The sequence below is a fragment of the Serratia sp. JKS000199 genome, from assembly GCF_900215455.1.
Classification (GTDB): Bacteria; Pseudomonadota; Gammaproteobacteria; order Enterobacterales; family Enterobacteriaceae; genus Serratia; species Serratia ureilytica.
In genome coordinates, this window is the sequence record NZ_LT907843.1 from 1,300,555 (window position 1) to 1,410,539 (window position 109,985).

The 109,985-nt window shown below is 59.5% G+C and carries 114 protein-coding genes and 1 pseudogene (2 of these 115 only partly in view); 60 read left to right on the top strand and 55 right to left on the bottom strand.

Features of this window, described 5'->3' with window-relative positions; all coding sequences use genetic code 11:
- Both CPH57_RS06330 and CPH57_RS06335 read right to left on the bottom strand, forming a co-directional pair.
- Positions 1–539 carry the beginning of a sensor histidine kinase gene (locus CPH57_RS06330; protein ID WP_033652021.1) on the bottom strand. It extends 1,075 nt beyond the left edge of the window, so 539 of the gene's 1,614 nt are visible here — the first part of the coding sequence; the start codon lies at positions 537–539; its stop codon lies beyond the left edge, outside the window.
- A 125-nt stretch (positions 540–664) separates the two neighbouring features.
- On the bottom strand, positions 665–1,507 hold the full coding sequence (locus CPH57_RS06335; protein ID WP_033642729.1) for a class I fructose-bisphosphate aldolase: 843 nt from the start codon (positions 1,505–1,507) through the stop codon (positions 665–667).
- Between the two features lie 496 nt (positions 1,508–2,003).
- On the opposite strand from CPH57_RS06335, the gene CPH57_RS06340 reads away from it, so the two are divergent.
- The 5 genes from CPH57_RS06340 to CPH57_RS06360 all read left to right on the top strand — a co-directional run bounded on the left by CPH57_RS06340 (position 2,004) and on the right by CPH57_RS06360 (position 7,437).
- Positions 2,004–2,933: a sugar ABC transporter substrate-binding protein gene (locus CPH57_RS06340; RefSeq protein WP_033652022.1), complete on the top strand. Its 930-nt coding sequence runs from the start codon at positions 2,004–2,006 to the stop codon at positions 2,931–2,933.
- 75 nt (positions 2,934–3,008) lie between these two features.
- A complete protein-coding gene (locus CPH57_RS06345) occupies positions 3,009–4,493 on the top strand; it encodes a sugar ABC transporter ATP-binding protein (protein ID WP_096242145.1) in 1,485 nt (494 codons plus the stop codon).
- 15 nt (positions 4,494–4,508) lie between these two features.
- On the top strand, positions 4,509–5,549 hold the full coding sequence (locus CPH57_RS06350) for an ABC transporter permease (RefSeq protein ID WP_033652114.1): 1,041 nt from the start codon (positions 4,509–4,511) through the stop codon (positions 5,547–5,549).
- Between the two features lie 65 nt (positions 5,550–5,614).
- Positions 5,615–6,535 carry a sugar ABC transporter substrate-binding protein gene (locus tag CPH57_RS06355; RefSeq protein ID WP_033642732.1) on the top strand — a complete coding sequence of 307 codons (921 nt, stop codon included), beginning with the start codon at positions 5,615–5,617 and terminating at the stop codon, positions 6,533–6,535.
- A 137-nt stretch (positions 6,536–6,672) separates the two neighbouring features.
- Positions 6,673–7,437 (top strand): SDR family oxidoreductase, encoded by a 765-nt coding sequence (locus CPH57_RS06360; protein ID WP_033642733.1) that lies wholly within the window; start codon positions 6,673–6,675, stop codon positions 7,435–7,437.
- A gap of 46 nt (positions 7,438–7,483) precedes the next feature.
- On the opposite strand, the gene metQ is transcribed toward CPH57_RS06360, so the two are convergent.
- A complete protein-coding gene (metQ, locus tag CPH57_RS06365; protein ID WP_015377546.1) occupies positions 7,484–8,299 on the bottom strand; it encodes a methionine ABC transporter substrate-binding lipoprotein MetQ in 816 nt (271 codons plus the stop codon).
- Between the two features lie 236 nt (positions 8,300–8,535).
- Here metQ and CPH57_RS06370 point away from each other — a divergent pair, with 236 nt between their 5' ends.
- The 5 genes from CPH57_RS06370 (at position 8,536) to CPH57_RS06390 (ending at position 11,017) form a co-directional block, all read left to right on the top strand.
- Positions 8,536–9,054 (top strand): hypothetical protein, encoded by a 519-nt coding sequence (locus tag CPH57_RS06370; protein WP_033642734.1) that lies wholly within the window; start codon positions 8,536–8,538, stop codon positions 9,052–9,054.
- Positions 9,055–9,201: 147 nt separating this feature from the next.
- Positions 9,202–9,627, top strand: a complete 426-nt coding sequence (locus CPH57_RS06375; RefSeq protein ID WP_033642735.1) for a universal stress protein — start codon at positions 9,202–9,204, stop codon at positions 9,625–9,627.
- A gap of 110 nt (positions 9,628–9,737) precedes the next feature.
- Positions 9,738–10,052, top strand: coding sequence for a helix-turn-helix transcriptional regulator (locus CPH57_RS06380; protein WP_033642736.1), 315 nt, complete (start codon positions 9,738–9,740; stop codon positions 10,050–10,052).
- Positions 10,049–10,378 (top strand): SRPBCC domain-containing protein, encoded by a 330-nt coding sequence (locus tag CPH57_RS06385; RefSeq protein WP_096242146.1) that lies wholly within the window; start codon positions 10,049–10,051, stop codon positions 10,376–10,378. The genes CPH57_RS06380 and CPH57_RS06385 overlap by 4 nt, the downstream gene beginning before the upstream one ends.
- A 45-nt stretch (positions 10,379–10,423) precedes the next feature.
- On the top strand, positions 10,424–11,017 hold the full coding sequence (locus tag CPH57_RS06390) for an ATP-dependent Clp protease proteolytic subunit (protein WP_096242147.1): 594 nt from the start codon (positions 10,424–10,426) through the stop codon (positions 11,015–11,017).
- Between the two features lie 43 nt (positions 11,018–11,060).
- Here the strand turns inward: CPH57_RS06390 and CPH57_RS06395 are convergent, their stop codons facing one another.
- Positions 11,061–11,477 (bottom strand): hypothetical protein, encoded by a 417-nt coding sequence (locus tag CPH57_RS06395; protein WP_046686881.1) that lies wholly within the window; start codon positions 11,475–11,477, stop codon positions 11,061–11,063.
- A gap of 621 nt (positions 11,478–12,098) precedes the next feature.
- Here CPH57_RS06395 and CPH57_RS06400 point away from each other — a divergent pair.
- From CPH57_RS06400 to hutU, 7 genes are all read left to right on the top strand, one after another.
- Positions 12,099–13,175 carry an LLM class flavin-dependent oxidoreductase gene (locus CPH57_RS06400; RefSeq protein WP_046686882.1) on the top strand — a complete coding sequence of 359 codons (1,077 nt, stop codon included), beginning with the start codon at positions 12,099–12,101 and terminating at the stop codon, positions 13,173–13,175.
- 45 nt (positions 13,176–13,220) lie between these two features.
- Positions 13,221–13,835, top strand: coding sequence for a cysteine hydrolase family protein (locus CPH57_RS06405; protein WP_046686883.1), 615 nt, complete (start codon positions 13,221–13,223; stop codon positions 13,833–13,835).
- Positions 13,832–14,920, top strand: coding sequence for an anthranilate phosphoribosyltransferase (gene trpD / locus CPH57_RS06410; protein WP_052752684.1), 1,089 nt, complete (start codon positions 13,832–13,834; stop codon positions 14,918–14,920). Before CPH57_RS06405 ends, trpD begins: the two co-directional genes overlap by 4 nt.
- Positions 14,880–16,100 carry a hypothetical protein gene (locus CPH57_RS06415; protein ID WP_096242148.1) on the top strand — a complete coding sequence of 407 codons (1,221 nt, stop codon included), beginning with the start codon at positions 14,880–14,882 and terminating at the stop codon, positions 16,098–16,100. Before trpD ends, CPH57_RS06415 begins: the two co-directional genes overlap by 41 nt.
- 17 nt (positions 16,101–16,117) lie before the next feature.
- Entirely contained in the window at positions 16,118–17,350 is a 1,233-nt protein-coding gene (locus tag CPH57_RS06420) for an MFS transporter (RefSeq protein WP_046686884.1), read from the top strand.
- 12 nt (positions 17,351–17,362) lie between these two features.
- Positions 17,363–18,775, top strand: coding sequence for a UbiD family decarboxylase (locus CPH57_RS06425; protein WP_089196943.1), 1,413 nt, complete (start codon positions 17,363–17,365; stop codon positions 18,773–18,775).
- Between the two features lie 79 nt (positions 18,776–18,854).
- Complete coding sequence (hutU, locus tag CPH57_RS06430) at positions 18,855–20,549, top strand: urocanate hydratase (RefSeq protein WP_096242149.1); 1,695 nt, start codon at positions 18,855–18,857, stop codon at positions 20,547–20,549.
- Positions 20,550–20,689: 140 nt separating this feature from the next.
- On the opposite strand, the gene CPH57_RS06435 is transcribed toward hutU, so the two are convergent.
- The 6 genes from CPH57_RS06435 to CPH57_RS06460 all read right to left on the bottom strand — a co-directional run bounded on the left by CPH57_RS06435 (position 20,690) and on the right by CPH57_RS06460 (position 27,621).
- Complete coding sequence (locus tag CPH57_RS06435; protein ID WP_047026272.1) at positions 20,690–21,562, bottom strand: hypothetical protein; 873 nt, start codon at positions 21,560–21,562, stop codon at positions 20,690–20,692.
- A 44-nt stretch (positions 21,563–21,606) separates the two neighbouring features.
- Positions 21,607–22,356: a molecular chaperone gene (locus CPH57_RS06440; RefSeq protein ID WP_046686887.1), complete on the bottom strand. Its 750-nt coding sequence runs from the start codon at positions 22,354–22,356 to the stop codon at positions 21,607–21,609.
- Positions 22,356–23,696 carry a fimbrial protein gene (locus CPH57_RS06445; protein ID WP_089196946.1) on the bottom strand — a complete coding sequence of 447 codons (1,341 nt, stop codon included), beginning with the start codon at positions 23,694–23,696 and terminating at the stop codon, positions 22,356–22,358. Before CPH57_RS06445 ends, CPH57_RS06440 begins: the two co-directional genes overlap by 1 nt.
- A 27-nt stretch (positions 23,697–23,723) precedes the next feature.
- The gene (locus tag CPH57_RS06450; RefSeq protein ID WP_096242150.1) at positions 23,724–26,255 is read right to left on the bottom strand and encodes a fimbria/pilus outer membrane usher protein; all 2,532 of its coding nucleotides are present in this window, start codon (positions 26,253–26,255) and stop codon (positions 23,724–23,726) included.
- Between the two features lie 20 nt (positions 26,256–26,275).
- A complete protein-coding gene (locus CPH57_RS06455) occupies positions 26,276–26,998 on the bottom strand; it encodes a molecular chaperone (RefSeq protein ID WP_033642746.1) in 723 nt (240 codons plus the stop codon).
- Positions 26,999–27,087: 89 nt separating this feature from the next.
- Positions 27,088–27,621 carry a fimbrial protein gene (locus CPH57_RS06460; protein WP_033642747.1) on the bottom strand — a complete coding sequence of 178 codons (534 nt, stop codon included), beginning with the start codon at positions 27,619–27,621 and terminating at the stop codon, positions 27,088–27,090.
- 375 nt (positions 27,622–27,996) lie between these two features.
- Here CPH57_RS06460 and CPH57_RS06465 point away from each other — a divergent pair, with 375 nt between their 5' ends.
- Positions 27,997–28,680, top strand: a complete 684-nt coding sequence (locus CPH57_RS06465; protein ID WP_228287487.1) for a helix-turn-helix transcriptional regulator — start codon at positions 27,997–27,999, stop codon at positions 28,678–28,680.
- Between the two features lies 1 nt (position 28,681).
- Here the strand turns inward: CPH57_RS06465 and CPH57_RS06470 are convergent, their stop codons facing one another.
- Complete coding sequence (locus CPH57_RS06470; protein WP_033652037.1) at positions 28,682–29,182, bottom strand: helix-turn-helix domain-containing protein; 501 nt, start codon at positions 29,180–29,182, stop codon at positions 28,682–28,684.
- 166 nt (positions 29,183–29,348) lie between these two features.
- Between CPH57_RS06470 and CPH57_RS06475 the strand changes: the two genes are divergently transcribed.
- Positions 29,349–29,783, top strand: coding sequence for a tautomerase family protein (locus tag CPH57_RS06475; protein WP_096242151.1), 435 nt, complete (start codon positions 29,349–29,351; stop codon positions 29,781–29,783).
- 88 nt (positions 29,784–29,871) lie between these two features.
- Here CPH57_RS06475 and ychF read toward each other — a convergent pair whose 3' ends face one another.
- Positions 29,872–30,963: a redox-regulated ATPase YchF gene (gene ychF, locus CPH57_RS06480; RefSeq protein ID WP_025302489.1), complete on the bottom strand. Its 1,092-nt coding sequence runs from the start codon at positions 30,961–30,963 to the stop codon at positions 29,872–29,874.
- A gap of 334 nt (positions 30,964–31,297) precedes the next feature.
- Here ychF and CPH57_RS06485 point away from each other — a divergent pair, with 334 nt between their 5' ends.
- The gene (locus CPH57_RS06485; protein WP_096242152.1) at positions 31,298–32,827 is read left to right on the top strand and encodes a SulP family inorganic anion transporter; all 1,530 of its coding nucleotides are present in this window, start codon (positions 31,298–31,300) and stop codon (positions 32,825–32,827) included.
- A 37-nt stretch (positions 32,828–32,864) separates the two neighbouring features.
- Here the strand turns inward: CPH57_RS06485 and pth are convergent, their stop codons facing one another.
- The gene (pth, locus tag CPH57_RS06490) at positions 32,865–33,455 is read right to left on the bottom strand and encodes an aminoacyl-tRNA hydrolase (protein WP_004941053.1); all 591 of its coding nucleotides are present in this window, start codon (positions 33,453–33,455) and stop codon (positions 32,865–32,867) included.
- Between the two features lie 301 nt (positions 33,456–33,756).
- On the opposite strand from pth, the gene ychH reads away from it, so the two are divergent.
- Positions 33,757–34,035, top strand: coding sequence for a stress-induced protein YchH (ychH, locus tag CPH57_RS06495; protein WP_033642754.1), 279 nt, complete (start codon positions 33,757–33,759; stop codon positions 34,033–34,035).
- Positions 34,036–34,220: 185 nt separating this feature from the next.
- Here the strand turns inward: ychH and prs are convergent, their stop codons facing one another.
- From prs to lolB, 3 genes are all read right to left on the bottom strand, one after another.
- Positions 34,221–35,168: a ribose-phosphate diphosphokinase gene (gene prs / locus CPH57_RS06500; RefSeq protein WP_004941061.1), complete on the bottom strand. Its 948-nt coding sequence runs from the start codon at positions 35,166–35,168 to the stop codon at positions 34,221–34,223.
- Positions 35,169–35,342: 174 nt separating this feature from the next.
- Positions 35,343–36,209 (bottom strand): 4-(cytidine 5'-diphospho)-2-C-methyl-D-erythritol kinase, encoded by an 867-nt coding sequence (ispE, locus tag CPH57_RS06505; protein WP_096242153.1) that lies wholly within the window; start codon positions 36,207–36,209, stop codon positions 35,343–35,345.
- Positions 36,206–36,829: a lipoprotein insertase outer membrane protein LolB gene (gene lolB, locus CPH57_RS06510; RefSeq protein WP_096242154.1), complete on the bottom strand. Its 624-nt coding sequence runs from the start codon at positions 36,827–36,829 to the stop codon at positions 36,206–36,208. Before lolB ends, ispE begins: the two co-directional genes overlap by 4 nt.
- Before the next feature lie 468 nt (positions 36,830–37,297).
- Between lolB and hemA the strand changes: the two genes are divergently transcribed.
- The 6 genes from hemA to kdsA are packed head-to-tail and all read left to right on the top strand — an operon-like array spanning position 37,298 to position 42,672.
- Positions 37,298–38,560: a glutamyl-tRNA reductase gene (gene hemA / locus CPH57_RS06515; RefSeq protein WP_019454778.1), complete on the top strand. Its 1,263-nt coding sequence runs from the start codon at positions 37,298–37,300 to the stop codon at positions 38,558–38,560.
- Between the two features lie 31 nt (positions 38,561–38,591).
- The gene (prfA, locus tag CPH57_RS06520) at positions 38,592–39,677 is read left to right on the top strand and encodes a peptide chain release factor 1 (protein ID WP_033642756.1); all 1,086 of its coding nucleotides are present in this window, start codon (positions 38,592–38,594) and stop codon (positions 39,675–39,677) included.
- Positions 39,677–40,510 carry a peptide chain release factor N(5)-glutamine methyltransferase gene (gene prmC / locus CPH57_RS06525; protein ID WP_096242155.1) on the top strand — a complete coding sequence of 278 codons (834 nt, stop codon included), beginning with the start codon at positions 39,677–39,679 and terminating at the stop codon, positions 40,508–40,510. The genes prfA and prmC overlap by 1 nt, the downstream gene beginning before the upstream one ends.
- A 44-nt stretch (positions 40,511–40,554) precedes the next feature.
- A complete protein-coding gene (locus tag CPH57_RS06530) occupies positions 40,555–40,953 on the top strand; it encodes a SirB2 family protein (protein ID WP_033642758.1) in 399 nt (132 codons plus the stop codon).
- Positions 40,950–41,759, top strand: a complete 810-nt coding sequence (gene sirB1 / locus CPH57_RS06535; RefSeq protein WP_033646388.1) for an invasion regulator SirB1 — start codon at positions 40,950–40,952, stop codon at positions 41,757–41,759. Before CPH57_RS06530 ends, sirB1 begins: the two co-directional genes overlap by 4 nt.
- A gap of 58 nt (positions 41,760–41,817) precedes the next feature.
- The gene (gene kdsA, locus CPH57_RS06540) at positions 41,818–42,672 is read left to right on the top strand and encodes a 3-deoxy-8-phosphooctulonate synthase (RefSeq protein WP_004941087.1); all 855 of its coding nucleotides are present in this window, start codon (positions 41,818–41,820) and stop codon (positions 42,670–42,672) included.
- A gap of 46 nt (positions 42,673–42,718) precedes the next feature.
- Here kdsA and dauA read toward each other — a convergent pair whose 3' ends face one another.
- Together dauA and CPH57_RS06550 are read right to left on the bottom strand one after the other, a co-directional pair.
- On the bottom strand, positions 42,719–44,407 hold the full coding sequence (gene dauA, locus CPH57_RS06545; RefSeq protein WP_043141525.1) for a C4-dicarboxylic acid transporter DauA: 1,689 nt from the start codon (positions 44,405–44,407) through the stop codon (positions 42,719–42,721).
- Between the two features lie 232 nt (positions 44,408–44,639).
- Complete coding sequence (locus tag CPH57_RS06550; protein WP_025302499.1) at positions 44,640–45,125, bottom strand: heme-degrading domain-containing protein; 486 nt, start codon at positions 45,123–45,125, stop codon at positions 44,640–44,642.
- Positions 45,126–45,323: 198 nt separating this feature from the next.
- On the opposite strand from CPH57_RS06550, the gene CPH57_RS06555 reads away from it, so the two are divergent.
- A complete protein-coding gene (locus tag CPH57_RS06555; RefSeq protein WP_096242156.1) occupies positions 45,324–46,424 on the top strand; it encodes a GGDEF domain-containing protein in 1,101 nt (366 codons plus the stop codon).
- A gap of 34 nt (positions 46,425–46,458) precedes the next feature.
- Here CPH57_RS06555 and mfd read toward each other — a convergent pair whose 3' ends face one another.
- Complete coding sequence (gene mfd, locus CPH57_RS06560) at positions 46,459–49,932, bottom strand: transcription-repair coupling factor (RefSeq protein ID WP_089196953.1); 3,474 nt, start codon at positions 49,930–49,932, stop codon at positions 46,459–46,461.
- A 10-nt stretch (positions 49,933–49,942) separates the two neighbouring features.
- Positions 49,943–50,203, bottom strand: coding sequence for a hypothetical protein (locus tag CPH57_RS06565; RefSeq protein WP_069100065.1), 261 nt, complete (start codon positions 50,201–50,203; stop codon positions 49,943–49,945).
- Positions 50,204–50,241: 38 nt separating this feature from the next.
- Between CPH57_RS06565 and lolC the strand changes: the two genes are divergently transcribed.
- The 5 genes from lolC to cobB all read left to right on the top strand — a co-directional run bounded on the left by lolC (position 50,242) and on the right by cobB (position 55,287).
- Positions 50,242–51,444: a lipoprotein-releasing ABC transporter permease subunit LolC gene (lolC, locus tag CPH57_RS06570; protein ID WP_096242157.1), complete on the top strand. Its 1,203-nt coding sequence runs from the start codon at positions 50,242–50,244 to the stop codon at positions 51,442–51,444.
- Positions 51,437–52,141, top strand: coding sequence for a lipoprotein-releasing ABC transporter ATP-binding protein LolD (gene lolD / locus CPH57_RS06575; protein ID WP_004941120.1), 705 nt, complete (start codon positions 51,437–51,439; stop codon positions 52,139–52,141). The genes lolC and lolD overlap by 8 nt, the downstream gene beginning before the upstream one ends.
- Positions 52,141–53,388 carry a lipoprotein-releasing ABC transporter permease subunit LolE gene (gene lolE, locus CPH57_RS06580; protein WP_096242158.1) on the top strand — a complete coding sequence of 416 codons (1,248 nt, stop codon included), beginning with the start codon at positions 52,141–52,143 and terminating at the stop codon, positions 53,386–53,388. Before lolD ends, lolE begins: the two co-directional genes overlap by 1 nt.
- A gap of 53 nt (positions 53,389–53,441) precedes the next feature.
- Positions 53,442–54,359 carry an N-acetylglucosamine kinase gene (gene nagK, locus CPH57_RS06585; RefSeq protein ID WP_060659641.1) on the top strand — a complete coding sequence of 306 codons (918 nt, stop codon included), beginning with the start codon at positions 53,442–53,444 and terminating at the stop codon, positions 54,357–54,359.
- A 91-nt stretch (positions 54,360–54,450) separates the two neighbouring features.
- The gene (cobB, locus tag CPH57_RS06590; RefSeq protein ID WP_046899329.1) at positions 54,451–55,287 is read left to right on the top strand and encodes a Sir2 family NAD+-dependent deacetylase; all 837 of its coding nucleotides are present in this window, start codon (positions 54,451–54,453) and stop codon (positions 55,285–55,287) included.
- A 44-nt stretch (positions 55,288–55,331) separates the two neighbouring features.
- On the opposite strand, the gene potD is transcribed toward cobB, so the two are convergent.
- The 5 genes from potD to CPH57_RS24290 form a co-directional block, all read right to left on the bottom strand.
- A complete protein-coding gene (gene potD, locus CPH57_RS06595; RefSeq protein WP_096242159.1) occupies positions 55,332–56,375 on the bottom strand; it encodes a spermidine/putrescine ABC transporter substrate-binding protein PotD in 1,044 nt (347 codons plus the stop codon).
- Positions 56,376–56,601: 226 nt separating this feature from the next.
- Positions 56,602–57,384: a spermidine/putrescine ABC transporter permease PotC gene (gene potC / locus CPH57_RS06600; protein WP_033642769.1), complete on the bottom strand. Its 783-nt coding sequence runs from the start codon at positions 57,382–57,384 to the stop codon at positions 56,602–56,604.
- Entirely contained in the window at positions 57,381–58,241 is an 861-nt protein-coding gene (potB, locus tag CPH57_RS06605; protein ID WP_096242160.1) for a spermidine/putrescine ABC transporter permease PotB, read from the bottom strand. Before potB ends, potC begins: the two co-directional genes overlap by 4 nt.
- Positions 58,225–59,340, bottom strand: coding sequence for a spermidine/putrescine ABC transporter ATP-binding protein PotA (gene potA / locus CPH57_RS06610; RefSeq protein WP_033642772.1), 1,116 nt, complete (start codon positions 59,338–59,340; stop codon positions 58,225–58,227). Before potA ends, potB begins: the two co-directional genes overlap by 17 nt.
- Before the next feature lie 8 nt (positions 59,341–59,348).
- Entirely contained in the window at positions 59,349–59,639 is a 291-nt protein-coding gene (locus tag CPH57_RS24290) for a hypothetical protein (protein ID WP_127897190.1), read from the bottom strand.
- A gap of 57 nt (positions 59,640–59,696) precedes the next feature.
- Between CPH57_RS24290 and pepT the strand changes: the two genes are divergently transcribed.
- Together pepT and CPH57_RS06620 are read left to right on the top strand one after the other, a co-directional pair.
- Positions 59,697–60,926 carry a peptidase T gene (pepT, locus tag CPH57_RS06615; RefSeq protein ID WP_033642773.1) on the top strand — a complete coding sequence of 410 codons (1,230 nt, stop codon included), beginning with the start codon at positions 59,697–59,699 and terminating at the stop codon, positions 60,924–60,926.
- Between the two features lie 91 nt (positions 60,927–61,017).
- Positions 61,018–62,106: a malate/lactate/ureidoglycolate dehydrogenase gene (locus CPH57_RS06620; RefSeq protein WP_096242826.1), complete on the top strand. Its 1,089-nt coding sequence runs from the start codon at positions 61,018–61,020 to the stop codon at positions 62,104–62,106.
- Between the two features lie 41 nt (positions 62,107–62,147).
- Here CPH57_RS06620 and CPH57_RS06625 read toward each other — a convergent pair whose 3' ends face one another.
- From CPH57_RS06625 to phoP, 3 genes are all read right to left on the bottom strand, one after another.
- Positions 62,148–63,269: a cupin domain-containing protein gene (locus tag CPH57_RS06625; RefSeq protein ID WP_004941161.1), complete on the bottom strand. Its 1,122-nt coding sequence runs from the start codon at positions 63,267–63,269 to the stop codon at positions 62,148–62,150.
- 84 nt (positions 63,270–63,353) lie between these two features.
- Complete coding sequence (gene phoQ / locus CPH57_RS06630; protein ID WP_033644257.1) at positions 63,354–64,811, bottom strand: two-component system sensor histidine kinase PhoQ; 1,458 nt, start codon at positions 64,809–64,811, stop codon at positions 63,354–63,356.
- A gap of 5 nt (positions 64,812–64,816) precedes the next feature.
- A complete protein-coding gene (gene phoP / locus CPH57_RS06635; protein WP_004941169.1) occupies positions 64,817–65,488 on the bottom strand; it encodes a two-component system response regulator PhoP in 672 nt (223 codons plus the stop codon).
- Between the two features lie 378 nt (positions 65,489–65,866).
- Between phoP and CPH57_RS06640 the strand changes: the two genes are divergently transcribed.
- Positions 65,867–66,886, top strand: coding sequence for an ADP-ribosylglycohydrolase family protein (locus CPH57_RS06640; RefSeq protein WP_060659640.1), 1,020 nt, complete (start codon positions 65,867–65,869; stop codon positions 66,884–66,886).
- A 4-nt stretch (positions 66,887–66,890) separates the two neighbouring features.
- On the opposite strand, the gene CPH57_RS06645 is transcribed toward CPH57_RS06640, so the two are convergent.
- A complete protein-coding gene (locus CPH57_RS06645) occupies positions 66,891–67,655 on the bottom strand; it encodes a GntR family transcriptional regulator (RefSeq protein ID WP_096242161.1) in 765 nt (254 codons plus the stop codon).
- A 139-nt stretch (positions 67,656–67,794) separates the two neighbouring features.
- Between CPH57_RS06645 and CPH57_RS06650 the strand changes: the two genes are divergently transcribed.
- From CPH57_RS06650 to CPH57_RS06660, 3 genes are all read left to right on the top strand, one after another.
- On the top strand, positions 67,795–69,309 hold the full coding sequence (locus CPH57_RS06650; RefSeq protein ID WP_069100058.1) for a PLP-dependent aminotransferase family protein: 1,515 nt from the start codon (positions 67,795–67,797) through the stop codon (positions 69,307–69,309).
- Between the two features lie 116 nt (positions 69,310–69,425).
- Positions 69,426–69,878 carry a GNAT family N-acetyltransferase gene (locus CPH57_RS06655; RefSeq protein ID WP_033642777.1) on the top strand — a complete coding sequence of 151 codons (453 nt, stop codon included), beginning with the start codon at positions 69,426–69,428 and terminating at the stop codon, positions 69,876–69,878.
- 15 nt (positions 69,879–69,893) lie between these two features.
- Positions 69,894–70,598 carry a GNAT family N-acetyltransferase gene (locus tag CPH57_RS06660; protein ID WP_033642778.1) on the top strand — a complete coding sequence of 235 codons (705 nt, stop codon included), beginning with the start codon at positions 69,894–69,896 and terminating at the stop codon, positions 70,596–70,598.
- Positions 70,599–70,649: 51 nt separating this feature from the next.
- Here the strand turns inward: CPH57_RS06660 and purB are convergent, their stop codons facing one another.
- Positions 70,650–72,020: an adenylosuccinate lyase gene (gene purB / locus CPH57_RS06665; protein WP_033652066.1), complete on the bottom strand. Its 1,371-nt coding sequence runs from the start codon at positions 72,018–72,020 to the stop codon at positions 70,650–70,652.
- Between the two features lie 22 nt (positions 72,021–72,042).
- A complete protein-coding gene (gene hflD / locus CPH57_RS06670; protein ID WP_033642780.1) occupies positions 72,043–72,669 on the bottom strand; it encodes a high frequency lysogenization protein HflD in 627 nt (208 codons plus the stop codon).
- Between the two features lie 331 nt (positions 72,670–73,000).
- Between hflD and kup the strand changes: the two genes are divergently transcribed.
- Positions 73,001–74,869, top strand: coding sequence for a low affinity potassium transporter Kup (gene kup, locus CPH57_RS06675; RefSeq protein ID WP_033642781.1), 1,869 nt, complete (start codon positions 73,001–73,003; stop codon positions 74,867–74,869).
- 51 nt (positions 74,870–74,920) lie between these two features.
- Here kup and mnmA read toward each other — a convergent pair whose 3' ends face one another.
- The 4 genes from mnmA to rluE all read right to left on the bottom strand — a co-directional run bounded on the left by mnmA (position 74,921) and on the right by rluE (position 77,571).
- Positions 74,921–76,021, bottom strand: a complete 1,101-nt coding sequence (mnmA, locus tag CPH57_RS06680) for a tRNA 2-thiouridine(34) synthase MnmA (RefSeq protein WP_096242162.1) — start codon at positions 76,019–76,021, stop codon at positions 74,921–74,923.
- Between the two features lie 106 nt (positions 76,022–76,127).
- The gene (locus CPH57_RS06685) at positions 76,128–76,574 is read right to left on the bottom strand and encodes an NUDIX hydrolase (RefSeq protein WP_015377609.1); all 447 of its coding nucleotides are present in this window, start codon (positions 76,572–76,574) and stop codon (positions 76,128–76,130) included.
- Positions 76,575–76,583: 9 nt separating this feature from the next.
- Positions 76,584–76,922, bottom strand: a complete 339-nt coding sequence (locus CPH57_RS06690; RefSeq protein WP_096242163.1) for a lysozyme inhibitor LprI family protein — start codon at positions 76,920–76,922, stop codon at positions 76,584–76,586.
- A gap of 22 nt (positions 76,923–76,944) precedes the next feature.
- The gene (gene rluE / locus CPH57_RS06695; protein WP_033652069.1) at positions 76,945–77,571 is read right to left on the bottom strand and encodes a 23S rRNA pseudouridine(2457) synthase RluE; all 627 of its coding nucleotides are present in this window, start codon (positions 77,569–77,571) and stop codon (positions 76,945–76,947) included.
- Between the two features lie 131 nt (positions 77,572–77,702).
- Here rluE and icd point away from each other — a divergent pair, with 131 nt between their 5' ends.
- Positions 77,703–78,956 (top strand): NADP-dependent isocitrate dehydrogenase, encoded by a 1,254-nt coding sequence (gene icd / locus CPH57_RS06700; RefSeq protein ID WP_015377612.1) that lies wholly within the window; start codon positions 77,703–77,705, stop codon positions 78,954–78,956.
- A gap of 129 nt (positions 78,957–79,085) precedes the next feature.
- Here the strand turns inward: icd and CPH57_RS06705 are convergent, their stop codons facing one another.
- The 5 genes from CPH57_RS06705 to CPH57_RS06725 all read right to left on the bottom strand — a co-directional run bounded on the left by CPH57_RS06705 (position 79,086) and on the right by CPH57_RS06725 (position 82,120).
- Positions 79,086–79,955, bottom strand: coding sequence for a Kiwa anti-phage protein KwaB-like domain-containing protein (locus CPH57_RS06705; RefSeq protein WP_096242164.1), 870 nt, complete (start codon positions 79,953–79,955; stop codon positions 79,086–79,088).
- A gap of 1 nt (position 79,956) precedes the next feature.
- Positions 79,957–80,478, bottom strand: coding sequence for a hypothetical protein (locus CPH57_RS06710; protein ID WP_231922821.1), 522 nt, complete (start codon positions 80,476–80,478; stop codon positions 79,957–79,959).
- Positions 80,479–81,042: 564 nt separating this feature from the next.
- The gene (uspF, locus tag CPH57_RS06715; RefSeq protein WP_096242165.1) at positions 81,043–81,477 is read right to left on the bottom strand and encodes a universal stress protein UspF; all 435 of its coding nucleotides are present in this window, start codon (positions 81,475–81,477) and stop codon (positions 81,043–81,045) included.
- Between the two features lie 217 nt (positions 81,478–81,694).
- On the bottom strand, positions 81,695–81,922 hold the full coding sequence (locus CPH57_RS06720) for a YgdI/YgdR family lipoprotein (RefSeq protein WP_019454813.1): 228 nt from the start codon (positions 81,920–81,922) through the stop codon (positions 81,695–81,697).
- 12 nt (positions 81,923–81,934) lie between these two features.
- Positions 81,935–82,120, bottom strand: a complete 186-nt coding sequence (locus CPH57_RS06725) for a YgdI/YgdR family lipoprotein (RefSeq protein WP_369825818.1) — start codon at positions 82,118–82,120, stop codon at positions 81,935–81,937.
- Between the two features lie 409 nt (positions 82,121–82,529).
- Between CPH57_RS06725 and tolA the strand changes: the two genes are divergently transcribed.
- Positions 82,530–82,967, top strand: a complete 438-nt coding sequence (gene tolA / locus CPH57_RS06730; RefSeq protein WP_096242166.1) for a cell envelope integrity protein TolA — start codon at positions 82,530–82,532, stop codon at positions 82,965–82,967.
- Between the two features lie 157 nt (positions 82,968–83,124).
- On the opposite strand, the gene CPH57_RS06735 is transcribed toward tolA, so the two are convergent.
- Positions 83,125–83,415, bottom strand: a complete 291-nt coding sequence (locus CPH57_RS06735) for a hypothetical protein (protein WP_096242167.1) — start codon at positions 83,413–83,415, stop codon at positions 83,125–83,127.
- 146 nt (positions 83,416–83,561) lie between these two features.
- Between CPH57_RS06735 and CPH57_RS06740 the strand changes: the two genes are divergently transcribed.
- A complete protein-coding gene (locus tag CPH57_RS06740; protein ID WP_096242168.1) occupies positions 83,562–83,981 on the top strand; it encodes a GNAT family N-acetyltransferase in 420 nt (139 codons plus the stop codon).
- On the opposite strand, the gene CPH57_RS06745 is transcribed toward CPH57_RS06740, so the two are convergent.
- Both CPH57_RS06745 and CPH57_RS06750 read right to left on the bottom strand, forming a co-directional pair.
- Complete coding sequence (locus CPH57_RS06745; protein WP_033652077.1) at positions 83,978–84,190, bottom strand: hypothetical protein; 213 nt, start codon at positions 84,188–84,190, stop codon at positions 83,978–83,980. The two genes, CPH57_RS06740 and CPH57_RS06745, sit on opposite strands and share 4 nt — an antisense overlap.
- 92 nt (positions 84,191–84,282) lie before the next feature.
- Entirely contained in the window at positions 84,283–85,398 is a 1,116-nt protein-coding gene (locus tag CPH57_RS06750) for an AI-2E family transporter (RefSeq protein ID WP_096242169.1), read from the bottom strand.
- A gap of 294 nt (positions 85,399–85,692) precedes the next feature.
- On the opposite strand from CPH57_RS06750, the gene CPH57_RS24550 reads away from it, so the two are divergent.
- Positions 85,693–85,830 (top strand): hypothetical protein, encoded by a 138-nt coding sequence (locus CPH57_RS24550; RefSeq protein WP_162997244.1) that lies wholly within the window; start codon positions 85,693–85,695, stop codon positions 85,828–85,830.
- Between the two features lie 61 nt (positions 85,831–85,891).
- On the opposite strand, the gene CPH57_RS06755 is transcribed toward CPH57_RS24550, so the two are convergent.
- Positions 85,892–87,106 carry a CynX/NimT family MFS transporter gene (locus tag CPH57_RS06755; protein WP_096242170.1) on the bottom strand — a complete coding sequence of 405 codons (1,215 nt, stop codon included), beginning with the start codon at positions 87,104–87,106 and terminating at the stop codon, positions 85,892–85,894.
- A gap of 231 nt (positions 87,107–87,337) precedes the next feature.
- On the opposite strand from CPH57_RS06755, the gene CPH57_RS06760 reads away from it, so the two are divergent.
- The gene (locus CPH57_RS06760; RefSeq protein ID WP_060660813.1) at positions 87,338–87,796 is read left to right on the top strand and encodes a hypothetical protein; all 459 of its coding nucleotides are present in this window, start codon (positions 87,338–87,340) and stop codon (positions 87,794–87,796) included.
- Positions 87,797–87,895: 99 nt separating this feature from the next.
- Positions 87,896–88,312 (top strand): DUF2000 domain-containing protein, encoded by a 417-nt coding sequence (locus tag CPH57_RS06765; RefSeq protein WP_033642793.1) that lies wholly within the window; start codon positions 87,896–87,898, stop codon positions 88,310–88,312.
- Between the two features lie 12 nt (positions 88,313–88,324).
- Here the strand turns inward: CPH57_RS06765 and CPH57_RS06770 are convergent, their stop codons facing one another.
- A complete protein-coding gene (locus CPH57_RS06770; RefSeq protein ID WP_096242171.1) occupies positions 88,325–88,675 on the bottom strand; it encodes a GFA family protein in 351 nt (116 codons plus the stop codon).
- A 141-nt stretch (positions 88,676–88,816) separates the two neighbouring features.
- On the opposite strand from CPH57_RS06770, the gene CPH57_RS06775 reads away from it, so the two are divergent.
- From CPH57_RS06775 to CPH57_RS06785, 3 genes are all read left to right on the top strand, one after another.
- Positions 88,817–89,026: a hypothetical protein gene (locus tag CPH57_RS06775; RefSeq protein ID WP_004941260.1), complete on the top strand. Its 210-nt coding sequence runs from the start codon at positions 88,817–88,819 to the stop codon at positions 89,024–89,026.
- A gap of 153 nt (positions 89,027–89,179) precedes the next feature.
- Positions 89,180–90,253: an SMP-30/gluconolactonase/LRE family protein gene (locus CPH57_RS06780; protein ID WP_096242829.1), complete on the top strand. Its 1,074-nt coding sequence runs from the start codon at positions 89,180–89,182 to the stop codon at positions 90,251–90,253.
- Between the two features lie 75 nt (positions 90,254–90,328).
- On the top strand, positions 90,329–90,973 hold the full coding sequence (locus CPH57_RS06785) for a Qnr family pentapeptide repeat protein (RefSeq protein WP_096242172.1): 645 nt from the start codon (positions 90,329–90,331) through the stop codon (positions 90,971–90,973).
- Here CPH57_RS06785 and CPH57_RS06790 read toward each other — a convergent pair.
- Positions 90,963–91,586, bottom strand: coding sequence for a LysE family translocator (locus CPH57_RS06790; RefSeq protein ID WP_033642797.1), 624 nt, complete (start codon positions 91,584–91,586; stop codon positions 90,963–90,965). The two genes, CPH57_RS06785 and CPH57_RS06790, sit on opposite strands and share 11 nt — an antisense overlap.
- Positions 91,587–91,960: 374 nt before the next feature.
- Between CPH57_RS06790 and cspA the strand changes: the two genes are divergently transcribed.
- Together cspA and CPH57_RS06800 are read left to right on the top strand one after the other, a co-directional pair.
- Positions 91,961–92,173 carry an RNA chaperone/antiterminator CspA gene (cspA, locus tag CPH57_RS06795; RefSeq protein ID WP_004941268.1) on the top strand — a complete coding sequence of 71 codons (213 nt, stop codon included), beginning with the start codon at positions 91,961–91,963 and terminating at the stop codon, positions 92,171–92,173.
- 114 nt (positions 92,174–92,287) lie between these two features.
- Positions 92,288–92,366, top strand: a pseudogene (locus CPH57_RS06800).
- 213 nt (positions 92,367–92,579) lie between these two features.
- On the opposite strand, the gene CPH57_RS06805 reads toward CPH57_RS06800, so the two are convergent.
- On the bottom strand, positions 92,580–93,257 hold the full coding sequence (locus CPH57_RS06805; protein WP_016928046.1) for an isochorismatase family protein: 678 nt from the start codon (positions 93,255–93,257) through the stop codon (positions 92,580–92,582).
- Between the two features lie 253 nt (positions 93,258–93,510).
- Here CPH57_RS06805 and CPH57_RS06810 point away from each other — a divergent pair, with 253 nt between their 5' ends.
- Together CPH57_RS06810 and CPH57_RS06815 are read left to right on the top strand one after the other, a co-directional pair.
- The gene (locus tag CPH57_RS06810) at positions 93,511–93,939 is read left to right on the top strand and encodes a universal stress protein (RefSeq protein WP_033642798.1); all 429 of its coding nucleotides are present in this window, start codon (positions 93,511–93,513) and stop codon (positions 93,937–93,939) included.
- A 314-nt stretch (positions 93,940–94,253) separates the two neighbouring features.
- The gene (locus tag CPH57_RS06815; RefSeq protein ID WP_016928044.1) at positions 94,254–95,009 is read left to right on the top strand and encodes an SDR family NAD(P)-dependent oxidoreductase; all 756 of its coding nucleotides are present in this window, start codon (positions 94,254–94,256) and stop codon (positions 95,007–95,009) included.
- Between the two features lie 43 nt (positions 95,010–95,052).
- On the opposite strand, the gene CPH57_RS06820 is transcribed toward CPH57_RS06815, so the two are convergent.
- Genes CPH57_RS06820 through puuD form a run of 4 tightly spaced genes read right to left on the bottom strand, consistent with a single transcriptional unit; the run spans position 95,053 to position 99,172 of the window.
- The gene (locus tag CPH57_RS06820; protein ID WP_096242173.1) at positions 95,053–96,333 is read right to left on the bottom strand and encodes an FAD-binding oxidoreductase; all 1,281 of its coding nucleotides are present in this window, start codon (positions 96,331–96,333) and stop codon (positions 95,053–95,055) included.
- 11 nt (positions 96,334–96,344) lie between these two features.
- Entirely contained in the window at positions 96,345–97,841 is a 1,497-nt protein-coding gene (gene puuC, locus CPH57_RS06825; protein WP_096242174.1) for an aldehyde dehydrogenase PuuC, read from the bottom strand.
- Between the two features lie 15 nt (positions 97,842–97,856).
- Positions 97,857–98,414 (bottom strand): HTH-type transcriptional regulator PuuR, encoded by a 558-nt coding sequence (gene puuR, locus CPH57_RS06830; protein WP_033642801.1) that lies wholly within the window; start codon positions 98,412–98,414, stop codon positions 97,857–97,859.
- Positions 98,411–99,172: a gamma-glutamyl-gamma-aminobutyrate hydrolase gene (gene puuD / locus CPH57_RS06835; RefSeq protein WP_025302552.1), complete on the bottom strand. Its 762-nt coding sequence runs from the start codon at positions 99,170–99,172 to the stop codon at positions 98,411–98,413. Before puuD ends, puuR begins: the two co-directional genes overlap by 4 nt.
- Positions 99,173–99,391: 219 nt before the next feature.
- Between puuD and CPH57_RS06840 the strand changes: the two genes are divergently transcribed.
- The 5 genes from CPH57_RS06840 to CPH57_RS06865 all read left to right on the top strand — a co-directional run bounded on the left by CPH57_RS06840 (position 99,392) and on the right by CPH57_RS06865 (position 105,064).
- Entirely contained in the window at positions 99,392–100,810 is a 1,419-nt protein-coding gene (locus CPH57_RS06840; protein ID WP_015377637.1) for a glutamine synthetase family protein, read from the top strand.
- A gap of 308 nt (positions 100,811–101,118) precedes the next feature.
- Positions 101,119–102,489 carry an APC family permease gene (locus CPH57_RS06850; RefSeq protein WP_033642803.1) on the top strand — a complete coding sequence of 457 codons (1,371 nt, stop codon included), beginning with the start codon at positions 101,119–101,121 and terminating at the stop codon, positions 102,487–102,489.
- Positions 102,490–102,580: 91 nt separating this feature from the next.
- Positions 102,581–103,474 carry an aromatic amino acid DMT transporter YddG gene (yddG, locus tag CPH57_RS06855; protein WP_033642805.1) on the top strand — a complete coding sequence of 298 codons (894 nt, stop codon included), beginning with the start codon at positions 102,581–102,583 and terminating at the stop codon, positions 103,472–103,474.
- A gap of 73 nt (positions 103,475–103,547) precedes the next feature.
- Entirely contained in the window at positions 103,548–103,820 is a 273-nt protein-coding gene (locus CPH57_RS06860; protein ID WP_033642807.1) for a hypothetical protein, read from the top strand.
- Positions 103,821–104,182: 362 nt separating this feature from the next.
- The gene (locus tag CPH57_RS06865) at positions 104,183–105,064 is read left to right on the top strand and encodes a nucleoside-specific channel-forming protein Tsx (protein ID WP_046686925.1); all 882 of its coding nucleotides are present in this window, start codon (positions 104,183–104,185) and stop codon (positions 105,062–105,064) included.
- Positions 105,065–105,118: 54 nt separating this feature from the next.
- Here CPH57_RS06865 and CPH57_RS06870 read toward each other — a convergent pair whose 3' ends face one another.
- A complete protein-coding gene (locus tag CPH57_RS06870; RefSeq protein WP_033642811.1) occupies positions 105,119–105,298 on the bottom strand; it encodes a hypothetical protein in 180 nt (59 codons plus the stop codon).
- Between the two features lie 442 nt (positions 105,299–105,740).
- Here CPH57_RS06870 and CPH57_RS06875 point away from each other — a divergent pair, with 442 nt between their 5' ends.
- Together CPH57_RS06875 and CPH57_RS06880 are read left to right on the top strand one after the other, a co-directional pair.
- A complete protein-coding gene (locus CPH57_RS06875) occupies positions 105,741–106,235 on the top strand; it encodes an anti-virulence regulator CigR family protein (protein ID WP_033642812.1) in 495 nt (164 codons plus the stop codon).
- Between the two features lie 115 nt (positions 106,236–106,350).
- The gene (locus tag CPH57_RS06880; RefSeq protein ID WP_033652093.1) at positions 106,351–106,881 is read left to right on the top strand and encodes a chorismate mutase; all 531 of its coding nucleotides are present in this window, start codon (positions 106,351–106,353) and stop codon (positions 106,879–106,881) included.
- A 3-nt stretch (positions 106,882–106,884) separates the two neighbouring features.
- Here CPH57_RS06880 and CPH57_RS06885 read toward each other — a convergent pair whose 3' ends face one another.
- The 3 genes from CPH57_RS06885 to hutI form a co-directional block, all read right to left on the bottom strand.
- Positions 106,885–108,420, bottom strand: a complete 1,536-nt coding sequence (locus CPH57_RS06885) for a serine hydrolase (protein WP_096242175.1) — start codon at positions 108,418–108,420, stop codon at positions 106,885–106,887.
- Between the two features lie 244 nt (positions 108,421–108,664).
- Positions 108,665–109,468, bottom strand: coding sequence for an N-formylglutamate deformylase (gene hutG / locus CPH57_RS06890; protein ID WP_047576098.1), 804 nt, complete (start codon positions 109,466–109,468; stop codon positions 108,665–108,667).
- On the bottom strand, positions 109,465–109,985 hold the 3' portion of the coding sequence (gene hutI, locus CPH57_RS06895) for an imidazolonepropionase (RefSeq protein WP_046686929.1). Its footprint extends 703 nt past the window's final position; only the last 521 of its 1,224 coding nucleotides appear in the window; its start codon lies beyond the right edge, outside the window; it ends in the stop codon at positions 109,465–109,467. The genes hutG and hutI overlap by 4 nt, the downstream gene beginning before the upstream one ends.

Sequence of the window (109,985 nt, forward strand, 5' to 3'; positions counted from 1 at the left end):
ATGGTCCAATAGATGATCCAGCGGCTTTCCGCCACCACCCGCTGCACGGTGTCCAGCGCGATGCCGAGCGCCACCACGCCGATTTGCCGCCGCTGCTCGTCATACACCGGCACGAACACCCGCAGCGCCGGGGCCAGCGTGCCGCGGTTGATGGCGCTGTTGACGTTGCCCTGCAGCGCCGGCGCCAGATCTTCGCCGATGAAATGTTTGCCGATCAGCCAGGGTTTGGGATGCGAATAGCGGATGCCCTGCATATCCACCACCACCACGAACAGCAGCTCGTTTTGATGGCGCACCTGCTCGGCGAAGCGCTGCACGGCGCCGCTTTGATCGCGTCGCTGCAGGCCGTCTATCACGGTGCTCGAGAGCGCCAGCGTGTTGGCGATAGCGATGGCTTTTTGCTGCAGCTGATCTTGCCCTTCGCGGCTCATCTGCACGAAAAACAGCGCGAACACCACCAGCAGCACCGAAGCGATGATGGCGGACACCATCAGCGTGATGGAGGTGCTCAGCTTGAGCGGCACCCGTTGTTTTGGCATGGCGGTTCTCCGAATGGCGATATCACGGCGTATTCTAGCGAGGAATGAGGCAAGCTGCAGTTACCGGCAGCAGGTTATAGCATGCTGCCGGGTCGCGAAGGGGTTATTTTAGTTACAAAAGCGGGTCACTGCTGGTGGTAGATCTCCAGCGCCTGTTGGCCGCTGGCGCCTTGATGGATGATCGCCATCAGGGCGCGCACCACCTGCGACGGATTGCTGTGTTGATACACGTTGCGGCCATAGACCATGCCGGACGCGCCCTGGGCCATCAGCGCCGCGGATTTCTCCAGCACCGGGCCCAGCTCCCCCTTGCCGCCGCCGCGCACCAGCGTCGGGCAGCGCGCCGCTTCCACCACGCGGTGGAAATCTTCCACCCGTTCGGTCGGGTCGGCCTTGATGATGTCGGCACCCAGTTCGCGCGCCAGCCGCACCAGCGGCACGATCTTTTCCACGTCGCCGAGCGACCCGTAGGCGGCGCCCTGGCCGGCCGGGGCCATCACCAGCGGTTCGATCATCAGCGGCATGGCGTAGCGATCGCAGGCGTGGCGCAGGCGGCCGATGTTCTCTACGCACTGGCGGAAAATGCCGGGTTCATCCGGGATCATATACAGGTTGACCACCACCGCGGCGGCGTCCATTTGCAGCGCGGCGAGGATCGGCGCTTCCGGGTTGTGCAACACCGCCCACATCTCACGGTGGCGCGCGGCGTTATAGGCGTTGCCGACGTCGGTGCGCATCACCAGCGCCGGCTTTTCGCGCTGCGGCGCGCGCTGCAGCAGCTCCGCCTGGCCGTAGTTGACCTGAATGGCGTCGGGGCGCGCGGCGATCAGGTTGCCCATCACCCGTTCGATATCTTCCAGACCGATTAAGAAATCCGGTTCGTTGGCGATGCCGTGATCGATCGCCACATCCAGGCACTTGCCGTTATTGAACAGGCGGTTCATCCGCACCTTACTGCTGAGCTGCATGTCAGGTCCTCCTGAGATAGGGATATGTCCATTATTGCCGAGTAAGGATGGTCGGGAAACGCGGAAACCGCAAACTGCGCGCCCGCTCGCAGTTTTTGCCGACGCCCGGCGTGGCGCACGCGCGGGGCGCGTTACCCGATGGCTTTCACTGCATTTGTTAGATCCGTGTCATGTTTTTGTTAATAAGCCATTCCAAAACGCATGTTTCGCTTGTTTGGGTTAAAAAGTTTCAATAATCTCAATTATGAAATAAATATTTAAAAAAGCGGCGAAGACGCGGCTTGCTCTACCAGGGGTTTATTTCAATTGATTGTTTTTAATCTGTTTTGAGATATCGATCACCATTTTGTTCACGGCCTTAATACGGTGATAACGCGGTAATTTCGCCGTATCAAAGGGATAACACCGACCGTAATGTTGTTTGAATGTAAAAAATATCTTTCATTAGCTGTCAATCAACAGACCACTTCATTCTAACGATTAAAGGGTAACGAACATGAAGCTGAAGAAACTGATCGCCGCCTCCGTACTGATGTGCATGCTGCCGGCCAGCGTGTTGGCGAAAGACATCAAGATCGGCGTTTCCATGGCTTACTTCGATGACAACTTCCTCACCATTCTGCGCCAGTCGATGCAAAACAAAATGAAAGCCGACGGCAACGTCAGCGGCCAGTTCGAAGACGCCAAGGGCGACATCGCGCAGCAAATTCAACAAATCGAAAACTTCGTCAGCCAGGGCGTCGACGCCATCATCCTCAACCCGGTGGATACCCAGGGCGTCAAGCCGATGATCAAATTGGCCGAGAACGCCAAGATCCCGCTGGTGTTCGTCAACCGCAAGCCGGAAGTGACGCTCCCGGCCGGCATGGCCTACGTCGGCTCCGATTCCAAGCTGGCCGGCAAACTGCAGATGGAAGCGTTGGCCAAGCTGATGAACGGCAAGGGCAACGTGATGATCCTGATGGGGGAATTGTCGAATGAATCGACCCGCGACCGCACCCGCGGCGTGGAAGAGGTGGCGGCCAACTATCCCGGCATCAAGATTGTCGATAAGCAAACCGCCAAGTGGACGCGTAAAGATGCGGTGGATATCACCACTGACTGGGTGCTGACCGGCCAGCAGATCGACGCCATCGCCTCCAACAACGATGAAATGGCCATCGGCGCCATCCTGGCGCTCAAGCAGGCTAAAAAGTCCGGCGTGCGGGTGGCCGGCGTGGATGGCACGCCCGATGCGCTGGAATTCATCAGAAAAGGCGATCTGGCGCTGAGCGTGTTCCAGGACGCCAAAGGCCAGGGCGAAGGCGCGGTGCAAACCGCCGTTCAGTTGGTGAAAGGCGAGAAGGTGGAGAGCAACGTGCTGATCCCTTATCAGTTGATCACCCAGGCCAATTACCAGCAATTCGCCGATAAAAACAAAAAATAAGCCTTGAAGCCTGCCGCAGGCGCTCCACCTGAGCGCCCGCCGCAGAAAACGTGGGTCAGTGCGGAGGTAAGCGGTATGTACCCTTATGTTCTTGAGGCCGAAGGCATCAGCAAGCAGTTCCCCGGCGTCAAAGCGCTGGATAAGGTCTCGATTAAAATCAAACCCGGCAGCGTGCACGCGCTGATGGGGGAAAACGGCGCGGGCAAGTCGACGCTGATGAAATGCCTGATCGGCATCTATCACCCGGATGAGGGCTCGATCAAAATCAAAGGCCGGCCGGTGACCTTCAGCGACACGCTGCAGGCGCTGCATTCGGGCATTTCCATGATTCACCAGGAGCTGAACCTGGTGCCCTACATGACGGTGGCGGAAAACATCTGGCTGGGGCGTGAGCCGGCGCGGCTGGGGTTCGTCAACCACGAACAGCTGAATGAACAAACCCGCGAGCTGCTGGCGCGGCTGAACATCAAACTGCGGCCGGAAACGCTGGTGGGCGAACTGAGCATCGCCAGCCAGCAGATGGTGGAGATCGCCAAGGCCGTATCCTACAACGCCGACGTGCTGATCATGGATGAGCCGACCTCGGCGCTGACCGAAGGTGAAGTGGTGCACCTGTTCGCCATCATTCGCGAGCTGCGCGAGCAGGGCAAGGGCATCATTTACATCAGCCACAAGATGGACGAAATCTTCGCCATCACCGACGAAGTGAGCATTTTCCGCGACGGCACCTTCATCGCCTGCGACAAAACCGAAAATCTGACCAAACAGTCGCTGATCACCATGATGGTGGGGCGTGAGCTGACGCAGATGTTCCCCAAATTCAACAACAACATCGGCGAGGAAGTGCTGCGGGTGGCCGGGTTGCGCCGCAGCGGCTGGTTCCACGAGGTCTCGTTCAGCGTCAAACGCGGCGAGATCCTCGGCGTCGCCGGGCTGGTGGGCGCCGGACGCAGCGAAGTGATGGAAAGCCTGTTCGGCATGCACCCGGCGGACGGCGGCGAGATCTTTATCGAAGGCCAGGCGGTGAAGGTGGATTCCCCGGCGAAGGCGATCGAGAGCGGGCTGGCGTTTCTCACCGAAGATCGCAAGAAGTCCGGCCTGTTTCTGGTGCTGTCGGTGGTCGAAAACATGAGCATCGTCAACCTGTCGGAATACATCGGCAAGAACGGCTTCGTCAGCCATGTGCAGATGGCCAAAGACTGCATGGCGCAGATCAAGAAGCTCAACATCAAAACGCCGACCATGGATCAGATCATCAATAACCTCAGCGGCGGCAACCAGCAGAAGGTGCTGATCGCGCGCTGGCTGCTGGCGCAGCCGAAAATCCTGATACTCGACGAACCGACGCGCGGCATCGATGTGGGAGCCAAAGCGGAAATCTACCGCCTGATCAGCGAGCTGGCCAACCGCGGCGTCGCCATCATTCTGGTGTCTTCCGAGCTGCCGGAGATCCTCGGCATGAGCGATCGGGTGATGGTGATGCACGGCGGCCGCATCACCGGCATTTTGGACAAAGACGACGCGGACCAGGAAAAGATCCTGGCGCTGGCCTCAGAATAACGAAGGGTGAACATCATGAGTAACGTAAAGATTGAGAAGCCGCTCTCCGCCGATTCAACGGGCAAGGGATCGCTGTTCTCCGGGCTGAGCGGCAAAATGCCGAAAGACACCGGTATTTTCATCGTGATGCTCGGCATTGCGCTGATCTTCGAAATCCTCGGCTGGTACATGCGCGATCAGTCGTTCCTGCTTAACCCGAATCGCCTGCTGCTGATCGTGCTGCAGGTGGCGATCATCGGCATCATCGCGGTGGGCGTCACCCAGGTCATCATCACCACCGGCATCGATCTCTCATCCGGTTCGCTGATTGCGTTGACCGCGGTGGTGGCGGCCAGCCTGGCGCAGACCTCGGACAGCATTTCGCCGATGTATCCGGGGCTGCTCGATCTGCCGGCGGCGATCCCGATCGGTGCGGGGATCGGGGTGGGCATCGTCTGCGGCTTTATCAACGGCTTCCTGATCACCCGCACCGGCATTCCGCCGTTCATCGCCACGCTGGGGATGATGGTATCGGCGCGCGGTCTGGCGCAGTACTACACCAAGGGCAACCCGGTCAGCTTCCTGTCGGATGGCTTCACGGCGATCGGCCAGGGCGCAATGCCGGTGATCATCTTCCTGGTGATCGCGGTGATCTTCCACATCGCGCTGAAGCACACCCGTTATGGCAAATACATCTACGCCATCGGCGGCAACATGACCTCGGCGCGGGTTTCCGGCATCAACGTCAATAAGTACCTGGTGACGGTTTACACCATCGCCGGCGGGTTGGCGGGGCTGGCGGGCGTGGTGCTGGCGGCGCGCGTCAGCAGCGGCCAGTCGAGCATGGGCATGTCCTATGAGCTGGACGCCATCGCCGCGGCGGTGATCGGCGGCAGCAGCCTGATGGGCGGCGTCGGGCGCATTACCGGCACGCTGATCGGCGCGGTGATCCTCGGCCTTATCAAAAGCGGCTTCACCTTTATCGGCGTCGATTCTTACATTCAGGACATCATCAAAGGCGTGATTATCGTCGCCGCCGTGTCGATCGACATGCGTCGCAACCGCAAAAAACACTGATTGCCGTGAATTGCCGCCGGCGCCAAGGTTGGCCGGCGGCGTTTTTTTACCCGGGGGGACACATCATGAACTTTCTGAAAGGGCTGTGGCTGGCGGCGGCGCTGTGCGCTTCCGCGCCGGCATGGGCGCAAACCATCGGCGTATCGATGGCCTATTTCGACCAGAACTTCCTCACCATTATCCGCCAGGCGATCGACAAGGAGGCCAAAGCGCGCGGCATTACCGTGCAGTTTGAGGACGCGCGCGGCGACGTCGGCCGCCAGACCGATCAGGTGCAGAGCTTTATCAGCGCCGGGGTGGACGCGATTATCGTCGATCCGGTCAACTCGGCCAGCACGCCGGTGATGACCAAAATGGTGCAGGCCGCCGGCGTGCCGCTGGTATACGTGAACCGCACGCCGGGCGACGCCAGGCTGCCGCAGGGGGTGGTGTTCGTCGGCTCCGACGAGCGGGAGTCCGGCACGTTGCAGATGGAAGAACTGGCGCGGCTGGCCAACTATCAGGGCAATGTGGCGGTGATGATCGGCAACCTGACCGACGCCGGCGCGCTGCAGCGCACCAAAGACGTGGAGCAGGTGGTGGCCAAATACCCGAAGATGAAGGTGGTGCAGAAACAGAGCGCCAACTATTCACGCAGTGAAGGTATGGACCTGATGATGAACTGGCTGACCAACGGCGAAACGATCGACATCGTCGCCGCCAACAATGACGAGATGGCGATCGGCGCGATCATGGCGCTGCAGCAGGCCGGCAAAGCGGACAAGAACGTGCTGATCGGCGGCATCGACGCCACGCCCGACGGCCTCAAGGCGCTGGCCTCCGGCAAGATGCAGGTCACGGTGTTCCAGGATGCGGTCGGCCAGGGCAAGGCGTCGGTCGATGTGGCGCAGCGCATGATCAACGGCGAAAAGCTTGAGCCGTATTACTGGATCCCGTTCGAGTTGGTGACGCCGGCCAATCAGGAGAAATACGCGGCCAAACCGTGAGTTCGCCGTCGGATCCGCGTTGCCGGGGCGCTGCTTGCAGCGCCTTTTTCATGGCGCCAATTGCATGTCCGCTTGCGGCCAGCGCGGCGCGGGATCTTGCCTCACACTGAGGCTCTTTTACGGTGTGAGGATAAGAGATGAACGCATTGAACGGTAAGGTGGCGGTGATTGGCGGCGCCAGTTCGGGGATCGGGCGGGCGGCGGCGCTGTTGTTCGCCCGGCAGGGGGCGACGCTGGTGCTGGGCGCCCGGCGCGAGCGGCTACTGGCTGAACTGGTGGGGGACATTCGGCGCGAGGGCGGCCGGGCGTTGGCGGTAGCCGGTGACGTGCGCGACGAAGCCTTCGCCGAACGGTTGACGGCGACGGCCGTCGATGAATTCGGCGGGCTGGATATCGCCTTCAACAACGCCGGCACGTTGGGGCCGCTGGGGCCGTCGCTGGCGCTCAGCGCGTCAGAATGGCGCGACGTGCTGGAAACCAACCTGTCCAGCGCTTACTACAGCGCCAAATATCAAATCCCCGCCATGCAGGCGCGCGGTGCGGGCTCGGTGATCTTCACCTCCACGTTCGTCGGCCACACCGCGGCGTTTCCCGGTACGGCGGCCTATGCGGCCAGCAAATCGGGGCTGATCGGCCTGACGCAGGCGCTGGCGGTGGAATTTGGCGGACACGGCATTCGGGTGAACGCGCTGCTGCCGGGGGGCACCGACACGGCGATGGGGCGGCAGATGAGCAATACCCCGGAAGCATTGGCGCAGGTGGCCCAGCTGCACGCGCTGAAGCGGTTGGCGATGCCGGAGGAGATCGCGCAGGCGGCGCTGTATTTGGCGTCTGACGCTTCCTCGTTCGTCACCGGCACCGCAATGCTGGTGGACGGCGGCGTTTCCATCCAGCGCGGCTGAGGCTGTCATCGCCCGTGGCCAGGCGCCACGGGCCCTACGCGCGGCGTTACCAGCCTTTGACGGCGTCGCCCTTGTAGATTTCGGCGGCGCTGGCCGCCACTTCATCGGTCTGATAGGCCTTGACCAGATCCTTCACTTTCTCGCTGTCTTTGTTGTCGATGCGGCTGGCGAAGATGTTGACGTAAGGCGAGTTTTTGTCCTCGACAAACAGCCCGTCCTTCGCCGGCGACAGACCGATCTGGCTGGAATAGTTGGTGTTGATGATCGCCAGCGTCACCTGCTGGTCGTCCAGCGCGCGCGGCAGCTGCGGCGCTTCAATCTCGACGATTTTCAGCTTTTTCGGGTTGCTGACGATGTCCAACGCGGTCGGCAGCAGGCCGACGCCGTCTTTCAGCGTAATCAGCCCCTGTTTTTGCAACAGCAGCAGCGAGCGGCCCAGGTTGGTCGGATCGTTCGGCACTGCCACCTGCGCGCCGTCCGGCAGTTGGCTGAGCGCGGTGATTTTCTTCGAATAGCCGGCGATCGGGTAGACGAAGGTGTTGCCTACTGCCGCCAGCTTGTAGCCGCGCTCCTGCATCTGTTTGTCCAGATACGGCTTGTGTTGGAAGGCGTTGACGTCCAGATCGCCGTTGTTCAGCGCTTCGTTCGGCAGCACGTAATCGTTGAAGGTCACCACCTCCACGTCCAGATCGTATTTCTGTTTGGCCACTTTCTGCACCACCGCCCACAGCGACTGATCGATGCCGGCGCTGATGCCGACCTTGATGTGGTGATCGTCCTGTGCGGTCGGGCCGCAGGCGGTCAGCAACAGCGTGCCGGCGGCGGCCAGCGCCAGCGTGAGGTTTTTCAGCGTAAATGTCATTTCCCCAGGGTCCTTGTCAACATTGCCTGCTAATTTAGGCGGGCAGAATAGTGGCAGTGACTGTAGGTAATCGCTGAGCTAAAACAAAATACTGATTCACTATGACTAATAGCGATTGGCTATGAGTAGCCGCCGCCCGGCGCGATGCGGATTGCTTTGACGGCGAATCGGCGGGCTTATTATGATAGCCGCTGGCCCGCGAGGGCAGACTGGGTACTGAAACGAAGGAAAAGACAATGCGATTGAACACTTGGAGCAAGGCGCTGCTGCCGCTGGTGGTGTTGGCCTGCGTCTCGGCGACTCAGGTTCGGGCGGCGGAGAGCGATACCGGGCCGATCCCTAAACAGCTGCTGGGCAACTGGCGCGTCAGCAAAATCGTGCCGACCCAAACCACCGGCTGCTGGGATCAGCAGCAGGCGCAGAGCCTGATCGGCGGCAAGATCAGCTATAAAGCGGATGCGTTCAGCTGGAACGGCACGGCGCTGAAAAGCGAGGGGGCTACCGTCAGCACCGTAGAGGCGCAGGAGTTTGTCGAGGACAACGCCGGCAGCAGTTCCTACATCGATTTCCCGATGCTGGGCATCAGCACGCCGTCGGTCGAGCGCGTGGCCATTCAGCATGCCGATATCGCTATCAAAGGCATCACCGATCAAGGCACCGAAGGGGTGCCCGGCGACAACGTGCTGGTGAAAGACGCCAACACGCTGATCCTGTCGTTGTGCAACGTCTGGTTTGAGGCGCAGCGCGAGAAGTAATTTCTGCCTTCAGCCCCGGCAACGGGGCTTTCCCACCGCATCACCTCCCGCCACGAGTGCCATTTCTGAACTAAAATTAACCATAACGATATGACCCCGGCGTGATATCGGAGCCTCGGCTCTACCGAGTCCATGACAGGAGGCGCTATGTGTTACCACCATATTGTCATCGCCACCGATCTGAGCGATGACGGCAAACGGCTGGTCGAAAAGGGGGCGCTGCTGGCGGAAGCGCTGAAGGCCAAACTCTCGCTGATCTATGTGGACGTTCATTACGACACCTACCACGCGGCGATCGGCTTTTCTGAGCGCAGCGACGACGGCGTGCCGTTCGAAGAGAAGATCCGCAAAGAGCTGGAACCCACCACGCAAAACGTCAATTACCCGATCGCGGAAGTGATTATCGGGCGCGGCGGCTTCGTTGACGAACTGCGCACGGCGATCGTGGATAAAGACATCGATCTGCTGGTGTTCGGCCATCACCACGATCTGTGGAGCAATCTGTTTTCTTCCACCCGCAACGCCATCAACCAGTTGAATATCGACGTGCTGGTGATCCCGATCCGTTCATAAGCGCGATCATGCCTCGTCCATTCACTCCGCGCTGCGGCGCGGAGTTTCTTTTGCAGCAAAAAATGCCTTGCTCGGTTGCATAATACATAAGTGAATACTAATGTGTTTGTATGAACGAAAATGACATCTTCAAGGCGTTGGCCGATCCGACCCGCCGCTGCATCTTCGACAAACTCGCCGCCGGCAGCATGAACGCCAGCGCGCTGCGCGAAGGGCTGACCATCAGCCAGTCGGCGATGTCGCAACACCTGGCGGTGCTGCGCAATGCCGGACTGGTGCGCGAGGCGAAACAGGGGCGCTTCGTCAATTACCAGGTCGACCCGGAGGGGCTGGCGCAGATCGCGCAGTGGCTGGCGAAGTACCGTGCTTACTGGCCGGCGCGCATCGACGCGCTGCAAACCTTGCTGAAGGACATGGATCAATGAACAAACAGGCCGAGTCGCCGCCGCAGGAACGGCTGGTGTTGGAATATTCGCTTGATGCGCCGCCGGAAAAAGTGTGGCGAGCGCTCAGCGTGCCCGAATTGCGCGAGCAGTGGCTGCCGACGGGAGATCTGGCGCAGGCAGAACCGTTGGCCGCCACGCCGGGCGAAGCGGTGAGCTATCGCCTGCGCGACGACCAACCGCCGTTTCTCGAAAGCGTCGTCACCCTGCAGATCGTGCCGGACGCCGGCGGCGGCAGCCTGCTGCGGGTGATCCATCAGCTCGACGCCGCCAACGATGGCCCGACGAAGGTGATGCGCGCCGCCTGACGCGTTAAACACCTTTCTCTTTGTTGCCAACCCAGGAGTTCACCGATGCGTGAGAAGATGATGCTCGTCCCGATGGTGGTGGAGCAGACCAGCCGGGGAGAACGTTCCTTTGACATTTACTCGCGCCTGCTGCGCGATCGGATCGTGTTCCTCAACGGCGAAGTCAACGACGACGTGGCCGAAATTCTGTGCGCCCAGCTGCTGTTTCTGGAAGCGGAAAACCCGGAAAAACCGATTCACCTGTACATCAACTCGCCGGGCGGGGCGATCACCAGCGGGCTGGCGATTTACGACACCATGCAGTATATCCGCGCCCCGGTGCATACGCTGTGCATGGGCACCGCGCGCTCGATGGGGTCGTTCCTGCTGATGGCCGGTGAGCCGGGGCACCGCATGGCGCTGCCCAACGCCAGCCTGCATGTGCACCAACCGCTGGGCGGCTTTCAGGGGCAGGCGTCCGACATTCTGATCCAGGCAGAGGAAATGAAACGCACCAAAGACCGGGTGATCCGGCTGTATGCCCAACATTGCGGCCTGAACGAAGAGGAAGTGGAGCGGGTGTTGGATCGCGATCGCTTTATGACCGCCGACGAAGCGGCGGCCTGGGGATTGATCGATCGGGTATTGCGGGCGCGGTGAGTGTCGGCTCCGATAGCGGAATGAAGGGGGCAATATCACTCGATTATTGGTAGGTGAGCGCCGTTGAGGTGATCCAGCCACGCTGACCGGCACATTCGCCGGTAATGATGGAGATTTCTTTCCATTCCGCATTGCCGATGTCCATTGCAGCGCTTTTACCTGTCAATGCGACCTGTGTGCCGGCGATGAGCTGGCAAATATGTTTGGTGGGTTCCAACAAGTTACCCATATTGGGTTGAGCAATTAAAGGCATCGGCCGCTTCAGCACTAGCTGAGGCGCTTTTTCACCCGGTGTGTTAGTGATGGTGATATTTCCGCTATTACTACCAATCGTCGTATTCGCGCTGCCATTAACGAACTGACTGCGTGTTTCCGTTGAAGATGAAAAGGCAGAATAACCAGCGAAGAGGGTGCCGATAATGGTGGCTATGCCCGCGAGGATGGTGAGTTTATTTTGCAAGATATTTCTCCAGAGATATTTATTATATTGATGTTTGGTAAATATACCTTTCTCAATAAAATGGGTAAAGCGTAAATGAAAATATAATCCATCATATTTAAAAATGCATTTATGTTTAATTATTCACTTGGAATATAACTACAAATGCGTGTCATTCTCATTATTGCATTTGGTTGTTTCCTTATGTTAATAAACCAAGTTGGGAGAAATGTTTCATCTTTCTCACAATCATTCACGCGGGGATGTTTATTTTTTCTTTATTTAACAGTAAGGTTAGCCATTTTTTGTCTCGCTTTTGCACACTTCACGTTGCCTCTTTTTTTGAACCAGTAATGTCTTTTTTTCTTCATGGCTAATTGTTATGAATTTGTTATTGATCACAAATTAAGCAATTTCGTGTTGCCATTGCCTTGTCTATACAACTATATACTTAAGGGGAAAGTAATGTTCAATAATCATCTTAACTTTTCGTGGTTAACTTTTTCAGGTGTTTAATTTTACGACTTAATAATGTCTAAGCATTAATTCATTTTTAATTTGAATGAAATTGATGGGTTGAATGTCAATTTGCCGTATATCACGTGCCAATCGGGATTTTACGCTTCAAGGAGATAATCGAACATGAAACTTGGCGCATTTTTAATGCCGGCACATCCGCGTTATCGCTCGTTGCACGATGGGCATTACCACGATCTTGATACCTTGAGGTTTTTGGACAAAATCGGTTTTGATGAGGCTTGGATTGGCGAGCATTATACGATGCCGGCTGAACCGTGCCCTTCTCCAGATTTGCTCATCGCTCAAGCCATTTTGCAGACTGAGCGCATAAAATTGGCGCCGGGCGCCTTTATGCTGCCGTTTCATCATCCAGCCGAGTTGGCTCATCGCATTTGTTGGCTGGATCATATATCGAAGGGGCGATTAATGGTGGGAATTGGCGCCAGCGGTACCACGTTGGATCTCGACATGTTCGACATAGATCATAAGTCGGGTGTGCATCGGGAGATGACGGCAGAATCGATAGCGATCATGATGCGATTTTGGAATAGCGATGGGCCATTCGAATTTAAAGGTAAGTATTGGACAGCGCGTCGGCCGGCGGATCAGTGGGATAAAACCTCCGGTTATCACCTCAAGCCCTATCAATCACCCCATCCGCCAGTAGGCGTGACCGGCCTTTCACCTTCATCCTCGACGTTAAAGATTGCCGGTCGTAATGGCTGGATCCCTATCAGCTTTTGTTTTACGCCGCAGTATCTCCATACCCATTGGCAAGTTGTTGAAGAGGGCGCCGCATTGAATGGAAGGGTTCCTCCGGCCAGGGATACATGGCGTGTCAGTCGTCCTATTCTGATCGCCGACACAGATGCGCAAGCATGGCGGCTTGCTGTCGAAGGCGAAATGGGACGTTACTTTCGTGAGGATTACTTGCCGATGATCGCCGGCAACAAGGCGCTTGGTTTGTTCAAACATCACCCGGATGTACCCGACAGTGAAGTCACCGTCGAGTATTGCGCCAAGCATTGCTGGCTCCTTGGATCGCCGGAGACGGTACGTGAACGCATAGAAGAAATGCAATCGCTGTCTGGCGGATTCGGTGTGTTGCATGTCATGGGGTTCGATCATTTGGATGAATTGAAACCCGTACGTGAAAGCCATCGCGCATTGCAAGAGCTCGTCACGACGTATTTCGCCTGACCCAGACCGAATATCGGCACCGTGCGGTCATTCATGGAGAGAAAGATGCAACGTCAAAAAGCAACTCAGCCCCCCAATCGGACACGTCGATTTGCCGTTTTGGTGATCGACATGCAATACGACTTTCTGGATGAAGATGGTCCTGTTCCTTGCGAAGGAGGGCGGGAGATTATCGCGTCGCTTCAAGTTTTGTTGAGCTTTGCGCGCGGTGCGGGCATCCCGGTGATCTATACCCAGGAAAGTCACCGCGTCAACCGTGTGGACTTCGGCCGGGAGCTTGACTACGGCGAGACACTTCATTGCCTCGAAGGGAGTCGTGGCGTTGAGATCATCGCAGATTTATCTCCACAGGTTGGCGATCAGGTATTAATCAAACGCCGTTACAGTGCGTTCTTCGCCACCGACCTGGATCTTCTGCTGCGTGGGATGGGAGTAGATACCGTCGTTCTGACCGGTGTTGCCACGGATGTTTGTGTTCGTGCGACTGCTCAGGACGCCATGCAATTAGATTATCGCGTCATAGTGCCGCGCGAGTGCGTCGCGGGGACGCGTCAAGTGCGACATGAGGCGGCGCTTGAGAACATCGGTTATGTATTTGGCAGTATTCAGAGTTTGACTGAGGTTATGAATCTCTTGCGGGTGGGATTGGAGGAAACATGAACGCAACGCTGTCGATAAAACCGCTGGAAGAGCGATTCAGAAACGTCTTGCAAATCTTGGTTGAAAAACGGCTTAGCTTGAGCCGGGAACAGACCCGAGATCTGGTCCAGGCCATGCTGGGACAGCAATTGGATGATATGCAGATCGGCGCGTTGCTCGTCGCTATGGCACAAAAGGGCGAGTCCGCTGATGAGATCGCCGGTGCGGTTGACGCAATAGCGGCACGTTGCCGGCCATTGGTAAGCGGTTTGCCGCTTACGTTGAATATCGGTGGTACTGGAGGAGACCGGAGCGGGACCTTCAATATTTCCACCACGGCAGCCTTGGTTGTGGCCGCAACTGGCGTGCCAGTGATCAAGCATGGCAATAGTCGCGTAACCAGCGTCAGCGGCAGCAGCGACATGATGTCGGCGTTGGGCATTGATGTTTCGCGCAAGGGTGATGAAGCATGGCTGCGGCGGTCGTTGGCAACGAGCAACTTCGCGTTTCTCTCTACTTCGTCTTGGTATGCGTTTCCTGAACGGCTGACTGCTGTACGGCGCGCTTTGGGTGTTCGTAGCCTGTTTAATCTGAGTGGGTCGTTGGTTCATCCTGCTAACGTGACGCACCAACTGATAGGCGTTGCGCATGCTTCGCTTTTGTATCCCATGGCTGAGGCGCTGGTGAGGTTGGGCAAGGTGACGGCTTTTATCGTACATGGTGCCGGAGATTTGGATGAAGTCAGTTGCCTGGGAGAAACCCAGGTCCTGTGTGTAAGTGATGGCTGTATAGGTCGGTTTTCCGTGCAGCCGGATGATTTTGAGGTCCCTGCCTGTGAATTACGGGCGCTGCGAGGGGGGTCTGCGGAGCGTAACGCGAAAATCTGCCTGGCAGTGCTTAACGGCGAGCGGGGGACCTATCGCAACGCGACTATAGTGAGCGCCGCGACGGCGCTGGTGTTGGCCGGCAAGACGCGCTCCTTTGGCGAGGCGGCGAAACTCGTGCGGCAAGTATTGGATAACGGGCGGGCGTATCAGGTTCTTAAACGATTCAAGGAGACGATGAATGAGAACGAGAGTGAAAGTCTGCGGCATCACGCACCTTGAGGATGCTCTGGCGGCATTAAACGCGGGGGCCAATGCATTGGGGTTCATTTTTTCACAAAGTCCACGTCAGGTTTCGCCCGACGAAGCCCGTTCGATCATTGAACGATTGCCGCCTTTTACTCAGGTGGTCGGCGTGTTTGTCAATGAACCCAGGGAATGGGTGCAAAACATTATATGTTATTGCGGCCTGACAGCGATTCAGCTTCAGGGTGACGAAACGAATGAGTATTGCCAGGCATTTGATGTCCCGGTCATTAAAAGTTTCCATCTCGAAAGCACTTTGGCTCTGGACAGGATAAACGACTATCAGGTTAGTGCATACCTATTGGACACACAGGTCGAGGGGCTGAGCGGCGGTTCTGGAAAGCCATTCGATTGGAGTTTGTTGAAAAACAAAACATTTGCGCGGCCGGTAATTGTTGCGGGTGGACTGCATGCCGGCAATGTCAGCCATCTGATTCAGCATTGTTTCCCCACGGCCATTGATGTCTGTTCTGGCGTCTCTCGGTCCGCGCGCCGTAAGGACCCTGTGCGACTCCAAACCTTTTTTGACGCTGTCGCCTATGCCGATCGCCTTCGCGTGCAGGCGCCGGCTGAGAGTGGGCAAGAGGACATCCTCAAGGCGTCTTTTGATCGGCAGCCTTTGGTGGAGATTCAGGGGCGGCGGTTTTTGTTGAATGCTCTGACGGAACAGATCCCGGCAACCCCGGCTGAACTCTTGCGTGAAGCAGCCAGGCGAGTCTGCGATGCGGCGCAATTTCCGCCGGGAACCAAGCTGGTGGGGGAGGAAGACAAAGGAGGCGGTTTATTGGCTGCCGTTTCGCTGCTTTCAGGCCTGTCATACGGCATTGCCCGCTGGTACCCATCCGGTCTTGAAGGACAGGTTAAGGTTGATTTCGATTGCGAATATACCGGCGGCAGCCTCTTTTTGAACGGCGTGGAGCCCGGCGATAACGTTTATATCGTGGACGATCTCATCAGCACTGGCGGAACATTGGTGGGGTTGGTTTGTGCAGTGCGGAAAGCAGGGGCTGATGTATCAGGCATCTTATGTATGGTGGAAAAACGCAATTATGGTGGAGCCAGGCGCGTGTTCGAGGCGACGGGGATCTCGGTGCAATCGCTTATTGAAGTGGATGTGAGCGGCGAGCATTCGGTCGTTGTCGGCGTTAATTATTAAATAAAAAGGAGGCTGTGATGGTCAAGGAAAGAAAATTCCGCGGTTGGTACATGGTCGGTGCCGTTCATCTTTTACTGGCGGTTATTTTTGGCGCTGCTTATTCATTCGGGGCATTTTTTACTGCATTACAGACGAACTTTGACGCAGGGCGTTTTTCTACCGCCTCAATCTTCTCGCTGACGGCGTTAATTTACTATGCCGTTGGGGTATTTTCCGGTGCCTGGAGCGATCGTACTTCGGTAAGGACGGTAACCGGCATTGGTATTTTACTGCTTTCGCTGGGATTCTTCGGCAGTAGCCTGCTGGCGTCGTCACTGACGGCGTTTTTGCTCACGTTTTGCCTGTTGGTAGGGGTTGGCGTCGGATTGGTTTACGTGCCGGCTGTTTCAACCATCCAACGTTGGTTCGTCGTTCATCGCAGCTCGGCTTCCGGCCTGGCGCTGGCTGGCACCGGCTTGGGAACGCTGGTGGGGCCGATGGTGGCCGGTGGGCTGATGCGACATTTGTCCTGGCAAAGCACTCTGCAAGTGTATGCCGTCGCTATCGCCGTGTTGGGGTTGGCTGCCGCCTTCATTTTACGAGGCCGGCCAGAGGACGTGGGCGAATATCCCGATGGGCTTCGTCCCGTTGAGGTGACCTCAATGCAGCGTCCAGGCTTCAGCGGTAGCGTCACGCTGCGAGAGGCCGCTGGCCGAGCTCAATTTTGGTGGTTTTTTATCGCGATATTTTTCGGCTCTATCGGACTGTTCCTGGCGTTGGTTCATATCAATCCTTATGCGCAGCAACAGGGGCTGCATGTAACACAAGCCAATCTGCTCATCGGTTTGATCGGCGTGGGCAATATCGGCGGCCGTCTGGTTTTGGGACGAATAGGCGACCGTCTGGGCGCGCGGCGTTTTTTGGTTATCGTCACGTTGAGTTTGGCCCTGTTATGCGGTTTTTGGAGTGTGGCGCACAGCTTTACCGCGCTGGCGATTTTCGCGCTGTTGTTCGGCGCGGCCAACGGCGGCTGTATTGCGCTGTACCCGGCAGTGGCCAGTACATGGTTCGGCACCGCCAATCTGGGCGCCATTCTGGGGGCATTGTATATCGCCGTGGGGATCGCCGCCGTTGGCGGGGGCAGCGCCGCCGGTTGGCTGTATGACCTGTATCAGAGTTACACGTTGTCTATTGCGTTGGCCGGCATGGCGGCGCTGCTGTCTGCGTTGGGGATCGTCTTGGCTTCTCGCTGTACTTCCCGGATGGGATGAGGGAGGAGTCAAATGCTATTGCCTAATGACTTGCGCTCTGCCTTGGCGTTGTTGCGGCAAGCAGGGGATGAGATTACCCCGGTGGAGAGATCGATTTCTCCCGAGGTGGAGATGATTGAAGATTTTCTCGATGCCTATCGCCAGCCTGGCGGTTCCTGGTTTGCCGATGAGCAACCGTTACGGCTTTATCGACGACCAACGCGGGGCGAGTTTCCCGTTTTGATGGGGATGTTTGGTAATCGCCGTCGTTGCAGGCTGTTTTTGGATCCCTTCGGACGTTACTCCGCAGACATATCAAATGCTCAGTTGTTGTTGCAGGCGGCGAATAGGCCGATAGCGCCCAGATTACTGGGCGGGGAGGAACGCAACTTTCACAACGTGCGTAAGCCTGCTGAAATCCTGGCTTTGCTGCCGATCCTACGTTATCTGCAAGATGATCCTGGGCCGACGGTGACGTTGGGGTTGATCTATGCGCACGATAATCGAACCGGAGCCGCGAATTGTTCTTACCACCGAATTACCTTCAAAGAGGATTCGGCGGTGGTGGCGATTGACTCTCGTGGTCACTTGCAACACATGCTTTCGACACATCTGGCGCGCGGAGAGCTACTGCCGATTTCCGTCAATATCGGGCTTGATCCGGCCATTTATCTGGCTTCGACATTGACTCGGCCTTGTCTTTCTTACGGTAGCGACGAGTTAGGCGTTGCGGGGGCCCTGCGCGGCAATGCGATGGAGATTGCGCCATGTCACGCCAATACGGGGCGATATATCGCCCATGCCGAGATCGTTATAGAAGGGATGTTGGGGGCGGAAAAAGAACCGGAGACAGCGGAGGTGGCCGGTTTTTCCTTACCTGAGTATCTCGGTTATCGCTCGCCATGTGGTATGGCCACAACACTGCAGGTTCAGGCGGTAAGCCACCGCGCCGGGGCGATATATCAGACGCTGTCGGGTCCTGGTGTGGAGCAATCCATTCTGCTTGGTTTAGGCCAAGAGTGTTCGCTGCTCGCCCGACTAAAAACAGAGGGGCTTGAGAGGCTGTTTTGTCGCGTCGCGGCTCTGCCTTCCGGCGGCGGTCACTTGCTTACCGTATTGCAAGTCGTTAAACGCGCTTGCAGTGATGACCTGCGCGTTATCGACGCAGCCAAGAGATTGCTCGGTGAGGTGCCGTCACTCAAAAATGTGTTACTGGTGGATGAGGATGTTGACCCTTATTCGGAGCGTGATGTCCTCTGGGCTATGAGTACGCGCGCCCGACTTGAACGCGATATTCATGTCAGCGCTTTGCTGCCCGGCACTTCCCTTGACCCCTCGCAATTGCCGCTTTATGGCGGGAGTGATGCGAATGGGCTCGTCAATAAATGCGTCGTTGATTGTACGGTTCCTTTTAGCTCTCGGCGGCGTTTTCAACGGGCGTTTTAATGTGAGCGGTACGCCTTTCTGTAGCCTGCCTGACCAGGCTGGCGAACCATGATGTCTGTCATGTTGAAGGAGACAAACCATGACGAATACTCTCGATCCTCGTTTCGATTCCACCCGGACTATTTGTGCCCCCAGGGGCAACGAATTGACCTGCAAAAATTGGCTGACCGAGGCGGCCTATCGCATGATTCAAAATAATCTGGATCCCGACGTCGCCGAAAACCCGCAAGGGCTGGTTGTGTATGGCGGTATCGGTCGCGCTGCTCGCAATTGGCAATGTTACGATCAGATTTTGGCCTCACTTAAAGAGCTGAATGAAGACGAAACTCTGTTGGTTCAATCCGGAAAACCGGTTGGAGTATTCCGCACCCATACTGATGCTCCCCGAGTGTTAATCGCCAATTCTAATTTGGTTCCACAGTGGGCCAATTGGGAACACTTCAGCGAGCTTGATCGCAAGGGATTGTTCATGTACGGGCAAATGACTGCCGGTAGTTGGATCTACATCGGCAGTCAGGGCATTGTGCAGGGCACGTTTGAAACGTTTGCCGAAGCGGGCCGCCAGCACTATGGCGGGGATCTGACCGGACGCTGGATCCTCACCGCCGGGCTGGGGGGGATGGGCGGGGCGCAGCCGTTAGCGGCGACATTGGCCGGCGCGGTTTCGTTGAATATAGAGTGTCAGCAGAGTAGCCTGGATTTTCGTTTGCGTACGCGCTATCTCGATAAACAGGCAAAAGATCTGGATGAAGCTATCGCCTTGATCAAGGAGCACACGGCGGCCGGACAGGCGGTTTCTATAGGCCTGCTGGGCAATGCCGCAGAGGTGTTGCCTGAACTGGTTAAACGCGCGCATGCAGGCGGTATCCGACCCGATCTGGTTACCGATCAGACGTCTGCGCACGACCTGATCCACGGTTATTTGCCGGTGGGATGGAGCGTGGCGCAGTGGAAAGCAGCGCAACGCGATCCGGGGCAGCATGCCAGGTTGGCTGACGCCGCAGCTGCTAGCTGCGCCATTCATGTGCAGGCAATGCTTGATTTCGTTGACATGGGTGTGCCGGCTGTTGATTACGGTAACAATATTCGCCAGGTCGCACGCGATATGGGCGTGGAAAATGCTTTCGACTTTCCTGGCTTCGTACCGGCTTATATTCGCCCCCTGTTTTGCGAGGGCAAAGGGCCGTTTCGCTGGGTGGCGTTATCTGGCGATCCGGAAGATATCTACAAAACGGACGCCAAGGTTAAAGCGCTGTTTCCTGAAAACCAACATATCCATCGTTGGCTGGATATGGCGCGTGAGCGCATTGCTTTCCAGGGATTGCCAGCGCGTATCTGTTGGTTGGGGTTGGGCGAGCGTCATCTGGCAGGCCTGGCTTTCAACGAGATGGTGCGTAGAGGGGAGCTTAGCGCGCCGGTTGTTATCGGCCGAGATCATCTGGATACTGGCTCCGTCGCCAGCCCCAATCGTGAAACCGAAAGCATGAAGGATGGAACCGATGCCGTTTCCGATTGGCCGTTGCTGAATGCATTGCTCAATACTGCGGGCGGCGCTACCTGGGTGAGTTTGCATCATGGTGGCGGTGTGGGGATGGGATATTCGCAGCATTCGGGAATGGTGATCGTGTGCGATGGCAGTGATGAGGCTGACCGGCGGCTTGCTCGGGTGTTGGTCAACGACTGCGGTTCCGGCGTGATGCGCCATGCCGATGCTGGCTATGAGCAAGCCGTTGCTGCCGCGAAAAGGTTTGGATTGAAACTGCCGATGCTTTGAGAATAAGAGCATATTGAGGCTTTATAGCGGTTCTTATCGGGTAGAACCGCTATTTCTCTATAGGATGATTTTTACACCGTATTGCCTGTCTTGTGAGTATTTCACCTCTGGGCATGTGACGATTTAGTCTTGGCGTCAACTTACGGTTTTGCTGTCTGGCCTTCTTGCCAGTTTTGCCAAACGTGTTCAAGCCCGAATTCGACCATCGCGAAATAGAGACTGAAATAACGCTCCGCCATGATGAAAAACGAACTGTTGAGTTCGATCACCACATTATTGGTGGTGGTCAGCAGGCCGGATTTTTCCGCCGCCTGCAGAATGCGGTTCACGTGAGCGCGAGAGACGGAACACGACTTGGCGATTTTCGCCGAGGAGAGCAGCAGAAAGGGGGAGTCCTGTCGGATGCTTTCGATAAACAGCATCAACAACACCATGTGGCCGGCGTCTTTGCTGATAAACAGCCCGGACTGTTGCACCAGATCGATCAGGTAGATCTCCTTGAGCATCAGTTGCCCGTAGGCGGCGAAAAAGGTGGGCAGAAAGTCGGGCGCCGCCAGCAGCGCCGCGATGGGCATCTGTGGCGCCAGCGCCTGATAAGGCCGCGCCATTGAGGCGATCAGCGCCTGGGTTTCCGCCAGCGCGTGCGGCGTAGGCTTATAGCGCAACTGGCGTTTGTCATGCTCGCAGGGTTTGACCTCCAGCCGGCGCCCGACCCGTAAAAAGAACAGAAAGGAATCCAGGGAGTTCTCGCTGATCATATTCTTCCCTTTGAAAAAGGCTTTGATGTCTTTCAGCGCGGCGGCGGGCTGGTGGTAATAAATGGACAGGATGGTGGAGCAGATGATGAACCGGCTGTTCCTGAAAATGATTTTGTAAAACAGCGGATGCTTCTTGTAGGTCTCTCTCAATAATTCCCCGTGTTTGACGATAGCGGTGTGAAACGCCGCTGACTGCCTGATGTTGTTGGCCTGTTTCTCCAGATGAAACTGTAGCTGGAATCTGCTTAGACTCATTTTCCCTATTTCCTGTACTTAAAAAAATGCGCTGCTTTTTATCGTTATGGGTTTGCTGTGTATGGCTTGACGATCTGCTGGCCCTGGTCGTTGATGAGGGTGGCCTGAACGGTGGCCCGAGAGGGGAGCGCGGATGCCGAAACGCCGTCGAGGTGATAATCCCGCGAGCTGAATGGCGCGGTCATCATGTCGCTTTCTTGCCGCACCGGGTAATCGCGCCTGTCGGCGTGCACGGCGATGCGCGCGAACGAGAGATAAAACGCCGATCGGTTTTGACAGCGCAGCAGATAACCGTCCGGCGATTTTTGCAGCGTGAATGAGACGGCCTCGGCCGCGTTTTCGGCTTTTCCCTTCAGCGCCCTGGGCCGGTAGAAGATTTTCATCTGGGTGTTCATCGCCAGCGTCACGCGCGACGCCAGCGGCGGCGTGGTCGGCCGGGTGGGCGGGATCTCATACAGGTTAAGCCAGAACACCGACTCTCTGTCGGCGGGCAGGTTCGCGCCGGCAAACAGGATCCGCAGCCCTTTCAGCGCCGAAGGCTGCAGCGCGAATACGCTGGGCAGGGCGACAAACGGCGCGCGAGACAGTTCGGGGGCGGCGTTGACGTCACCGTTATCGACCCAGGTTTGCGCCACGATCGGGTAGCCGTTGGTGTTGAGCAGCATCAGGGTTTTTTCCGTCTCGCCCTCGTGAAAGATCACCCGGGTGGCGGAGGCGATGATGCCCGCCTGCGCGCCGATGGAGGCCAGCGCCAGCAGCAGGGCGCATCCCATAATCAGGTATTTCTTTCTCATCATTGCACCTTAACCCAGACGTAGGCCCTGGCATCCACCTTGCCGGCGGTGACGGTCTGGCCAGGCAGCCGGGCGAGCGTGGCGGTGAGCTGGGTGGTGTAGTGGGTAAACCCCGCTGCGGTGCTGCCGCCGCCGCTGGCGCCGTTGAGCACCGGATACCAGCCTGCGTCGCTGCCCTGCGGGCATTGCCCGGCGCTGCAGCGCGCCCAGCCGACAAAGTTCATCGGCGCGCCGTTGCCGGCGTTGGCGAGCGCGATGCCCACGCCGGTGGCGACGCTGCTGTCGGTGCCGTAGCCGCTGGAGAGCAGGTAACTTACGCCGCCGTTGGCGCTGACCAACCCGAGCCGCTGCGCCGCGACATAGCTTTCATACGGCACCTGCAGGCCGAGGGCGGTATTGTTGCTGCTGACGCCGGACACGGCGGCGTTGTCGCATTCGATATTGAGGGTGAACTGCGCCTGCGAGGTTTGCCCGGCGGTCAGTTGGCTGACGGAGAGGGTCGGCAGGATCACCAGCGGCGTGACGTTGCGCGCCACGCAGGTGGCGGTATAGGTCAGCGAAGAGATCGGTGCGGTGCCCATGCCCATCGCGTTCCAGCGCCCGGTGCCCCAGGTGGCGTAGTTGGTGGCGGAGTCGCTGCCGATAGGATCCGAGGCGATGCCGGGCCCCTGAAAGGTGACATAGCCGTTCGGCTGCGTGCAGGTATAGTTCGAATTGCCGGTGGTCGACGCCATGCCCACCAGCGGGTTGCCGGCGCTGTAGCCGCAGTAGTTGCTGGCGCCCGCGCCCGGCAGCGAGCTGATGCGGATCAGATCGGCGCGGATGGCGCTGAAGTCTTTCACCCGGATCTGGATTTTGTTGCCGACGGTGGCGTAGCGGGTAATCGGCGCCGACTGCCAGTAACGGGTAAAAACCTTGCCGGAATCCAGATGGGTCAAACGAATGCCGACGTAAGGGAAGTAGGTGGCGTAATAGTTGGGATTGCCGTCCCTGGCGCCCAGATCGTAATAGCCGCCGACGCGATCGTCGCCGTTGGTGGCGAAGACTTCATAAATTTGCCCGACATCGCTGGCATCGCATTCATATAGCACCTTGTTTGGGTCGGGATAGCGGGTGCCAGAGGTCAGATCGAACACGCTGGTGCCCAGCGGCGTGCCGACGGGCTGCAGATAGGTGCTGGTCAGGTTGACCCGACCCAGCGCCGTGCCCACCCCGCAAGGATCGCAGCCGGAGTCGATCCAGGGGGCGACGCGCGTGCATTGCGCCAGCGCCGCGGGCGCGCCGAACAGCGACAGGGCGAACAGCGCCGGGGCGGCGACCAGATAAGAAATGCGTTTCATCGTCTCTCCTGAGATAAGTTAAACGGGTTAGCGGCACGGAGCGCTGAGCCGCTGAATCGGGCTGTCTTCCGCGGCGGGCAGGCGATAGTGCAGCGTGCACTGCTGGCCGGGTGCGTCGCCCCAGTTCAGCGTCAGCGTGCCGGTATTCCGGTCGCTGCGCAGATACACCTGATTGGCCTGGCCAACCATGCCCACGCTGTTGCCCGCGTTGTCCAACACGTTGGCGCCCATCGGGATCGGCGCGTTGTCGGGACGCTGTGCGGTAATCAGCAGCGCCTGGCCGCGCACGGTGTTGAAGCGCAGGCGCACCGTGGCGCCGGCGTACGGGGCGACGCGTTGCTGGCCGTCCTCCAGTTCCGCTTTATCATTCATGCCCTCGGGGTTCAGCGCGACGGTGTTGTAGTGATAGGGCACCAGCGCCGGCGCCAGCGCATAGCCGAAGCGATCGATGCGCGCGCCTTGGCCGCCCATCACCTGCGCGCCGTTGGCGCCGGGCGCCTCTATCAGGGCGAAGGTATCACCGACATACGGCCCTAATGTCACGCCGCCGCGGTGCGCCACCACCGCGCCCTGCAGCGACAGTGAGCCTTGTCGATACTGGCGCGCGGTGGAGAACGAGCCGGTGACGTTGGCGTAAGGCAGGCGGGTTTGCAGGTTGCCGCCCCAGATGCTTTGTTGGCGATCGTCGTCGGTGGTGAAGTTCAGACCGTAGCTGACCGGCTGTTCGTCGCCGACGCTGCCCGACAGCGCAGCCTGATAGTTGCCGCCCTGACCCTGGCTGTGGTTGGCCAGCAGCGAGACGCTGGGGGCGGATGACGAACGCCCGAGCGGGAAGCTGAGCGACAGGGCAGTGACGGTTTGCGTGTTCTGCGCCAGCGGCGCGCTGTAGACGTTATCCAACGGCCCGTAGCCGCGATAGTCGCCGTTGCTGTAGCCCAGACTGCGGGTGCGGGTGACGGAGAGGTTAAGCGCCACGCCGTTGCCGAAGGTTTTCCCCCAGCCTAGCTGGAGCTGATTGTCGCGGCCGCGCTGATCGCGGTAGTCCTGGGTCGAGCCGGACATCGTCAAGCTGCCGAACGCGCCCATGCCCTGATTGACGGCCACCTCGAAACGCGAACGCTGGCGGTAGGAATCGGACTGCCAGCGTTGGCCGGTGACGGCGGCGCGCCGCACGCCGAGCACGTCGCTGAGATCGCGGAAGCCTTCGGTGGAGTAACGGTAGCCGGCGATGGATAAGGTGGTGTCCGTCGGGCTGAAGGTTCGGCTGTAAGAGAGATGCAGCATCCAGCCTGAGGCGCCGCCGTCCGGCAGGCTGGCGTGGGAATAGGTGGTGTCCATGCCGAAGGCGCCCAGTTCGCTGCTGTACACGCCGCCCAGCATCATCGCCTGATAGCCGTCCGCCAGCTGGTTGCCGACGTTGAAGGTCAGGGCGTTGGTCAGGCCGTGTTGCCAGGTCAGTTCGCTGAACAGGTCGTTATCGCCGACGTAGCGGGAACGGCCGACGATGGCGGAGTAGCGCGACTGGCCGGGGCGGATGGATTCCGGCACCGCGGCGAACGGCACGGTGAAGGTGCTGACGCTGCCGTCGGCCTCGGTCACCACTACGGTCAGATCGCCGGCGTAGTTGGTGGCGTACAGATCGTTGATGGCGAACGGCCCCGGCGCTACGGTGGTTTCGTACAGCGTGCTTTTGCCCTGCAGCACCGTCACGCGCGCGTTGCTTTTCGCCACGCCGCGCACCACCGGCGCATAGCCGCGCTGTGAATCCGGCAGCATGCGATCGTCCGAGCTGAGCTGAATGCCGCGAAAGCCCAGGCCGGAAAAGAAGTGCCCGTCGGTAAAGCCTTCGCCCAGCAGCATTTCGCTGCGCCAGGGCAAGATCGCGCGCTGCACGTAGCGGCGGCTGGTGTCCAGGTGGCCGCCGAACTCCCGATCGTAGCGGTAGCTGGATTGCTGGCGGTAGCGCCAGAGCCCGAGGTTGAACCCGCCGTTCAGGTTGGCGTAGGTCGAGTCGAGGTCGCGGGTTTGCCCCTGTCGGTAGCTGACGTGGTACTGGTTGAGGTTGTAATTGACGAAGACCATCGATTCGCCGCCGTCCAGGCTGGCGGGATTGACGCTGCCGCGCGGCTGGCCGTTCAACAGCGCCTGCGGAATGCTCAGATCCAGGCGCAGCCGCGAGATATCGGCGTTCACCGTGATGTCCTTCAGATCCCGGCCGGGCAGCAGGCATGCCGTTTCGGCCGCCGGCGGATTTTTCAGCCCGAAGCGCGTCAGCTGCGCGCGATCGAAACAGGGCAGTACCTGCTTGCCATCGCGCACGAAACGAATTTGATCGCGCTCGAGAAACTGGCCGTTGAGGTACAGATCGATCTGATAGCTGCCGGGGGCGACGGCGTCCTGTTGGTTGAATTGACTCAGGGCGCTGTTGCTCAGCACGCTGCCGCGCAGCAGCGCGGGATCGAAGGTGTAGCCATCGGCGGCGGCGCAGCCCAGCGGCAGCGCCAGCAGCGCGCAACACCAGCGTGCGGGAAGCGGCGTCGCCTTGCGAGCATCGAACATGAAAACCTCCCTGTCTGGTTTCAGCGCGCGACGTTCAGGGTGCGTGTGATTTCCACCCCATAGTCATTGATGACGCGCAGCGCGATCTGCCGCACCTCACCGTTCACCGGCCAGCTGGCCTGCGAAAACGGCGGGATCAGGTCCGCCTGCGGGATCGCGGTGCGTTTCGCGCCGCTGAGGATCGCGGCCTGGCTGACGTTGGCGTAGTAGCCGGTCGGGTTGTCGACGCGCAGCGCGTTGCCGACCTGGCGCAGGCTGAGCTTATCGATGACGTGGTTGGCGTCGCCGGCCAGCCCGGCCGGGCGATAGAACACTTTCAGGCGATTGGTGACCACCAGCAGCAGTTTGTTCTTGTCGCTGTCCGTCTGACGCACGGCGGGCACCTGCAGGAAGTTGAGGTAGAACAGCGATTCGCGATCGCGCGGCAGCGGCTGGCCGACGAACGACAGCCGCACCATCTGCCCGCTGTGCGGATTCATGCGGAAGATTTGCGGCGAGGCGACAAAAGGCGCGTCGGCGTTTTCCGGCGTGGACTTGGGGTTATTGATATCGAGCCAGATCTGCATCAGCGCCGGGGCGCCGTCGTCATTGGTGAATTGCAGCGTTTTTTCCCGCGCCTCGGCGGGGTAGATCACGCGATTGCCGAGCAGCGTGACGCTGGCCGACGCGTAGCTGGCGGCAAAACTCATCAGGCAAAACGATAGGGCGGCCCAACGGCGGGCGTAACGGGTTATCTGCTGCATAAACGTGAACCGATAAAGGGAGCGAGTCATTCAGCGCCGTCCGCTAAGGAACGGCGCTGTCATCAACAGGTATGGCGCCTGACGCCGGCTTATCTGTAGGTAATGGCGAACTGTGCGGTGGCGATCACCGAACCGGCCGCTACGCCGGTATCTTCCGCGTAGTAGCGAGCCACCAGGTTCTGCGAGGTGGACGTGGCGTCTTTCGCCAGCGTCATCGCCGACGTGGTGACGGTAGAGCCGCTGGCGAATGACAACGGTGTAGTGGCGTCGCTGTCCAGCAGTTGAATGGAAACCTTGGCCGCATCGCCCGCGTTGCCCAGGTTGCCGTTGGTGGTTGGGTTGTTGCCCGCCAGCACGGTTTTGATCGCCGTATCGCTGGTTGCCGCCGCACAGCCCGTGACGTTAACGGTAAAGGTGGTGTCGCCGGCGGTGGCGCCTTTGGTGGCGAGCTGGCTGGCGGCGACGGTCGGCAGCAGAACAACCGGGTTGGATTGGTTGCCGTTAATATTCACCGAACAGGTTTGCGTGCTGACTTCGCCTTTAAATTGCACCGTATTGGACGAGGCGGCCGCACAGGCGCCGGAGAGAGCCAGCATGGATAATGCGACTAATTTAACATTCATGTGAAATGCCCTTTAATTTACTTTAGAGAAAAGCTTTCCTGACAGTAATAATTTACTGACGTGCGGTTGTTGATTAATCATGTTGCGCAATTGTTTTTTAAACGCGTCGGCAAACATGGATTTTCATCCTAACAAACTAAGAATTTTCCCTATAGATATTTTGAATAAGGCAATAAGGTGATGGCTCCTGTTGTTACATTTGCTTTCATTTTCGCTTATATCATACAAAATAGAAAATAGATCTATATCATTGCGTTGCATTTTTATTGAATTGTCAGTTTTTGCGAATGAAATAATTTGAAACATTCATGCCTTTTTTGCGTATTAATCAAAGCGCTGGCTGTTGCGTGATTATTTGAAAAACATGTTATCAAGATGTTTTATATCGGTGTGCTTTGCAGGCGAATTACCCCAAAAAAGAGCAGCGACAAGCCGCCTGAGGTGTGGAAGCATACTTTTACGCTGATAAGGAGAATTAAAGTGAGAGTGATTTATATCGACGGTTCGCCGCTGTGCCGTTTGGGGATGAAAACATTATTGGGAGAAGGAGTGATAACCTTATCCTCGCCCAATATTAATATTATTAAAAATATAAGCCCTGCGCCTGATTTAATTATCATGGATTTTCCCCATGAAATTTATCGGTTCGAAGCGTATTTGCGATTTATTCACGCCTCACGTGCTGAATATGAAGGCGTCCGGATACTGTTCTTCGTCGATAAGACTTCGCCGCTGATCCTGGCGTTTATCGCGGCGGCGCAGCCGGATGCGATTTTGCACAAACGGGAAGCGCTACAGGTGGTGCGGGAGACCTGCGCGGCGCTGAGCCGCCGGGAAAAGGCGAGCGAACGGCGCGCGCTGAACAGGCATCGGGCGGCGGCGATCACGCCCGGTGAGGCGGCGGTGCTGTGTGAAACGGCCCGTACGGAAGATATCCGCCTGACCGCGCGGCGGCTGAATTTGCACCCGAAAACCGTTTATTCGCACCTCAACAATGCCGGCAAGAAGTTCGGCATCCGCAATCGGGTGGAATTGCTGAAGATGATTGCGCTGCTGTAGATCACAACGAACGGGCTTGGCCGACGGCCAGCCGCCATTGCGTCATTTCGTCGGCGCCCGGCCCGGCCGCCAGCGCCAGGTTTTGCGCCGGCAGCGATTCGCTGGTCACGGCATCCACCGCGCGCAGGGTGGCAGGGTGGCCGGTTACGCGGTCAACCACGCGCAGCGGCGGCCCGGCCAGCTCGGACAGATTCCATTTGTCGCCAATCTGAATCATCGCCATCACCAGCAGCCCGAGATCTTTTCCTTTCTCCGTCGGCAGATACTCATAACGAGCGGGGCGCGTTTGGTATTGCCGCTTTTCGATAAGGCCGTGGCTTTCCAGGGCCTTGAGCCGGTCGGCCAGCGTATTGTTGGTGATGCCGGTCGAGTGGCGCAGATCGTCATAGCGCGAGAGCCCCAGCAGCAGATCGCGCATGAGAATAGCGCCCCAGCGATCGCCCAATGCCGACAGCACGTGCGCCACCGAGCACGTCATGCCTTCAAACCCTTTTGCTTTCACGTTGCTTTACCTCCGCTTGCCGCCTGATTGCCGAGAATGTTATCGCCTCGGCTTGATAACTTCAATAATTGGAGTTATTACTCTTATTATTGGAGTTTGTATTTAACAGCGGATGATGGCCTGAACGCTGGCCAGAAACCCGCGCCTTCACCGAGGAGAAAACGTTATGCCACTGTGGCAGATTTACCACCCTGAGCCGGCCTTCAGCACCGCCGATAAACGCGCGATTGCGCAGAAGGTCACTGCCCTGTATCAGGACTTTTTGCCGCGCTTTTACGTCAACGTGTTCTTCCACGCGCTGCCGCCAGGTTCGGCCTATCTCGGCGGCGAACCGGCCGATGATTTCGTGCGGGTGACCATCGACCATATCGCGCGCGCCATGGACAACGACGCAGAGCAGCAGCAATTCCTGGCGGCCTGCACCCGCATCCTGCACCCCTACATCGCCGCCCGCGGGCTGCGCTGGGAATTGCACGTCGACGAAACGCCGTTCTCGCTGTGGACGATAGACGGATTGAAACCGCCGGCGCCGGGGACGGCGGCGGGGGAGAGGTGGCGCAAGGAGAACCGGCCTTCGGCGTGGGAGGGGGAAATAGGGTGAGACTGGGGATACTCAGGACAAAAAAATCCACGCCGAAGCGTGGATTTTTCCGTTTCCGGCAGCGGAGAAAAGCGCTGCGGAGAGAGGCTTAGACGTTGAACAAGAAGTTCATTACGTCGCCGTCTTTGACGATGTAGTCTTTACCTTCGGAGCGCATTTTGCCGGCTTCTTTGGCGCCTTGCTCACCTTTGTAGGTGATGAAGTCGTCATAGGAGATGGTTTGGGCGCGGATAAAGCCTTTCTCGAAGTCGGTGTGGATCTTGCCGGCCGCCTGCGGGGCGGTGGCGCCCACCGGGATGGTCCAGGCGCGCACTTCTTTCACGCCGGCGGTGAAGTAGGTTTGCAGGTTCAGCAGTTCATAACCGGCGCGGATCACGCGGTTCAGGCCCGGCTCTTCCAGGCCCAGTTCGGCCATGAACTCGTCGCGCTCTTCGTCTTCCAGCTCGGCGATGTCGGATTCCACGGCGGCGCACACGGCAACCACCACGGAGCCTTCGGCGTCGGCGATTTTACGCACGGTGTCCAGGTACGGGTTGTTCTCGAAGCCGTCTTCGTTGACGTTGGCGATGTACATGGTCGGCTTCAGCGTCAGGAAGCTCAGGTATTTGATCGCCGCCTTGTCTTCATCGGTCAGATCCAGTGCGCGCAGCATGCCGGCGTTTTCCAGGTGCGGCAGGCATTTCTCCAGCGCCGCCAGCTCGGCCTTGGCGTCTTTGTCGCCGCCTTTGGCTTTCTTTTGCACGCGGTGGATAGCGCGCTCGCAGGTGTCCAGGTCGGACAGCGCCAGCTCGGTGTTGATCACGTCGATGTCTTCGGCCGGATCGACCTTGTTGTTGACGTGGATGATGTTGTCGTTTTCAAAGCAGCGCACTACGTGGCCGATGGCTTCGGTTTCACGGATGTTGGTCAGGAACTGGTTGCCCAGGCCTTCACCCTTGGACGCGCCTTTCACCAGGCCGGCGATGTCGACGAATTCCATGGTGGTCGGCAGAATGCGTTGCGGCTTGACGATCTCGGCCAGCTTATCCAGACGCGGATCGGGCATCGGCACCACACCGGTGTTCGGTTCAATGGTGCAGAACGGGAAGTTGGCTGCTTCAATGCCCGCTTTGGTCAACGCGTTGAACAGGGTGGATTTGCCTACGTTAGGCAGGCCGACGATACCGCATTTGAATCCCATGTTGTAATCACCTTAAATATCTTAACTATCAGCTGGTTAGGTTTAACCGACTGCATAAATGGCAAAATAATGCCGCCATTATACACGTAATGGGCGTTTATCTCGATCAGACTTGCTTGGCGGGGGCGAGTGCCGTACGGGCGACCGGTTTTTGATTGAGATTTGGATCACATTTACCCATACTGGCCGTTCCGATTAACCGACAGGAAACGCGCCGGATGTATTTCTTGCCTACGCCACCCTGAGCTATGCCCGCCTGCAGTCTGCCGCGCCTTGCGGTACCCCATACCCGCTACGCGGGGAGATGATGTCATCTGTCATAAGTGAATAATGCATGTTTAACCTGAGTAACGTCAGGATCGCGGACGTTAAAAATGAAGTCCTGGCGGGCTTTGTGGTGGCGGTTTCGATGATCCCCGAGGCGGTCGGCTTTTCGCTGGTCGCCGGTCTTTCGCCGATCGTCGGTTTGCATACCGCGTTTATTATCGGCCTGGTCACGGCGCTGTTCGGCGGCAAGCCGGGCATGGTTTCCGGCGCCGCCGGCTCCATTGTGGTGGTGCTGATGAGCCTGGCGGCGCAGTACGGTATGGGTTACGTGCTGTGGGCCACGCTGTTTGCCGGGGGGATCCAAATCCTGATCGGCGCCTTCCGGCTGGGCAAGTTCATTCGTCTGGTGCCGCTGCCGGCGATCCACGGCTTCGTCAACGGCCTGGCGATCGTCATCATGCTGGCGCAGCTGAAGATGATCGCCGGGCAGGGGCCGCTGATGTACGGCCTGGTAGCGCTGGCGATTGCGGTGGTGGTGCTGTTCCCGCGCCTGACCAAAGCCATTCCGTCTTCGCTGGCGGCGCTGCTGGTGGTCTCGGCATTGGCGATCGGCCTCAACCTGCACACGCTGCGGGTGGGCGATCTGGCGGACATTTCCGGCGCGCTGCCGCACTTCAGTTTGCCGACGGCGCCGTTTACCCTGGAGATGGTGCGGGTGGTGTTGCCCTATGCGGTGGTGATTGCCTTGGTCGGTTTGATCGAATCGCTGTTGACCATGACGGTGCTGGATGAAATGGGCGGCAAGAAGGGGAACGGTAACCGCGAAAGCATCGCGCAGGGCGCCGGTAACGCGGTGTGCGGCCTGTTCGGCTGTTTCGCCGGCTGCGCGATGATCGGCCAGTCGATCATCAACTTTACCTCGGGTGGGCGCGGGCGCCTCTCCGGCACGGTGGGCGCCATCCTGCTGATTTTGTTCGTGGTCAGCCTGTCGCGCTATATCGGCCTGCTGCCGGTGGCGGCGCTGGCCGGGGTCATGCTGGTGGTGTGTTACAACACCTTCGAATGGAGTTCGCTGCGCCGTTTGCGCCGTATGCCGAAGGCAGACGCGCTGGTGATGGTCGCCGTCACGTTGATCACCATCTTTACCGATCTGGCGGTGGCGGTGATCAGCGGGGTGATTATCTCGGCGCTGGTGTTCGCCTGGCAGCAGGCGCGCATCCGCGTGCGCCAGCGGCAGGTGACGGGCGACGTGGCGGTGTATCAACTGGATGGCCCGCTGTTCTTCGGCTCTGCCGCGGCTTTCGCCGAGCTGTTCGAGCCGCAAAGCGATCCGCAGAACGTGGTGCTGGATTTTGCCGGCACCCGGGTGATGGATTCCAGCGGCGTAGAGGCGATAGATAAGCTGACGGCGCGTTATCTGGCGGCCGGGAAAAGCATTCGGCTGCGCCACCTGAGCGGTGACTGCGTGCGCCTGCTCAAGCGCGCCGGGCCGTTTTGCAGCCATGAGCTGGACGATCCGCAGTATTACGTGGCGGAAGAGGGGTTCGCCGCCGATGACCGCCGCGTGAGCGAGGAGACCTTCAACCCACGCGGCTAGACGCCAGCAGCGGGCAGGGCGCCCGCTGCGGCAAGGTTCAGGCCTGCGCCTTGAAACTGTGCAGGCGCTGAACGGTTTTTTCCAGCCCGTCCTTCATCAGCATCTCGGTGCAGCGCAGCGACTCGTCGATCGCCTCGTCAATCATCTTCTGCTCGCTGGCAGGCGGCTTGCCGAGCACGAAGCCCACCACCTTGTTCTTGTCGCCCGGATGGCCGATGCCGATGCGCAGGCGGTAGAAGTTCGGGTTGTTGCCGAACTTGTTCTGGATGTCTTTCAGGCCGTTGTGGCCGCCGTTGCCGCCGCCGAGCTTGATTTTGGCCACGCCGGGCGGCAGATCCAGCTCGTCGTGCGCCACCAGGATCTCGTTGGGTTCGATGCGGTAGAAATTGGCCATCGCCAGCACCGCTTTGCCGCTCAGGTTCATGAAGGTGGTCGGCACCAGCAGGCGCACGTCGTTGCCCGCCAGGTTCAAACGGGCGGTGTAGCCAAAGAACTTGCTCTCTTCTTTCAACTGCTGATTGTGGCGCTGGGCCAGCAGATCGACGTACCAGGCGCCGGCGTTGTGGCGCGTCTGGGCGTATTCCGCGCCCGGGTTAGCCAGGCCGACTATCAATTTAATACTGCTCACTGAGTGATTCGCTATGATCAGGGTAATGGAAAGGGAGTTAGTCTACCTGTCGGGGCGGCGAATGACAAAATCCGATCTCCGCCGTCGTCGCAGGTAACAAAGACGAATGATTCATTAGCTGAATAATTCAATTTGTCCGCTAATTTTCAGCCGTGTGTTAAGAAGTGTCAATAATTCTTTACCATTTGTGATCGCCTCCGCAATCCCCTTGCCGCAGCAAGGGCTATACTTAACTTATCAAAGTGGGTTAACAAGTTGCAGCGTTATCCCGGTTGGCACATGGCAATCATGGAGGTGGCATATGAAACGTAGAAACGCGGACAGAATGGGCAACTTTTTTATGGGGCTGGGCCTGGTCGTGATGATCGGCGGCGTCGGATACTCCATTCTTGCTGAAGTATCGCAGTTCAATTTACCGCAATTTTTCGCCCACGGCGCCATCATGAGCATCTTCGTCGGCGCGCTGTTGTGGCTGGTGGGCGCGCGTATCGGCGGCCGCGAGCAGGTGGCGGATCGCTACTGGTGGGTAAAACACTTTGATAAACGGTGCCGCAACGATCAACATCGTTCGTCGCATTGATTAAAAAAGCAGAAGGGAAGCAAGAGCAGGGCAAGGGAACATCTGCCGTGCATTAAGGTTTGAGGTCATGTCGGACTACAAGTAGAAAACCCGTTGTTGCTCGCGCACCAACGGGTTTTTCTTTTTCTGCTGTCGGGCTCGCTATCTTTCCGGCGCAGTGGGCGCCGCACCGGAAAGACGACGAATCAATGCTCGAACATCGCAGAGATCGACTCTTCGTTGCTGATGCGGCGGATGGCTTCAGCCAGCATGCCGGACAGGGTCAGAGTGCGAACGTTTTTCAGTGCCTTGATTTCCGGCGACAGCGGAATGGTGTCGCAGACGATCACTTCATCAATCACCGAGTTCTTGATGTTGTCCACGGCGTTGCCGGAGAAGATCGGGTGCGTCGCGTAGGCGAATACGCGCTTGGCACCGCGTTCTTTCAACGCTTCAGCCGCTTTACACAAGGTGCCGCCGGTGTCGATCATGTCGTCGACCAGCACGCAATCGCGGCCTGCCACGTCACCGATGATGTGCATCACCTGAGAAACGTTCGCGCGCGGGCGACGTTTGTCGATGATGGCCATATCGGTGTCGTTCAGCAGTTTGGCGATAGCGCGGGCACGCACCACGCCGCCGATATCCGGAGAAACCACGATCGGGTTTTCCAGATTTTGCTGCAGCATGTCTTCCAGCAGGATCGGGCTGCCGAACACGTTGTCTACCGGTACGTCGAAGAAGCCTTGAATCTGCTCAGCATGCAGATCCACCGTCAGAACGCGGTCAACCCCTACGCTGGAGAGGAAATCGGCGACAACCTTGGCGGTGATTGGCACACGCGCGGAACGCACGCGGCGATCCTGGCGGGCATAGCCGAAGTAAGGGATAACGGCGGTAATACGACCTGCGGAGGCGCGACGCAGGGCGTCGACCATCACAACCAGTTCCATCAGGTTGTCGTTGGTCGGGGCACAGGTGGACTGGATGATGAAAATATCACCGCCGCGTACATTTTCGTTGATTTGCACGCTCACTTCGCCGTCGCTAAAACGACCTACAGCGGCGTCACCAAGGCTGGTGTACAAACGGTTGGCAATACGTTGTGCTAGTTCCGGGGTGGCGTTACCAGCAAAAAGCTTCATATCAGGCACGAGAAGAACCTCAGGCTTGCGTCCAGAGAAGATATTGTCATGCGACATCGCCAAGGGGCAGTCGGCGACGCCGGCGCAATATACATACGGGTATGTAAAACTAAAATTGAGACCGCAGGCAGCGCAGGGATAACAGGGCCAGGTGTGCATGACCCTGCGCAGCGAAACGTTGAGCTACGACTCAAACCGCCCGGAACGGATGCGATGTAGTGGGGAGACGTTAACGCCGCGCGCTACAAAACCACACAACCACTCCGGGGCTTGATTTAACACCTGACGGGCGGCGATTTCTGTGTCGAATTCAGCAAACACACAAGCACCTGTGCCAGTCAGGCGTGACGGGGCGTATTCTAACAGCCATGAAAGAAGCTGTTCAACCTCGCGAAAACGTTTTCTTGCGATCGGTTCGCAATCATTTGCGTACGGCGCCTGCAACAGCTCACTTAAGGAGCGAACCGGGGTGTTTCTTTTCAATTCGGCGTCGCCGAAGATAACCGGCGTCGGGATGCCGACGCCGGGATGCGCCACCAGATACCATTTTTCCTGCGGCTCGGCCGGCTGCAGGCGCTCGCCGATGCCTTCGGCGAAGGCGGCGTGGCCGCGCACGAACACCGGCACGTCGGCGCCGAGGCTGAGCCCCAGCTCTGCCAGTTGGTCGTCGCCAAGACCGCAGCGCCACAATTCGTTCAGCGCCACCAGCACGGTGGCGGCGTTGGAGGAACCGCCGCCCAAACCGCCGCCCATCGGCAGGCGTTTGTCGATGCTGATGTCGGCGCCACGCGGCGCGGTCTGCAGGCCGCGTTCATTGCAATAGCGTTGCAGCATGCGGGCGGCGCGCACGATCAGGTTCTGCTCGTCCGGCACGCCCTCGACCGGCGTCAGCAGGTGAATGCGGTCGTCCGGGCGCGGGTCAATGGTCAGGGTGTCGCCGTAGTCCAAAAACTGGAACAGCGTCTGCAGCAGGTGATAGCCGTCTTCACGACGGCCGGTGATGTACAAAAACAGGTTAAGTTTCGCGGGGGAGGGCCACTGACGGATCATTTGAGCGTCCAGTTATCCATCTTCAGCTTGATGCGCTGGTCGCCCTGCTGTAGCTCCAGACGGTTCGGCAGCGTCGGCTGCACGTCGTTGCTGTAGCCCTGGTAATCCACCTTCCAGGTCTGGCCGCCTTGCTGATAGGTCAGCTTGTTCAGGCGATATTGATCGTCCAGCGCAAAATCGCTGGCTTCGCCCGGCAGGCCGAGCATCCACTGGCGCAGGTTGTTCAGCGGGATCGCCATGCCGGTCAGCTTGCGGATCATCTCTTCCGGGTTGTCGCTGACGTAGCGTTTGCCCTGGTTGTCGGTCAGCTGCACCACGTTTTTCTGCACGTTGAGATCCATTTCCGTGCTGCCCAGTGGGTTGGTCAACAGCAGGCGGTAGCGTTCCGGCGAGAACTGCTGCCAGAAGAAGCGGGCGTAGACTTTTTTCTGATCAGACAAGTAGGCGAAGGAGCCGCGGGTCTGATAGGTGCTGAGCTGTTGCACCGCCTGCTCATGGGCGCGCCACTGCGGTGAGGTTGGGCTGGTGGCCGGGCCGGTCGGCTTGGTGGTGGTACAGGCGGCCAGCACCAGGCTGGCCAGCGGGATCAGACGGAGCAAACTAACTTTGCGTATTGGCATAACTTTCTCTTGTCCTTTTGTCCTTGCGGGCATGCGCGACGAAACCCGGATTCAGCGCTCACGCTAACGGGGCGGCGGCGACGCGTCAATTTTTTGCTGCATCGCGTTGAATCTTGCCGCTTTTGCCGGCGCAATGCCAACCCGGCGCGCGCGTCGGGGTCGCCATTAAGATTAACACAATCGGCCGAAGGCGGGGGAGGCGCGCCCGATAAGCGGTGCCGGAGTTGCGCAAACGCCGCCGCTGCGTACGCCGAATAGCGTGCGCGTTATCGCAAACTGCGCTAAAATTTAAGCAATTAACCTGCCCTATGACTATTTATCCTGCTGTATTTATTGCTTATTCATTAATTGATGTCATCTATGACAGCGATTGAACGGAAGATGCGGTTGTTACTTTTATTGATCCCGCGCATCAAGTAGAATGCCGTTCAACGAGAACCCGTACCAAGATAAGTATTACTCGAAGCAATGACCCTGCTGGCGTTAGGTATAAATCACAAAACCGCTCCGGTTTCTCTGCGTGAAAGGGTGACCTTCTCGCCAGAGTCCATCGATGAGGCGCTAACCAGCTTGCTCCAACAACCGTTGGTGCAGGGCGGCGTCGTGTTGTCCACCTGCAACCGCACCGAGCTGTACCTCAGCGTAGAGCAACAAGAACACATGCACGAGCAGCTGGTCGCCTGGCTGTGCGCGTATCACAACCTGCGCCCGGAAGAGGTGAAGAAAAGCCTGTACTGGCATCAGGGCAACGACGCGGTCAGCCATCTGATGCGGGTGGCCAGCGGGTTGGACTCTCTGGTGCTGGGCGAACCGCAGATCCTCGGCCAGGTGAAAAAGGCCTTCGCCGAGTCGCAACGCGGCCAGTCGCTGTCCGGCGAGCTGGAGCGGCTGTTCCAGAAATCCTTCTCCGTCGCCAAGCGCGTGCGCACCGAAACCGAAATCGGCGCCAGCGCGGTCTCCGTGGCTTTCGCCGCCTGTACGCTGGCGCGGCAGATCTTCGAATCGCTGGCCGATCTCAACGTATTGCTGGTGGGCGCCGGTGAAACCATCGAGCTGGTGGCGCGCCACCTGCGCGAACACAAAGTGCGGCACATGATCATCGCCAACCGCACCCGCGAGCGCGCGCAGCTGCTGGCGGACGAGGTCGGCGCTGAGGTGATCACCCTGCCGGAGATCGACGAACGCCTGGCGGACGCCGACATCATCATCAGTTCCACCGCCAGCCCGCTGCCGATCATCGGCAAGGGGATGGTGGAGCGCGCGCTGAAGGCGCGCCGCAACCAGCCGATGCTGCTGGTGGATATCGCCGTACCGCGCGATATCGAGCCGGAGGTCGGCAAACTGGCCAACGCCTATCTGTACAGCGTGGACGATCTGCACGCCATCATTCAAAGCAACCTGGCGCAGCGCAAAGCGGCGGCGGTGCAGGCGGAGTCGATCGTGCAGCAGGAAAGCACCAACTTCATGGCCTGGCTGCGTTCGCAGGGCGCGGTGGAAACCATCCGCGACTACCGTTCGCAGGCCGACCAGATCCGCGCAGAAATGGAGGCCAAAGCGCTGGCCGCCATCGCGCAGGGCGCCAACGTGGAGCAGGTTATTCACGAGCTGGCCCATAAACTGACCAACCGTCTTATTCATGCCCCCACCAAATCCCTCCAGCAGGCCGCCGGCGACGGCGACGTGGAGCGGTTGCAGTTATTACGCGACAGCCTCGGGCTGGATCAGCATTAGTTTTCTCTATTAACAGGGTTTATTACCACGCATGAAGCCTTCTATTGTTGCCAAACTGGAAGCGTTACAAGAGCGCCATGAAGAAGTGCAGGCGCTGCTCGGCGATGCCGGCGTCATCGCCGACCAAGACCGGTTCCGCGCGCTGTCGCGAGAATACGCGCAGCTGACCGATGTCAGCCGCTGCTTCCTGGAATGGCGTCAGGTGCAGGAGGATCTGGAGACGGCGGAAATGATGCTGGACGATCCGGAGATGCGCGAGATGGCGCAGGAAGAGCTGAAACAGGCGCGGGCGAGCAGCGAAGAGCTGGAACAGCAGCTGCAGGTGTTGTTGCTGCCGAAAGATCCGGACGATGAGCGCAGCTGCTTCCTCGAAGTGCGCGCCGGCACCGGCGGCGATGAGGCGGCGATCTTCGCCGGCGATCTGTTCCGCATGTACAGCCGCTATGCGGAAAGCCGCCGCTGGCGCGTCGAGGTAATGAGCGCCAACGAAGGCGAACACGGCGGCTTCAAAGAAGTCATTGCCAAAGTTTCCGGCGACGGCGTGTACGGTCAGCTGAAGTTTGAATCCGGTGGCCACCGCGTGCAGCGCGTGCCGGAAACCGAATCTCAGGGGCGCATCCACACCTCCGCCTGTACCGTGGCGGTGATGCCGGAAGTGCCGGAAGCTGAGCTGCCGGACATCAACCCGGGCGATCTGAAAATCGACACCTTCCGCTCCTCTGGCGCCGGCGGCCAGCACGTTAACACCACCGACTCGGCGATCCGCATCACCCACCTGCCGACCGGCATCGTAGTGGAATGTCAGGACGAACGTTCACAGCACAAAAACAAAGCCAAGGCGATGTCGGTGCTGGGCGCGCGCATTCGCGCCGCCGAGATGGCCAAGCGCCAGCAGGCCGAGGCGTCCACTCGCCGCAACCTGCTGGGTAGCGGCGATCGTTCCGACCGCAACCGCACCTACAACTTCCCGCAGGGGCGGGTGACTGACCACCGCATCAACCTGACGCTCTACCGTCTGGACGAAGTGATGGAAGGCAAACTGGACATGCTGATCCAGCCGATCGTGCAGGAGTATCAGGCCGATCAGCTGGCTGCGCTGTCCGCCGAGCAAGAGTGATGGACTATCAACACTGGCTGAAAACCGCCGCCGCGCGTTTGACCCACAGCGACAGCGCCCGGCGTGACGCGGAAATTCTGTTGGGTTTCGTGACCGGCAAGGCCAGAACCTTCCTGATGGCGTTCGGCGAAACCACGCTGACGCCGCCGCAGCAACAGCAGCTGGAGACGCTGCTGGCGCGCCGCGAACGCGGTGAGCCGGTGGCCTATCTGGTGGGCGAGCGCGAGTTTTGGTCGCTGCCGCTGTCGGTCTCGCCCGCGACGCTGATCCCGCGCCCGGATACCGAATGCCTGGTGGAACTGGCGCTGACGCGCCTGCCGCCGCAACCCTGCCACCTCCTCGATCTCGGCACCGGCACCGGCGCCATCGCGCTGGCGCTGGCCAGCGAGCGCCCGGATTGTTCGGCAATCGGCGTCGATGTGCAGCCGGACGCGGTCGCGCTGGCGCAGCACAATGCGCGCAAGCTGAAGATCGACAACGTTCGATTTTTACAGGGCAGCTGGTTTGCGCCCGTGGCCGGGCAACGCTTCGCGCTGATTGCCAGCAATCCGCCCTATATCGACGCCGCCGATCCGCATTTGTCGCAGGGCGACGTGCGCTTCGAGCCGGGCAGCGCGCTTGTGGCCGCCGAGCACGGGTTGGCCGATCTGGCCGCCATCGTGCGCCAGGCGCCGCACTATCTGCAGCCACAGGGCTGGCTGCTGTTGGAACATGGCTGGCAGCAGGGTGAGAGCGTGCGCGCGCTGCTGCAGGCCGCCGGATTTTCCGCTGTCGCCACCCACCGTGATTACGGCGACAACGATCGTGTGACGCTCGGCCAATGGCCGGGATAAGCGCCCCTCATAATAACGATGTCCGGGCCATCTAAGGGAGCATCATGACTGCATACACCGCGTTGAAACATTTCCATTTGCTGACGGTCGCCATCAGTATTACCTTGTTTGTGCTGCGTTTTTACTGGCAGTGGCGCCGCTCGCCGATCGTGGGGCGCCGCTGGGTCAAGATAGCGCCGCACCTGAACGACACGCTGCTGTTCGTCAGCGGCATCGCGCTGGTGGTGACGTTCGGGTTTTATCCGCTGCTGGGTATGGACTCATGGCTGACCGAGAAGCTGTTTGGCGTTATTATCTATATCCTGCTTGGCTACGTCGCATTGGGCAAGAAGACCAAAAGTCAGCGGCTGCGAACCGTGGCGTTCGTGCTGGCGTTGGGCTGTCTGTATCTGATAATTAAACTTGCCACGACGAAAATACCGTTTCTGATGGGATACCTATGAGTAGCATTGCTGATTTTGAATTTAACGCCTCGCCGCTGAGCGAAGGGGTGATCCTGGTGTCGCAGTCGGTGCGGCGCGATTTTCCCGCTGCCGACGTGGAGCGCAAGCTGCAACAGCTGGTGGATGAAGCGCGCGCGGCGGTGCCGGCCGACATCACACAGGAGCAGCAACTGGATGCGCTCATCGAACTGTTCTACAAAACCTGGGGATTCGGCGGCGCCAGCGGCGTCTATCGCCTGTCGGACGCCATCTGGCTGGATAAGGTGCTGGAGGGGCGGCAGGGCACGCCGGTTTCGCTCGGCACCATCTTCCTGCATATCGCCAACGCGCTGGATTTGCCGCTGCTGCCGGTGATTTTCCCCACTCAGCTGATCCTGCGCGCCGATTGGCTGGATGAAGAGCTGTGGCTGATCAACCCGCTGAACGGCGAAACCCTGAGCGAACACCAGCTGGAAGTGTGGATCAAGGGCAACCTGGGGCTGGGCGCCGAGCTGGAAGACGACGATCTCGACGAATCCGAGAACATCATGGTGGTGCGCAAGATGCTGGATACGCTGAAGGCCGCCCTGATGGAAGAAAAGCAGTTGGAAATGGCGCTGCGCACCAGCGAAACGGTGCTGTGCTTCGATCCGGAAGATCCGTACGAGATCCGCGATCGTGGGCTGATTTACGCCCAGCTGGAGTGCAACCATATCGCGATTTCCGATCTCAACTATTTTGTCGAGCAGTGTCCTGAAGACCCGGTCAGCGAAGTGATCAAAGTGCAGATCCATTCGATTGAGCCGAAACAGGTGACGCTGCATTAATTCAATGACTCCGTGCAGTTTGCAAGGCGACGGTTACAACCTTAACAAAGGCGAAAGCATGAAACAGAAAGTGGTTAGCATTGGCGACATCGACGTAGCAAACGACCTGCCGTTTGTGCTGTTTGGCGGTATGAACGTGCTGGAATCGCGCGATCTGGCGATGAGCATCTGCGAGCACTACGTCACCGTGACGCAAAAACTGGGCATTCCTTACGTTTTCAAAGCCTCTTTCGACAAAGCCAACCGTTCTTCCATCCACTCGTACCGCGGTCCGGGCCTGGAAGAAGGGATGAAGATCTTCGAAGAGCTGAAGAAAACCTTCGGCGTGAAAATCATCACCGACGTTCACGAAGCGGCGCAGGCGCAGCCGGTTTCCGAAGTGGTTGACGTGATCCAACTGCCGGCCTTCCTGGCGCGTCAGACCGATCTGGTGGAAGCGATGGCGAAAACCGGCGCGGTAATCAACGTCAAGAAGCCGCAGTTCGTCAGCCCGGGGCAGATGGGCAACATCGTCGACAAATTCAAAGAAGGCGGCAACGACCAGGTGATCCTGTGCGATCGCGGCAGCAACTTTGGTTATGACAACCTGGTGGTCGACATGCTGGGCATCAACGTGATGAAGAACGTGACCGGCGGCCATCCGGTAATCTTCGACGTGACCCACGCGCTGCAGACCCGCGATCCGTTCGGCGCCGCGTCCGGCGGCCGTCGCGCTCAGGTGGCCGAGCTGGCGCGCGCCGGCATGGCGGTTGGCCTGGCAGGGCTGTTCCTCGAAGCGCACCCGGATCCGAACAACGCCAAGTGCGACGGCCCGTCCGCGCTGCCGCTGGACAAGCTGGAGCCGTTCCTGGCGCAGATGAAAGCCATCGACGACCTGGTGAAGAGCTTCCCGGAGCTGGATACCAGCAACTAAGCGCTCATCGCCAAAAAAAAGCCCGACTCGTCGGGCTTTTTTACGTTTAGGCGCCGGTAGCCGCCAGCGCTTCCGGCAGCGTCGGGTAGAACTGCAAGCGGCCCTCGATCGGCTGCACCCGCGCACGCGCCAGGGTTTTCAGCGGCTGGAACGGCACGTCGGTGATCACCAGTTTCTTGTCCGCCGGCAACACGTCGATAAAGCGTCGCAGGGCGCTCAGACCGCCGGCGTCGAGCACCGGCACCGCATCCCATTGCAGCACGATCGTGCGATAACTTTCGCTGCGCGTCAGCAGTTCGGTAAAGATGCGCTCGGCGGCGGCGAAGAACAGCGGGCCATTCACTCGCAGCACCAGGCGGCCGTCATCGGCGCTCAGTTCGCTTAGCCGCGTCATGCGGGCGATGCGGCGCATAAACAGCAGCGACGCCAACACGATGCCCACGGTAATGGCGATCACCATGTCGAACAGCACCGTCAGCGACATGCACAGCAGCAGTACCAGAATGTCGTCCTTCGGCGCCCGGCGCAGCAGGTAAACCACCTTGTGGGCCTCGCTCATGTTCCAGGCGACCATCAACAGCAGCGCCGCCATCGCCGCCAGCGGCAGATAAGAGAGCCATGGCGCCAGAACCAGCAGCGCCAACAGCACCAGCAGCGCGTGGATGATGGCGGATACCGGTGAGGTGGCACCGGCGCGCACGTTGGCCGCTGAACGGGCAATTGCGGCGGTCGCGGTGATGCCGCCGAAGAACGGCGCGATGATGTTGCCCGCGCCCTGGCCGATCAATTCGCTGTTCGAGTTATGCTTCTTACCGGTCATGCCGTCGAGCACCACTGCGCACAGCAGCGACTCGATCGCGCCGAGCATTGCCATCGAAAATGCCGCCGGCAACAGGGCGGAAACGGTTTGCCAGCTCAGGGTGAACGGCTGCCCGCCGCCGCCCGGCAGATCCCAGGGCAGCAGCAGCTGCGGCAGGATCGGCGGGATGCCCTGGCCGCTGCTGCCATCGGCCAGCAGGTAGCTGAAGCGGGAACCGATGGTCGCCACCGGGTGGTCAAACAGCGTCAGCAGCCCCATCAGCGCGGTGCCCGCCAGCAGCGCCGGCAGGTGGCCGGGCACCCGCAGGCCGAGCTTGGGCCAGAAGATCAGGATCAAGAGCGTCACGGCGCCGATCAGGGTATCGCCGAGATCCAGCGTTGGCAGCGCCTGCAGCAGGGCGTACAGCTTGCCAACGTAATTTTCCGGCGTGTGCGCCAGCTGCAGGCCGAAAAAGTCCTTGATCTGCATGGTGGCGATGGTGATGGCGATGCCGGAGGTAAAGCCCAGCGTCACCGGCAGCGGAATGTATTCGATCAGCCGGCCAAAGCGCGCCAGCCCCATCAGCAGCAAAAATACCCCGGAGATCAGCGTGGCGACCAGCAAGCCGGCCAGGCCAAACTGCTGCGAGACCGGATAGAGGATCACCACGAAGGCGGCGGTGGGGCCGGAGACGCTGTAGCGCGAACCGCCGCTGACGGCGATGACGATGCCGGCGATGGCGGCGGTATACAGGCCGTACTGCGGCGGCACGCCGCTGGCGATCGCCAGCGCCATCGCCAGCGGAATGGCGATAATGCCGACCGTCACCCCGGCGATGGCGTCTTTCAGCAACCGCGCCAGGCTATAAGGTTCCCGCCAGCAGGCGTCTATCAGCGCGCTGAAGGGGCGAATTTTGTTTATTTCATGCGTTTTCATCTACGGTGCGTACCAAATCTTCAAAAGTGAAAGGAATGGCGGGCCCGATGAGGTCCGTCTTGTCACGTGACAGATACCATACGCCTTTTGTTCAGCGGATTACCAGACCTGCGTCAATTTGGCACAGGAAATCAGAGTGTCGTCGTTTTATCCGGCGCTAAATGCCGTTAACAGGTAAGTAAGCCGCAGATTCTGCGGCTGAAAAAGAAAGGAATAATCAAGGTTTTGGCGGTTAGTGCAGGGCGGGTAGGGATAAGCCGAGAAAGTGGGCTAAAGTGCTTACCAACAGCTGGTGATCTTCCTTCTGCGGCGCGCCGGAAATGCTGATGCTGCCGACGCAGCCGAGGCCGGTCAGGGTGAGCGGGAAGGCGCCGCCGTGCACCGAATAGTCGCGTACGCTCAGCCCGTAACGTTCCTCCAGCGACGTTTGCCGCTGCTGCAGACGCAGGCCGATGGCGTAAGAACTTTTGTGAAAATGGTTTACCAGATTGCGCTTGCGCCGCACCCAGTCGGCGATGTCCGGCGTGGCGCCCGGCATGGCGTAATAAAACAGCGTCTGCCCGGCCAGTTGGATTTCGATGGCGATGCTCAGGCCGCGTCGCTCGGCGGCGGTTTTCAGCGCCGCGCCCAGCTCCCAGGCGGTGGTGGCGTCAAAATGGGTAAAGGCCAGCGTCGCTTCCTGTTCGCTGAGCGCCTGCAGTTCATCGTCGATATTCATGCGTTTCTCCCCCGATATACAAAGGACAGAGTAGCCTGAAGCGAGCATCGTGAGATAGACGGCTTGGCGATAAGATAGAACTGCTACTCTATTAATAGACTGTGTAAAATGGCCGCCGCCAAAGCGGAGACGACAGGGATGCGTTATTCAACGTCTTTACATTACCCCTGGCGATCCCGAGGAGCGCGCTGACTATTTATGACTTACATTGCGTCCATTTCCACCCTTTACAGCGACGCTTGCATCACCTATGCCACGCTGTCGGTAAGCTATTTCGTTCTCAGCAAGAATGCCCCGTTTTCCTACCGTTCCGCACTGTGGAAGCGCGTCGTGTTCGGCCTGCTGGCCGGGGTGGCGGTGCTGTATTTGAGTCAGGATCGGCTGGTGTTGACCGATAAGGTACATTACAGCTTTGCGATGATCCCGATGATACTGGTGACGTTCTTCGGCGGCGGCGTCAGTGGGCTGGTGAGCTTTCTGTTCGCTATGGCACTGACCGGCGGCTTCACCGTCGATAACCTGTTCATCGCCTCGATTGTCGCGCCGCTGCTGCTGTCGCGGGTGTGGCTGAAGAAATCCCATCGGGTGTTTTACCTGACGATCGGCGTCATCGCGCTGTATCGCATCGTTGTGGTGTGGCTGTTGGTGGACCTAAGGGGGCTGTGGCCGGATGTGTTGCTGTACCAGGCGGCTTCGGCGCTCTGTCTGGCGATTTGCTATCATGCGCTGAATTTCAAAGAGCGACATATCTACGCCTATTTCGCGATGCGCGCGCGCGCCACGACCGATAGCCTGACCCACATCAACAACCGCGCCAGCGTCGATTATCAGCTGATGCTGCAGCGCGCCGAGCGCCGCCCGTGCGGGTTGATGATCCTCGATTTGGATAATTTCAAAAGCATCAATGATACCTACGGTCATCCGGCCGGCGACGTGCTGCTGGCCAGCGTCGGTCGGCTGCTGCAAAACAGCGTGCGTAACGAGGACTTCGTCGGGCGCTACGGTGGCGAGGAGTTTATGGTGATCACCGCCAGCTACGATCCGCAGATCATCGGCGGAGTGGCGGAGCGCATTCGCAGCGCGGTGGAAAGCTCGACGTTTTTGCTGAATGCGCACGACGAAGCGCACATCACGCTGTCGATCGGCGTGTCGCTGTATCTGCCCGGCATGACGCTGGACAAGGCGATCGCCATGACCGACGAGGCCTTGTATGAGGCGAAGCGCAGCGGCAAAAACCGGGTGGTGACCAGCCGCGTGATGCAGCTGGCGCCGCTGGGGGCCGGTTTTCCGCGCGAATAAGCCGCCTCCCGCCGTGCAGGCGGGAAGCGTTGGTTCAGGCCGCCAGCGTGTGTTCGCGGAACGCGTTCAGCAGCTCTTCGGTGAACGTCAGGCGTTTCTGGCGATCGGCCAGATCGAGCGTGAACTTCAGCTTGCTCGGGCCATCCAGGCGGTAAACCTGCGGATTGCCCTGCAACAGGCCGATCAGATAACCCGGGTCGACGCGGTTATTGTCGCCGAACTCGATAAAGCCGCCGCGCTCGTTGCTCTCGATGCGTTTGATCCCCAGCTTCTGCGCATGAAGCCGCAGCGCTGCGCACTGCAACAGGTTACGCGCCGCATCCGGCAGCTGGCCGAAGCGGTCGATCAGTTCGACCTTCAGCTCATCCAACTCACCGTCGTTCTTCGCGCTGGCGATGCGCTTATACAGCGACAGGCGGGTATTGACGTCGGGAATGAAATCTTCCGGCAGCAGCGCCGGCATGCGCAGCTCCACCTCGGTCTGGCTGTTGGTGAGATCTTCCAGCGACGGTTCGCGGCCGTTTTTCAACGCGTCGACGGCGCTTTCCAGCAGCTCCATGTAGAGCGAGAAGCCGACGGTGGTCATCTGGCCGCTCTGGTCTTCGCCCAGCAGCTCACCGGCGCCGCGGATCTCCAGATCGTGGGTCGCCAGCGCAAAACCGGCGCCGAGGTCTTCCAGCGAGGCGATGGCCTCGAGCCGTTTATGGGCGTCGGTGCCCATGGCTTTCGGGTTTGGCGTCAGCAGATAGGCGTAAGCCTGGTGGTGCGAACGCCCGACGCGGCCGCGCAATTGATGCAGCTGCGCCAGGCCGAAGCGATCGGCCCGCTCGATGATAATGGTGTTGGCGCTGGGGATATCGATGCCGGTTTCGATGATGGTGGTGCACACCAGCACGTTGAAGCGCTGGTGGTGGAAATCGTTCATCACCCGTTCCAGATCGCGTTCGCGCATCTGGCCGTGGCCGATGGCGATGCGCGCTTCCGGCACCAGCTCAGCCAGACGCTGCGCCGCTTTCTCGATGTTTTCCACGTCGTTGTAAAGGTAGTAAACCTGGCCGCCACGCAGCACTTCGCGCAGGATCGCCTCGCGCACCACCAGGCTGTCGTATTCGCGCACGAAGGTCTTCACCGCCAGCCGGCGCGCCGGTGGGGTGGCGATGATCGACAGATCGCGCATGCCGCTCATCGCCATATTCAGCGTACGCGGGATTGGCGTGGCGGTCAGCGTCAGGATATCGACATCGGCGCGCATCGCCTTGATGCGCTCCTTGTGGCGTACGCCAAAGCGGTGCTCTTCATCGACGATCAGCAGCCCCAAATCCTTCCAGCGCAGATCGCTCTGCAGCAGTTTGTGGGTGCCGATGATGATGTCCACTTTGCCTTCGGCCGCGTCGTCCAGCACCTGTTGCTGCTCTTTGGCGCTGCGGAAGCGCGACATCATCTCGATGCGGATCGGCCAGGTGGCGAAGCGATCGCGGAAGTTGTCGAAGTGCTGCTGCGCCAGCAGCGTCGTTGGCACCAGCACCGCCACCTGCTTGCCGTTTTCCACCGCCAGGAAGGCGGCGCGCATCGCCACTTCGGTTTTGCCGAAGCCGACGTCGCCGCACACCAGGCGATCCATCGCCAGCGGCTGGCACATGTCGCTCAGCACCGCGTTGATCGCCTGTTCCTGATCCGGCGTGGTTTCGAACGGGAAGCTCTGGCAGAACAGCTGGTACTGCTCGCGGTTGTGTTTGAAGGCGAAACCGGCCTTGGCGGCGCGCTGGGCGTAAATATCCAGCAGCTCGGCCGCCACGTCGCGCACCCGCTCGGCGGCTTTCTGCCGCGCGCGCGTCCAGGCGTCGCCGCCCAGTTTGTGCAGCGGGGCGTTTTCGTCCGCGCCGCCGGCGTAGCGGCTGATCAGATGCAGCGATGACACCGGCACGTACAGTTTGTCCTCACCGGCGTAGGAGAGGATCAGGTATTCGGCCTTGATGCCGCCGGCTTCCAGCGTGGTCAGGCCGACATAGCGGCCCACGCCGTGCTCCAGGTGCACCACCGGCTGGCCGGGATGCAGTTCCGCCAGGTTGCGGATCAAGGTATCGGTGTTGATGGTGCGCCGGTTGTCCTGTCGGCGGCGGCTGACGCGCTCGCCGAGCAGATCGCTTTCGCAGATCAGCGCCCGCTGGCGCAGGCCGTCGAGGAAGCCGTGTTCGGCGGCGCCGACCATCATGTAACGGCCCGCCGTTTCCGCCTGATCGAGACGCTGAATCAGCGCCGGCGCCAGCTTGATGCGGCCGAGCAGATCCTGCAGCGTTTCACGCCGCCCCTCGCTCTCGACGGAGAAGATCACGCTGCCGTCAAAACTTTCAATAAAGCGGCGCAGATTATCCAGCGGGGATTTATGCTGCGCCTGCACCGCCAGATCGGGCAGGGCATGGTAATCCAGATTGGTATTGCCCGCTTTGGCCGGCAGCTCATCGGTTTTCAGCGCGATGCGCGGCCAGGCTTTCAGCTCGCCGAATAGTGCGTCAACGCGCAGCCACAGCGTATCCGGCGCCAGCAGCGGGCGCATCGGATCGACGCGGCGGCTTTCGAAACGCTGGTTGACGTCCTGCCAGAAGCGCTCGGCGGCGCCCTCCAGATCGCCGGTGTTGACGATCAGCGTATTGGCTGGCAGGTAGCTGAACAGCGACGGCAGCGGCTGGCTGAAGAACAGCGGCTGCCAGTATTCGATGCCGGCGGGCCAGGCGCTTTTGCTGACCTGCTGATAGATGTGCTCGGCGTCGCGACGCACCTCAAACTGCTCGCGCCACTGGCTGCGGAACAGCTCGATGGCGTTTTTGTCGGTAGGGAACTCGTGGGCCGGCAACAGATTGATGGCCTCGACTTCGCTCAGCGTGCGCTGGGTGTCGACGTCGAAGATGCGCAGGCTGTCTATCTCGTCATCGAAGAAGTCGATGCGGTAAGGCTCATCGCTGCCCATTGGATACAGGTCGAGCAGCGCGCCGCGGGTGGCGAATTCGCCGTGCTCCATCACCTGATCGACGCTGCGGTAGCCGGCCTGTTCCAGCTGCGCGCGCAGTTTGTCGCGCGACAGGCGCTGGCCTTTTTTCATCACCAGCGCATGGCCGTGCAGGAATTCGTGCGGGCAGACGCGTTGCATCAGGGTATTGACCGGCAGAATGATCACGCCGCGCGCCATGGTCGGCAGGTGATACAGGCTCGACAAACGGTCGGAGATGATTTCCTGGTGCGGCGAGAAGCTGTCGTACGGCAGGGTTTCCCAGTCGGACAGGGTGGTCACCATCTGATCGGTGAACTGCTGGATCTCGTCGCGCAGCCGCAGGGCGTTTTGCATGTCCGGCGCGATCAGCATCACTGGGCCAGGGTGACGCTCGACGATCTCGGCGCACTCCACGGCGCAGGCCGCGCCGGTCAGTTGCCCCAGCTGGCGGAGATCGCCCGCGCGATCGGGCAGAGAATAACGGGGGGATGAGGAACGGTTACGGCTATCGGAAGTGCTCATTCAGGTATCTTTAATCAATGTGTTGGATGGCGTCCCGGCACGGATAACCCAGCGCCTTTATGCTGTTTATAGTAGCCCAGCGGCCGGCAAACTGACACAGCAAAAAGCGCTGCCCATCAATTTTCTGCCGGTTATTTAACCGGTTAATGTCGTCTGTTTTTTGCGGCTGAGGATAAATAACGCGCGAAGCTGCCGCCATCTCCCTCTTCGCCGCCACGCAATAAAAGGCCCTCGGGTGTTCCCTAAACGAGGGAGAGCCTTTATTATCCATGATCACTTTGCTTAAGCCACGGCTATCAAACGGATTTCATGTATCAACCTGTCGCGTTATTCATTGGCCTGCGCTACATGCGCGGGCGAGCCTCAGACCGCTTCGGGCGGTTTGTTTCCTGGCTTTCCACCATCGGCATTACGCTGGGGGTGATGGCGTTGGTCACCGTGCTGTCGGTGATGAACGGTTTCGAAAAGGATCTGGAGAACAACATTCTCGGCCTGATGCCGCAGGCGTTGGTTACCAGTCCGCAAGGATCGGTCAACCCGCAGCAGCTGCCGGCCTCCGAGGTGGAGAAGCTGCAGGGCGTCACGCGCGTTGCGCCGCTGACCACCGGTGACGTGGTGCTGCAAAGCGCTCGCAGCGTGGCGGTCGGGGTGATGCTCGGCGTGAATCCCGACGAGGCCGATCCGCTGACCCCGTATCTGGTCAACGTCAAGCAGCAACAGCTGCAGCCGGGCCAATACAACATCATCATCGGCGAACAGCTGGCGGGGCAACTCGGCGTCAAGCGCGGCGATTCGCTGCGCGTGATGGTGCCGAGCGCCAGCCAGTTCACGCCGATGGGCCGCATTCCCAGCCAGCGTTTGTTCACCCTCATCGGCACCTTCCACGCCAACAGCGAGGTGGACGGCTATCAGCTGTTGGTCAACCAACAGGATGCTTCGCGCCTGATGCGCTACCCGGCCGGTAACATCACCGGCTGGCGTCTGTTCCTGCAACAGCCGCTGGCGGTCGATACCCTCAGCCAGCAGGCGCTGCCGGCGGGCACCGTCTGGAAAGACTGGCGCGATCGCAAGGGCGAGCTGTTCCAGGCGGTGCGCATGGAGAAGAACATGATGGGGCTGCTGCTCAGCCTGATCGTGGCGGTGGCGGCGTTTAACATCATTACCTCGCTCGGCCTGCTGGTGATGGAGAAGCAGGGCGAGGTCGCCATTCTGCAGACTCAAGGGCTGACCCGCCGCCAGATCATGTCGGTATTTATGGTGCAAGGCGCCAGCGCCGGCATCATCGGTTCGCTGCTCGGCACGCTGCTCGGCGTGCTGCTGGCCACCAACCTGAACAACCTGATGCCGATCCTCGGCGCATTGATCGACGGCGCTTCGCTGCCGGTGGCGGTCGATCCGCTGCAGGTGACGATCATCGCCGTGGTGGCGATGGCGGTTTCCCTGTTGTCCACGCTCTATCCTTCATGGCGCGCTGCCGCCGTACAACCCGCTGAGGCTTTACGTTATGAGTAACCATCTTTTGCTGCAGTGTGACAACCTGTGCAAGACCTATCAGGAAGGCAACCTGCACACCGACGTGCTGCGCAACGTCAGCTTTGCCATGCAGCAGGGCGAGATGATGGCGATCGTCGGCAGCTCGGGTTCCGGCAAGAGCACCCTGTTGCACCTGCTGGGCGGGCTGGACTCGCCGACCTCCGGCGAAGTGATCTTCAAGGGCGAATCGCTCAACGCCATGTCTTCGGCGGCCAAGGCCGAGCTGCGCAACCGCCAGCTGGGCTTCATCTATCAGTTCCACCATCTGTTGCCGGACTTCACCGCGCTGGAAAACGCCGCCATGCCGCTCTTGATCGGCGGCGCCAAACCGGCGCAGGCGCAGGAGAAAGCGCGGGAGATGCTGGCGGCGGTCGGGCTGGAAAAGCGCAGCAAACACCGTCCGTCCGAGCTTTCCGGCGGCGAGCGTCAGCGCGTGGCGATCGCGCGCGCGCTGGTCAATAACCCGGCGCTGGTGCTGGCGGACGAACCGACCGGCAACCTCGACAAGCGCACCGCGGACAGCATCTTCGATCTGCTCGGTGAGCTGAACGTGCGTCAGGGCACCGCTTTCCTGGTGGTAACGCACGATCTGCAGCTGGCCAAGCGCTTGAGCCGCCAGTTGGAAATGGCCGACGGTCACCTGCAGGCGCAGCTGACCCTGATGGGGGCCGAGTAATGGCGGGAGCCTCACTGTCCTTCCTGACGGCCCTGCGTTTCAGCCGCGGCCGTAAACGCGGCGGCATGGTGTCGCTGATCTCGGTCATCTCCACCATTGGCATCGCGCTGGGGGTGGCGGTGCTGATCGTCGGTCTGAGCGCGATGAACGGCTTTGAGCGCGAGCTGAAGAACCGCATTCTGGCGGTAGTGCCGCACGGCGAGCTCGAGCCGGTCAATCAGCCGTTCAGCGGCTGGCTGTCGATTCTGCAGCGGGTGGAAAAGGTGCCGGGCATCTTGGCCGCCGCGCCGTACATCAACTTTACCGGCCTGATGGAAAACGGCGCGCAGCTGCGCGCGGTGGAAGTCAAAGGTGTGGATCCGCAGCAGGAGAGCCGACTGAGCGCGTTGCCGCAGTATGTGCAGGGCGACGCCTGGGCCAACTTCAAGCCCGGCGAGCAGCAGGTGATCCTCGGCAAGGGCGTGGCCGACGCGCTGGGCGTCAAGCAGGGCGCCTATGTCACGGTGATGATCCCCAACAGCGACCCTGAGATGAAGCTGCTGCAGCCGAAGCGTATTCGCCTGCACGTGACCGGCATTTTGCAGCTCAGCGGCCAGCTCGATCACAGCCTGGCGCTGGTGCCGCTGGCCGATGCGCAGCAGTATCTCGACATGGGTGACAGCGTCACGGGCATCGCTCTCAAGATGAACGACGTGTTCGCCGCCAACAAGCTGGTGCGCGACGCCGGCGAAGTGACCAACGCTTACATCTACATCAAGAGCTGGATCGGCAAGTACGGCTATATGTACCGTGACATCCAGATGATCCGCGCCATCATGTACCTGGCGATGGTGCTGGTGATCGGCGTGGCCTGCTTCAACATCGTCTCCACGCTGGTGATGGCGGTGAAAGACAAAAGCGCCGACATCGCGGTGCTGCGCACCCTGGGCGCCAAAGACGGCTTTATCCGCGCCATTTTCATCTGGTATGGGCTGCTGGCCGGGTTGCTGGGCAGCCTGAGCGGCGTGGTGATCGGGGTGATCGCCTCGCTGCAGCTGACCAACATCATCCGGGGCATCGAGAAACTGGTCGGCCACTCCTTCCTGTCGGGCGATATTTACTTCATCGACTTCCTGCCTTCCGAGCTGCACTGGCTGGATGTGCTGATCGTGCTGGCGACCGCCATCGTGCTGAGCCTGTTGGCCAGTTGGTATCCGGCGAGGCGCGCCAGCCGCATCGATCCGGCGCGGGTGCTGAGCGGACAATAAAACCCACGGGGAGGCAGCGATGCCGCCCCGTTTTTTTAGCCTGGGGATGGGTTATGTACTACGGTTTCGATATGGGCGGCACCAAGATTGAGCTGGGGGTGTTCGACGACAGCCTGCAGCGCATTTGGCAAAAGCGGGTGCCGACGCCGCGCGACGATTATCGGCAACTGCTGGCTACGCTGTGCGAGCTGACCCTTGAGGCGGATGCGTTTTGCGGCCGGCGCGGCAGCGTCGGCATCGGCATTCCGGGCCTGCCCAACGACGATGACGGCACGCTGTTTACCGCCAATGTGCCTGCGGCGATGGGGCGGCCGCTGCCGCGCGATCTGGCGGCGCTGATCGGGCGCGAGGTGCGGGTCGATAACGACGCCAACTGCTTTGCGCTGTCGGAGGCCTGGGACGACGAGTTCCGCCGCTACCCGACGGTGCTGGGCATCATCCTCGGCACCGGCGTAGGCGGCGGCCTGATCGTCGAGGGCAAGACGGTGCCCGGGCGCAACTATATCGCCGGCGAGTTCGGCCATTTGCGCCTGCCGGTGGACGCGCTCGAGGTGCTGGGGCGTGATGTGCCTCGCGTCGCCTGCGGGTGCGGCCATCAGGGTTGCATTGAAAATTACATATCGGGCCGCGGTTTCGAATGGATGTACGCCCATTTTTATGGCCGGCGCTTGCCCGCCACCGAGATCATTGCGCATTATCAGGCGGGTGAGCCGCAGGCCGTGGCGCATGTCGATCGCTTTATGGACGTGCTGGCGATCTGCCTGGGTAACCTGCTGACGGTGCTGGATCCGCACCTGGTGGTGATCGGCGGCGGGCTGTCGAACTTCGACGCCATTTACCAGGCGTTGCCGCAGCGGCTGCCGGCGCACCTGCTGCGGGTGGCTCGGCTGCCGCGCATCGAGAAGGCGCGCTATGGCGACGCCGGCGGCGTGCGCGGCGCAGCGTTCCTCAATTTGGCTCGCCCAACGTAATGGGCGTTGCGGCCAGGCGTGAATGTATACAGCCAACAACGCCGCAACGTCCAGTAAGAAGGGTAAACAGGGAAAAGTAAGGAGAGAGTTAATGCACACTCGCCATCGGCTGTGTCAGTTTCGCAAGAGTAAGCATGTGCTGCATCAGCGCTTTCGTTCACGCATTTTTCACCGTGACACCATGGCGGCGGCCGAGCTGAAAAAGCCGTTTGTGGTGGTGTTGACCGGGGCCGGCATTTCGGCCGAGTCGGGCATTCGCACCTTCCGCGCCGCGGATGGGCTGTGGGAAGAGCACCGGGTGGAGGACGTCGCCACGCCGGAAGGTTTTCAGCGCGATCCGGCGCTGGTGCAGGCGTTTTACAATGAACGTCGCCGCCAGCTGCAGACCGAGGACATCGCCCCGAACGCCGCGCACCGCGCGCTGGCGGATCTGGAAGAGTGGCTGGGGGACAACTTCCTGCTGGTCACGCAAAACATCGATAACCTGCATGAGCGCGCCGGCAGCAAGCGGGTGCTGCACATGCACGGCGAATTGCTGAAGGTGCGCTGCACCCAGTCGGGCCAGGTGTTCGAGTGGCCCGGCGATCTCAGCGTTGACGAGCGCTGCCACTGCTGCCAGTTCCCGGCGCCGCTGCGGCCGCACGTGGTGTGGTTCGGCGAGATGCCGCTGGGCATGGACGACATCTACCAGGCGCTGAGCAAGGCCGATTTCTTCGTCGCCATCGGCACCTCCGGCCATGTCTATCCGGCGGCCGGGTTCGTGCATGAGGCGCGGCTGGGCGGCGCCTACGCGATGGAGCTGAACCTGGAGCCGAGTCAGGTGGAAAGCCAGTTCGACGAGAAACACTACGGCCTGGCCAGCGAAGTGGTGCCGCGTTTTGTGCACAAATTCCTGGTGGGCAAGGTGGCGCGGGCAGATAAGCCCTAAAGACATCAGGGCGCACTGCGCGCCCTGATGGGATGGCGGGCGTGTTAGCGCCCGGCTTTCAGCTTTTGGAAGTAGCTTTCGTACAGCGTGCTGGCGTCGCCGACGTCGTTTTGCCACTCGCCGTGCTCAATCACCGTTTTATCCGGGTAGAGAGACGGATCGTTGGCGATCTCCGGCGACAGCAGCTTCTTCGCCGCCAGGTTCGGCGTCGGGTAACCGATGGTTTCCGCCACCTGCACCGCGATTTCCGGCCGCAGCAGGAAGTCGATCAGCTTCAGCGCCCCCTCGACGTTGCGCGCGTTGGCCGGAATGGCCAGGCTGTCCATCCAGAAGATCCCACCTTCCTTAGGCCAGACGATTTCCAGCGGCGTGCCGGCCTGGCGCGCCACGAAGGCCGAACCGTTCCACACCATGCCGACGTTGATTTCCCCTTCCATAAACGGGTTGCCCGGGTTGTCGGAGTTGAAGGCCAGCACGTTCGGCATCAATTTCTGCAGTTCGCGGTAGGCGGCTTCGATCTCTTTCGGATCGGTGGTGTTGCCCGAATAGCCCAGCTTGAGCAGCGCCATCTGGAACACTTCGCGCGCATCGTCGGTCAGCAGCAGACGGCCTTTGTACTGCGGCTGCCACAGATCGGCCCAGGAGGTGACGGTGGACGGATCCTGCGCGTCGCTGTTAACGCCGATGGCGGTGGCGCCCCAGATGTAAGGGATGGAGTAGTCGTTGTTGGGATCGAACGGCTTGTTCAGCAGGGTAGGATCGAGATCCTTGAAGTGGCTGAGCTTGCTCTTGTCGATTTTTTGCAGCATGCCTTCCTTGCTCATCTTGGCGATGAAGTAAGTGGAAGGCACCACCAGATCGTACGCGCCGTCCTTGTAGGTCTTCAGCTTGGCGTACATGCTTTCGTTGGATTCATAGGTGGAATAAATCACCTTGATGCCGGTTTCTTTGGTGAACTGCTCCAGCAGCCCCGGCGGGACGTATTCAGTCCAGTTATAGAAATACAGCGTTTTGCCGTCAGAGGCGTTTGCAGAGCAGAAACTCAGCGCCATCATCCCGGCTGCGAGCAGATGTGACCACTTTTTCATGCAGCGTATCCTTCAGCAGTAGTGAGCCGAACCCGTATGAGCCGCCGTTTTCGGCCGCGCCATACCCCAGAAAGGGGCCATTATAGGGGCGGGGGCGGGGTGGGTAAAGGCGGTTATCCCAGCGGCAAATCAGCGGGTTAACCGAGTCAGGGCCATCACCAAAGGCCGCTTTCATATCATTGTGGTCAATGAAAGAGACGGGCGCCGCAGCGCCCGGCGGGAAGGATTACTCGGCCTTGGGCGAGCGATCGCGCATCACCCACTGGCTGGCGATCACCAGCGTCAGCGACAGCAGCAGCAAAATGGTGGCCAGCGCGTTAACCTCCGGCGAGACGCCGACTTTCACCATCGAATAGATCTTCAGCGGCAAAATCTCGTAGCTCGGCCCGGTGACGAAGGAGGAGACGACCACGTCGTCCATCGACAGGGTGAAGCTCAGCAGCCAACCGGCCGCCACCGCCGGCATCGCCAGCGGCAGGATGATTTTGCGCAGGATGGTGAACTCGCTTGCGCCGAGATCGCGCGCGGCTTCCAGCATCTTCACGTCGAAGCCTTTCAGGCGCGCGTAGACGGTCACGACCACGAACGGCAGGCAGAAGGTGATGTGCGAGAACAGCAGCGACCAGAAGCCGAGCGAAATGCCCAGCAACATGAACAGCACCAGCAGCGAGATGGCCATCACGATGTCCGGCGACATCATCACCACAAACAGCATGCCGCCGACGAACGGTTTGCCGCGGAAGCGGTAGCGGTACAGCGCCACTGCGGTCAGCGAGCCGATCAGCGTGGCGAAGGTGGCGGAGAGCACCGCCATGGTCAGCGAGTGGCCCGCCGCCTGCAACAGGCTGTCGTTGTTGAGCAGCGTGCTGTACCACTTGGTGGTGAACCCTTGCCAGTTGATGCCGAAGCGCGAGGCGTTGAAGGAGTTGACGATCAGGATGACGATCGGGATATACAGATAGGCGTATACCAGCGTCATAAAGCCGCCGCGCAGCAGACGTCCGATCATGCCAGATCCTCCTTCTTGTTCAGCAGGCGGGCGGCCCGATAATAGACCAGCAGCAACAGCCCCATCACCAGCGTCAGGCAGATGCTGGTGGCCGCGCCGAACGGCCAGTCGCGGATATTGAGGAACTGGCTTTTAATCACGTTGCCGATCAGCAGGTTTTTGGCGCCGCCCATCAGATCGGCGACGAAGAACAGCCCCATCGCCGGCAGCATCACCAGCAGGCAGCCGGCGATAATGCCCGGCATGGTCAGCGGCACAATGATGCGGATAAAGGTTTGGAGCTTGCTGGCGCCGAGATCGCGCGCCGCCTCCAGGCAGGATTTATCGAGCTTTTCGATGCTGGAGTAGAGCGGCATCACCATAAACGGCAGCAGGATATACACCAGGCCGAGGATCACCGCTTCCGAGGTGTACATGATGCGCAGCGGCTTGTCGATGACGCCGATCCACAGCAGCGCGTCGTTGAGATAGCCGCGGGTGCTGAGAAACAGCTTCAGGCCGTAGATGCGGATCAGCGAGTTGGTCCAGAAGGGCACGATCAGCAGAAACAGCAGCAGCGGCCGCACCTTCTGCGGCAAGCGCGCCAGAATAAAGGCGAACGGATAGCCGATCACCAGGCAGCACAGGGTGGCGATCAGCGCCATGTTCAGCGAGTGCAGCAGCACCTGGGCATACAGCGGATCGAACAAACGCCGGTAGTTATCCAGCGTGAACACCATCTGCACCAGGTTGGCGTCATCACGGGTCAGGAAGCTGGCGCCGATGATCATCAGGTTCGGCATGAACACGAACAGCAACAGCCAGGCGACGACGCCGACGATCACCACATTCTGGAAGACTTTACGCGATTTCTTCATCGGCCAGCACCACCTCCCAGCTTTCGACCCAGGTCACCGCCATCTTCTGATTGAGCGAGTGATCGACGTCCGGATCGTCTTCGTTGAAGAACTCGCTGACCATCACCGTTTTGCCGTTCTCCAGCTCGACCACCGATTCCAGCGTCATGCCTTTGTAGTTGCGCTCACGCACGTAACCGATCAGCCCGTCGTGCTGCGCGCTGTCGTTCACTTCTTCCACCCGCAGATCTTCCGGGCGCAGCAGCACCTTCAGCTTTTGGCCCGGTTCTACCGGCAGATCGGCATAGATGTCGCACTCGCGGCCTTCCACGTTGGCGCGCACCCGCTGCGGATCGAGGCGTTGCAGGACCACCGCGTCGAAGATGTTGATCTCGCCGATGAAGCTGGCGACGAACAGGTTTTTCGGCTCTTCATAGATCTCACGCGGCGTGCCGTCTTGCTCGATGCGGCCTTCGCGCATCACCACGATGCGATCCGACATGGTCAACGCTTCTTCCTGATCGTGGGTGACGAACACGAAGGTGATGCCCAGCTTGCGCTGCAGCGCTTTCAGTTCGTTCTGCATCTGCTTGCGCAACTTGTAGTCCAGCGCCGACAGCGATTCGTCCAGCAGCAGCACTTTCGGCTTGTTGACCACCGCGCGGGCGATGGCCACACGCTGCTGTTGGCCACCGGAGAGCTGGCCCGGCCGCCGCTTGGCGAAGGCATCCAGCTGCACCATGCGCAGCGCCTCTTCGACGCGCGGCGTCAGTTCGGCCGCCGGCACCTTTTGCATACGCAGGCCGAAGGCGACGTTGTCGAACACCGACATGTGCGGAAACAGGGCATAGCTCTGAAACACGGTGTTGACGTGGCGATGCTCGGCCGCAATGGCGGTGATGTCCTGGCCGTCGAGCGCGATGCGGCCCCGATCGGCGTCTTCCAGACCGGCAATCAGGCGCAGCACCGTGGTTTTGCCACAGCCGGAGGGGCCAAGAATGGTGAGGAATTCGCCGTGATTAATCGTCAGATCCAGATCGGCAATGATGGTTTTGCCATCGAACGCTTTGCTCAGGGCATGCAGTTCAACAAGGGGGGCTCGAGAGGATGTCTCAGTCATTTATCGTCTTACTCTATCCCGTGGGCTAATGCAGATAGAACCGCAACTGGAAAAGACTGCCGGAGCTTGCGGGCATGCCCGCGATTCAAAAGAAGCTCAAACCAGTTGCGCCAATGGAAATTTTTCGAGCGCGCATGATAGACGCTGAATGCCGGAATTGAAAGCCGATCCGGCCCAGATGCCGCGTTTTTCATCATGATAGCGACAAATGACCCTGTGATGACAGCGTTATTTCCCTCTGAAATCATCACAAAGATTAATGATATTGGCGAATTCTGGTTAAAAATGACCTGACGCAATATTTGATCCTGATCGGTTCAGCATAATGAAACGCGATATTCTGAGGGGCCGCTACCATGGATAAATTACTTGACCGCTTTTTCAACTACGTCTCTTTCGACACCCAGTCCAAAGCGAACGTAAAGCATGTGCCGAGCACCGACGGGCAGTTGAAGCTGGCGCGTGCGTTGCAGCAGGAAATGATCGCGCTCGGCTTCGAGCGGGTGTCGCTCAGTGAGCACGGCTGCGTGATGGGCACCTGGCCGGGTAACGTCGCCTGGCCGGTGCCGGCGGTCGGTTTTATCGCCCATCTGGATACTTCGCCGGATTTCAGCGGCAAACACGTCAATCCGCAGATCGTCGAGAACTATCGCGGCGGCGATATTGCGCTCGGCATTGGCGATGAAGTGCTGTCGCCGGTGATGTTCCCGATCCTGCACCAGATGTTGGGGCAGACCCTGATCACCACCGACGGCAAAACGCTGCTGGGCGCCGACGACAAGGCCGGCATCGCCGAGATCCTCACCGCCATGGCGCGCCTGCGCGCGCGCAAAATCCCGCACGGCGACATCCGCGTGGCCTTCACCCCGGATGAAGAGGTGGGCAAGGGGGCACAGCTGTTCGACGTGGCGGCCTTCAATGCCGAATGGGCTTACACGGTGGACGGCGGCGGCGTCGGTGAGCTGGAGTGCGAAAACTTCAATGCCGCCTCGGTGACGATCAAAATCCTCGGCAACAGCGTGCACCCCGGCAGCGCCAAGGGCGTGATGGTCAACGCGCTGTCGCTGGCTACCCGCATTCATCAGGCGCTGCCGGCGGACGAAACGCCGGAGACCACCGAGGGTTACCAGGGCTTTTACCACCTCAGCAGCATCAAGGGCAGCGTGGAACGCGCCGAAATGCACTACATCCTGCGCGACTTCGAGCGCGAGGGATTCGAGGCGCGCAAACGCAAGATGGTGGAGATCGCCCGCGAGGTCGGCAAAGGCCTGCCGCGCGATTGTTATATTGAAGTCAGCATCGAAGACAGTTATTACAACATGCGCGAACAGGTGGCGGAGCATCCGCACGCGATCGCGCTGGCGCAGCAGGCAATGCGCGACTGCGACATTGAACCGGTGATGAAACCGATCCGCGGCGGCACCGACGGCGCGCAGCTGTCGTTCCGCGGCCTGCCGTGCCCGAACCTGTTCACCGGCGGCTACAACTACCACGGCAAGCACGAATTCGTGACGCTGGAAGGCATGGAGCAAGCGGTGGCGGTAATTATGCGCATCGCGGCGCTGGCCGCCGAGCGGGCGCGGTAAAACGGGACGCTTGCGATTATCATAATCGCTTGCCGCAACAAGGCGTTGCTCATAGTGTGGAAGTCCATTCCCCACGCATAAGGACCGCATGATGAGCACCGAATTCCGCATCGCCGGCTCGCATTTGACGCAGTTCGTTCAGGCGATTTGGCGCCAGGCCGGCAGCACGGCGCGCGAAGCCGAGCTGGTGGCCGATCACCTGGTGCAGGCTAATCTGGCCGGGCACGATTCGCACGGCGTCGGCATGATCCCCAGTTACATGGCATCGTTGGCGCAAGGGCAATTGCAGCTTAATCAACATGCCGAGGTGGTGCGCGACGCCGGCGCGGTGCTGACGCTCGACGGTGCGCGCGGCTTCGGCCAGGTGGTGGCCAGCGAAGCGATGGCGCTGGGCATTGAGCGCGCCGGCAAACTGGGCCTGGCGGCGGTGGCGCTGCACAACGCGCACCATATCGGCCGCATCGGCCATTGGGCGGAACAGTGCGCCCGCGCCGGTTTTATCTCGATTCACTTCGTCAACGTGGTAGGTGATCCGATGGTGGCGCCGTTCGGCGGCAGCGATCGCCGCTTCGGCACCAACCCGTTCTGCGCCATTTTCCCGCGGCCGGGCCGCACGCCGCTGCTGTTGGATTTCGCCACCAGCGGCATCGCCTTCGGCAAGACTCGGGTGGCCTATAACAAAGGCTTGTCGGTGGCGCCGGGCTATCTGATCGACGAACACGGGCAACCCACCACCGAACCGAAGGTGATGCACGAAGCGCCGTTCGGGTCACTGTTGCCGTTCGGCTTGCACAAAGGCTATGCGCTGGCGGCGATGTGTGAGATCCTCGGCGGCGCGCTCTCCGGCGGCCGCACCACCCACGACGCCACGCTGAAAGCCGACAGCGACGCCATCTTCAACTGCATGACGACCCTGATCCTCGATCCTCAGGCCTTCGACGCCCCGCAAATGCAGGCCGAGGCCGAAGCGTTTATCGGCTGGGTGAAGGCATCGCCGCCGAGCGGCGAACAGCCGATCGCGGTGCCGGGAGAATGGGAAGAGGTCAACCGCGCGGCGCGGCTGGAGCAGGGCATACCGATAGACGCCAATACCTGGCGGCAAATTTGCACGGCGGCGGAGCAGGCGGGCATGGCGAATGAAGCGCTGGCCGGTTTTCGCGCGCAGGCGCGGCAGGCATAAAAAAAGCCACCCGATAGGGTGGCTTGTTCGCGTACTCGCAATCAGTCGTTAAAGTACCAATAGCCGCTGTTGACCAGCGCGGTCAGCAGCGCCAGGAATGACGGATCGTCTACCGCGTCGCCGAGCAGGGCGGCGTCGACGCTGAAGTGCTGGCACAGGGCGTCTGCGGCCTGCAGCTGGTCGGTGTCGATCAGTTCGCCGTTGACGAAGCAGCGATCGCCGACGCGCAGCACGCGCAACCCGCCCAGGCGCTGCAGCGCTTCACCCTGTTGCAGCAGTTCGTAGATTTCCCCGGCCTGATACGGCGGCTCCGGCGGCGCCAGATCCAGCTCGTGGCGCGATTGGGAGATAAACTCGCCGAACCAGTGCTGGAAGTGTTCCGGCTGTTGCACCAGATCCAGCATCATCTGCCGTAAGGCGTCCACTTCCTGCGGCAGGATCTCCGCCGGGTGTTCGCGCAGTTTAACGTCCGGATCGCCGTAGCGTTTGCTGCCCAGCTCGCGCGCCAGCACGTAATCGGCGAAGCCGCTCACCAGCTCGCGGCCGTTCGGCGCGCGGAAGCCCACCGAATAATTGAGCGCGTTTTCCAGCGCGTAGCCTTCATGCGGGAAGCCCGGCGGAATGTAGAGAATGTCGCCCGGCTCCATCTCTTCGTCGATGATGGCGTCGAACGGCTCTACCTGCAGCAGATCCGGATGCGGGCAGTGCTGTTTCAGCGGCGTTTTTTCCCCGACTCGCCAGCGGCGGCGGCCAGTGCCCTGAATGATGAACACGTCGTACTGATCGAGGTGCGGGCCGACGCCGCCGCCCGGCACCGAGAAGGAGATCATCAGGTCATCCATCCGCCAGTCCGGCAGTTGGCGGAACGGGCGCATCAGCGCTGCGGAAGGCTCATGCCAGTGGTCCACCGCCTGCACCAGCAGCGACCAGTTGTTTTCGCTCAGGTGATCGAAGCTCTCGAAGGGGCCGTGCGCGACCTGCCAACGGCCGTCCTGGTGGCTGACCAGGCGGCTGTCCACTTCGTTTTCCATCGCCAGCCCGGCCAGCTCATCCGGGGAGATCGGATCGATAAAGTTTTTGAAGCCGCGCTTCAGAATCACCGGACGTTTTTGCCAATAACGTTGCAAAAAATCGTTCCAGTCCAGGTCTAATTGATAATCCATGTTCTATTCCAGGAGAGAGGAGTGAGCCTGAGTGCGATTATAACGGAAGTTTGGCCCCGTGGATCGGGGCCGCAGAGGCATAATTTACTCGTTGTGGTGGGTATCGTGCTGGCGGGCGAAGGTGACCTGCATGCGCGCGCCGCCGAGCGGGCTGTCGCTGATGACGATTTCGCCGTCGTATTGCTCGATGATCTCCGCCGCCACCGACAGGCCAAGGCCCTGACCGGGACGCAGGGTATCCACCCGCTGGCCGCGCTGGAAGATCAGCTGGCGCTTGCTTTCCGGGATGCCCGGGCCGTCGTCGTCGATAACGAGGATGAGGTTTTTATCGGAGTGCAGCGAGGTGATTTCCACGAACTCGAGGCAGTATTTGCAGGCGTTTTCCAACACGTTGCCCATCACTTCCATAAAGTCGTTCTTCTCGCCCATAAAGGTCACTTCCGGCGAGATGTCCAGCGTGATCACCACCCCTTTGCGCTGATAAACCTTGTTCAGCGCCACCACCAGGCTGTCGAGCAGCGCCGGCACCGAGTGGATCTCGCGCGTCAGCACCGTCTGGCCGGAGTTGATGCTGGCCCGATGCAGGTAGTAACCGATCTGCTGAGAGATGCGCCCGATCTGATCCAGCATGATCGGCTCGGCTTCTTCGATGGTGGTCTGCTTGCCGCTGCGCAGCGAGCGCAGGGTGCTTTGCAGCACCGCCAGCGGCGTTTTCAGGCTGTGGGTCAGATCCGACAGGGTGGTGCGGTATTTGGTGTAGCGCTGGCGTTCGTTGCGCACCAGAATGTTCAAATTGCGCACCAGGCCGCGCAGTTCGCTGGGCGGGTTCTCATCCAACTGATCGCGTTCGCCGTTCTCCAGCTCGCCCACCTGATTGACCAGCGCCTTGATCGGCCGCAGGCTCCAGTAGGCCGCCAGCCACAGCAGCGGCACCACCAGCAGCAGGTTGGCCAGCAGCACGTAGCTGAACCACTCCCACACTACGTCTGAGCGCTGCAGCTCCTGCGGAATGCTGTCGACCACCACGATGGTCAACGCCGGCAGCCGCGCCGTGGCGGCATAGGTATTGACCGCCACCGAGTGCGTCAGCGCGTTCTGATCGGTATCGTCATAATTCTTCAGCTGATCCTGCGCTTTGGGGTTGTCCCCCAGCACTTCGCTACTGATGCGGGTATCGGTGTCAATTTCGTAGAAGCCGGACTCCTCCAGCCATTCCTTGTTGATCAGCTTCTCCAGCTCCGGCACCTTGCGCTGGCTCCACAGCAGGTTGCCTTTATCGTCGTAGATAAACACCAGCGTGGGAAAATTGAGATCGATATCGGGAGGAATGGCGATGGTGAGCTTGTTGTCTTTCCACTGCGCCAGGCTGAAGAACAGGTTGCTTTCGCCGCGCAGCAGGCGGAAGGCGGTCTTGTCGAAGCTGACGATGTAGCCGACGACCGCCACCAAACCGTAAGAGAGCGACAGCGCCAGGATCACCCCGGCGGTCGCCATCAGGAAGCGGGCGCGCAGCGAAAACGGTTTTTTATTCTTGTTGAACATCATGTTCACTTCGCGTCAAAACGATAGCCCTGGCCACGTACCGTGGTGATCACTTCATGCGGGTATTCCGCCTGCACCTTCTTGCGCAAGCGGCCCATCAGCACGTCGATGGTGTGGCTTTCGCGCAGTTCGGCGTCCGGGTAAAGCTGCAGCATCAACGAATCCTTGCTCACCACCTTGCCGGCGTTGCGGATCAGGGTCTCGATGATGGTGTATTCAAAGGCGGTCAACTTGATCTGTTGATCGTTGACGCTCAGTTCGCGGCGCGACAGATCGATCTGGAACGGCGGCAGCACGATCACCTGCGATGCCAGGCCGCTGTTGCGGCGCATCAGCGCCTGCATGCGGGCGATCACTTCTTCCAGGTGGAACGGCTTGGTGACATAGTCGTCGGCGCCTGCTTCCAGCACCGCCACTTTGTCCTGCCAGCTTTCGCGGGCGGTCAGCACCAGGATCGGCAGCTTGGTCTGGTGCGCGCGCCAACGGCGGATCAGGCTCAGGCCGTCTTCGCCCGGCAGGCCGAGATCGACGATGGCGATATCCGGCGCATGCTCCTGCAGGAAATAATCGGCTTCCTTGGCGTCTTCAGCCGCATCGACCTGATGGCCCATCTCGCGCATCTGAACGGAAAGGTGGTGGCGCAGCAAACCATTATCTTCAACAACCAGTACTCGCATGGCGAACTCCTGTGACTGTGCGGGTGAATGTCCTGTCACCCACGCGATAAAAGGGAACACGCTCTGCGGCGTGTCAGGGGATAACGCGGCCACCTGAACCATTTTGGCAAAAAATGCTGAGGTTATGGTAGGTATAACCCGCCCGGCCCGCAAGAGAGCCGAAGCAATGTATTAAAATAAGCGTTATCAATTTGTTCGCCGACATTATCGACAAGCTCTGATAAACGTCGGATAAACAGCGGCGGGGCAACGTTAAACGCAACTTAAACGCGTCGGGCATTGCCGCGAAAGGAAAGTGTGAACCGGAGCGCTTGATAAGCTTTAAAGGTACTAATAAGGTATTATTGAGGTATCGGCATATTTTCTCAGGAGCGATGGATGAAGCAATTAACCCAGGCAGAACGCATAGCGGGCGTATTTTACGGACAGATGCTGGGCGACGCGCTCGGCATGCCTTCCGAGCTGTGGCCGCGCGAGCGGGTTAAGCGCCACTTCGGCTGGATAGACGGCTTCCTCGATGGGCCGGCGGAGAACTCAGCCGCCTGTTACTTCAAGGCCGGGCAATATACCGACGATACCTCGATGGCGTTGGCGCTGGCCGATGCGCTGCTGGAAGCGGAAGGCGAGGTGGTGCCAGAACTGATCGCCCGCAACGTGATCCGCTGGGTGGACAGTTTTGACGCCTTCAACAAGAACATTCTCGGCCCCAGTTCCAAACTGGCGTTGAGCGAGCAGAAAGCGGGCACGCCGATCGCCGCGTTGGAAAACAACGGCATCACCAACGGCGCGGCGATGCGCATTTCGCCTTTGGGTTGCGTGCTGCCGTCTGCGCCGCTGGAGGGGTTCTGTCAGCAGGTGTGGCTGGCCTCCAGCCCGACGCACAAATCCGACATCGCCGTCGCCGGTGCCGTGGCGATCGCCTGGGCGGTTTCGCGTGCGGTGGAGGGGGCGGACTGGGCCTCGATTCGTCTGGCGTTGCCGGGCGTGGCGGAGTATGCCCAGCGCCGTCAGGTGACGACGTTCAGCCCTTCGCTGGCGGCGCGCATCGAGTTGGCGTTTCAGGTGGTGGATGAGGCGGCCGATCCCGAACAGGCATCCGAGCGGATATATCAACTGATTGGCGCCGGGGTGAGCACCATCGAGTCGGTGCCGGCGGCGCTGGCGATGGTGCAGCTGGCGCAAACCGATCCTACCCGTTGCGCCGTGCTGTGCGCCAACCTGGGGGGCGATACCGACACCATCGGCGCGATGGCCACCGCTGTCTGCGGCGCGCTGCACGGCGCCGAAGCGATGGATCCTGCGCTGCTGGCGCAGTTGCAGCGGGTGAATCCACTGGACGTCGAGGCGTATGCCCAGGCGTTCGTGCGTTTTCGCCGCCGTCGGCAGGGCGAGGCGTAACGGATCAGCTTTCGCTGGTAAATTCGTACATGTCGCTGCGGCAGAAGCTTTCGCTGTATTCGATAGGCTTCTTGCGGTGGTCGAACAGCGTCTGGCGCACGATCAGCAGCGGCATCGGTTCTGATAATTGCAGCGCCCGGCGGATGTCGTCATCGGCCATGGCCGCGCTGACCTGGCTGCGCAGCGATCCCATCTCCACGTTATTTCGGCGGAAGTAGTCATAGAGCGAGATGCCAATCTCGTCGACGTTGGCAATCGCCGCCGCCACCACGTAGGACACCGCCACCGACATCGGCTGCCGATCGAGAAAGTGGATACGTTTGAGTTGATAGATCGGCGTTCCGGTCGCCAGCTGGAGCTTTTCCGCCAGTTCGGCGCTGGCCGGCACCCGTTCGCGGCTGAGCCATTGCGTGTCCGGCCGGCGCCCTTGTTGCATCACTTCGCGCGAGAACCCTTTGACGTCCGCTAATGAATAGCGCAGCTTCGGCGCGGCCCGTTGCGCCTGGATGAAAGTGCCGTAACCGCGTGAACGGCCGATGATGCCGTCTTGCTCGAGACAGGCCAGCGCTTTGCGCACCGTGATGCGCGAGATGCCGAGCCGTTCGGTAAACAGACGCTCGCTGGGCAGGAAATCCCCCGCGTTCAGCAATCCTTGCTCGATGGCCTGGCGCACCGAGGCGTTAAAGCGCAGATACAGCGGCATCGCGCCCGCGCTGGCCAGATCCTGCAGCAGTTTTTCCAGCAGACGCTGGTTGGTCTCCTTGCTCATAGCCGACGGAAATCCTGTAGCCTCAATGCAATGGCTTATTTAAGGGGATTTCGCCGGGCAGCGCAACTGCCGCCGCCGAGGGGATGAAATAAGGTAGAGTAGTGTGCAATCGCCCCGAGTTTGGAGAAACAGACAGCCCATGAGTGACCACCCATCCTGCGCGGACGACGCGGCAATCCTGGCGGCCTTCACCCAGCAGCGTCAGCAGGGGCTGACCCGACGTTCGGCGCTGCATCAGGCCCTGTTGCGGCTCATCACCGCCGGGGAACTGCCGTGGCGGGCGAAGCTGCCGCCAAGCCGCGCATTGGCGCCCCGGCTGGGGGTGGCGCGCGATACGGTGGAGCAGACCTACGCGCGGCTGGAGGCGGAGGGATACATCAGCCGGGCGGTGGGGCGCGGCAGCTATGTTCGCTATCGCTGCGATACGTTGCTCGGCCGTGAACTGCTGGCGACGCAGGCGGGCCAGGAGGCGCGGCTGGCGGAACGCGAGCTAAGCGATCGCGGCCGGGCGTTGCTGGCGGTCAGCCATACGCCGCACACCAGCCGTCAGGCGTCGCTGACGCCCTCGCTGGCGGATCTGCGGGCGTTTCCCATCGATTCGTGGCTGCAGTGGGAAAAGCAGGCGCTGCGGCGGCACGGCGAGCGGCTGTTGGGGTATGCCGATCCGCAGGGCTTGCCGGAGCTGCGTGCGGAGATCGCGCACTATTTGCAGCGGGAGCGGGGCGTCAAGGCGACGGCGGAGCAGGTGATCGTGGTCACCAGCTCTCAGCAGGCGCTGGCGCTGTGCACGCAGGTGCTGTTCGATCCCGGCGATGCGGTATTCGTCGAAGAGCCGGGTTACCAGGGGGCGAAAAAACTGGTGCAGTCGGCGGGGCTGCAGGCGCGGCCGATCGGCATCGATGAGCAAGGGCTGGACGTCGGGCAACTGATGCAGGCTTCGGGCGGCGGGCGGGGCGTTTACATCACGCCTTCCCATCATTACCCGCTGGGATACTCTCTGAGCCTCGAGCGGCGCCTGGCGCTGTTGCAGTGGGCCCAGCGCCGGCGGGCCTGGATCATCGAAGACGATTACGACGCCGAGTTCAACTACGATCGACAAACCAAGGCGGCGCTGCAGGGGCTGGACAGCGGCGGGCGCACGCTGTACATCGGCACCTTCAGCAAGACGCTGTTTCCGGGGCTGCGCATCGGTTTCATGATCGCGCCGCCGCAGCTGGTGCGGCCATTGGTCGCCGCCAGGCAGTTTCAGGACGGCTACACGTCGGCACTGGCGCAGATGACGCTGTTCCACTGCCTGCACGAGGGCGGCTACGCCGAGCATCTGCGCAATATGCGCACGCTGTACAAGGCGAGGCTGGACGTCCTGTACGACGCGGTACATCGCCATCTCGCGCCCTGGACGCGCCCGGCCTTGCCGCAGGGTGGCCTGCAGCTGGTTTGCCCGCTGGCGGATGCGGCGACGGAGCGGCGGCTGGTGACGGCGGCGGCCGAGCGGGGAATACGATTGTACGGCCTGGCGGATTTCTACACCGGCGCGCCGCAGCGCGGGGCGCTGGTGCTCGGTTTCTCGGCCTATGCGCCGGACGAGATCGTGCGCTTTATCGCCACGCTGGCGCAGGTGTTCAACGCGCTGCCGCGGGAAAACGGCGGTTAAAATTGGTCTGCTCGGCGTTTTGAATTGGTCCGTATTACACCGTCGCTGCGCGGTGTATCCTGCCGCTATTCGGTTATTTCCCTAATGGAAATAATATCTTAACCCCGTGAGGCGCTATGAACCCATCAAATCGTGAAGTGACTATCCGCAGAATCAATGGCGACGACAGAGCGCAATGGCTGGCGTTGTGGCAGGGCTATCTCGACTTCTACCGCGCCGACGTGGCGCCGCAGGTGACCGATCGCACCTTCGAACGGTTGGGGCAGGATGAACAGGTGTACGGGCTGGTGGCGGAGGATGCCGACGGCCGGCTGCTGGGGCTGATGAACCTGGTATTCCATCCGTCCACCTGGAGCGCGGTGGGCTATTGTTATATCGAAGATCTCTTTGTGTCGCCGCAGGCGCGCGGCCATAAAGTGTCGGAAAAACTGTTCGAACAGGCGTATCGGCTGGCGGAGGCGCGCGGCAGCGATCGGGTCTATTGGATGACTCAGGAGTACAACGCGCCGGCGCGTTCGCTGTACGACAAAATCGGCAGAAGAAGTTCGTTTATCGTTTATACCCGTTAACCGCAGGAGGCGCGTATGGCAATGAATCGTTATGGTCAGCCGATTGGCGAACCGATGCCGGATTGGCAGCCGGCTCGCCGCCCGGGCGGCGCAACGCTCGGCGGGCGTTTCTGTTCACTGGCGCCGCTCGAGCCGCAGCGGGATTACGCCGCGCTGTACGATGCTTTCCAGCTGGCGCCGGACGGCCGCGACTGGACCTATCTGTCTATCGAACGGCCCGATACGCCGGCGGCGATGCTGCAGCATCTGGAGACGCTGCAGGCCAACCCGACGCTGGTCAACCTGACGGTGTTCGACGCCGCCAGCGACGCGCCGGTGGGGACGGTGGCGCTGATGCGCATCGACGAGGCCAACGGCGTGCTGGAGATCGGCCACGTCAGCTGGTCGCCGTTGATGAAACAGCGCTCCAGCGCCACCGAAGCCATCGCGCTGCTGCTGCGCTACGCCTTTGATACGCTGGGCTACCGCCGCTGCGAATGGAAGTGCGACAGCCACAACGCGCCGTCGCGCCAGGCCGCGCTACGCTTTGGTTTCCGTTACGAGGGCAACTTCCGCTTTGCGGTGATCGTCAAGGGGCGCAGCCGGGATACCGACTGGTTCGCCATCACCGCTGACCGTTGGCCGACGGTGCGGCAGGCGCTGGCGCGTTGGCTGAGTGCCGAGAACTTCGATGCGCAGGGGCGGCAGATAGCCCGGCTGCAGGTGTTGCGCGGCGAATAATAAGCAACAAGGCGGCCCGCGGGCCGCCTTGTCGTTGTGGGTCTAACGCGCTTACTTCAGCTCGTCGACCAGGGTGGTGGCGCGGCCGATGTAGTTGGCCGGGGTCATCGCCTTCAGACGGGTTTTCTCTTCTTCCGGCAGCGCCAGACCGTCGATGAACGCCTGCATGCCGGCGGCGTCCACGCGCTTGCCGCGGGTCAGCTCTTTCAGCTTCTCGTAAGGCTTCTCGATGCCGTAACGGCGCATCACGGTCTGGATCGGTTCGGCCAGCACTTCCCAGTTGTGATCCAGTTCGTCCAGCAGGTGCGCCTGGTTCACTTCCAGCTTGCTGATGCCCTTCAGGGTGGCCTGATAGGCGATCAGCGCATAGCCCAGGCCCACGCCCAGGTTACGCAGCACGGTGGAGTCGGTCAGGTCGCGCTGCCAGCGGGACACCGGCAGTTTGCCCGCCAGGTGGCCCAGCACGGCGTTGGCCAGGCCCAGGTTGCCTTCGGAGTTTTCGAAGTCGATCGGGTTGACCTTGTGCGGCATGGTGGAGGAGCCGATTTCCCCGGCGATGGTCTTCTGCTTGAAGTGGTTCAGGGCGATGTAGCCCCAGATGTCGCGGTCGAAGTCGATCAGAATGGTGTTGAAACGCGCTACGCAGTCGAACAGCTCGGCGATGTAGTCGTGTGGTTCGATCTGGGTGGTGTACGGGTTCCAGGTGATGCCGAGCGAGGTCACGAACGCTTCGCTGAACTGATGCCAGTCCACTTCCGGGTAGGCGACGATGTGGGCGTTGTAGTTGCCGACCGCGCCGTTGATTTTACCCATGATCTCCACACGCTCCAGCTGGCGGTACTGGCGCTCCATGCGGTAAGCCACGTTGGCGAACTCTTTGCCGACGGTCGACGGCGTAGCCGGCTGGCCGTGGGTGCGCGACAGCAGCGGGATATCGCGGTATTCCAGCGCCAGCCCTTTCAGCGCATCGATGATTTTACGCCAGTAAGGCAGCACCACGTCCTGACGAGCGCTTTGCAGCATCAGCGCGTGCGACAGGTTGTTAATGTCTTCGGAGGTGCAGGCGAAGTGGATGAACTCGGACACCGCGTGCAGCGCAGGCACCGCCGCCACTTTTTCCTTCAGGAAATACTCGACCGCTTTCACGTCGTGGTTGGTGGTGCGCTCGATGGTTTTGATGCGCTGAGCGTCTTCTTCGTTGAATTCAGCGACGATTTTGTCGAGGAAAGCGTTTGCGTCGGCGTCAAAAGCGGGAACTTCCTTGATTTCTGCGCAGGCGGCCAGTTTTTGCAGCCAACGTACTTCAACCTGTACGCGGAATTTCAGCAGACCGTATTCGCTGAAAATGGGGCGCAGTGCGCTGACTTTATCACCGTAGCGTCCATCAACGGGGGAAACGGCGGTCAGTGAGGATAATTCCATCGGTAGCAACTCCTGGGATCGATTAACAATGAGCAACGATATTTTGCGCCTGCTTGAACAGACGATTACGGGAAAACATTAACTGCAGGCGGCTGCCGCCGACCTGTTGCCACAGCACGGCGGCGCGAATGCCGGCCAGCAGCGTGGCGCGAACTTTGGCCTGCACCTGCGGGTTCTGCAAGATCGCCGGTGAGCCGGTCACCTGGATGCGCGGCCCGAGCGGGCTGACCACGTCGACATAAATGCCGGCCAGCGCGCTGATGATGGTGTCCGACTCAAGATCGAAGTGCGCCAGCTGGCGCTCGAGTTGGCCGAGGCGTTCGCCGAGCGTGTTCATCGCCTGTTTGTTGGCGTTGAGCTTGCGCTCCAGCACCATCAGGCTGATGGTGTAGCGGGTCAGTTCCGCGCCCGGCCCTTTGTTGTTGGCGTTAAGCACGCCCATCAGGGTTTCGAGGCCGACCATCAAATTGCGCTCCTCGCCGCCGAACACCGCCAGCGTAGAGGGTGGGTCCATCTGCAGCAGGCTTTTCAGCGAGGTGTGAAACGCTTCGCGGTCGCATTGCCCTTCATGGGCCAATTGCTGAACCAAACGCGCCGACTGGCTGATACCCGCCATGGCCAGCGTGATGTCATAATAATTCTTCGCCACGATGACTCCTGTAAACGCGGTGAACGGTACATGGCTTACTGTATAAGGTTGTGCGTATCGCCAGGGTAACGGCGGCGGCCGCGAACGGTAACGATCGGGCGTGGCTGTAACAACGATGACAACGAATGCCGCGGATCATGCCATAAAATTGAGGGTAAACCCAGCGTCTAATACGCCTGTGGCGAGGCGGATGCGCCGTGCGGCGCAGAACTGCGCAAATAGACGGCGAAAATCGCCGGTGGCGCGGCACGAACTTATTGTTGCGGCGGCAAATAAAGTGCGGCGGCTGCATCTATACTGCCAACGTGACCCCTCAAATAAAGACCTTTATATGCACGTAAAAAACAAGCAGCCGCTGCCGGCGGTGACGCTGGCGGCCATCGGCGTGGTGTACGGCGATATCGGCACCAGCCCGCTGTATACCTTGCGCGAATGCCTGACGGCGGAAGAAGGGATCACCCTGACGCCGACGTCGATCTACGGCTTTCTGTCATTGATTTTCTGGCTGTTGACGCTGGTGGTGTCGATCAAATACGTCTGCTTCGTGATGCGTGCCGACAACGACGGTGAAGGGGGAATTCTGACGCTGATGTCGCTGGCGATCCGCAAGCTGGATGCGCGCTGGGTGCCGGCGGCGGTGCTGGTCGGGCTGGTGGGCGGCAGCTTCTTTTATGGCGATGGGGTGATTACCCCGGCCATTTCGGTGCTCTCGGCTATCGAAGGCCTGCAGATTATTGCCCCCGAGCTGGACAGCTTTATCGTGCCGCTGTCGCTGCTGGTGTTGACCGCGCTGTTCGCGATCCAGAAACACGGCACCGGCAGCGTCGGCAAACTGTTCGCCCCGGCGATGGTCATCTGGTTCCTGACGCTGGCGCTGCTCGGCATCGGCGGCATTTTGCATCACCCCGGCGTGCTGCGGGCGCTGAACCCTTACTGGGCGGTGAATTTCTTCCTCGAGTACAAGGCAGTGTCGTTCTTCGCGCTGGGCATGGTGGTGCTGTCGGTCACCGGCGCCGAAGCGCTGTACGCCGACATGGGCCACTTCGGCAAAAAACCGATCCGCCTGGCGTGGTTTACGCTGGTGGCGCCGGCGCTGGTGCTGAACTACTTCGGCCAGGGGGCGCTGCTGTTGGCCAACCCGGCGGCGATCAATAACCCGTTCTTCCTGCTGGCGCCCACCTGGGCGCTGATCCCGCTGCTGGTGATCGCCACGTTGGCGACGGTGATCGCCTCGCAGGCGGTGATCTCCGGCGTCTTCTCCCTGACGCGCCAGGCGGTGCGGCTGGGCTACCTGCCGCCGATGCGCATCATCTATACCTCCGATCAGGAGTCCGGGCAGATCTACATTCCGGTGGTGAACTGGCTGTTGTTCGCGGCGGTGTTGATCGTGATTATCAGTTTTAAACACTCCAGCAACCTGGCCTCGGCTTACGGCATCGTGGTGACCGGCACCATGCTGCTGTCGTCGATTTTGCTGAGCATCGTGGCGGTGAAAAACTGGGGCTGGCCGCGCTATCTGGGTGGGCTGATGCTGCTTGCCATGCTGTGTATCGACGTGCCGCTGTTCGGCGCCAACCTGATCAAACTGGCGACCGGCGGCTGGCTGCCGGTGGCGCTGGGGTTGATCATTCTGCTGATCATGCTGACCTGGAAGACCGAGCGCTCGCGCCTGATCCGCCGGCTGCGCGACAACCAGGAAGGGCTGACCGCGCTGATCGAGTCGCTGGAGAAGGCGCCGCCGAAGCGGGTGCCGGGCACCGCGGTGTTTATGGAGCGCACGCCGCATGCGGTGCCGCTGGTGCTGCTGCATAACCTGAAGCACAACAAGGTGTTGCATGAGCGCGTGGTGCTGCTGACTATCGTGACTACCGACATGCCGTATGTGCACAACGTGCAGCGGGTGGCGATCGAACAGCTGTCGACGAGCTTTTGGCGGGTGGTGGCGAGCTACGGCTGGCGCGAAACGCCCAACGTGACGGATATCCTTTATCGCTGCGGCCTGGAGGGGATGAGTTTCACCATGAACGAGACCTCGTTCTTCATGTCGCGCGATACGCTGGTATTGGGCAAGCGCCCCTGGTATCTGCGCGTGCGCGGCAAGGTGTTCCAGCTGTTGCAGCGCAACGCGCTGCGGGCGCCGGATCTGTTCGAAATCCCGCCAAACCGGGTGATCGAACTGGGGGCGCAGGTGGAATTCTGAATAAAAAAAACGCTGCGGTAAACGCAGCGTTTTTCTTGGGCGGCAGGCGAACTACGCCAGGCGCTGTTCGATGATGCCGCCGCCGAGGCAGATTTCGCCCTGGTAGAACACCGCCGACTGGCCGGGGGTGACGGCGGAGACCGGCTCGTCGAAACGCACTTCGATGCGTTCGTCGTCGAGCGGGGTCACGGTGCAAGGGATGTCCTGCTGGCGATAGCGGGTCTTCATCGTACAGCGGAACGGGCCGGTCAGCGGCAGGCGATCCACCCAGTGCAGCTGCTGCGCGATAAGGCCGACTGACATCAGGCGCGGGTGATCGTGCCCTTGCGCGACCACCAGCACGTTATTGGCCACGTCTTTATCCACCACGTACCACGGATCTTCGCTGCTGTCTTTCAGGCCGCCGATGCCTAACCCTTTGCGCTGGCCCAGGGTGTGATACATCAGGCCCTGGTGTTCACCGACGGTCTGGCCGTCGACGCTGACGATCGGGCCCGGCTGCGCCGGCAGGTAGCGGCCGAGGAAATCGCGGAATTTGCGCTCGCCGATAAAGCAGATGCCGGTGGAGTCTTTCTTCTTGGCGGTGACCAGCTCCAGTTGCTCGGCGATGCGGCGCACCTCCGGCTTCTCCAGTTCCCCAACCGGGAACAGGCTTTGCGCCACCTGCTCGTGGCTCAGGGTATAGAGGAAGTAGCTCTGATCTTTGTTGCCGTCGACGCCGCGCAGCAGGCGGCTTTTGCCGTCCACGTCCTGGCGGCGCACGTAATGGCCGGTGGCGATGAAATCGGCCCCCAGGTCTTCGGCGGCGAACTCCAGGAAGGCTTTGAATTTGATTTCTTTATTGCACAGGATGTCCGGGTTCGGCGTGCGGCCGGCCTTGTATTCTTCCAGGAACAGCTCAAACACGTTGTCCCAGTATTCCGCCGCAAAGTTCACCGTGTGCAGTTCGATGCCCAGCTTGTCGCAGACCGCTTGCGCGTCGGCCAGATCGGTCGCGGCGGAGCAGTACTCTTCGTCGTCGTCTTCTTCCCAGTTTTTCATGAACAGCCCAGCGACCTGATAGCCCTGTTGCTGTAACAGATAGGCGGTAACGGAAGAGTCGACGCCGCCGGACATACCGACGATTACTTTTTTCTGGCTGTTGTCTGACATGGGGATCTCACGAACTTGAACACGAACCGTGCTGATAAAAACAAGCGCAGGATTTTACCACGTTGCCCGCGCCGGCGCACTGTTCATCTTGTGCTGCCCGGCGCCCTCAATGCGGCCAGGCGAAGCTGCCGACCAGCGACAGCGGGTAGCGCTCCGGCTGCTGGTAGCTGCGAATGCTCTCGGCCACCAGCGCGGAACGCAGGTTGGGCGCCTGCAAAATCTCGTCGGCGCTCAACCACAGGCAGCGATCGATATCGCTGTCGTGCGGCTCGGTCGGCAGCGGCTGTTCCAGCTCGATGACGAAGCAAAAACGCAGGAACGGCGTGCGATCCGGCGCAATCCATTGGTGCAGACGTAAAAACGCCTGTGGCGTGGCGCGGATGCCGGTCTCTTCCCACAGCTCGCGCTCGGCGGCCTGCACCAGCGTCTCGTCGGCCTCCAGATGGCCGGCCGGCTGGTTCCACAGCGCTTTGCCGTTGATGGTCTCTTCGACCACTAAAAATTTGCCGGCGGCGTGTACCACGCAGGCCACGGTGACGTGCGGTTTGAACATGCGGTCTCCTTACAGCGGTTTGTCGATGCGCCGATAGATATCGTCCAGCTCGGCGATGCGGGTGCGGTAGCTTTTGAGCAAACAGGCGGTGTCGCCGCCGCACCGCTGGCGTTTTGCCAGCCAGGCCTGCTGGCTGTCCTGCATCGCGCCGCGCGCGCCCATGGCGAACAGGCCGCGCAGGAATTGGTATTGGGTGGCCATTTGCACATCCAAATCGTTCAGCGTGCGGTTGGCGCAGATGGCTTGCTCATCGCGGTTTGCCGCCTTGGCGCAGTCGAAGCTGGCGGCCTGGGCGGCGAACGGGGCCGCCAGAGCGGCGAGCAGAAGCGCGATCGGCGTGGATTTCATGGCGCCTCCATCAGTTATCGGTCTACAGGGAATCGATGCTTTTCCATTCACCAGGCTGCAGTGAGCCCAGCGAAAGATTACCCATACTGTAGCGAATCAGGCGCAGGGTAGGGAACCCGATATGCGCCGTCATGCGACGCACCTGGCGGTTTCGCCCTTCGAACAGGGTGATTTTCAGCCAACTGGTGGGGATGGATTTACGTTCGCGGATCGGCGGGTTGCGCGGCCATAGCCACTGAGGCTCGGCCACCAACTCAACACCGGCGGGTAGCGTCGGGCCGTCTTTCAGCGTAACGCCGCAGCGCAATGGCGCCAAATCGCTCTCCTGCGGCGCGCCCTCGACCTGCACATAGTAGATTTTGCCGGTGCGCTTGCCCGGCTGTGTGAGCTGTGCCTGCAGCTGGCCGTCGTTGGTCAGCACCAGCAGCCCTTCGCTGTCGCGATCCAGGCGCCCGGCGGCGTAAACGTCGGGGAAGGGGATGTACTCTTTCAGCGTGGCGCGGCCGGCTTCATCGGTGAACTGCGGCAGCACGTCGAAGGGCTTGTTGAATAACACAATTCGACGCGGCCCCTTCGGCGCGGCGGGTTTGGCGGTATTCGGCTTGCTGAATCGTTTAACGTTGTGATTTCTAACAGAGAATTTTTTCATAACAGTTGAGATTACGGATGATAAGCGCATTATAACCGAATCCGTTTCGGATTGGCGCGGACCGAATATTCAAGTAGTATCTACACGCATCTTACAAAGCATTAACAAAATTGCGCTTGAAGGAGAGGTTGATGGAAAGCAAAGTAGTTGTTCCGGCAGAAGGTAAAAAAATCACGGTTGACGCCCAGGGTAAACTGGTTGTTCCTCATAACCCGATCATCCCGTTCATCGAAGGCGACGGCATCGGCGTTGACGTGACTCCTGCCATGATCCACGTGGTTGATGCGGCCGTTAAAAAGGCTTACCACGGCGAACGTAAAATCTCCTGGATGGAAATCTACACCGGCGAAAAATCTACCCACGTTTACGGTAAAGACGTGTGGCTGCCGGACGAAACTCTGGACCTGATCCGCGACTACCGCGTCGCCATCAAAGGCCCCCTGACCACCCCGGTCGGCGGTGGCATCCGTTCTCTGAACGTGGCCCTGCGCCAGCAGCTGGACCTGTACGTGTGCCTGCGCCCGGTGCGTTACTACCAGGGCACCCCAAGCCCGGTGAAACAGCCTGAGCTGACCGACATGGTGATCTTCCGCGAAAACGCCGAAGACATCTACGCCGGCATCGAGTGGAAAGCCGGCTCCGCCGAAGCGGACAAAGTGATCAAATTCCTGCGCGACGAAATGGGCGTGAAGAAAATCCGCTTCCCGGAGCAGTGCGGTATCGGCGTGAAGCCATGCTCTGAAGAAGGGACCAAGCGTCTGGTGCGCGCGGCGATCGAATACGCCATCACCAACGACCGTGACTCCGTGACCCTGGTTCACAAAGGCAACATCATGAAGTTCACCGAAGGTGCCTTCAAGGATTGGGGCTATGAGCTGGCGCGCGAAGAGTTCGGCGGCGAGCTGATCGACGGCGGCCCATGGCTGAAGATCAAGAACCCGAACACCGGCAAAGAGATCGTGGTTAAAGACGTGATCGCCGACGCCTTCCTGCAGCAAATCCTGCTGCGCCCGGCGGAATACGACGTGATCGCCTGTATGAACCTGAACGGCGACTACATCTCCGACGCCCTGGCGGCCCAGGTAGGCGGTATCGGCATCGCGCCGGGCGCCAACATCGGCTCTGACTGCGCGCTGTTCGAAGCGACTCACGGCACCGCGCCGAAGTACGCCGGCCAGGACAAAGTGAACCCAGGCTCCATCATCCTGTCCGCAGAGATGATGCTGCGCCACATGGGATGGTTCGAAGCGGCTGACCTGATCGTTAAAGGCATGGAAGGCGCCATCGCCGCCAAGACCGTGACCTATGACTTCGAACGCCTGATGGAAGGCGCTAAACTGCTGAAATGTTCAGAGTTTGGCGACGCTATCGTTAAACACATGTAAGTGTGTTTGCGTTTGAATGAGAGCGGGAGCCTAAGGGCTCCCGTTTTTTTATTCCTAGCTTAAAACCACGTCCACAGGACGTGGTTTTAAGCTAGGAATAATAGTTATGGCCGCGCTTGCGGCCATAACTTATGCCTTGCGTTTCGAATTAGAACGAAATCTTTGTTTTGTGATTTCTGAATTGAAGTAGTCTTCATCTAAAAAATTCAAAAGCTCCTTTATTTCTTTCTTTGTTGATGGCATCTCGATTTTTTCATTGACGCCACTTCCTGTGGTTTTAATAGGGAATTTCAAGGTTGAAGCCGCTGTTTTTATATCTAAAATAGTATGATTTACCAATATTTTTGAGTTGTTTATAAGAGTGACTTTATTCCTGATGACATTATCAGCAAGTGCGACTAGATCGAACCCAGAAGGGATATCGAAAATAGGTTGATTTACAAAATCACTTAGATCTTGTTTAGTCGCCTCAGCAAAATAGTCGTTCATGTCAAAAATACTTCTGAGGTTATTGAAGTTTCTAAACTTTATCTTATCACTTTCAATAATAGCAACTAATTTATCATCAAGATTAAATCCCAAAAGATCTGACATGGTAAATGCATTCTTGCTAAGCCACAAGTATTTTGATTCATTAAGTATTTGCTTTTTAGAGAAGGTTTGAATTGCAATTTTATCTTTGATTTTAGGGTAATCAGGAGCCATAAAAAGAGCTGTTATACCATCAAGCCCAATGTTTTTTGTCCACAGAGGCATTGCAGTGCTACGATTAACTGCATCTAGTAATATGCTACTGTCTATAAATTTTTTGATGTAGCTGCATTCATTATAACTAGGAGTATATCCTGCCTCAAATGGTAGTTCTGTAGCATGATGAGATTCAAAATGTGCCATCTGATCAGAAAATAATTTATTTATTTTTATATCTGTCTTGTTATCAGTGTCAATCCTGTACACTTTAACAGCAGAGTTTTTGTTCATCATTGCAAAAAGAGCCATATCATTTCCTTATTACATGCATAAATGTGTAGTCGGTAAGTTGAATAACTTCAAAATCTCTATCTTTTAAATTTGTAATAACTTCCCTCGATATTAATACGAATCCAACACCTGTGTTATCTTCAGCCTCATAAAATTTATAACCTAAGGCCGATATTAAAGGGTTGAAATTGTAGTTTTCAGAAAAACATATATAAAAGACAAGAGAGAAGTAAAAAAATGCTGCATATTGCCATTTGTCAGCAATGGCATCTGTTCCCAATAATGGGAATAAATAACTTAAGAAATAGTTAGTTACCTCTTTATTTGCTGGGGAAATAGTATCAACCTTTTTATATAGCGACGTTGAGTGTTTTTTTGCATAGTCAAGAAAATATATCACAGATAGCAAACTAAAACAGCATATCGCTAATGAGCACCAGACTAGCCACCATTTTTCTTTTATTATTCCTATAAATATCAGAGTGATGCCCACGGGGGCGATTGAGCTGACAGTTAGAAGAAATCTTGCAATTCGGTTCATATTATACGCTCGCTATACTGTTGTTTTATACAGTATAAGGCATGTGGTTTTATAGTGCATCATCCATGTCATAATATACCAATATACAGAAATAAAATTAATGCGTACGGATAGAAGGTTGTATTGTGATAAGAGTGATAACAATGTCACAAAGCTTATCAAAAATGGTGATAAAACGCCCAAGTACTTCACGGTCTTGCTCAGTTACAAGTCAAGCTACCCATGGGAAGCCTTATTGCCAGTAACGTCCTATGCTTTACTCGCTGACACATGTCGCTAACATTTTCTTTGCTAATCAATCCCCTTTGCCCCGTATTGGGACGGAACCTTGGAAGGGGACGACATATGCCTTCCTGAGTTTGTTGTCAAATCTCTATTCGAACAATGTGCACTGGATTAACGACATTGTGATCACATCGGTCTTAGCATTTGGTCGCGGCCTTTTCTACGTTGGAAAGATTTTCGAATGGTAGTGACCTCACTTAGCACCGCTACATCAAGTTAATGTTCACCTCTTGTTTAACGCGTGATACCCGCTCCTGATGAGCGGGTATCATTAGCCAATTAACGCACGACCAGCACCGGGCAATTGGCGTGGCGCACCACCGCGGTGGCATTCGAGCCGAGGAGGTAAGTCATTGCAGAAGGGCGGTTGGAACCCATCACAATAATCTCCGCGTTAAGCGCATCGGCGAGTTCCAGGATCTGATCTTTGGGATCGCCGACGGCGACATGCGTGGTCACTCGATCCTCGGGAACGCTGAATTGTTTTGCCGCTGTCGCCAGCCCCTCGGTCGCTATCGCAATGGTTTCATCTTTGGTTTCCACCGCCGCCGTGGCGGCAAAGCCGAAGGCCGCGTAGGTGGCGCGCGACGGGATCACCGCGAGGAAATGAACGTGGGAGTCTTCGAGCCTGGCGAGCGCGTTGACATGCGGGATGACCTGCTGTGTTAATTCCGGCTCGGTAATATCCACGGGAACCAAAATAGTTTTGTACATACTCCCTCCTTATCGTTTTAAAAAACTCCACTTATCGGATTATAGCCGTTCGACGCCGGGAAAGGGGAGATCCGTATGGCAAACCTGGCAACGTTGTCTGCTGAAATGTCAGGCGTTTATCGACGTTATCGTTAAACGCCAATGGGCGCGCTTAGTCTTTGAATAGAAAGGGAGCCATCGGCTCCCTTTGTTTTTGCAGGCTCAGATTATCGGAACCTTAATGAGGGATTTCCGACACCTCTTTGACTTCCGTCTTGTTGATTTGCTGTTTGACGCCATTGGCGTCGGTATACCCGATCAACCCGGCAGAAGTCTCTTTCGGTTTGCCGTCACTGATGATCGTTCGGCCATCGTGGGTATGAATAGCGTAGCTGGTGCGTGTGCAGCCTGACAGTGCGGCGATGGCAACCAGGGCGATCGCGGGAAGAACAAGCGCTTTTTTCATTTGTAGCTCCTTTTAGTTATCCAACTCACTCATGTTTGCAATCTGGTCTCGATTGATCTGTTCCGTTTTGCCCGTTTCAGCATTTCGATAGGAGACCAATCCGGTATCTTTATCGATCTGGGGCTTGCCGTCGGTAACAATGGTTTTGCCGTCCGTCGTTTTGATCGCCTGATTGGAAGCGCAGCCCACCAGGGACATCAATGCTGTTGCCGCCAGCAGCGCGGCAAAGGGGCGTTTGCTTTTCATACCTACCATCCTGGTTACTTAAACAAATTTAATATCAGGAAAGTAAGTATAGGCAGATTTTCCAGATTGCCAGGGTTGAAAGCGCTTCTAATGGGATAAAAAATTAAGAATAACTTAATTTATTGATGGAGTGATTGCTCGTTCGGATAACAAGGTTATCGATAGGTCAGGGTGTTCAGGTGTACGCCCCGCCTGAGGCGCTATGGCTTCATGTCATCATCGGCCCACGATTCTCCGCATGCCGATGCTTGATACTCGCAATGTCTCTGGCAGTTTGCGTGAATTCTGTATAAGTATTCGCCGGGGATCTTGTCGAATACCACGTTGATTTCGGCTGATAATCATCCATAAGGATAGGGATATGAAAATCACGCATTCAGGCTATAAAACCGGCGTCGCCACGTTATTGGCGGGAATGTTCGCACTGGCGTTAACCGGGTGTGCCAAGAACACCGCCCCCAGCCAAACCGATCCGGCAAATAAAGAGGTTGGCGATATTTTCGCCAATCTTGGCAACCCAAAGGCGCCGGGAAAAGAGGAATTACATTACCTGTCTCAGGTGCAAGCGGAGATCCAACGCCATTTTAAAGACGCCGAAGCCTACTCAGGCAGAAGTTGTACATTAACCATCAAGCTGGCGCCGGATGGCCTGCTGATCAGCATTCGGGCTGATCAAGGGGATCCGGAACTTTGCCAGGCCGCGATAAAGGCAATCGTCAATGCACGTTTGCCTAAACCGCCAACGGCCGCGGTTTACGAAGCGGTCAAAAGCAGCGTATTGGAATTTCGTCCACAGTGAAAATAAACGGCACTGCGATGCCAGACAATTAAACCAAAGTCACAGGCCGTATTTTCATGCGGCCTGTGAGTATTGGGTTGTGCAATATTTCGTATAGCGCTTCCTCATGCTAAAGCCCGTTTTTTCGGCATTATTTCACGGCATGTGGCGCCACTCTCTACCGATACATCATCGCGCTTACGCGCTCGCTTCGGTCTTTAAAACCGTTGCTGCGCATCGTTACCACATAGTAGCGATAGTGGTGTTTCTGTGCGTATTCGCGCACCAGATCTTCGGCGAACAGGCCGCTGAAGGTGACGGTGGTGACGAACGTCAGCCCTTTCACTTCGTAGGTGCCGATCTCTTGCGGGGTGCCGATATACGGCGGCGGGAACACGGTTTTGTGGAACTGGCAGCCGGCCAGCAGCAGGGTAAACAGCAGGGTGGCGGAGATTTGCGGTATTCTCATCGGGAAATGCTTTCCTTCCTTGGCGTGTGTTTTGGTAACTCTATAATAGGATTACAAAATTCGACCGGGATGTAAAAACTATCCCGCCGCGGTTGCCGTTTCGTTGATGCGGTATCGCCGTTATCCATCAGCATGAGGATTAAAACATGTTTGTTCGCCAGGCCACCGACAGCGATGCCGCAGCCCTGATCGCCCTCGACAGCGTCGCCGAATACGAGCCGCAGCGCGCGGCGCAGATCCGCGCCTGGTGCGGGCAGGACGTCTGTTATCTTGCCGAGGAGCAGGGCATGGCGATGGGATACGGTGTGCTGCACTATCACTTCTTCGGCTGCGGCTTTGTGGAGATGCTGATGGTCGGCGAGCGCTATCGCCGCCGGGGCGTCGGGCAGGCGCTGATTGCGGCGCTTAAGTTGCACTGCCGGCACCCGAAGCTGTTCACCTCCACCAATCATTCCAACCTGCCGATGCAGCGGCTGCTGTTGAACGCCGGGTTTGTCGCCAGCGGCCAAATTGACAATCTCGATGACGGCGATCCGGAGCAGGTCTTTTTCATCCCGCTGCGCTAATACAGCCGGACATCCACCGCCTGTTGTTGCAGCCAGGTGCTGACGTAGCCATAAGCGGCATAGAAGGCCAGCAGCGCGAAGATCAGCACGGAAAGCGAGGCCAAAAATTTGACGTCGCCCTGCTTCGAAAGCTGGTAAGCGCAAGAGATGAAGGCCAGCAGGCACAGCAGGGTGAAGGCGATGGCCAGCGTGGCGTAGAGAATAAGCATAACGAAACCCGTTCTTCCTTGTGAGCGCGGCAAGGATACCACAGACAAAAAAGGGGCCCAAACGGGCCCCGGTGCGATACGGCGCGAGAGGTTTACTCCCCCGCGTCGGGATGATTCTTGCCTTCTTCGATGAATTCTTCGTCGATCTCTTCGATGTTTTCCTTGCTGTCGCGGCCGGACAGGATGTTCCAGCAGGCGATGAACAGCGCGGCGATCAATGGCCCGATGACGAAGCCGTTAATGCCGTAAATCTCCATGCCACCCAGGGTGGAGATCAGGATCAGGTAGTCCGGCATTTTGGTGTCTTTGCCTACCAGCAGCGGGCGCAGAATGTTGTCCACCAGGCCGATTACGACCACGAAGAACACCACCAGGAAGATGCCTTTCCACAGCATGCCGGTGGCGAAGAAGTAGATCACCGCCGGCACCCAGATGATGGCGGAGCCCACGGCGGGGATGATCGACAAGAACGCCATCAGCGCGCCCCACAGCAAGCTGCCGTCGATGCCGGTAAAGTAAAACGCCAGACCGCCGAGCGCGCCTTGCACCACGGCGACCACCACCGTGCCCTTGACGGTGGCGCGGGAGACGGCGGCGAACTTGACGAACAGGTGGTGCTTCACGTGCTGTGAGAGCGGTAGCGCTTCGAGCGCCAGGTTCACCAGGTACGGGCCGTCTTTCAGCAGGAAGAACAGCAGGTAGAGCATCACGCCGAAGCCGACGACGAAATTGAAGGTGCCTTTGCCGATCAGGAACACGCTGCCCGCCAGGTATTGCCCGCCCTTGAGCGCCACCTCGGAAAGTTGTTTTTGGATCTCGGCGGCGCTGTTGAGGTTATGTTCCGCCAGGAAGCGCTGCGCCCAGCCGGGCAGATGACGCATGAAGTCCGCCAGCATGGTCGGCAATTGGCTGTTGTTGGTTTGCAGCTTGGTGTAGATCACGTTGAATTCCATCGCCAGCGACGAGGCGATGATCGCCAACGGCGTGAACACGATCAGGCAGATCAGCGCCACCGTCAGCAGCGACACCACGCCGTTGCGTTCGCCGACGTACTGTTTCAACTTCTTTTTCACCGGATGGAAAATCACCGCCAGAATAACCGCCCACAGCACCGAGGAGTAATAAGGCCCCAGCACGTCGAGAAAGGCGGCGGTAACGATGAACAGGATCAGAATAAAGAATCCCTTGGAAATGCCTTTAGACATCATAGTCGTCCCTCAAAAGATGAATTTTCAGCATAGATGAACTGAATGAAAACAACACTATCATTACCTTTGCTTATCCGGTAGGGGATTTTTAACGGCGTATTCCATAGGGTTATTAAGGGCAAGGCGGGCGCCGCAGGGTGAGCAGGCGGCGGTGCGAGAAAAGAAAGAGGGCTAAATAATTAACAAGATTTATATATTGTGTTTCATTTTGTGAGCCACGCTTGCCCCCTGCGCCAGGCTTTCCTAGGGTTGATGAGGGCGGCCGTTCGCCCGATATCACGAAGGAGTATGCAAATGACTGAACACAAACGACTCGGCGTCATCGAGAAAACGCTACTGATCGCCTTTGCCGGCCTGCTGGTGTATTTCGTGGCCACCGGTGCCTTGTCATTGTCGGGCCTTGATCATCACTGGCCATATCCTTCGCGATAGGCAGTCACCTGCACCAGGGAAAATTCAGCACCGCTTATAACAATCAGAACGACCTTTCTGCTTATGACCCCGCATTATGCCGCCGGCTGAGAAAAGCCAGCGCCAACAGCGCCCCCAACAGGGCCGCCGCCAGCACCAGCCACGCCGGCGCCGCCCAACCAGCCGCAGCCACGATGGCGCTCAGCGCGACCGGGCCGATCACCTGGCCGAGGTAGTTCCCCTGCATCACCAACCCCAGACTCAGCGGCAGCAGCGTGGGCTCCGGCGTCGCCGCCGGCGTGGCGGCCAGAATGGTGGCGGGCAGCATGCCGGCGATGGCGCAGAACAGGAAGCACAGCGGGATCAGCAGGCCATTGGGCGTCATCGGCAGGAAAATGCCGATGCCGAAGATGCCGATGACCAGGCTGGTGGCCGCGAGCAGGCTACCGGCCCGCAGACCGCGCGACAGCAAGAACCCGGCGGCGAGGTTGCCGATGATGTTCGCCGCCACCGCCGCTGCGCTGATGCCGCCGGCGACCGCCAGCGTCAGACCGATGCGCTGCATCAGAAAGATCGGTAAAAAGGTCATCACCGAGAAAAACTGCAGGTTGTAAGCGGTGAACATCAGCGCCAGCAACAGCGGCTGGCGCGCCCGCAGCATCGCGCCCAGCGCTTGCCGCAGCGGCAACGGCGGAGCGTGCGCGTCGGCGGCGCGGCGCGGCGTGGTCAGCGGCAGCAGCAGCGCGGCCAGCAGCGTCAGCGCCGCACCGGCCTGCCAGTTCTGTTGCCAGCCCGCCAGGTGAGGACCGAAAAACAGCGAAATGGCGATGCCCGCCGGCATGAAGGTGCTCCAGATGCCGAACACCAGGCTGCGCTGCGCCGGGGCGACGATGCGGTTTAGCACCGCTGGCGAGGCGACCACCACGATGACGAAGCCGAGGCCTTCGACAAAGCGGCTGACGATCAAGCCGCTGAAGTCGTGGAGCGTGGCGCCGGTAAAGCTGGCGGCGCTGATGATCAGCAATCCGAGCGCCAGCAGGCGCCGGTCGCCCCAGCGGCGCACCAGCAGCCCGGCGGCGATGCCGCCGAACACTCCGACGAAGGGAAAGGCCGAAATAACCCAGCTTAGCGCCTCGAGCGAACGGCCGAACTCGGTCTGTAGCGCCGGCAGCGCGATGGTGGCCTTGCCCACGTGCAGCGCCGCGGCGATGCCGGCGAACAGCACGTTGATGACGGCTAGCCAGGGCGTGGCGGCAGGGGAAACGCGGTCGATGGCGTCCGGTTTAATGGCGGTCATAACACTCTCCAGTGGCGGTAACGCCATCACTATGTGCTCTTGCAACGGCTGAGGTCGTTCAAATGCTGCGCTATCACGCGGGGAAATTATTCATTTCGAGCTTTATTGATTGCGCGCCTTCGTTGTTTGGTTTGCCAGCGTGCCGCCCGGCGTGGACGCTCGCCTCCCTTCAGCGGTTTACTGTTCCGACACGCAGCAGGCGTGTTGTATTCATTTTATAAGGAGCAGTGTATGTCAGAGATGATGAACGAGAGTGGGGCGCCGGCCATTGAATGGAGCTATGGCGGCCGGGGTGATGATATCAGCAGCAGTCTGAGCCTCGACACGGTCGAGGAGCAGCCGCAGGGTTTCTTGATGACGGTCGATCGGCCGGTGCAGATCTTTAAAGACGCGCTGTCGCCGATGATGGCCTTTGTCACGCTGCTGCGCCCGCTGTACGCCAAGACGGGCGAGGGCTTCCAGTACGTGCCGGTTTCCAATCCCTGGACCGACGTGCAGCGCCTGCCGGCCAGCGCAGGTTATCTGGGCGTGCAGGTCAACGCCGGGCTGTTCTTCCACGGCGCCAAGCCGACGCACTATAAAGATCGCGACGGCCAGATGAAGCCGATCGACGGCGGTACCCTTTTGCAGAACATCACCGTGCTGCATCAGGTGGCGCAGCCGCTCGGCCCGGGTGAAGGCGCCGTCTGAGTCGGCTGCGTTATCACGGGGGCCGGACGCGGCCCCTTATCGCGCCTTGAAACCGCGTGCAGGTTGGGTAAAACTGGCTGCCTATTCAAGGAGAAGAGCATGTACAGCGACAACGAGAAAAAGTTTTATATCATCCTCAACCGCAATCACGAACCGGCCACGCTGTTTAACGCCTCCTGCCATCTGACGGCAGGCATCACCGATCTTATCGAGCAGCGCGAGTTTCACCATTATCCGAGTAGCCTCGACGGCGTCAGCGCCAATATGAGCCACTACCCGATCGTGATCCTGCAGGCCAAGAACAGCAGCCAGCTCAGCAACCTGATTCTGAAGTGCAAGGAAGAGGGCGTGTTGGCCAACTTCTTCACCACCACTATGCTGTCGCACTCCGCCGAACAGCAGATCGCCGACACCGCCAACACCCCTTACGAGCAGCTGGATTTCGTGGCGGTGGCGCTCTACGGCGACACCGAACAGCTTAAGCCGCTCACCAAAAAGTTCTCCGTTTACCGCTGAAATCGCGGGATCTCAGACGCTGGCGCCGTCGTAGGTGTGGATCTGCAACGCATCCAGCGCGACGTCAGGCACGCAGCGCAGGTTAACGGCGCACATCGCGGCGCCGTCCGGCGCGGTGCCGTAGGCGAAGGGCTGGGCGCCGCAGACACGGCAGAACTGATGGCGGATCTTGTGGTGATTGAAAGTGTAAGTGCTGAGCTGGTCCTGGCCGCTGTTGAGCGTGAAAGCGCTGATGGGGAAGAACGACAGCAGCAGCCCTTTGCGGCGGCAAATGGAACAGTTGCAGCTGAGGGCTTCGGTGGGCAGTTCGGCGTCTACGGAAAAGGTGACGGCGCCGCAGTGGCAGCTTCCCTGGAATGACATAGCGATGATCCTGTAACAGGGGAGAGTGTTTGCCCAGTATAGTGCAATTTATCGTCACTTGGCCGCGCAGGGCCTGGTTTCCTTAGTAAATGCGCGGTTTTCTGGTAGGTTAGAGGTTAACGTCATCAAAAGGAGAGCGCGATGTTAGAACATTATTATCCGGCCAATATGGGCGCCGAACCGGTCACGGACGAACAGCACAAACGGCTGGTGGCGGTGCAGGCGGCGCTGGAACTGATCAAGGCCACGCTGTCGGATACCAACGACGGCAACGGCGTGGACTTCCAGCTGAAGGCGGCGGAGAAGCACATCGGCCCGATGGCCGACGCCATTCAGGAAGCCCTGAAGTAACGGTTCGCCGTCACCTCAACCGCCCGCACCGGGCGGTTTTTTTTTGCGCTGATTACTGCGATTTTTTTAGTGGCGCATTGCCTTTTTCCCGGCTGGTGCCGTGAACGGCGCGATCCTACTCTAGCGATCCGAGTCCTCATCAGGGTCATGCTCATGTTCCGCTTTAACCTCTTTTCTTTCTTATTTCAGCGCCGCCGGCGCGTCACCCTGTTAGCCGGCGTCGCGCTGTTTCTCAGCGGCGTGATGCAGGCGCAGGCCGTGCAGCGCATCGAATTCTCGCCGGATGCCGCCGGCGCTTACCCTGAGGGCATTGCCTGGAACCCGCACGCCGGTGCGTTCCTGGTCTCCTCCCTGCGCGGTGGGCAACTGGGCCTGGTCTACCCGGATGGCCGCTATCGGCGGTTTTCCACCGGTAAGGGGCTCATCACCACCTCCGGCATGCTGGTGGACACCGAGCGCAACCGGGTGCTGGTGTGCAATGAAGACGTAGGGGTGTCCCTCCACTCTTCGCCCGGCACGCGCAATCGCGTGGCGCAGGTGTTGGAATTTCGTCTCGATACCGGTGCGCTGCAGCAGGTGTACGATCTGTCTTCGTTAAGCCGTGGGCCGACGCTCGCCAACGATCTGGCGCTCGATGCGCAGGGCAATATCTACGTCACCGACAGCTTCCAGCCGCAGATTTACAAGATCGACCGGGCAACGCGCCAGGTGTCGATCCTGGTGCGCTCATCGCTTCTGCTGCCCGCCGACGCGCCTGCGGCTGCGCAGGGCACGCAACCTTATCTCAACGGCATCGTGTATCACCCGGATGGCTACCTGATTGCGTCGGACTACACCCGCGGGCTGCTGTGGAAGGTGACGCTGGATAACACGCCTGCGATAAGTGAAATCAGGCTGCCGCATCGGCTGAAAGGGCCGGACGGGCTGCGGCTCAAAAACGCCAACGAATTGGTGATCGTACAGTCTTATCCGGGGAGAACAGGGGGCATGTCCGGTGACGTGTCGCTGCTCTCCTCGACGGACGGCTGGGCCAGCGCGCATATCGTCGCCGTCGCCGCGCCGCCGGGGCTGGATGGGCCGACCGGCGCCGCGCTGCGCGATGGCGAGGTGTGGGTGGTCAACTCGCGTTACCCCAAACTTTTTGCCGACGTCGCTCAGGCGGAAAGCGTCAAGCGCTTCAGCATCGTCAAGGTGGCGTTCGCACCGCCCGCAGCGGATGGCCGCTGAGCGACGGCGGTTGCCAACCGCGCCGGAATAGGATTAAATGCTGCACTGACTGTATAAATAAACAGGGGTGTTGCAATGAGCCTGGCGCTGAAGGGTGAGAAGATCGCGCGTAACCGCTTTACCGGCGAAAAAATTGAAAACGGCAGCTTTATGCTGTGTGATTTTTCGGGCGCCGATCTGACCGGCACCGAATTTATCGGCTGTCAATTTTACGATCGCGAGAGCCGACAGGGCGGTAACTTCAGCCGCGCGATCCTGAAAGACGCGAGTTTTAGAAGCTGCGATTTATCGATGGCCGATTTCCGCCACGTTGACGCATTGAGGTTGGAGATCCGCGAATGTCGCGCGCAGGGAGCAGATTTTCGCGGCGCCAGCTTTATGAATATGATCACCAGCCGCACCTGGTTTTGCAGCGCCTATATCACCAAGAGCAACCTGAGCTACGCCAATTTTGCCAAAGTGGTGTTGGAGAAATGCGAGCTGTGGGAAAACCGTTGGCACGGCGCGCAGGTGCTCGGCGCCAGCTTCAGCGGCTCCGATCTGTCCGGCGGCGAATTCTCCGGTTTTGACTGGCGCGCCGCCGATGTCACCCAGTGCGATCTGAGCAACGCGGAACTGGGCGAGTTGGATTTGCGCACCACCGATCTGCAGGGCGTTAAAATGGACAGTCACCAGGCCGCTCAACTGCTGGAGCGGCTGGGGATCGCAATCATCGGCTGAAGAGCTGCCTGATGCCCAGGCTGATGATCAGCACGCCGCAGGCGCGATCGATCCAGGCTTTACTGCGTCGGTAGGCGCTGGCGATCGGCGCGTGCGACAGCACCAGCGCCACCAGGCCATACCACAGGCTAGCGACTACCGCGACCTCCAGCAGCATGGCGGCGAAGGTGGGCATGGAGACATGGGCAGGTGCCGCCGACGAAAACACCGCGGCGTAAAAGGCGACGGATTTGGGGTTGGCGATGTTGGTGGCGACCCCTTGCAAGAATGCCGATCTGAAGCCGGAGTTCACCCCACCCGCCGCGCCGACAACCCCTGAGCCGGGAGCTGCATGGGCGATCAGCCGATAACCGAACCAAATCAAATAACCTGCGCCGGCCACTTTTACCGCCAGCGCCAGCCAAGGGAACAGGGTGAAAATCATGCCGACGCCGAGCAGGGCGCTGCTCGCCCAGAACAGGTTGACCAAGACAATACCTGCCACCAGAGCGAAAGCCTCGCTGCGGCGCGCGGAAACGGCTTTGTGTGCAACGGCGACAAAGTTGGGGCCGGGGATCACCACGCCGACAATATACACGGTGAAGACGGCGAGCACGGCTGGCATATCAATCATCGGTTAACGGCCTGTAAGAAGGGGGAACCTAGTTCTATAATGAATCGCCGGTATGATCCAGCAGTGCGAAAAAATTTTTTCATAGGCCGTTAGCGGCAGATGCAGGCGGTGCTTTGCGGTAATAAATTTATGAGGCAGATGAATATAATTTAAAATATATCTTGCTTAAATAATTTAGCTGTGTGTAAATAGCGTCATCGGTTTGTAGTACAGACCTTATGAAAGCAGTTTTAGTAAAGCAGTTCTCAGTATTAGCGATATCCCTCAGATACCTCTTCTTCCGCGAATTCTCTTCTCTAGTGCCCCATAAGTTTCCAATAAAAACAGACCTCTATCGCCCTATGGCGTCGCAAAAATATAAAGGAAATATCTCTATGTCCAATAAAATGACGGGTTTGGTAAAATGGTTTGATGCAGGTAAAGGCTTTGGCTTTATCACCCCGGCAGACGGCGGCAAAGACGTGTTCGTACACTTCTCCGCTATCCAGAGCAACGATTTCAAAACGCTGGACGAAGGCCAACAGGTTGAGTTCACTATCGAAAATGGCATGAAGGGGCCTTCTGCCGGCAACGTGGTCGCGTTATAATTTTTGGCCGAGGTGCAATTTCTTACGACAGCGATGATGGTTTAAGCCGGAGCAGTTAAGCAATGAAATCCTCAGCCTGAATAAACTCCGGGTTCGCCCGGAGTCTTTCTCGATACGTCATTAGCTCAGCAGGAAGAGCGGCAGCGAAATTATTCGTTGGCGGACTGGGGTTCGATTCCTCGATGACGTTCCAATAATTAATGATTATTGGCAACAGAAAAACAGATTGCCGCAGAATTAATAACGCCGCGTTTCAGTCTATTTTTCTGTTGTGAAAAAGTCGCGCTTAGGCTGCGTAATGTTGGAGTGTGGGATGGACGCTTACGCCATAACATGACAGCCGGGAAAGTCACCGGCACACGATTAATAGCCCCGGCCTTGGCCGGGGTTTTTTATACCCGCGATCTTAACGCTGCGAGTCCAGCAGTTCGTTATTTTTCACCACGTCCTGCGCCTTGAGGTAGCTCTCGATCAGCAGCTGATAGGCCGGGAAGATTTTGGTGTAGACCTCGGCCCACTGCTGAGCGTCGGCGCGATTCCAGCTGCCCTGCAGCTCGGAGGCGACGCCGGCGGTGTCGATCGGCACCACGCCCGCCTGTACCACGCGCGCCAGGGTAATTTCCTGCGCCATTTTCGAGTAGGTGCCGGAGGCGTCGATCACCGCGAAGACCTTATAGCCTTCGGCCACCGCGCTGATGGACGGAAAGGCCATGCAGACGCTGGTGATGGTGCCGGCGATGATCAGGGTTTTGCGGCCGGTGGCTTTGACCGCCGCCACGAAGTCCGGGTTGTCCCAAGCGTTGATTTCCCCTTTACGGGCGACGTATTGCGCGTGCGGTGCATTCTGGTGAATTTCCGGGATCAGCGGGCCGTTGGGGCCCTGCGGCACCGAGGCGGTGGTGATCACCGGCAGTTTGCTGAGGGTGGCGATGCTGGCGAGGGCGGCGGCGCGAGCGCGCAGTTCGGTCATCGGCATATCGGCGACGGTCTGAAACAGACCGCTTTGGTGGTCAATCAGGAGCATGACCGCGTCATTAGCATCAATAACAGGACGCTGGCCGTTGAAGTTGGCTGGAGTGCTCATGGTGTCTTCCTTTTTTCGTCGTGAGGTCAGTGGGTATCTTCTTTGATTGATAAGGCTGAAACTCAGCACTTGCCTACAGTGTAGAGAGAGGAGATAAATCCGGTAGAGCCTAAAGCCGGGATGCATCGTTCCATTAATAGAACGACACTGCAGCAGGCGAGGGGGCCGGCGCTGGGCTAAACTTAAGGTGCATGAGAAACATGCGGCAAGGAACGCCATCCTGTTCATGGGTTTGACGCGGAGGGCCGCCGTCATGGCTTATCAGCATATCGTTGTCGCCACGGATCTCAGCGAAGACGCCGAGTTCCTGTTGGGCAAGGGCGCCAGGTTGGCCGCCGCGCTCCAGGCCAAACTTTCACTGATTTATATCGATATTCACCGCGCCGGTTATTATGTCGATCTGGGCGTGGGAGATTACAACTACACCGATCGCACGTTTTCGGAGCGGGTGAAGAATATGCTCAATGCGATCAAAGGGCAGTCTTCCTATCCGGTGGAAGAGGTGATCGTCAGCCGTGGCGCGTTGACGGAGGAGCTGAATCGGGTGGCGAAGGAAAAAGGGTTCGATCTGGTGATCTTCGGCCATCACCACGATGTCTGGAGCCGGCTGGTTTCTTCGGCGCGTCAGGCGATCAATGAGTTGAACGTCGATCTGCTGGTGATCCCCATCGAGAAAAAATAGTCGCGGCCGCCGGCGGGCGGCTGCTTTTTTCATTCGCATCGCTTATCTCTGAGCGGCCATAACCGTCTATCCGCAATAATCCCGCTTGCTGACAATCCGCCAGGAAAATAGTGAATGACCGCAATTTTATTATCTCCATCAATATGTTGGCCAAAATCCGATAAAGATTAACCCAGCGCATTGAAATGACTCGCATACCTCCTTTTAGTTAATAAACCGCACGTTTTGACTGGCTCTCAGGGAGCCTGCGTCTTATCCTCGGGGCAATGAGATTTGTATGACTTATATAAATGCGTTTACATGGAGGAGGTCTCATGCGTTTTGACAATAAAGTCGTGGTTATCACCGGTGCGGGCAATGGCATGGGGGAAGCGGCGGCGCGGCGTTTCTCCGCCGAGGGCGCCATTGTGGTGCTGGCCGACTGGGCCAAGGAAGCGGTAGACAAGGTCGCCGCTTCGCTGCCGAAGGGCCGCGCGATGGCGGTGCATATCGACGTTTCCGATCACGTGGCGGTTGAAAAAATGATGAACGAGGTGGCGGAAAAACTGGGCCGCATCGACGTCCTGCTGAACAACGCCGGCGTACACGTGGCGGGCAGCGTGCTGGAAACCAGCATCGACGACTGGCGTCGCATCGCCGGGGTCGATATCGACGGCGTGGTGTTCTGTTCCAAATTCGCCTTGCCGCACTTGCTGAAAACCAAAGGCTGCATCGTCAATACCGCATCGGTGTCCGGCCTGGGCGGTGACTGGGGCGCGGCCTATTACTGCGCGGCGAAAGGCGCGGTGGTTAACCTGACGCGCGCCATGGCGCTGGATCACGGCGGTGACGGCGTGCGCATCAACTCGGTCTGCCCGAGCCTGGTCAAAACCAACATGACCAACGGCTGGCCGCAGGAGATCCGCGACAAGTTCAATGAGCGCATCGCGCTGGGGCGTGCGGCGGAGCCGGAAGAAGTGGCGGCGGTGATGGCGTTTCTGGCCAGCGACGACGCCAGCTTTATCAATGGCGCCAACATTCCGGTCGATGGCGGGGCGACCGCCTCGGACGGCCAACCGAAGATCGTCTAAGCGTTAATGCGCAGGCCCGGCCATCATGACTGGGCCTGTTGTTTTAGACGCCGATGCGATCGCGCAGCGTGTAGTAGGCCGCGCCGATGGCGGTGAACGGGATCTGCAGATTGCGTCCGCCGAAGAACGGCAGGTGCGGCAGCTTGGCGAAGGCGTCGAAGCGTTCGGCGTCGCCGCGCATCAGCTCGGCGATCAGCTTGCCCGCCAGATGGGTACAGGTCACGCCGTGGCCGCTGTATCCCTGCATGTAGTACACGTTATTCTCCAGCCGGCCGAACTGCGGCATGCGCGACAGCGTCAGCAGGAAGTTGCCGGTCCAGCGATAGTCGATACGCACCCCTTTCAACTGCGGGAAGGTCTTCAGCAGCTTCGGCCGGATCAGGTTATCGATGTCGTCCGGATCGCGCGCGCCGTACACCACGCCGCCGCCGTACAGCAGACGATGATCGGCGGTGATGCGGTAGTAATCCAGCAGGTAGTTGCAGTCCTCCACGCAGTAATTCTGCGGGATCAGCGCCTGCGCTATCTCCGGCGCCAGCGGTTCGGTGGTCACCACCTGGGTACCGCACGGCATGCTGCGCTTGGCCAGCCGCGGCTCCAGCTTATCGCCCAGATAGGCGTTGCCGGCGACGATGACGAAGCGCGCCTTCACCTGGCCATTGGCGGTGCTGATGAGCGCCGGTTCGCCGTGGCGAATGTTCGTCACCGCCGATTGCTCGAAGATGCGCCCGCCCTGCAGGCGAATCGCCTCGGCCTCGCCCAGCGCCAGATTGAGCGGATGGATGTGGCCGCCGCTGTGATCGAGCAGTGCGCCGACGTAACGATCGCTGGCGATCTCCTGGCGCACCCGGTCCGCGTCGAGCAGCTCAAGCTGGGTATTGCCGTAGCGCTCCCAGTTGCGTTTTTGCTCGATCAGTGCATGGAACTGCTTGTTGTTCAGGGCGGCGAAGATGCCGCCGGGGCGGTAGTCGCAGTCGATGGCGTAGCGGTTGATGCGGCTGCGAATGATCTCCGCGCCTTCGAACATCATGCTGCCGAGCAGGCGGGCGCTTTCCGCGCCGTAACGCTCTTCAATCACATCGATGTCGCGGCTGTAAGAGTTGACCAACTGGCCGCCGTTGCGGCCGCTGGCGCCGAAACCGATGCGCGCCGCTTCCAACACCACCACGTTGTAACCGGCTTCCACCAGGAACAGCGCGGAGGAGAGGCCGGTATAGCCGCCGCCGATCACGCAGACGTCGCATTCGATCGATTCATTCAGTTGCGGATAGGGCTGATGTGCGTTGGCCGTGGCCGCATAGTAGCTTTTTACGTGTTCAGTCATGATATAAGCCCTTATTCCAGCGAGATCCAGGTGGTTTTCAATTCGGTGAATTTGTCCAGCGCATGCAGCGATTTGTCGCGGCCGTTGCCGCTCTGCTTGTAACCGCCGAACGGCACGGTCATGTCGCCGTCGTTGTAGTTGTTGACGAACACCGTGCCGGCTTTCAGCTGGCGCGCCATGCGGTGCGCACGCGCCAGATCGCGGGTCCAGACCGCGGCGCCGAGGCCGTAGTCGCTGTCGTTGGCCAGCTGCAGCGCCTGTTGCTCGTCGTCGAACGCCGTCACCGCCAGCACCGGGCCGAAGATTTCATCGCGCGCCACGCTCATGGCGTTGTTCACCTGGGTGAGGATGGTCGGCCCCAGGTAGCCTGCGTGGTCGCCCTGCGGATGGTCGCGCCCGTCGAGGAACAGCGCGGCGCCCTGGCTCAGCCCCCGATCGATATAGCCGGCCACTTTTTCGCAGTGGCCGCTGTCGATCAGCGTGCCCATCACCGTGTCGGGATCGAGCGGATCGCCGGGCACGAAAGCCGCCGCGTGTTTGCGCAGCGCCTGCAGGAATGCTTGCTCAATGCTCGCTTCGACCAGCAGGCGAGTGCCGGCGATGCACACCTGCCCCTGATTGTAGAAGATGCCGGCGGCGGCGCTGCGGGCGGCCTGATCCAGATCCGGGCAGTCGGCGAAGACGATGTTGGCGCTTTTGCCGCCGGCCTCCAGCCAGACGCGCTTCATGTTCGATTCGCCGGCGTAAATCATCAGCTGTTTCGCCACCAGCGTAGAGCCGGTAAAGGTGAGGGCGTCGACGTCGCGGTGCAGCGCCAGCGCCTTGCCGGCGTCGTGGCCGTAGCCGGGCACCACGTTCAGCACGCCGTCCGGCAGCCCGGCCTGTTGCGCCAGTTTGCCGAGCAGGATGGCGCTCAGCGGCGACTTTTCGGAGGGTTTGAGCACCACGCTGTTGCCGGCGGCCAGCGCCGGGCCGAGCTTCCAGCAGGCCAGCAGCAACGGAAAGTTCCAGGGCACGATGGCGCCGACCACGCCGATCGGCTCGCGTTCGATCAGCGCCAGCGCCTCGCGACCGGTGGGGGCGATTTCGCCGTACACCTTATCGATCGCTTCGGCGTACCAGCGGATGCAGCGGATAGCGCCCGGCACGTCGTCGCGCAGGCTGTGACGAATCGGTTTGCCGGTGTCCAGCGTTTCCAGCAGCGCCAGCTCTTCGTGATGCTGTTCCATCAGCTCGGCGAAGCGCAGCAGCGTGGCTTTGCGCTGCGCCGGCGCGGCCTGGGCCCAGTCGCCGCGTTCAAAGGCGGCGCGCGCCGCGCTGACCGCCCGATCGATGTCGGCGGCTTCGCCGCGCGCGACCTGCGCCAGCTCACGGCGACCGGCGGGATCTTCGACGGCGAAACGTTTCCCCGTGGCGGCCGGCTGGTAGCGGCCGTCGATAAACAGCTGGTGCTCAATCTTCAGGGCCTGCGCCCGTTGTTGCCAATACTGCAAATGGTGAAAGTTCATGCCTGGCTCCGTTGATCAGAATGTCGTCGGCGTATGGGCGCTGATAATCCGGCAAATGCGCGCCGACGTGTTGCTGAAACTGTGGGGAATGCCGGTATTGATGGCGTAGCTCTGCCCGGCCTGCAGGTGATAGCTCTGGCCGTTGACCTGCAGCACCACTTCGCCTTCCAGCAGCGTGCCGATCTCTTCCCCTTGGTGTTTGATGCGCTCGCCGGTGGTGGTGCCCGGTTCGTAGGTCTCGATCATCATTGCCAGCGTGCGATTCGGATCGCCGTTATGGATCAGCTTCATCGATACGCCCTGGCTGCCGATCTCGATCAGGTCGTCGCTGTCTATCACGATCTGCGGCTCAGCCGGTTTTTCCGGTTCGGCGAAAAACGCCGACAGCGACAGACCGTATACCGTCAGCAGCTTTTGCAGCGTGCTGATGGCCGGGCTGACCTTGTCTTGCTCGATAGTACTGATGGCGCTGTGGGTTAACCCAGACAGTTCGGCGACCCGGCGCTGCGACAACCCTAATTGTTGACGGATCTGCGACAGACGTTTTCCCGGTGCCAAGCTGACGTCGCTCATGGGCGTTTTTCCTTTTGATAGTTCCGACAGGCGGTAATGAAACCATCAAACAACAGGCGCGACAGGGCATACTCGTCGCTGTTCCACTCCGGGTGCCACTGCACGCCGAGCGCGAAGGGCTGATCGCGCACGCTGATCGCCTCCACCAGCCCGTCGGCGGCGTGCGCCTCGATGCGAACGCTCGCGCCCAGGGTTTTGGCGCCCTGGCCGTGCAGCGAGTTCACCCAGAATCTGTTGCAATCCGGTATCAGTTGCGAAAGCAGCCCCCCTTCCTGAACGATGACTTCGTGGGCGGGGGCGTATTGTTGTTCCAGCGGCAGGTCGTGATCTTCACGATGCTCCAGCAGCTCGGGCAGTTCGTACAGGCGGCGATGCAGGGTGCCTTGGGTGGCGACCACCATCTCCTGCATGCCGCGGCAAATGGCGAAAAGGGGAATGCGCCTGTCGAATGCCTGGCGGATCAGCGCCAGGCTCAACGCGTCTCGGCCAGGATCGGCGTCAGGCTCATCGCCGTTTTCACCATAAAGGTGCGGCTGCACATTACTGGGGCTGCCCGGCAGCAAAATGCCGTCGAGGCGCGGCAGCAGTTCTGCCAGCATTTCCGGCTCCGCCAGCGCGTGCGGCAGGGCGATCGGCAAGCCGCCGGCGGTGATAACGGCATTCAGGTACTTTTCTTGCAAGGTCTGTGTGAGGTGCCCGTTTAACCTATACCTGCACATGACGACGCCAATGACTGGTCTGTTAAATATATTGTCCATGCTATCCCCTTGGTACGTTCGAAATTATGAACGATAAGCTTCTCCACCGCCGATTTCGTTCAATATTCTATAAATCTAGCAGTCGATTGGCCAATATTCAAACCAAAAGTAACACTTGCAAAACAAATTTGTTTCATCTACGTTTCATTTGTGGGCATTATATTGAACAAGACGGTCAATAAACATCGACGACAGCAAAACACAAACGGCGGGTGAACCATGCAGACCAACATCGTAGAAGTGGAAAACTTTGTTCAGCACAGTGAAGAGAGACGAAGTAGCGCGTTCCAGCGCGAAGTGAAGAAGTATCTGGAACGTTATCCGTTAACCCAACATGTCGACGTCCTGTTGACCGATCTGAACGGCAGCTTCCGCGGCAAACGCATCCCGGTCGGCGGCCTGAACAAACTGGAGAAGGGCTGTTACTTCCCAGCGTCGGTATTTGCGATGGATATTCTCGGCAACGTGGTGGAAGAGGCCGGGCTGGGGCAGGAGTTGGGCGAGCCGGATCACGTGTGCGTGCCGGTGCCGGGCACGCTGACGCCGTCGGCGGCGGACCCGCAATATATCGCACAGGTGCTGCTCACCATGTTGGATGAAGATGGCACTCCCTTTGACGTTGAACCGCGCAATGTGCTGAACCGAGTGTGGCAGCGTTTGCGTCAGCGCGGGCTTTCCCCCGTGGTAGCGGTAGAGTTGGAGTTCTATCTCATCGATCGTCAACGCGATGCGGAGGGGTATCTGCAGCCGCCGTGCGCGCCGGGCACGCAAGAACGCAACACCCAAAGCCAGGTGTACTCCGTCGATAACCTGAACCATTTCGCCGACGTGCTGAGCGAGATCGACGAACTGGCGCGTTTGCAGGGCATTCCGGCGGACGGCGCGGTGGCGGAGGCGTCGCCGGGGCAGTTCGAGGTCAACCTGCACCATACCGATGATGTGCTGCAGGCCTGCGACCATGCGCTGGCGCTGAAGCGCTTGGTGCGCATGGTGGCCGAGAACCACAATATGCAGGCGACCTTTATGGCCAAGCCGTATGAAGAGCACGCCGGCAGCGGCATGCACGTGCACATCAGCATGCTGAATGCGCAAGGCGACAACGTGTTCGCCGATGACGACGGCGAAGATTCGGCGCTGCTGAAACAGGCGCTGGCGGGCATGATCGCCCTGATGCCGTCCTCGATGGCGCTGCTGGCGCCGAACGTCAACGCCTACCGCCGCTTCCAGCCCGGCATGTATGTGCCGACCCAGGCCTCCTGGGGGCATAACAACCGCACCGTGGCGCTGCGCATTCCCTGCGGCGATCGCGATAACCACCGGGTGGAGTATCGCGTGGCGGGCGCCGACGCCAACCCGTATCTGGTGATGGCGACCATTCTGGCCGGCATCGTCTACGGCCTGGAAACCGCATTGCCGCTGCCTGAGCCGGTGACCGGCAACGGGCTGGAGCAGGACGGGCTGCCGTTCCCGATCCGCCAGAGCGACGCCCTGTACGAGTTCGAACATCAGCCGGTGCTCAATGCATTGTTGGGCGAACGCTTCAGCCATGTCTACCTGGCCTGCAAAACCGATGAGCTGGTGCAGTTTGAGCGCCTGATCACCGAAACCGAGATCGAGTGGATGCTGAAAAACGCCTGATCCCGCTCACCCTGTGACTACCGCGCGCGTCCGGCGCATTTCATCGGCTCTCCTGTGGCCGGCGAGGCTGCGCGCTGCGGTACAGAATTTCTTCTATCACGGCGTACAGGACGCCGACGAGGAAATAACCATGACTCAGTCATCCCCCTGCGCAGACGTTTGCCTGTGCCGCAGTGCCGACGGGCCGGTCGCCGGCCGCCCGACAGCGATCCCAACCCGTTTTTCCCGCCGCCTGAGCAGCAGTTTCCCTGCGGCCTCTCTGAATGACGTTGCACGGTTGACAGCAGAGGACCAAAAGGGGAAATGCCATGACGACTAAAGCCATCGACGGCGGCCAGGCGGGCAAACCGCAGCTGCGCAAATCCCTCAAGCTGTGGCAGGTGGTGATGATGGGCCTGGCCTATCTGACGCCGATGACGGTGTTTGACACCTTCGGCATCGTCTCCGGCCTCACAGACGGCCATGTGCCGACCTCCTACCTGCTGGCGCTGGCCGGCGTGCTGTTCACCGCCATCAGCTACGGCAAACTGGTGCGCCAGTTTCCCACCGCCGGATCCGCCTACACCTATGCGCAGAAGGCGATCAACCCGCACGTCGGTTTCCTGGTGGGATGGTCGTCGCTGCTGGACTATCTGTTCTTGCCGATGATCAACACGCTGCTGGCCAAGATCTACCTGACCGCGCTGTTCCCGGAGGTGCCGCCCTGGGTGTGGGTGGTGGGCTTCGTGATTCTGATCACCGCCATCAACCTGAAAAGCGTCAATCTGGTGGCCAACTTCAATACCCTGTTCGTACTGGCGCAGGTGGCGATCATTCTGGTATTTATCTACCTGGTGGTACGCGGCCTGCACAACGGCGAGGGGATGGGTACGGTGTGGAGCCTGCGGCCGTTCCTCAGCGAGAATGCGCACCTGCTGCCGATCATTACCGGCGCGACTATCCTGTGCTTCTCGTTCCTCGGCTTTGACGCAGTCACCACGCTGTGTGAAGAGACGCCCGACGCCGCCAAGGTGATCCCGCGCGCCATCTTCCTGACCGCGCTGTACGGCGGGGTGATCTTTATCAGCGTGTCGTTCTTCATTCAGCTGTTTTTCCCGTCCATTCAACGCTTTCATCAGCCCGACGCCGCACTGCCGGAGATTGCGCTGTACGTCGGCGGCAAGCTGTTCCAATCGATCTTCCTGTGCGTGACCTTTATCAACACGCTGGCCTCCGGCCTGGCGTCGCACGCCAGCGTGTCGCGCCTGCTGTACGTGATGGGGCGTGACAACGTGTTCCCGGAGAAATTCTTCGGCTATATCCACCCCAAATGGCGTACGCCGGCGCTGAACGTACTGATGGTCGGGTTGGTGGCGTTGTCGGCGCTGTCATTCGATCTGGTGACCGCCACGGCGCTGATCAACTTCGGCGCGCTGGTGGCCTTTACCTTCGTTAACCTGTCGGTGATCAGCCACTTCTTTATTCGCGAAGGGCGCAACAAAAGCTGGAAGGATCGCTTCAACTTCCTGTTCCTGCCGTTGGTGGGGGCGCTGACGGTGGGGGTGCTGTGGCTGAACCTGGAGAAAAGCTCGCTGACCATGGGGCTTATCTGGGCGACGCTGGGCTTCGGCTATTTGGCCTGGCTGACCCGACGCTTTCGCCAGCCGCCGCCGCAGTTGGAGCGGCAACCGCAGCAATAAATTCACAGGCGGGAGTTTCCCGCCTTTCTTTTTGGCACGTGCGGCAGTAGAGTGAAAAACCTGATAAAAAATAACCTATTGGACCTGCCTTATGCCCGCTTTGCCCTCGCGTACCCGTGCCACGCTGTTCGGTTTGTTGGCCATCGTGCTGTGGAGCAGCGTCGTTGGCCTGATCAGAAGCGTCAGCGAAGGGCTGGGGCCTGTCGGCGGCGCGGCGATGATCTACAGCGTCAGCGCGGTGTTTTTGCTGGTGGCGCTTGGCGTGCCGAAATGGCGCAGCTTTCCGCGGCCTTACCTGATCGTCGGCAGCCTGCTGTTCGTCAGCTACGAGATCTGCCTGTCGCTGTCGCTCGGCTACGCCAATACCCGCCTGCAGGCGATAGAAGTGGGCATGATCAACTACCTGTGGCCCTGTTTCACCGTGCTGATGGCGCTGGCGCTCAACGGCCAAAAGGCGAAATGGTGGCTGCTGCCGGGGCTGTTGCTGTCGCTGTTCGGCATCGGCTGGATCATGAGCGGCGAGGGCGGCTGGTCACCGGCGCAGATGCTGGCCAACGTGCGCAGCAATCCGCTCAGCTATACGCTGGCGTTCAGCGGCGCGGTGATCTGGGCGCTGTATTGCAACCTGACCAAGAAGATCGCCCAGGGCAGCAACGGTGTGGTGCTGTTTATCGTGCTGACCGCGCTGGCGCTGTGGCTGAAGTACGCCTTCAGCGCGGAAAGCGGCATGCAGTTCAGCGTCGGCGTGACCGTGACGCTGCTGTGCGCCGGGGTGGCGATGGGGGCGGGGTATGCCGCCTGGAACGTCGGCATTCTGCACGGCAACATGACGCTGCTGGCGACCGTCTCCTATTTTACCCCGGTGCTGTCGGCGGTGTTCGCCGCGCTGGTGCTGCACACCTCGCTGACCGTCAATTTCTGGCAGGGCGTGGCGATGGTTACCCTGGGTTCGCTGATCTGTTGGCGGGCAACTCGCGGAAATTAACGGAAATTATCCGCCATCGCCGCAATGTTGAACTAGAATTTAACTAGCCATGTTGCCTGAAGGAACGACGACAATGAGAAGTGACATTCAATTTATTCAGCAGCCTGAAATCGACGTGCATCATTATGAGCGCGGCGATACCGTGCGCCTGACCACGGCGAATTTGCGGCATGAATATCAGCTCGATGTTTATATTTTGCGCCGCGATGACAAGCTGATTTACGGTTCGGTCGTCGCGGCGGCGCCCAAAACCGATATTCCGGTCGCCAGCTGGGAGGTCAAAAACGGTGAAGAGGTGGCGTTCCGCCAGGAAAACATCGCCAAAGCGGTGCCGGCGGTAAGCTGATTTCACGTTCCGCACTTTCTCCTGATGCTGATGAAGGCCGACGCTTGCGCGTCGGCTTTTTCTTTTCCACCTCGTGATGACGCCCTGATGTCATTTGGCTTAAAAACTGCGCTAAAAAACGCGACACATGACAAAAATCACAGCGAATGTGAATTTGCATGAAACATAATTTGACAAATGTGAACGCAATCGATTACCTATTCGCGAAATGCGTAACTGGATCACAGATTCTTACAGTCAGTGGTTTCTATAATGCGCGCGTCATCCGAGTTTCTGTGTGAAGACAACGCCAGGTGTCGGCAGACTCATTGTCATCTTTTCTAAACGGGCAGGAAATGGCCCTTTAAGCATGTGGTAATAAAATGAAAAAAATAGCTCTCGCAGCAGGTGTACTGCTCGCAGCGTCTTACAGTGCATCATCAATGGCTGATAGCAAAGACAGTCAATATGTCTCCGACTGGTGGCACCAGAGCGTTAACGTGGTGGGCAGCTACCACACCCGTTTCGGGCCGCAACTGAATAACGACGTGTATCTCGAATACGAAGCCTTCGCCAAGAAAGACTGGTTCGATTTCTACGGCTACGTTGACGTGCCAAAGTTCTTCGGCGTGGGCAATACCCCAGACCGCGGCATCTGGGACAAAGGCTCCCCGCTGTTTATGGAGATTGAACCGCGCTTCTCCATCGACAAGCTGACCGGCACCGATCTGAGCTTCGGTCCGTTCAAAGAGTGGTACTTCGCCAACAACTACATCTATGACCTGGGCCACAACGCCGACGGTCGTCAAAACACCTGGTACATGGGTCTGGGCACCGATATCGACACCGGCCTGCCGATGAGCCTGTCGATGAACATCTATGCCAAATACCAGTGGGAAAACTACCAGGCTGCCAACGAGAACAGCTGGGACGGTTACCGCTTCAAGGTGAAATACTTTGTGCCGCTGACCCAGGTGTGGGGCGGCAATCTGAGCTACATCGGCTTTACCAACTTCGATTTCGGTTCCGATCTGGGCAAGGACAGCCATTGGGTTGACGGCACCGGCAAACAGGTGCGCACCAGCAACTCTATCGCCTCCAGCCATATTTTGGCGCTGAACTACGATCACTGGCACTATTCTTTCGTGGCGCGTTATTTCCATAACGGCGGTCAGTGGCAGGATGGCGCGGAGATCGGCACGCCGCAGGGCCCGATCAAGTCTACCGGTTGGGGTTACTACCTGGTGGTCGGCTATAACTTCTGATTTTCCGTGTTATCAGAAACAGAAAACCCCGCCAGGCGGGGTTTTTTTTCGTCATCACTGGGCTTGTTCTACCGGGAGATGCCTCACCGGCATAAACAGCCTGCCTTTGATCACGTGACATTCATTATTTATCCAACTAATGATTTGTTCACGGCTGACGCCTTCCGACTGCGCGTAACGATGAAGATCGCCGTTAAAGTGCCGAGTGATGTATTCCATGAGGGTCATTTGCACGTCTTTTGCTCCTGAACGCCCACCCGTTGCCAGCCTGGCCACCGCGGGAGGTTAAGGTTTCTCAGACAGCGAATGTAAATTATCGGCAACGAAATCTCAACATAAAGCACCAGATTGGGGCGATGCCGGTGGGAAAAAGAATCCCGCACGGAAAGGCGGGAAGTGTTCGATATTATCATTCTGGATGATAAGAATAAGATTTGAGGTGCGACGAAAAAGAGCACGCTAACTCTTTTTTGTTACCGTCCCACGCTAGCGGAAGGCTTATTTTTCTTCAAGAAAAATCGGGGGTAGATTTCGGAATTCTCGAGGCGTTTTGCGTTAAAACAAGAGAGTGGCGCGAATGCCGTAAAACCGCACTGTCATCTCGGAGTTTTCCTTATACTTTGCCCGGAAAAGGCCAACTATAGTAAACAGAGTCCCCCACGCAGGAATACACAACATGAACAAACGTCGTACGACTCTCACGGTGTTGGCACTGATTGCATCGCTGGGGTTGTCATCCGCCCCGGCCATGGCCGACAAAGGCGGCAATGGTAACGGCAACGGCAACGGGCATGGCAACAGCGGCAATCACGGCAATAACGGTAACCACGGCAACAACGGCAATCACGGCAACAAAGATAAAGGCGACTATAGAGACTATAGAAACGACGACAATCTGGTTTCCGTCAGCCTCTCGCGCGACCGCGCCCGTTCGCTGGCGCACACCTACGGGCTGACCGGCTACCGCTCGTTGCCGCCGGGCATCGCCAAGAATCTGGCGCGCGGCAAACCGCTGCCGCCGGGCATCGCCAAAAAAATGGTGCCGTCTTCGATGCTGCGTGAACTGCCGCAGTATCCGGGTTATGAATGGCGCATCGCCGGCGACGATCTGGTGCTGGTCGCGCTCAGCACCGCGATTGTGGCTTCCGTCATCAACGGCGTGTTCGATTAACGCCGGTTGGGTCTCATCGGGCCTCGCTGCGGCGGGGCCTTTTTTATTTGCCGGCGCGGGGCTGACGTGGTGAACTTGGCGCCTGACCTTTTCACTGCATCATAAGGGAGGCGCCATGTTCAGGGCGTTATTGATAGCGTGTTGCCTGACCAGTTTTCCGGCGTTGGCGGACGGTGGCGCCGCTATCGGCGAGCTGGTGAACCAACGGCTGTCGTTGATGAAAGACGTGGCCGGTTACAAGGCGCAGCAGCATTTGCCGATCGAAGATCTGGCGCAGGAGGCGAAGGTGTTGGCCAACGCGCAGGCGGAAGCGGGGCGTTTGGGGCTGGAGCCGGCGTCGGTACGGCCTTTTATCACCGCGCAGATGGACGCCGCCAAGGCGATTCAGTACCGCTATCGCGCCGACTGGTTGGCGAGCCCGGAAAGCGATTGGCAGCCGCGCCCGCTGGCGCAGGTGCGGGTGCAGATCGGGCAATTAAGCAGCCGGATACTGCAGCGTTTGGCGGCGCGGCTGCGCGCCGGCCCGCTCGACGCGGCGGATCGGGCGGCGTTTATGGCGTCCGTGGAACAGGTGAATCTCAGCGCCGCCGACAAGCGGCGGCTGGCGGATGCGCTGCTGGCGGTCAAAGCCGACAGCGCGCGCTGATCGTCAGTCGCGGCCGACGGTGCTGCGGCGGAAGGTCAGCATCCGGCTGCGGTTGGCGATGAGATCCACGTTGTAACCGCGGAAATAGAGGCAAAAGCGTTTCAACCATGGGCCGTCCTGGCACTCCACCAGCATGCGGCCCTGGCCGAGCGGGCTGAGCGTGCCGGTCTGCGCCGCTGGGCCGACGCCAATATGCACCCGATTGCCGCGAATTTCAAAGGCGGTGCGATAGTGCGGGTGATACCACAACCCCTGCACATGCTTCAGGCAGTCACCGTTGGCCGTGACCGGCAGGAAACGGCGCGCCACATGCCCGACCTCGCCCTCGACCGCTTCGCCGGTCCACTTCAATTTGATTGGCATATGGGCGGACAGCGACACCGCGTACCCGTCCTCCCCTTGATACAGCGGTTCATCGCTGCCCAGATAGGCCAGGTTGCCGTCTTTGACCTCCAGCCAGTGCGGCTCCGCCAGCGTGGCGTAGAGACCGTCGGGGATCGCCGTGCTGCGCTGCGGCAAAGGTTCGCCCAGCAGCGCTGCCATCACCTGCAAAGCCATGCCGAAACTGTCGCAATCTTCGCGGTTGGCCACCAGCGCGACGCCGGCCTGACGGTCGGGCGCCAGCAGGAAATAGGTTTTGTAACCGGCGTGGGAGCCGCCGTGGCCCAGCAGGCTGCGGCGGCCCAGCGGCGTGCGCGCCAGCCCCAGGCCATAGGCGCTGAGTTGGCCCTGATTGAGGCGGCGCGGCGCGCTGAGTTGCGCCAGCACGCCCTGACCGGGGCCTTGGTCCGCCAACAGCGTTTGCAGCCAGCGGGTGAGGGCGTTGACGCTGCCGGTCAGGCAGCCGGAGGCGGAAAGGTGCAGGCCGGCGCTGGCGTGTTGCCAGCCCTGCGGCGCCCGCCAGTAACCCGGCACCAACCCCGGCACCACGTCGAACCAGCTTTCCGGCGCCCGCATCTGCACCTGCAGCGGCTGGGCGATATGCCGTTGCACCAACTGGTCGAAATCATACCCTTTGCTGCGCAGCGCGGCCTCCAGCAGCCGATAGCCGGTATTGCTGTAGGCGATCTCGCTGCCGGCCTCATAGTTCAACCTTTCCAGCCCCTCGACAAACTGCATCACCGGCTGCGCCTCGCTGACGGCATGCAGCGAGATGCCGAGTAGGCCGAGCGTCTCGCGCACGTCAGGCAGGCCGCCGGTCATGTCCAGCGCCTGGCCGACGGTGACGTCCGCCAGCGCAGGCTGCAGGGCGGGGAGCAGTTCACCCAGGCGTTGTTCCAGCCGAACGGCGCGATCGGTGGCGTTCAGCGCCAGCGCGGCGAAGATATGCTTGGTCACTGAGGCGTAGCGCACCACGCTGTCGGCGGTGAAGGGGGTGTTCTGCGCCAGATCGGCCAGGCCGGCGCAGGCGGTGGCGCGGAGTTGTTCGGCGTCAAACAGGGTGATGGCGCCGCCGGGTTCGCCACGCCGTTGCCAGCCGGCCAGCAGTTGTTCGGCGACGGCGCCGGCAGCGCGCCAGTTTAACGGTGTTACAGACATAGGGCCTCCAGAGAGATATTCGAAACGGGCCAGTTGGCCACAGGCCGCCCGGTGCTGACGATGAACACGGGCTTTTGGGCTGATTGTGGCGCAGTGCGTTTTTCGTCGGCCGCTGTTTTGTGCGCTGTTTGGACCAGTTAGCGGGGAATCACGCGAAACTTTGATATAGCGCGCAGATTGCCGCTGGCGTTGCGGTTAAAGGCAGGAGAAAAACAGGCGCCCGGCGGCGCCTGTAAAGGGGGGATCAGTTCAGCCTGGCGGCGCCGTCCAACAGGCTTTCAACCATCTGCTTGAGCAGGCGCTGCAGCGAGGCGGCGCGCTGCGGTTCGAACGCGAAAGGATACTGTTCGGACATGTAGTTGACCTGCGCCAGCTCGAGCTGGATCGCATGCTGTTGCTGCTGCGGTTGACCGTAGGCACGGGTGATGTAACCGCCCTTGAAGCGGCCGTTCAGCACGTGGGTGTACTGCTGTTGCTGCTTGCAGCAGGCGACCAGCCGATCGCTCAGCGCCTGGGCGCAGCTTTCGCCGCCGTTGGTGCCGAGGTTGAGATCCGGCAGTTTGCCGTCGAACAGCCGCGGGATCACCGAGGCGATGGAGTGCGCGTCGAACAGCAACGCATAGCCGTGCCGCGCTTTGAGGCGCGCCAGCTCGTTCTGCAGCTGCTGATGATAAGGTTGCCAAATTTGCTGCAAATAGCCGGCGCGTTCTGTGTCCGTCGGCGTTTTGCCCGGCAGGAAGCTTGGGCGGCCGTCGAACAGTACGTCGGGATACAGACCGGTGGTGGCGGTGGTATACAGCGGCTTGTCGTCCGCCGGGCGATTCAGATCGATGACGAAGCGCGAATAGTTGCCGACCAGTACGCTGGCGCCCATCGCCCGGGCGAAGTCGTACAGCTGCGGAATGTGCCAGTCGGTATCGGGCAGCGGGCGGGCATCGTCGGTCAGCCCGGCCTCGACCGCCGGCGTCAGCTGTGTGCCGGCGTGTGGGATGCTGATCAGCAGCGGCAGGCTGCCGCCTTGGAAGCTAAAAGGATCGCGAATGGTCATTGACGTACTTCTCCTCGGAAAATCACCGTACAGGGCAGCTGGCCGCCCAACCAATAAGCCAGTTCCGCCGGCCGCGACAGCGGCCAGTGAACGAAGTCCGCCACCTTGCCGGTTTCCAGCGTGCCGTGGCTGTGTTGCAGTCCCAGCGCTTTGGCGGCGTGGGTGGTGACGCCCGCCAGCGCTTCTTCCGGCGTCAGGCGGAACAGCGTGCAGGCCATGTTGATCATCAGACGCAGCGACAGCGCCGGCGAGGTGCCGGGGTTGGCGTCGCTGGCGATCGCCATCGCCACGTGGTGCTTGCGGAACAGCTCTACCGGCGGACATTGGGTTTCACGCAGCAGGTAATAGGCGCCCGGCAGCAGCACCGCCACGGTGCCGGCGTCGCCCATGGCGCGGGCGTCTTGCTCGGTGGCGTATTCGAGATGGTCGGCGGAGAGCGCGTGATGGCGCGCCGCCAGCGTGCTACCGCCGAGGGCGGAGAGCTGCTCGGCGTGCAGCTTGACCGGTAAACCGGCCG

Excerpts from the sequence above, each read along its gene's own strand:
- CPH57_RS06760 (WP_060660813.1), top strand. The coding sequence starts at position 87,338 with ATGTCAGAGATGATGAACGAGAGTGGGGCGCCGGCCATTGAATGGAGC.
- kup (WP_033642781.1), top strand. The coding sequence starts at position 73,001 with ATGCACGTAAAAAACAAGCAGCCGCTGCCGGCGGTGACGCTGGCGGCC.
- CPH57_RS06790 (WP_033642797.1), bottom strand. The coding sequence starts at position 91,586 with ATGATTGATATGCCAGCCGTGCTCGCCGTCTTCACCGTGTATATTGTC.
- uspF (WP_096242165.1), bottom strand. The coding sequence starts at position 81,477 with ATGTACAAAACTATTTTGGTTCCCGTGGATATTACCGAGCCGGAATTA.
- CPH57_RS06390 (WP_096242147.1), top strand. The coding sequence starts at position 10,424 with ATGCGTGAGAAGATGATGCTCGTCCCGATGGTGGTGGAGCAGACCAGC.
- CPH57_RS06650 (WP_069100058.1), top strand. The coding sequence starts at position 67,795 with ATGAGTGACCACCCATCCTGCGCGGACGACGCGGCAATCCTGGCGGCC.
- phoQ (WP_033644257.1), bottom strand. The coding sequence starts at position 64,811 with ATGTTCAACAAGAATAAAAAACCGTTTTCGCTGCGCGCCCGCTTCCTG.
- CPH57_RS06445 (WP_089196946.1), bottom strand. The coding sequence starts at position 23,696 with ATGAAACGCATTTCTTATCTGGTCGCCGCCCCGGCGCTGTTCGCCCTG.
- CPH57_RS06425 (WP_089196943.1), top strand. The coding sequence starts at position 17,363 with ATGCTATTGCCTAATGACTTGCGCTCTGCCTTGGCGTTGTTGCGGCAA.
- CPH57_RS06440 (WP_046686887.1), bottom strand. The coding sequence starts at position 22,356 with ATGAGAAAGAAATACCTGATTATGGGATGCGCCCTGCTGCTGGCGCTG.
- prfA (WP_033642756.1), top strand. The coding sequence starts at position 38,592 with ATGAAGCCTTCTATTGTTGCCAAACTGGAAGCGTTACAAGAGCGCCAT.
- CPH57_RS06485 (WP_096242152.1), top strand. The coding sequence starts at position 31,298 with ATGTTTAACCTGAGTAACGTCAGGATCGCGGACGTTAAAAATGAAGTC.
- CPH57_RS06405 (WP_046686883.1), top strand. The coding sequence starts at position 13,221 with ATGCAACGTCAAAAAGCAACTCAGCCCCCCAATCGGACACGTCGATTT.
- CPH57_RS06785 (WP_096242172.1), top strand. The coding sequence starts at position 90,329 with ATGAGCCTGGCGCTGAAGGGTGAGAAGATCGCGCGTAACCGCTTTACC.
- icd (WP_015377612.1), top strand. The coding sequence starts at position 77,703 with ATGGAAAGCAAAGTAGTTGTTCCGGCAGAAGGTAAAAAAATCACGGTT.
- CPH57_RS06475 (WP_096242151.1), top strand. The coding sequence starts at position 29,349 with ATGCCACTGTGGCAGATTTACCACCCTGAGCCGGCCTTCAGCACCGCC.
- CPH57_RS06690 (WP_096242163.1), bottom strand. The coding sequence starts at position 76,922 with ATGAAATCCACGCCGATCGCGCTTCTGCTCGCCGCTCTGGCGGCCCCG.
- purB (WP_033652066.1), bottom strand. The coding sequence starts at position 72,020 with ATGGAATTATCCTCACTGACCGCCGTTTCCCCCGTTGATGGACGCTAC.
- CPH57_RS06685 (WP_015377609.1), bottom strand. The coding sequence starts at position 76,574 with ATGTTCAAACCGCACGTCACCGTGGCCTGCGTGGTACACGCCGCCGGC.
- CPH57_RS06555 (WP_096242156.1), top strand. The coding sequence starts at position 45,324 with ATGACTTACATTGCGTCCATTTCCACCCTTTACAGCGACGCTTGCATC.
- CPH57_RS06875 (WP_033642812.1), top strand. The coding sequence starts at position 105,741 with ATGAACAAACGTCGTACGACTCTCACGGTGTTGGCACTGATTGCATCG.
- CPH57_RS06860 (WP_033642807.1), top strand. The coding sequence starts at position 103,548 with ATGAGAAGTGACATTCAATTTATTCAGCAGCCTGAAATCGACGTGCAT.
- CPH57_RS06810 (WP_033642798.1), top strand. The coding sequence starts at position 93,511 with ATGGCTTATCAGCATATCGTTGTCGCCACGGATCTCAGCGAAGACGCC.
- CPH57_RS06750 (WP_096242169.1), bottom strand. The coding sequence starts at position 85,398 with ATGATGTCTAAAGGCATTTCCAAGGGATTCTTTATTCTGATCCTGTTC.
- CPH57_RS06880 (WP_033652093.1), top strand. The coding sequence starts at position 106,351 with ATGTTCAGGGCGTTATTGATAGCGTGTTGCCTGACCAGTTTTCCGGCG.
- sirB1 (WP_033646388.1), top strand. The coding sequence starts at position 40,950 with ATGAGTAGCATTGCTGATTTTGAATTTAACGCCTCGCCGCTGAGCGAA.
- CPH57_RS06705 (WP_096242164.1), bottom strand. The coding sequence starts at position 79,955 with ATGGCTCTTTTTGCAATGATGAACAAAAACTCTGCTGTTAAAGTGTAC.
- CPH57_RS06435 (WP_047026272.1), bottom strand. The coding sequence starts at position 21,562 with ATGAGTCTAAGCAGATTCCAGCTACAGTTTCATCTGGAGAAACAGGCC.
- CPH57_RS06455 (WP_033642746.1), bottom strand. The coding sequence starts at position 26,998 with ATGCAGCAGATAACCCGTTACGCCCGCCGTTGGGCCGCCCTATCGTTT.
- CPH57_RS06460 (WP_033642747.1), bottom strand. The coding sequence starts at position 27,621 with ATGAATGTTAAATTAGTCGCATTATCCATGCTGGCTCTCTCCGGCGCC.
- puuC (WP_096242174.1), bottom strand. The coding sequence starts at position 97,841 with ATGAACTTTCACCATTTGCAGTATTGGCAACAACGGGCGCAGGCCCTG.
- CPH57_RS06645 (WP_096242161.1), bottom strand. The coding sequence starts at position 67,655 with ATGAGCAAGGAGACCAACCAGCGTCTGCTGGAAAAACTGCTGCAGGAT.
- CPH57_RS06370 (WP_033642734.1), top strand. The coding sequence starts at position 8,536 with ATGCGATTGAACACTTGGAGCAAGGCGCTGCTGCCGCTGGTGGTGTTG.
- CPH57_RS06380 (WP_033642736.1), top strand. The coding sequence starts at position 9,738 with ATGAACGAAAATGACATCTTCAAGGCGTTGGCCGATCCGACCCGCCGC.
- CPH57_RS06385 (WP_096242146.1), top strand. The coding sequence starts at position 10,049 with ATGAACAAACAGGCCGAGTCGCCGCCGCAGGAACGGCTGGTGTTGGAA.
- ychF (WP_025302489.1), bottom strand. The coding sequence starts at position 30,963 with ATGGGATTCAAATGCGGTATCGTCGGCCTGCCTAACGTAGGCAAATCC.
- dauA (WP_043141525.1), bottom strand. The coding sequence starts at position 44,407 with ATGAAAACGCATGAAATAAACAAAATTCGCCCCTTCAGCGCGCTGATA.
- nagK (WP_060659641.1), top strand. The coding sequence starts at position 53,442 with ATGTACTACGGTTTCGATATGGGCGGCACCAAGATTGAGCTGGGGGTG.
- CPH57_RS06740 (WP_096242168.1), top strand. The coding sequence starts at position 83,562 with ATGTTTGTTCGCCAGGCCACCGACAGCGATGCCGCAGCCCTGATCGCC.
- CPH57_RS06655 (WP_033642777.1), top strand. The coding sequence starts at position 69,426 with ATGAACCCATCAAATCGTGAAGTGACTATCCGCAGAATCAATGGCGAC.
- puuD (WP_025302552.1), bottom strand. The coding sequence starts at position 99,172 with ATGGACAATATATTTAACAGACCAGTCATTGGCGTCGTCATGTGCAGG.
- hemA (WP_019454778.1), top strand. The coding sequence starts at position 37,298 with ATGACCCTGCTGGCGTTAGGTATAAATCACAAAACCGCTCCGGTTTCT.
- lolB (WP_096242154.1), bottom strand. The coding sequence starts at position 36,829 with ATGCCAATACGCAAAGTTAGTTTGCTCCGTCTGATCCCGCTGGCCAGC.
- CPH57_RS06350 (WP_033652114.1), top strand. The coding sequence starts at position 4,509 with ATGAGTAACGTAAAGATTGAGAAGCCGCTCTCCGCCGATTCAACGGGC.
- prmC (WP_096242155.1), top strand. The coding sequence starts at position 39,677 with ATGGACTATCAACACTGGCTGAAAACCGCCGCCGCGCGTTTGACCCAC.
- kdsA (WP_004941087.1), top strand. The coding sequence starts at position 41,818 with ATGAAACAGAAAGTGGTTAGCATTGGCGACATCGACGTAGCAAACGAC.
- lolD (WP_004941120.1), top strand. The coding sequence starts at position 51,437 with ATGAGTAACCATCTTTTGCTGCAGTGTGACAACCTGTGCAAGACCTAT.
- metQ (WP_015377546.1), bottom strand. The coding sequence starts at position 8,299 with ATGACATTTACGCTGAAAAACCTCACGCTGGCGCTGGCCGCCGCCGGC.
- CPH57_RS06865 (WP_046686925.1), top strand. The coding sequence starts at position 104,183 with ATGAAAAAAATAGCTCTCGCAGCAGGTGTACTGCTCGCAGCGTCTTAC.
- CPH57_RS06815 (WP_016928044.1), top strand. The coding sequence starts at position 94,254 with ATGCGTTTTGACAATAAAGTCGTGGTTATCACCGGTGCGGGCAATGGC.
- phoP (WP_004941169.1), bottom strand. The coding sequence starts at position 65,488 with ATGCGAGTACTGGTTGTTGAAGATAATGGTTTGCTGCGCCACCACCTT.
- yddG (WP_033642805.1), top strand. The coding sequence starts at position 102,581 with ATGCCCGCTTTGCCCTCGCGTACCCGTGCCACGCTGTTCGGTTTGTTG.
- CPH57_RS06420 (WP_046686884.1), top strand. The coding sequence starts at position 16,118 with ATGGTCAAGGAAAGAAAATTCCGCGGTTGGTACATGGTCGGTGCCGTT.
- CPH57_RS06820 (WP_096242173.1), bottom strand. The coding sequence starts at position 96,333 with ATGACTGAACACGTAAAAAGCTACTATGCGGCCACGGCCAACGCACAT.
- CPH57_RS06805 (WP_016928046.1), bottom strand. The coding sequence starts at position 93,257 with ATGAGCACTCCAGCCAACTTCAACGGCCAGCGTCCTGTTATTGATGCT.
- CPH57_RS06710 (WP_231922821.1), bottom strand. The coding sequence starts at position 80,478 with ATGAACCGAATTGCAAGATTTCTTCTAACTGTCAGCTCAATCGCCCCC.
- hutU (WP_096242149.1), top strand. The coding sequence starts at position 18,855 with ATGACGAATACTCTCGATCCTCGTTTCGATTCCACCCGGACTATTTGT.
- CPH57_RS06625 (WP_004941161.1), bottom strand. The coding sequence starts at position 63,269 with ATGGATTATCAATTAGACCTGGACTGGAACGATTTTTTGCAACGTTAT.
- CPH57_RS06840 (WP_015377637.1), top strand. The coding sequence starts at position 99,392 with ATGCAGACCAACATCGTAGAAGTGGAAAACTTTGTTCAGCACAGTGAA.
- CPH57_RS06400 (WP_046686882.1), top strand. The coding sequence starts at position 12,099 with ATGAAACTTGGCGCATTTTTAATGCCGGCACATCCGCGTTATCGCTCG.
- CPH57_RS06355 (WP_033642732.1), top strand. The coding sequence starts at position 5,615 with ATGAACTTTCTGAAAGGGCTGTGGCTGGCGGCGGCGCTGTGCGCTTCC.
- CPH57_RS06530 (WP_033642758.1), top strand. The coding sequence starts at position 40,555 with ATGACTGCATACACCGCGTTGAAACATTTCCATTTGCTGACGGTCGCC.
- ispE (WP_096242153.1), bottom strand. The coding sequence starts at position 36,209 with ATGATCCGTCAGTGGCCCTCCCCCGCGAAACTTAACCTGTTTTTGTAC.
- tolA (WP_096242166.1), top strand. The coding sequence starts at position 82,530 with ATGAAAATCACGCATTCAGGCTATAAAACCGGCGTCGCCACGTTATTG.
- mfd (WP_089196953.1), bottom strand. The coding sequence starts at position 49,932 with ATGAGCACTTCCGATAGCCGTAACCGTTCCTCATCCCCCCGTTATTCT.
- cspA (WP_004941268.1), top strand. The coding sequence starts at position 91,961 with ATGTCCAATAAAATGACGGGTTTGGTAAAATGGTTTGATGCAGGTAAA.
- CPH57_RS06640 (WP_060659640.1), top strand. The coding sequence starts at position 65,867 with ATGAAGCAATTAACCCAGGCAGAACGCATAGCGGGCGTATTTTACGGA.
- CPH57_RS06450 (WP_096242150.1), bottom strand. The coding sequence starts at position 26,255 with ATGTTCGATGCTCGCAAGGCGACGCCGCTTCCCGCACGCTGGTGTTGC.
- CPH57_RS06770 (WP_096242171.1), bottom strand. The coding sequence starts at position 88,675 with ATGTCATTCCAGGGAAGCTGCCACTGCGGCGCCGTCACCTTTTCCGTA.
- potA (WP_033642772.1), bottom strand. The coding sequence starts at position 59,340 with ATGACTGAGACATCCTCTCGAGCCCCCCTTGTTGAACTGCATGCCCTG.
- potD (WP_096242159.1), bottom strand. The coding sequence starts at position 56,375 with ATGAAAAAGTGGTCACATCTGCTCGCAGCCGGGATGATGGCGCTGAGT.
- CPH57_RS06465 (WP_228287487.1), top strand. The coding sequence starts at position 27,997 with ATGTTTTATATCGGTGTGCTTTGCAGGCGAATTACCCCAAAAAAGAGC.
- CPH57_RS24550 (WP_162997244.1), top strand. The coding sequence starts at position 85,693 with ATGACTGAACACAAACGACTCGGCGTCATCGAGAAAACGCTACTGATC.
- CPH57_RS06780 (WP_096242829.1), top strand. The coding sequence starts at position 89,180 with ATGTTCCGCTTTAACCTCTTTTCTTTCTTATTTCAGCGCCGCCGGCGC.
- CPH57_RS06565 (WP_069100065.1), bottom strand. The coding sequence starts at position 50,203 with ATGGATAATAAAGGCTCTCCCTCGTTTAGGGAACACCCGAGGGCCTTT.
- puuR (WP_033642801.1), bottom strand. The coding sequence starts at position 98,414 with ATGAGCGACGTCAGCTTGGCACCGGGAAAACGTCTGTCGCAGATCCGT.
- CPH57_RS06345 (WP_096242145.1), top strand. The coding sequence starts at position 3,009 with ATGTACCCTTATGTTCTTGAGGCCGAAGGCATCAGCAAGCAGTTCCCC.
- CPH57_RS06660 (WP_033642778.1), top strand. The coding sequence starts at position 69,894 with ATGGCAATGAATCGTTATGGTCAGCCGATTGGCGAACCGATGCCGGAT.
- CPH57_RS06720 (WP_019454813.1), bottom strand. The coding sequence starts at position 81,922 with ATGAAAAAAGCGCTTGTTCTTCCCGCGATCGCCCTGGTTGCCATCGCC.
- pepT (WP_033642773.1), top strand. The coding sequence starts at position 59,697 with ATGGATAAATTACTTGACCGCTTTTTCAACTACGTCTCTTTCGACACC.
- CPH57_RS06755 (WP_096242170.1), bottom strand. The coding sequence starts at position 87,106 with ATGACCGCCATTAAACCGGACGCCATCGACCGCGTTTCCCCTGCCGCC.
- hutG (WP_047576098.1), bottom strand. The coding sequence starts at position 109,468 with ATGACCATTCGCGATCCTTTTAGCTTCCAAGGCGGCAGCCTGCCGCTG.
- rluE (WP_033652069.1), bottom strand. The coding sequence starts at position 77,571 with ATGAAAAAATTCTCTGTTAGAAATCACAACGTTAAACGATTCAGCAAG.
- CPH57_RS06550 (WP_025302499.1), bottom strand. The coding sequence starts at position 45,125 with ATGAATATCGACGATGAACTGCAGGCGCTCAGCGAACAGGAAGCGACG.
- CPH57_RS06375 (WP_033642735.1), top strand. The coding sequence starts at position 9,202 with ATGTGTTACCACCATATTGTCATCGCCACCGATCTGAGCGATGACGGC.
- CPH57_RS06885 (WP_096242175.1), bottom strand. The coding sequence starts at position 108,420 with ATGTCTGTAACACCGTTAAACTGGCGCGCTGCCGGCGCCGTCGCCGAA.
- lolC (WP_096242157.1), top strand. The coding sequence starts at position 50,242 with ATGTATCAACCTGTCGCGTTATTCATTGGCCTGCGCTACATGCGCGGG.
- CPH57_RS06335 (WP_033642729.1), bottom strand. The coding sequence starts at position 1,507 with ATGCAGCTCAGCAGTAAGGTGCGGATGAACCGCCTGTTCAATAACGGC.
- cobB (WP_046899329.1), top strand. The coding sequence starts at position 54,451 with ATGCACACTCGCCATCGGCTGTGTCAGTTTCGCAAGAGTAAGCATGTG.
- CPH57_RS06340 (WP_033652022.1), top strand. The coding sequence starts at position 2,004 with ATGAAGCTGAAGAAACTGATCGCCGCCTCCGTACTGATGTGCATGCTG.
- CPH57_RS06765 (WP_033642793.1), top strand. The coding sequence starts at position 87,896 with ATGTACAGCGACAACGAGAAAAAGTTTTATATCATCCTCAACCGCAAT.
- potB (WP_096242160.1), bottom strand. The coding sequence starts at position 58,241 with ATGAAGAAATCGCGTAAAGTCTTCCAGAATGTGGTGATCGTCGGCGTC.
- trpD (WP_052752684.1), top strand. The coding sequence starts at position 13,832 with ATGAACGCAACGCTGTCGATAAAACCGCTGGAAGAGCGATTCAGAAAC.
- CPH57_RS06360 (WP_033642733.1), top strand. The coding sequence starts at position 6,673 with ATGAACGCATTGAACGGTAAGGTGGCGGTGATTGGCGGCGCCAGTTCG.
- lolE (WP_096242158.1), top strand. The coding sequence starts at position 52,141 with ATGGCGGGAGCCTCACTGTCCTTCCTGACGGCCCTGCGTTTCAGCCGC.
- CPH57_RS06850 (WP_033642803.1), top strand. The coding sequence starts at position 101,119 with ATGACGACTAAAGCCATCGACGGCGGCCAGGCGGGCAAACCGCAGCTG.
- ychH (WP_033642754.1), top strand. The coding sequence starts at position 33,757 with ATGAAACGTAGAAACGCGGACAGAATGGGCAACTTTTTTATGGGGCTG.
- CPH57_RS06745 (WP_033652077.1), bottom strand. The coding sequence starts at position 84,190 with ATGCTTATTCTCTACGCCACGCTGGCCATCGCCTTCACCCTGCTGTGC.
- CPH57_RS06620 (WP_096242826.1), top strand. The coding sequence starts at position 61,018 with ATGAGCACCGAATTCCGCATCGCCGGCTCGCATTTGACGCAGTTCGTT.
- potC (WP_033642769.1), bottom strand. The coding sequence starts at position 57,384 with ATGATCGGACGTCTGCTGCGCGGCGGCTTTATGACGCTGGTATACGCC.
- CPH57_RS06735 (WP_096242167.1), bottom strand. The coding sequence starts at position 83,415 with ATGAGAATACCGCAAATCTCCGCCACCCTGCTGTTTACCCTGCTGCTG.
- CPH57_RS06725 (WP_369825818.1), bottom strand. The coding sequence starts at position 82,120 with ATGTCCCTGGTGGGCTGCGCTTCCAATCAGGCGATCAAAACGACGGAC.
- CPH57_RS06775 (WP_004941260.1), top strand. The coding sequence starts at position 88,817 with ATGTTAGAACATTATTATCCGGCCAATATGGGCGCCGAACCGGTCACG.
- CPH57_RS06415 (WP_096242148.1), top strand. The coding sequence starts at position 14,880 with ATGAGAACGAGAGTGAAAGTCTGCGGCATCACGCACCTTGAGGATGCT.
- mnmA (WP_096242162.1), bottom strand. The coding sequence starts at position 76,021 with ATGTCAGACAACAGCCAGAAAAAAGTAATCGTCGGTATGTCCGGCGGC.